Source organism: Collinsella aerofaciens (assembly GCF_015546965.1).
In the GTDB taxonomy this organism is placed as follows: Bacteria; Actinomycetota; Coriobacteriia; order Coriobacteriales; family Coriobacteriaceae; genus Collinsella; species Collinsella aerofaciens_X.
Genome location: NZ_JADMUF010000009.1, coordinates 1 through 115343, shown reverse-complemented (window position 1 = coordinate 115343; position 115343 = coordinate 1). Strand labels below are relative to the sequence as shown.

83 protein-coding genes, 4 tRNA genes, 1 other RNA gene and 2 pseudogenes are annotated in these 115343 nt (G+C 60.7%); 12 read left to right on the top strand and 78 right to left on the bottom strand.

Annotated features, from left to right (window positions below):
• The first annotated feature begins 77 nt into the window (after positions 1-77).
• Positions 78-479 (top strand): hypothetical protein, encoded by a 402-nt coding sequence (locus tag I1M21_RS07530; RefSeq protein WP_195193083.1) that lies wholly within the window; start codon positions 78-80, stop codon positions 477-479.
• Between the two features lie 215 nt (positions 480-694).
• Here the strand turns inward: I1M21_RS07530 and I1M21_RS07525 are convergent, their stop codons facing one another.
• A complete protein-coding gene (locus tag I1M21_RS07525; RefSeq protein WP_195193082.1) occupies positions 695-2149 on the bottom strand; it encodes a reverse transcriptase domain-containing protein in 1455 nt (484 codons plus the stop codon).
• A gap of 766 nt (positions 2150-2915) precedes the next feature.
• Between I1M21_RS07525 and I1M21_RS07520 the strand changes: the two genes are divergently transcribed.
• Complete coding sequence (locus I1M21_RS07520) at positions 2916-3590, top strand: hypothetical protein (protein WP_195193081.1); 675 nt, start codon at positions 2916-2918, stop codon at positions 3588-3590.
• A gap of 251 nt (positions 3591-3841) precedes the next feature.
• Here the strand turns inward: I1M21_RS07520 and I1M21_RS07515 are convergent, their stop codons facing one another.
• On the bottom strand, positions 3842-4969 hold the full coding sequence (locus I1M21_RS07515) for a hypothetical protein (RefSeq protein ID WP_195193080.1): 1128 nt from the start codon (positions 4967-4969) through the stop codon (positions 3842-3844).
• Between the two features lie 39 nt (positions 4970-5008).
• Positions 5009-5167: a hypothetical protein gene (locus I1M21_RS07510; RefSeq protein WP_195193079.1), complete on the bottom strand. Its 159-nt coding sequence runs from the start codon at positions 5165-5167 to the stop codon at positions 5009-5011.
• Between the two features lie 30 nt (positions 5168-5197).
• Between I1M21_RS07510 and I1M21_RS07505 the strand changes: the two genes are divergently transcribed.
• Complete coding sequence (locus tag I1M21_RS07505; RefSeq protein ID WP_232049536.1) at positions 5198-5338, top strand: hypothetical protein; 141 nt, start codon at positions 5198-5200, stop codon at positions 5336-5338.
• 424 nt (positions 5339-5762) lie between these two features.
• Here I1M21_RS07505 and I1M21_RS07500 read toward each other — a convergent pair whose 3' ends face one another.
• The 15 genes from I1M21_RS07500 to I1M21_RS07430 all read right to left on the bottom strand — a co-directional run bounded on the left by I1M21_RS07500 (position 5763) and on the right by I1M21_RS07430 (position 20692).
• A complete protein-coding gene (locus I1M21_RS07500; protein WP_229025679.1) occupies positions 5763-6701 on the bottom strand; it encodes a Coenzyme F420 hydrogenase/dehydrogenase, beta subunit C-terminal domain in 939 nt (312 codons plus the stop codon).
• A gap of 129 nt (positions 6702-6830) precedes the next feature.
• On the bottom strand, positions 6831-8249 hold the full coding sequence (locus I1M21_RS07495; protein ID WP_099431607.1) for an oligosaccharide flippase family protein: 1419 nt from the start codon (positions 8247-8249) through the stop codon (positions 6831-6833).
• Between the two features lie 49 nt (positions 8250-8298).
• On the bottom strand, positions 8299-9429 hold the full coding sequence (locus I1M21_RS07490; protein WP_195193077.1) for a polysaccharide pyruvyl transferase family protein: 1131 nt from the start codon (positions 9427-9429) through the stop codon (positions 8299-8301).
• A gap of 29 nt (positions 9430-9458) precedes the next feature.
• The gene (locus I1M21_RS07485) at positions 9459-10697 is read right to left on the bottom strand and encodes an O-antigen ligase family protein (protein WP_195193076.1); all 1239 of its coding nucleotides are present in this window, start codon (positions 10695-10697) and stop codon (positions 9459-9461) included.
• Position 10698: 1 nt separating this feature from the next.
• A complete protein-coding gene (locus tag I1M21_RS07480) occupies positions 10699-11658 on the bottom strand; it encodes a glycosyltransferase family 2 protein (RefSeq protein ID WP_099431604.1) in 960 nt (319 codons plus the stop codon).
• 105 nt (positions 11659-11763) lie between these two features.
• Positions 11764-12171 (bottom strand): acyltransferase, encoded by a 408-nt coding sequence (locus I1M21_RS09970; RefSeq protein ID WP_195193074.1) that lies wholly within the window; start codon positions 12169-12171, stop codon positions 11764-11766.
• Positions 12172-12381: 210 nt separating this feature from the next.
• The gene (locus I1M21_RS07470; RefSeq protein ID WP_195193073.1) at positions 12382-13041 is read right to left on the bottom strand and encodes a DUF1919 domain-containing protein; all 660 of its coding nucleotides are present in this window, start codon (positions 13039-13041) and stop codon (positions 12382-12384) included.
• Complete coding sequence (locus I1M21_RS07465; RefSeq protein ID WP_195193072.1) at positions 13038-14183, bottom strand: glycosyltransferase; 1146 nt, start codon at positions 14181-14183, stop codon at positions 13038-13040. Before I1M21_RS07465 ends, I1M21_RS07470 begins: the two co-directional genes overlap by 4 nt.
• A gap of 1 nt (position 14184) precedes the next feature.
• Positions 14185-15306 (bottom strand): glycosyltransferase, encoded by a 1122-nt coding sequence (locus I1M21_RS07460; RefSeq protein ID WP_172622427.1) that lies wholly within the window; start codon positions 15304-15306, stop codon positions 14185-14187.
• Positions 15299-15625, bottom strand: coding sequence for a hypothetical protein (locus I1M21_RS07455; RefSeq protein WP_195193071.1), 327 nt, complete (start codon positions 15623-15625; stop codon positions 15299-15301). The genes I1M21_RS07460 and I1M21_RS07455 overlap by 8 nt, the downstream gene beginning before the upstream one ends.
• Entirely contained in the window at positions 15622-16470 is an 849-nt protein-coding gene (locus tag I1M21_RS07450; RefSeq protein ID WP_099431599.1) for a glycosyltransferase, read from the bottom strand. The genes I1M21_RS07455 and I1M21_RS07450 overlap by 4 nt, the downstream gene beginning before the upstream one ends.
• Positions 16471-16472: 2 nt before the next feature.
• The gene (locus I1M21_RS07445; RefSeq protein WP_271763115.1) at positions 16473-17273 is read right to left on the bottom strand and encodes a sugar transferase; all 801 of its coding nucleotides are present in this window, start codon (positions 17271-17273) and stop codon (positions 16473-16475) included.
• 85 nt (positions 17274-17358) lie between these two features.
• On the bottom strand, positions 17359-17949 hold the full coding sequence (locus I1M21_RS07440) for a hypothetical protein (RefSeq protein WP_195193070.1): 591 nt from the start codon (positions 17947-17949) through the stop codon (positions 17359-17361).
• 326 nt (positions 17950-18275) lie between these two features.
• A complete protein-coding gene (gene thrS / locus I1M21_RS07435; RefSeq protein ID WP_195193069.1) occupies positions 18276-20039 on the bottom strand; it encodes a threonine--tRNA ligase in 1764 nt (587 codons plus the stop codon).
• A gap of 221 nt (positions 20040-20260) precedes the next feature.
• Positions 20261-20692, bottom strand: a complete 432-nt coding sequence (locus I1M21_RS07430; protein WP_055251579.1) for a double zinc ribbon domain-containing protein — start codon at positions 20690-20692, stop codon at positions 20261-20263.
• A 406-nt stretch (positions 20693-21098) separates the two neighbouring features.
• Between I1M21_RS07430 and I1M21_RS07425 the strand changes: the two genes are divergently transcribed.
• From I1M21_RS07425 to I1M21_RS07410, 4 genes are all read left to right on the top strand, one after another.
• A complete protein-coding gene (locus I1M21_RS07425; RefSeq protein WP_195193068.1) occupies positions 21099-22559 on the top strand; it encodes an NAD(P)/FAD-dependent oxidoreductase in 1461 nt (486 codons plus the stop codon).
• A 1-nt stretch (position 22560) separates the two neighbouring features.
• Entirely contained in the window at positions 22561-23952 is a 1392-nt protein-coding gene (locus tag I1M21_RS07420) for an NAD(P)/FAD-dependent oxidoreductase (protein ID WP_229025678.1), read from the top strand.
• Positions 23953-23956: 4 nt separating this feature from the next.
• Entirely contained in the window at positions 23957-24355 is a 399-nt protein-coding gene (locus I1M21_RS07415) for a DUF1667 domain-containing protein (RefSeq protein WP_195193067.1), read from the top strand.
• A gap of 528 nt (positions 24356-24883) precedes the next feature.
• Complete coding sequence (locus I1M21_RS07410; protein ID WP_195193066.1) at positions 24884-25972, top strand: M24 family metallopeptidase; 1089 nt, start codon at positions 24884-24886, stop codon at positions 25970-25972.
• Between the two features lie 222 nt (positions 25973-26194).
• On the opposite strand, the gene I1M21_RS07405 is transcribed toward I1M21_RS07410, so the two are convergent.
• The 31 genes and pseudogenes from I1M21_RS07405 to I1M21_RS07260 form a co-directional block, all read right to left on the bottom strand.
• On the bottom strand, positions 26195-32632 hold the full coding sequence (locus I1M21_RS07405; protein WP_195193065.1) for an Ig-like domain-containing protein: 6438 nt from the start codon (positions 32630-32632) through the stop codon (positions 26195-26197).
• Positions 32633-32865: 233 nt separating this feature from the next.
• The gene (locus I1M21_RS07400) at positions 32866-34209 is read right to left on the bottom strand and encodes a bifunctional folylpolyglutamate synthase/dihydrofolate synthase (protein ID WP_195193064.1); all 1344 of its coding nucleotides are present in this window, start codon (positions 34207-34209) and stop codon (positions 32866-32868) included.
• Positions 34210-34484: 275 nt separating this feature from the next.
• The gene (locus I1M21_RS07395; protein ID WP_195193063.1) at positions 34485-37181 is read right to left on the bottom strand and encodes a valine--tRNA ligase; all 2697 of its coding nucleotides are present in this window, start codon (positions 37179-37181) and stop codon (positions 34485-34487) included.
• Between the two features lie 338 nt (positions 37182-37519).
• Positions 37520-38926 carry an ATP-dependent Clp protease ATP-binding subunit ClpX gene (gene clpX / locus I1M21_RS07390; protein WP_195193062.1) on the bottom strand — a complete coding sequence of 469 codons (1407 nt, stop codon included), beginning with the start codon at positions 38924-38926 and terminating at the stop codon, positions 37520-37522.
• Between the two features lies 1 nt (position 38927).
• Entirely contained in the window at positions 38928-39548 is a 621-nt protein-coding gene (locus tag I1M21_RS07385; protein ID WP_022095182.1) for an ATP-dependent Clp protease proteolytic subunit, read from the bottom strand.
• A 163-nt stretch (positions 39549-39711) separates the two neighbouring features.
• Positions 39712-41013: a trigger factor gene (gene tig, locus I1M21_RS07380; RefSeq protein WP_195193061.1), complete on the bottom strand. Its 1302-nt coding sequence runs from the start codon at positions 41011-41013 to the stop codon at positions 39712-39714.
• A gap of 87 nt (positions 41014-41100) precedes the next feature.
• A tRNA-Leu gene (locus I1M21_RS07375) sits at positions 41101-41184 on the bottom strand.
• 140 nt (positions 41185-41324) lie between these two features.
• Positions 41325-44156, bottom strand: coding sequence for a molybdopterin-dependent oxidoreductase (locus I1M21_RS07370; RefSeq protein ID WP_195193060.1), 2832 nt, complete (start codon positions 44154-44156; stop codon positions 41325-41327).
• Complete coding sequence (locus I1M21_RS07365) at positions 44156-45058, bottom strand: FAD binding domain-containing protein (RefSeq protein WP_271763103.1); 903 nt, start codon at positions 45056-45058, stop codon at positions 44156-44158. Before I1M21_RS07365 ends, I1M21_RS07370 begins: the two co-directional genes overlap by 1 nt.
• 133 nt (positions 45059-45191) lie before the next feature.
• Complete coding sequence (gene gdhA / locus I1M21_RS07360) at positions 45192-46547, bottom strand: NADP-specific glutamate dehydrogenase (RefSeq protein WP_195193058.1); 1356 nt, start codon at positions 46545-46547, stop codon at positions 45192-45194.
• A gap of 304 nt (positions 46548-46851) precedes the next feature.
• Entirely contained in the window at positions 46852-47247 is a 396-nt protein-coding gene (locus tag I1M21_RS07355; RefSeq protein ID WP_195193057.1) for a putative Se/S carrier protein, read from the bottom strand.
• A gap of 15 nt (positions 47248-47262) precedes the next feature.
• A complete protein-coding gene (mobA, locus tag I1M21_RS07350) occupies positions 47263-47895 on the bottom strand; it encodes a molybdenum cofactor guanylyltransferase (RefSeq protein ID WP_195193056.1) in 633 nt (210 codons plus the stop codon).
• A 154-nt stretch (positions 47896-48049) separates the two neighbouring features.
• Positions 48050-48146: transfer RNA gene (locus tag I1M21_RS07345), tRNA-Sec, on the bottom strand.
• 454 nt (positions 48147-48600) lie between these two features.
• Positions 48601-50568 carry a selenocysteine-specific translation elongation factor gene (gene selB / locus I1M21_RS07340; protein ID WP_195193055.1) on the bottom strand — a complete coding sequence of 656 codons (1968 nt, stop codon included), beginning with the start codon at positions 50566-50568 and terminating at the stop codon, positions 48601-48603.
• Complete coding sequence (gene selA / locus I1M21_RS07335) at positions 50565-52022, bottom strand: L-seryl-tRNA(Sec) selenium transferase (protein WP_195193054.1); 1458 nt, start codon at positions 52020-52022, stop codon at positions 50565-50567. Before selA ends, selB begins: the two co-directional genes overlap by 4 nt.
• 52 nt (positions 52023-52074) lie before the next feature.
• Positions 52075-54189, bottom strand: coding sequence for a molybdopterin-containing oxidoreductase family protein (locus I1M21_RS07330; protein WP_195193053.1), 2115 nt, complete (start codon positions 54187-54189; stop codon positions 52075-52077).
• Between the two features lie 122 nt (positions 54190-54311).
• Positions 54312-55151 carry a formate/nitrite transporter family protein gene (locus I1M21_RS07325; RefSeq protein WP_195193052.1) on the bottom strand — a complete coding sequence of 280 codons (840 nt, stop codon included), beginning with the start codon at positions 55149-55151 and terminating at the stop codon, positions 54312-54314.
• Between the two features lie 39 nt (positions 55152-55190).
• Positions 55191-55694, bottom strand: coding sequence for a hydrogenase maturation peptidase HycI (gene hycI, locus I1M21_RS07320; protein WP_195193051.1), 504 nt, complete (start codon positions 55692-55694; stop codon positions 55191-55193).
• On the bottom strand, positions 55694-56275 hold the full coding sequence (locus I1M21_RS07315) for a formate hydrogenlyase maturation HycH family protein (RefSeq protein WP_195193050.1): 582 nt from the start codon (positions 56273-56275) through the stop codon (positions 55694-55696). Before I1M21_RS07315 ends, hycI begins: the two co-directional genes overlap by 1 nt.
• The gene (locus I1M21_RS07310) at positions 56276-57058 is read right to left on the bottom strand and encodes an NADH-quinone oxidoreductase subunit B family protein (protein WP_195193049.1); all 783 of its coding nucleotides are present in this window, start codon (positions 57056-57058) and stop codon (positions 56276-56278) included.
• A gap of 2 nt (positions 57059-57060) precedes the next feature.
• Positions 57061-57777 carry a formate hydrogenlyase complex iron-sulfur subunit gene (locus tag I1M21_RS07305; RefSeq protein WP_124786290.1) on the bottom strand — a complete coding sequence of 239 codons (717 nt, stop codon included), beginning with the start codon at positions 57775-57777 and terminating at the stop codon, positions 57061-57063.
• 1 nt (position 57778) lies between these two features.
• Complete coding sequence (locus tag I1M21_RS07300; protein ID WP_195193048.1) at positions 57779-59551, bottom strand: hydrogenase large subunit; 1773 nt, start codon at positions 59549-59551, stop codon at positions 57779-57781.
• Between the two features lie 3 nt (positions 59552-59554).
• Positions 59555-61114 carry a hydrogenase 4 subunit F gene (locus I1M21_RS07295; protein ID WP_195193047.1) on the bottom strand — a complete coding sequence of 520 codons (1560 nt, stop codon included), beginning with the start codon at positions 61112-61114 and terminating at the stop codon, positions 59555-59557.
• A gap of 3 nt (positions 61115-61117) precedes the next feature.
• Complete coding sequence (gene hyfE / locus I1M21_RS07290) at positions 61118-61771, bottom strand: hydrogenase 4 membrane subunit (protein WP_195193046.1); 654 nt, start codon at positions 61769-61771, stop codon at positions 61118-61120.
• Between the two features lie 13 nt (positions 61772-61784).
• On the bottom strand, positions 61785-63242 hold the full coding sequence (locus tag I1M21_RS07285; protein ID WP_195193045.1) for a hydrogenase 4 subunit D: 1458 nt from the start codon (positions 63240-63242) through the stop codon (positions 61785-61787).
• A 15-nt stretch (positions 63243-63257) separates the two neighbouring features.
• On the bottom strand, positions 63258-64184 hold the full coding sequence (locus I1M21_RS07280) for a respiratory chain complex I subunit 1 family protein (RefSeq protein ID WP_195193044.1): 927 nt from the start codon (positions 64182-64184) through the stop codon (positions 63258-63260).
• A gap of 12 nt (positions 64185-64196) precedes the next feature.
• Positions 64197-66215: a hydrogenase 4 subunit B gene (gene hyfB / locus I1M21_RS07275; RefSeq protein ID WP_022095202.1), complete on the bottom strand. Its 2019-nt coding sequence runs from the start codon at positions 66213-66215 to the stop codon at positions 64197-64199.
• A complete protein-coding gene (locus I1M21_RS07270) occupies positions 66208-66825 on the bottom strand; it encodes a 4Fe-4S dicluster domain-containing protein (RefSeq protein ID WP_117584077.1) in 618 nt (205 codons plus the stop codon). The genes hyfB and I1M21_RS07270 overlap by 8 nt, the downstream gene beginning before the upstream one ends.
• A 78-nt stretch (positions 66826-66903) precedes the next feature.
• Positions 66904-68991: a formate dehydrogenase subunit alpha gene (gene fdhF, locus I1M21_RS09925; protein ID WP_465038301.1), complete on the bottom strand. Its 2088-nt coding sequence runs from the start codon at positions 68989-68991 to the stop codon at positions 66904-66906.
• Positions 68977-69126, bottom strand: a pseudogene (locus I1M21_RS10045) (hypothetical protein); the annotation flags it as partial. The pseudogene I1M21_RS10045 and the gene fdhF, both read right to left, overlap by 15 nt.
• Positions 69127-69201: 75 nt before the next feature.
• Positions 69202-69720 (bottom strand): 4Fe-4S dicluster domain-containing protein, encoded by a 519-nt coding sequence (locus I1M21_RS07260; RefSeq protein WP_022095206.1) that lies wholly within the window; start codon positions 69718-69720, stop codon positions 69202-69204.
• 429 nt (positions 69721-70149) lie between these two features.
• On the opposite strand from I1M21_RS07260, the gene I1M21_RS07255 reads away from it, so the two are divergent.
• Together I1M21_RS07255 and I1M21_RS07250 are read left to right on the top strand one after the other, a co-directional pair.
• The gene (locus I1M21_RS07255) at positions 70150-70473 is read left to right on the top strand and encodes a type II toxin-antitoxin system RelB/DinJ family antitoxin (protein WP_138112252.1); all 324 of its coding nucleotides are present in this window, start codon (positions 70150-70152) and stop codon (positions 70471-70473) included.
• Positions 70466-70921: a type II toxin-antitoxin system VapC family toxin gene (locus I1M21_RS07250; RefSeq protein ID WP_195193043.1), complete on the top strand. Its 456-nt coding sequence runs from the start codon at positions 70466-70468 to the stop codon at positions 70919-70921. Before I1M21_RS07255 ends, I1M21_RS07250 begins: the two co-directional genes overlap by 8 nt.
• Before the next feature lie 149 nt (positions 70922-71070).
• Here I1M21_RS07250 and I1M21_RS07245 read toward each other — a convergent pair whose 3' ends face one another.
• The 23 genes from I1M21_RS07245 to I1M21_RS07135 form a co-directional block, all read right to left on the bottom strand.
• Positions 71071-72069 carry a hypothetical protein gene (locus I1M21_RS07245; protein ID WP_195193042.1) on the bottom strand — a complete coding sequence of 333 codons (999 nt, stop codon included), beginning with the start codon at positions 72067-72069 and terminating at the stop codon, positions 71071-71073.
• A 334-nt stretch (positions 72070-72403) separates the two neighbouring features.
• Positions 72404-72477, bottom strand: a tRNA-Gly gene (locus I1M21_RS07240).
• Positions 72478-72483: 6 nt separating this feature from the next.
• Positions 72484-72560: transfer RNA gene (locus I1M21_RS07235), tRNA-Pro, on the bottom strand.
• 91 nt (positions 72561-72651) lie between these two features.
• Positions 72652-74010, bottom strand: coding sequence for a branched-chain amino acid transport system II carrier protein (gene brnQ, locus I1M21_RS07230; protein WP_195193041.1), 1359 nt, complete (start codon positions 74008-74010; stop codon positions 72652-72654).
• Between the two features lie 118 nt (positions 74011-74128).
• The gene (locus I1M21_RS07225; protein WP_195193040.1) at positions 74129-86998 is read right to left on the bottom strand and encodes an InlB B-repeat-containing protein; all 12870 of its coding nucleotides are present in this window, start codon (positions 86996-86998) and stop codon (positions 74129-74131) included.
• Positions 86999-87125: 127 nt separating this feature from the next.
• On the bottom strand, positions 87126-88268 hold the full coding sequence (locus I1M21_RS07220; protein ID WP_195193039.1) for an aminotransferase class V-fold PLP-dependent enzyme: 1143 nt from the start codon (positions 88266-88268) through the stop codon (positions 87126-87128).
• Positions 88265-88516, bottom strand: coding sequence for a putative Se/S carrier protein (locus I1M21_RS07215; protein WP_195193038.1), 252 nt, complete (start codon positions 88514-88516; stop codon positions 88265-88267). Before I1M21_RS07215 ends, I1M21_RS07220 begins: the two co-directional genes overlap by 4 nt.
• A gap of 19 nt (positions 88517-88535) precedes the next feature.
• Positions 88536-89162 carry a sulfurtransferase-like selenium metabolism protein YedF gene (gene yedF, locus I1M21_RS07210; protein ID WP_195193037.1) on the bottom strand — a complete coding sequence of 209 codons (627 nt, stop codon included), beginning with the start codon at positions 89160-89162 and terminating at the stop codon, positions 88536-88538.
• 52 nt (positions 89163-89214) lie between these two features.
• Complete coding sequence (gene selD / locus I1M21_RS07205) at positions 89215-90270, bottom strand: selenide, water dikinase SelD (RefSeq protein ID WP_195193036.1); 1056 nt, start codon at positions 90268-90270, stop codon at positions 89215-89217.
• Positions 90252-91481, bottom strand: a complete 1230-nt coding sequence (locus I1M21_RS07200; protein ID WP_195193035.1) for a glycosyltransferase family 4 protein — start codon at positions 91479-91481, stop codon at positions 90252-90254. Before I1M21_RS07200 ends, selD begins: the two co-directional genes overlap by 19 nt.
• 14 nt (positions 91482-91495) lie before the next feature.
• Positions 91496-92260 carry an acyl-CoA dehydratase activase gene (locus I1M21_RS07195; protein ID WP_195193034.1) on the bottom strand — a complete coding sequence of 255 codons (765 nt, stop codon included), beginning with the start codon at positions 92258-92260 and terminating at the stop codon, positions 91496-91498.
• A 155-nt stretch (positions 92261-92415) separates the two neighbouring features.
• Positions 92416-93579 carry a double-cubane-cluster-containing anaerobic reductase gene (locus tag I1M21_RS07190; RefSeq protein WP_195193033.1) on the bottom strand — a complete coding sequence of 388 codons (1164 nt, stop codon included), beginning with the start codon at positions 93577-93579 and terminating at the stop codon, positions 92416-92418.
• A 76-nt stretch (positions 93580-93655) separates the two neighbouring features.
• A complete protein-coding gene (locus I1M21_RS07185; protein WP_195193032.1) occupies positions 93656-94441 on the bottom strand; it encodes an ATP-binding cassette domain-containing protein in 786 nt (261 codons plus the stop codon).
• Positions 94431-95426 carry an ABC transporter ATP-binding protein gene (locus I1M21_RS07180; protein WP_195193031.1) on the bottom strand — a complete coding sequence of 332 codons (996 nt, stop codon included), beginning with the start codon at positions 95424-95426 and terminating at the stop codon, positions 94431-94433. Before I1M21_RS07180 ends, I1M21_RS07185 begins: the two co-directional genes overlap by 11 nt.
• 3 nt (positions 95427-95429) lie before the next feature.
• Entirely contained in the window at positions 95430-96260 is an 831-nt protein-coding gene (locus I1M21_RS07175) for an ABC transporter permease (RefSeq protein ID WP_229025676.1), read from the bottom strand.
• The gene (locus tag I1M21_RS07170) at positions 96257-97210 is read right to left on the bottom strand and encodes an ABC transporter permease (protein WP_055309594.1); all 954 of its coding nucleotides are present in this window, start codon (positions 97208-97210) and stop codon (positions 96257-96259) included. Before I1M21_RS07170 ends, I1M21_RS07175 begins: the two co-directional genes overlap by 4 nt.
• 88 nt (positions 97211-97298) lie before the next feature.
• Entirely contained in the window at positions 97299-98909 is a 1611-nt protein-coding gene (locus I1M21_RS07165; protein WP_195193029.1) for an ABC transporter substrate-binding protein, read from the bottom strand.
• A gap of 184 nt (positions 98910-99093) precedes the next feature.
• Entirely contained in the window at positions 99094-100377 is a 1284-nt protein-coding gene (locus tag I1M21_RS07160) for a double-cubane-cluster-containing anaerobic reductase (RefSeq protein ID WP_138340013.1), read from the bottom strand.
• Positions 100378-100807: 430 nt separating this feature from the next.
• Entirely contained in the window at positions 100808-101878 is a 1071-nt protein-coding gene (locus I1M21_RS07155) for a sulfate/molybdate ABC transporter ATP-binding protein (RefSeq protein WP_195193028.1), read from the bottom strand.
• A 3-nt stretch (positions 101879-101881) separates the two neighbouring features.
• Positions 101882-103363, bottom strand: coding sequence for a molybdate ABC transporter permease subunit (gene modB, locus I1M21_RS07150; RefSeq protein ID WP_271763084.1), 1482 nt, complete (start codon positions 103361-103363; stop codon positions 101882-101884).
• A 118-nt stretch (positions 103364-103481) separates the two neighbouring features.
• On the bottom strand, positions 103482-104357 hold the full coding sequence (gene modA / locus I1M21_RS07145; RefSeq protein ID WP_195193027.1) for a molybdate ABC transporter substrate-binding protein: 876 nt from the start codon (positions 104355-104357) through the stop codon (positions 103482-103484).
• A 203-nt stretch (positions 104358-104560) separates the two neighbouring features.
• Positions 104561-105040: a MogA/MoaB family molybdenum cofactor biosynthesis protein gene (locus I1M21_RS07140; protein ID WP_195193026.1), complete on the bottom strand. Its 480-nt coding sequence runs from the start codon at positions 105038-105040 to the stop codon at positions 104561-104563.
• 10 nt (positions 105041-105050) lie between these two features.
• The gene (locus I1M21_RS07135; protein WP_195193025.1) at positions 105051-106313 is read right to left on the bottom strand and encodes a molybdopterin molybdotransferase MoeA; all 1263 of its coding nucleotides are present in this window, start codon (positions 106311-106313) and stop codon (positions 105051-105053) included.
• Between the two features lie 210 nt (positions 106314-106523).
• Here I1M21_RS07135 and I1M21_RS07130 point away from each other — a divergent pair, with 210 nt between their 5' ends.
• Positions 106524-107945 (top strand): chloride channel protein, encoded by a 1422-nt coding sequence (locus I1M21_RS07130; RefSeq protein ID WP_195193024.1) that lies wholly within the window; start codon positions 106524-106526, stop codon positions 107943-107945.
• 87 nt (positions 107946-108032) lie between these two features.
• Positions 108033-108995, top strand: a complete 963-nt coding sequence (locus tag I1M21_RS07125) for a diacylglycerol/lipid kinase family protein (RefSeq protein WP_195193023.1) — start codon at positions 108033-108035, stop codon at positions 108993-108995.
• Positions 108996-109082: 87 nt separating this feature from the next.
• Here the strand turns inward: I1M21_RS07125 and I1M21_RS07120 are convergent.
• The 4 genes and pseudogenes from I1M21_RS07120 to I1M21_RS07105 all read right to left on the bottom strand — a co-directional run.
• A pseudogene (locus tag I1M21_RS07120) lies at positions 109083-109394 on the bottom strand (peptide chain release factor-like protein); the annotation flags it as partial.
• Positions 109395-109547: 153 nt separating this feature from the next.
• Positions 109548-110126 carry a xanthine phosphoribosyltransferase gene (locus tag I1M21_RS07115; protein WP_022095227.1) on the bottom strand — a complete coding sequence of 193 codons (579 nt, stop codon included), beginning with the start codon at positions 110124-110126 and terminating at the stop codon, positions 109548-109550.
• A gap of 160 nt (positions 110127-110286) precedes the next feature.
• Entirely contained in the window at positions 110287-111591 is a 1305-nt protein-coding gene (locus I1M21_RS07110; protein ID WP_117765861.1) for an MFS transporter, read from the bottom strand.
• Between the two features lie 141 nt (positions 111592-111732).
• Positions 111733-113016, bottom strand: coding sequence for an O-acetylhomoserine aminocarboxypropyltransferase/cysteine synthase family protein (locus I1M21_RS07105; RefSeq protein ID WP_195193021.1), 1284 nt, complete (start codon positions 113014-113016; stop codon positions 111733-111735).
• A 230-nt stretch (positions 113017-113246) separates the two neighbouring features.
• Here I1M21_RS07105 and I1M21_RS07100 point away from each other — a divergent pair, with 230 nt between their 5' ends.
• Positions 113247-113693, top strand: coding sequence for a C-GCAxxG-C-C family protein (locus I1M21_RS07100; RefSeq protein ID WP_229025675.1), 447 nt, complete (start codon positions 113247-113249; stop codon positions 113691-113693).
• A 67-nt stretch (positions 113694-113760) separates the two neighbouring features.
• Here I1M21_RS07100 and I1M21_RS07095 read toward each other — a convergent pair whose 3' ends face one another.
• Both I1M21_RS07095 and rnpB read right to left on the bottom strand, forming a co-directional pair.
• Positions 113761-114399, bottom strand: coding sequence for a YigZ family protein (locus I1M21_RS07095; RefSeq protein WP_195193019.1), 639 nt, complete (start codon positions 114397-114399; stop codon positions 113761-113763).
• A 225-nt stretch (positions 114400-114624) separates the two neighbouring features.
• An RNA gene (rnpB, locus tag I1M21_RS07090) (RNase P RNA component class A) lies at positions 114625-114986 on the bottom strand.
• Positions 114987-115343: the final 357 nt, after the last annotated feature.

The following is a 115343-nucleotide window of genomic DNA, read 5'->3' as shown; positions in this document are numbered from 1 at the left end:
CTTTCGTTAAACTGTGCTAGGGTGCCACCCTAGCACCAACATTTTCGACGCAATCTGCGTAACAAAAGGAGTAAGAATTGAGCGACTCTGTTTCAAAATTACTGATAGAGAAATGCGGAGTGGCATTCTTTCTCGTTGTAATACTCGCTCCTGCAATAATCGCAATCATACATTTTGGCGTTAAATTCGATATCAACGAGTTTATTGAAAGCCGCAAAAAACGGCACCGAAAGTTAGCGCAGAGCTACTGCCCACATATGGATTTTATCCCTCGTAGCGATAATAGCTTTCAAGTTAATTCGCTCTTTTACACGCCGTTCGGGACGCCGAACTGGTTTTGCTCTCGATGCGGAGCCGCATTGCCCTACGAGCCCGATCAAGAGGAATTAAAAGCTAAAGCAACTTATTATCTCAATCATCCAAAGGCTTACAAAAAGGCGATGAGGAAATACGACAAGCATGCCAAAAAATCTCTCTAGATGATAATTGGTGCTCGTAAAAAATGGCTGCGTTAGCGTCGGTGACTGGATACACGAAGCGTCTCTTGTCATATCAATCTGATGTTATGGGCACGAGCTCCAGAGACATCGTGTCGCGACGGGAAGAAGACACATCGTTATTACCTGATGATTGGAATTGGCCGATATCGATTAAGTATTTATGGCTATGGATAATTCAGTGCTAAAACCATCGCCTACCGAGCACTCAAGCGCTTAATCTTCCTGTAGATCTTAGCCTCATCAGGGGCAATCGGATCATTTGGAAACGCCTTTTGGGCTCTTGCCACGTAGGAAAGAAAGTTCCCATAGCGAGAAAATGCAGAAGGGCCCGCATCACCCGATGGGCATAGCCTTCTTCCCTTAATACCGAGCGGTGAATAATGTTGATACAGAGCGGAGACGCGCTTTTTTGATGCGTGCCTTCCCTCCCCCTGATTAGAACGCGCAATCGCACTGGCCGCCTCACGGAGACGCTTGTGGTACCTTCCAACTGTAGATTGTCGAAGTCTTACAACGCACCCGTCAAAGTCAAACCCCAAGAAGCTGACTTTCTGTGCCGGATGTGCACCGGAGTACGAATGGACCTTACCCGTACGAACGCTTTCAAAATCAAGCTGAGCAACCCCGCTGCTATCAACCCGGAACGCCTTGGTTTTCTCAGGCTGCAGTTTAACGGAATCAACATCGGTCATTAGATTGATGGCCTCTACAAGTGCATCAAAGCCAGATTTTGGAACGGCAATAATAAAGTCATCGCAATAACGAAGATACAAGCCGCCAACCCGCTCAACGGCAAGTCTGACTTTCATATCGATATCGGCCATATAAATGTTAGCGAGCACTCCGCTTGCGGCAAGACCCTGAGGAATGCCCAACGCAGAGCCATCCTGTACCCACGGTCTGGTAATAATTTTGCTCTTGTTTGCAAGAAACTCCGCTTTTGGCAAGATAACATCCAACTTATTAAGTTCACGGATAGACTTAAACCGAAGTTCGATAGCCTCATCACTGATCGTCTTCTCCGAAGTAAGATCGATTACTGGCCATGGCAAACCATGTCGAGCCGCCAAATCCACAATAGGCCAGCACGAATAGTGAAGAATGTTTTTAATAACTTGATAGTGATCATCCGGCAAACGTCCATTGGGAAACAAAGAACGTAACGACCTCATTAGATAGACATGATTTAAGTTGTCGAAGAAGCTCTCGAAATCGCCCGTAAGCACAAAAGCCGAATCTTGCTCGCGTATATAATCGAAGGCCTTTTTAGCTGATGAAATATTGCTGCCAGCAGTTACGGCGCTGTCTGATGAAAGTGAAGAGCGGTACGCTACGGCAACCTCATTAAACTCTTCGGCAATGGCCCTCTTGTTATATAAGTCCGACCATAGATAAGAATAGTACTGAAAGACGCGGTGATCGAAATGCGAGGCGTACGCGATATTGCGAACCTTGCAGCTTCGCTTACCTCCACGATACCGAACGGCGATGATCTCGTTGGAAATTAGAGGGTAAAACGCGTGATGGGAAACGTACCCTGGATCAAGGATCTTGTCCTGGACTTCGGCAAAAGAGGCCCTATGATCGAAATGGGCATATGAACTTTTGGAACTATATCGAGGAATACAAGCGATATCGAACTCGGCCAAAATACCCCCCAAATAAATCAACCTGTCCGGATCAACAAGCGGCGGCTAACCCTCCCCGGACAGGCTAATCAAAGGCGCAGCAAGTGCAACCAACGCTTTCGCGGCCACCTAAAACAATGCTTGCCTATGGCATACTAGACGAAAGCGAGGAATTGGTACTTATGACCATCGAGGCTCTTATCCAGCTAGCAGCAGGCAACGCTGGTGTCAATGTTGCGAACGTCGGAATTTCGTCGTTTGCGATATTGACAGCAGTAGCGTACCCCATCGCCAACTCGCGATGGGCAGTGATTTTTATTCCCCATTCTCGCTTTGCTTAAACAGGTTATAAGAAATCGGCTCATGCAGTTAACGGCGCCTTGATGCACACCCAATTGTCTTGACGGCGATCGCATCGAAAATGCTGGTGCGCCCCTACGGATACAAGCGCCTCCCCATCTAATGCATGTACACGGTCCGCGAAAACAATATCGACGACAACGCCGTGACAATCTCGATGCGCATAATCCGGGAGTTTAGCTGCGCAGACGGGCGGATTGGCATTGTTCAGCATGGCCGCTTCGAGCTCCTCGCCGACGGACACATCGCCGAGGACGAAGACATCTACGCACGGCACCGCCGAGAACTCTCCCCTCCCCAACATCCCCCAGAAAGTTCGCTGATGTTGACTGGGGTTCCCGTAAAATAAATCGCAACAAAATATGTGCGGAGTGCTTGCCTGGAGCTGCCTTCGGACCCTATTGGCTGCTCACCGAGAGGCTCCGCTATGAAACGACCCCTTTACTACCTGCTCTGCGCGATCGCGTGCGCGCCCATGGTCAGCGCGACGATGCCCATGGCAGCCATCGCGGAAGCCATCCAGCCTCGACCAACATCCGAGCAGCAGGCGCAAGCCGATGCCACGAACGGCGACACGGGCAAGGCCGAAGACGGCGCCATCACAAATGCGACAGCAGATACCGCAGAGGACGGCGCCGCAACATCCACCGGCACCAGCGCTGTCAACACGGAAAGCGCTGACGCCACCACCGCCGCAATCGACACGGCCGCCACAGCCCCCACCCCATCCCTCCGAGCCCAAACCACCCCCACACCCGAGGCCATCTCCACCACGTCACAAACCGGCTACGCCCACTCCGCCACGGCAACCCAAAACGGCGTCACCTTCACCGTCTCGTGGGACGACGCCCCCGCGGGCACCGCGACGACCTTCCACGTAACCCAGACCAACGGCTCGTCCCAGGCCAAGGCGCGCATGGACGTGCCCACCTATTGGGACGGCGGCAGCCAGGAAAGCGTCTGCGACCCGTCGCGCCAGGCATGGGCCAGCTACTACAGCCTTCGGGCCCGCGCTCGCGATCGGGCCCAAAGAATCCACGTGGGACCACAATTCACTTGCATGGAGCTAGCGAAGGTGCCTATCCCAAATCAGAAATGGTAAAACCAGCAGCAGCGCGTTGCAGAGGGGCGCGGCCAGCAGGGTGGCCACGCCCGAGTTGATGCGCTCGCGAATTTCTTGGGGGCTCAAGAGGTGAGCTCGTTCACGCGCTTTTGCACAGACGCATAGAGGCTTCCGAGCTTCTTTGAATAGCAGGGGCGCGCCGGCGTTAGCCGGCGCGCCCCTGCTTTGGGAAGCGTAAAACTCGCTTATAGTCGGTTTCCTTTCCCCCTCGTCCAGCCCAAACGGGCGCCTCAGCAACGGCGAGTGGCACCCAGAAGCGCTATTCCCAGCAGGAATAGCGCCAAGGAGACGGCGATCCAGTTGTTGTCGGCGGTCTTGGGGAGCGTGACGGCGGAGCTGGCAGTCTTGGCCTTGGATGGCGTGGACACGGTGGTCCTGGTCACCGTCGTTTCGGTTGTCGCGGTCGTCTTAGGCGTCGTGGTCGCGGGCTTCAGCACGGGATCTGTCGCGGACCCGGCACCGGGCTGCCCAACGGCAGGACCGGCACCGCCGGCCGGATCGCCCGCGCCGCCGGGCACCTCGCACCCGTCGGTCTCCCCCGCCGGGACGTTGGCGCCCCGGGGCTCGATCACCACATGCGGTGCCATCGCCCCAAAAGCATCCACCGCGCCGCCAGCACCGAAGGCCCCGCCCGCGGGCGCCGCGAACCGCGCGGCCACGAGCGACCCGCCCGTGCATGCAACGCCGCCATCGGTACCGGCCGCATCGACCCACGAGGCGTCGACGGAAAGCCCACACCCGGCCGAGCCGTCGCCGGCGCCCGCATCCTGCAGGTACACACCGTAGGCACACACGCCGGCGGAGGGCGCGGCACCGACGGCGATGACGCGCCCTCCGCCGCGCACGGCCATGTCGCCGGCGATCACGCCGGCCACGGCCTCGTCCGTGACGTTTGCCCCGTCCGCCCGGGCATTGACGGCGCAGCCGTCCATCGCGAAGGCCCGCGAGACGTGGATCGCGCACTGCGAGCCCGATGCCGCCAGGGACCCGGTGCCGCGAAGCGTCAGGTTGCCCCACACCTCCATGCCGCACTGCGTGATGTCCGCGTCGGGCGTATGAGACTCCGTCACCGAGTTGCGCCCCACAAGCGTCACGACCAGGTCGCCGTCGGCGCCGATGGCGTCGCCCGCGTAGCCGTCAAGCTCCAGATGGCCGGCATCGGTCCAGGCCCAACCGGGGCCCGACACGCCCGGCTCGAAGTACGTCGCGCCCGCGATGAACAGGCTCTCCGCGCCCGCGGCATAAGAAGGCCCGCCCAGCAAAACGCACAGGCAGGCCATGGCAGCGATCGCGATGTGATGACGGCTGGTGTGGGACTCGGCGGCAAACATACCCGCTCCGATCTTCGCAGGAGCCAATAGAATGTGCACCAGAAAATGCCCTGGTAGCAGCAGTTATTATTTTAGCGAGATCAATGCAGGAGAAATGAAAACCGTGTGGGCAATGTCCACAATTAGGTGTAAATCTTTTTGCCAGTCGGTGAAAGGAGGAATTGACTTGCGAATGCTCGACCGCTTGAATGCGCCGAGGGCTTCTGCTTCCACGAGCTTCGCCATTCCTATCTTACCGCACTCGCGAGGGCAGACGTGCATTCCAAGGTCATGCAGGTTCTCGCCGGGCACGCCACATGCGCCACCATCATGGACATCTACACCCACGTGAACATGGACTCCAAGCGCAAGGCCGCCGAGGCGCTGGCGAAGGCTGTAGTCGCCGCGCAGCCGTAGCCTGAGTAGGCGAAGGCACGGCGTCAGAGCCCCAAAACGCAACGGGGCCCGGGCAGCGAACAGTATCGCCGCCCGGGCCCGTAGTCTGACCTGACAACCTGACGCCGGGGCCGATAGGGCGAACGCGCGCAGGGAGGGGCGATTTCCCGCCGTCCCAGCCTGAAGGGAAAAACGGAATAGGCGGACCGGCCGTCCAGCTGAGTCTGGGAAGAGGTGCCGGGCGGAGGGTGGGGCATGGCCACCGGACTCATCGAAACACATCTCCACCGTTCCTTCAACTGGAAAATGCCGCCCCCGGGGCCCGGGAGGGGCCTCGGGGGCGTTCGGCCGACCGCGGGAACGGCCTATCCGCTCAATGTGTTCGGCTGAAATCGGAAATCAACCATGAAAGAATCTCTGGCATCTTCACCTTGGTGGCAATCAATCACTTAAAGCGATTCTTTAGGGTTCTGACGCATTCAATCCAATCATGCGGCAGACAGTCCTTTAAAAGGCCTTTGATGCCGCGTTGACGGAGGAATTTGCCAAAGATGAGGTCGGAGTCTCCAGATGCGACGGCCCTGTAAAGCTCAGCAGCAGCAGCCTCATCCTCCGGAGCCCGACGCGAGGGATGCAACAGGTTGACGTTTTCGGCGGACGCCCTTTCAAGGTCCGATTCCACCCATGTGCAACCATCGGCGCATTCTTCCTCAAAATAGCGCAGTCCCACAGGTGTGTTTAGCATCGCCAGTGAGACTCCCCTCTCATCATAGAAATCGGGGTGGGCTTTCTCGATGCCCCAATAGTCTCCAATGGTTATATCGCCTACGCGCTCGGGCTGCGCAAAACGGCATGAATAACAGGACTTGCGATAGTACTTTCCACTCAAGAAAGCGCGGTAATACGGGTCATCGCTGTATGGCCCAATAGCCTCCTTGCGCTTGAGGTCAATGGCGGAGGTGTAGTAGTAGTAGTAGTAGAGACCCCAAGGTCTATTCTTGGAGCGAAAAGTGTATCGAAGGCTTCCCGGAACGGCCTTGAGCTTGCTCTCAAGCCAAGCAACGTAAAGCCTGAATAACTCGGGGCTTGTGACGCCATGGCAGACCAAATCAACAGTGACCAGCTTACCGCTGCAGGCTCTGAGTCCCTTGCGCGCCAGATAGCTCTTGAGGGCGTAGACCAGACAGGGGGTGCCGCTAAATAGAACGTCACGGCCCGACTCAAGAAGCTCCCGGCAATGGTCGAAACTTCCGTTTGGCGAGCACTGCACGTATTTAGAGCCCTGAAGGCGCCACAACTCAGAGACGTCCTCCACGCAGGTGATTCTCACAATATTGTCTTCACACAGCTCGGCGCCGAAGACGGCGCCTCCCCTTGCAAGCATGGCGCGCGCCAATACAGCAAACGCGCCTCCCGAGGCAGAGCGCGACAACGATTCATAGTCCTTGTCGCGGAGCGCCAAGACGCGGACAGGCAAGCAGGGCTTAGGTGAATCAGGGTGGTGCTGCATCGCTTAACCCAACCTTTCTTTAACAATTCGGAGCAGGCCGCAAAAGAGCGTTCCCATCTCTCTCCTGAAAATGGCAATCACGGCAAGCAGCTCAGCTAGCATTAGAAGCTCGCCAGCCGCGCCGTCCATAAAGAGGGTGCCACCAGCAAGGAAGAGCACGACGTAGGCGGCGGCATAACTGGCCTTCATAGTGTTAATGTTGACGTACCGTTTCGTATCGAAAACCCTGTAAGCGTAGACCGTGATGTAGCTGAAGCAAGTCGCCAAGGCAGAACCGGTGATGCCGAGAAAAGGTATGAGGGCAAGGTTCAGTAAGACATTTACAATCGCACCGAATGTCGCAGAGAACAGATAGCCCTTGCTGTCCTTGTTCACCGTATACCAAGAGCCCAAAAAGGTTCCGGTGGTCATAAATACGTTGCCTATGATAAGAAAGGGGGTGTAACGCCAGGCTTCATAATAACTAGCCTCGACATAAATGCCCATTATCGGCTTCATAAACAGGAGAAGCGCCACTCCCGTAACGACAGAGACGCCTACCAAACCTCCGTAGACCCTGTCACAGTATTCGTCACGGTCTTCGCTTCCGTCCTCATGTATGGCTGTATAGCTCCATGCTTGATTGAATATCCCCGCAACGACGGAGACAACCGAGGGAATTTTATAGGATACGGCGTATATTCCATTTGCAGCCGTTCCAAGCAGAGCAGTCACGAGCACCCTATCAGAAGAGTTGATAATCCACCACATGAACGTATTGGGAATGAGCACTGCCGAATACCGCGACATCTCTTTCGCCAAATCAAAATCGATCTTAAAGTTTCTGAAGACGTCGACAACGTTGCCAGCAAGAAACGCGTAGACCATAGCCACAGCTGAAGACAATATGTAGGCCATGAAGTATCCAGGCAAGCCGAGGTCGAGAACGAGAAGGAACAAGATATTGAGCACGGCGACGGCGATTGTTTGGAGGATATTGCCGACGGCATATCTGACGAGCAGTTCCTTACCGCGTAAATAGCACAGGAAGAGCTGGCTCCCGGCAAGCGTGACTGTATAGAAATAGATATAAATCGTGTAGCCGGCTACAGCGCCGAAAAGGCCCGCGATGGGAATGATTACAAGGCCAATAGCGAAAGACAGCGCCAACAGAGCGAGGCCGACGCTCATAATCTTGTTATAATCCGCCCCGTCGTCAAGTGAGAACCTCATCACGCCCTCGCCGATGTTGAGAATAAGCACAGGGGCGAGCACCGCGCAAAGGGTGGTAACAAGGTCTGCAGTTCCATACTGATCGGTGGCAAGGGCGTTCGTATATAGCGGCACCAAGAAGAACGTGATCAGCTTGGTCGCAATGTTGCCGATGGCGAAGATTGCGGTGTTCTTAATTAGGTATTTGGCACGGCTTGATTCTTGAACCATTAACTGGGCCTCCACAAATAATTAAAACAGGCAAATTCGGATCCCATGCTCATGACGCAGGCGAAAAGGCGCTATCGAGGAATTCCCTCGCCTTCGTTCGCTCAAGCTTGAGCCCCTCATTCACGACACGCCATTCAATCGGATTGCGGTGAACGCACCGATTAAAGGCGTCCTGAGAGTTCAGAACGCGTCTGTCCAAAAGGTCGAAGTCGCTCAGGACGTCATGGAGCCTTACTGAGTATTTAGCCGGGTCAAAGACGACCATGGGGCGGTTGAAGAGGAGGGAGAAGCACGTTCCGTGGAACGAGTCGGTGACGACAAGGCCAGCATTGCAGAACAGATTCAACCATTCCCCCGGCGTGGGAAGACAGGCCGCGCGGAGACCATGGGGAGGGAGCCGAAGCGGATTGAAGGTAACAACGCAGGCGCGCACGCCAAGCTCCTTGCTAACCCTGACGGTATAGGAGATCATATCCGGATTCGGATTAAGCATGTACAGAAGGACGTAGCCAGAATCAAAAGGAAGCCGGGAGCAATCGCTGAGGCGATACCATAGATTCTCATCGCAGAGCAGGACCGGGTCCTTCAGGGCGACGGATCCGGGAATGCCCATCTTGTCGAGGATGTCAATACTAGAGCGTTCTCGGACGGAGATCGCGTCAAAGCCACTCAGGAGAGGTCTGGTCAGATTCGCCTCCTCGTCATCGAGCTTAGGCCGCCCAAAGCTCGCAGCAAATGCGACCTTACGCCTGTCGTCGGGAATCCGCTCGAGAAAGTACACGGGATCAATACCGTCATTGCATTCGATGTTCCAAGTCTGGTCGCTGCCCACACAGAAAAGGGCGTCGCGGTCAAGGGCATCAAGCCCAACGCCCGTCAGAAAAGGGCCTGCATCGCAAAGTGAAAGCTGGCCCTCTATAAAGGGGCGAAAAACCCGCTCTGATCGCAACCTGGCGCCCAGGCCAGCAGCAAGCTTGAGAAAGCCGTTGACGCGGCCGCCGGACATCTTCTGATGCGCCCAACCGGATCGCGTCCACTGGGGGCGACAGTAGTCAACGAAGACGGGACGGCCATAACGCCCCAATATGTCCCGGGTGGCAACGGCCTGCAGGACCGTTCCGTAATTGTGCGAGTCAATGATTGTCGAAACGTATATTGTGCGGTTGTTTGAATCGGCCATCGCTAGATCCTCCATGTCATAGGCCATTATCAGTTGAATATGGTCGCAATTCGGCCGACCGGAGCCGGGTAACCAAAATCGCGAGCTAGGGCTTCCTCGGCAGAAAGGGCAGCATACAGCGCAATATATGCGAAGAATTGAACATTGATTGTTATCTCCGCCATCCCGAGGACTGTTAGGACATATAGGCCAACCAGGGACACGTATCGCCCCCAGTCATCCCCCTCTGCAATGTGACGGGCTCCCCTAGAAAGGACGAAGCAGATATAGCAATAGAGTAAGGCAACGCCCACGAGGCCGAAATAGAGGCAGTATTCCAAAATGGCGTTTTGGGCGTCGAGGGCATTCCCAGTAGCGCTGAACATCATAACGCCCTCGAAGAGAGCGTAAACGCTATTGTACCCGTAGCCAAAAAGAGGACTATTCACCAGGAACGGGAATACGTGCTCGTAGACGTAGGTTCGCCCAGAGAGGTCAGAGCTCCTTCCGAAGACGTTTGTGATGACATCCGAAACAAAACCAACGTGCAGAACGATCTCGCCAAAAGCAAACAGGATAAAGGTAACGAATATGGACGTGACAAGATATGTTATGGGCTTATGCAAAGGGTGCTCCAGTACAGGTTTAAACGCTATCGCGAGCATGAAGAGCACGATGCCGATCGCTCCGGTATTACAGTCAATCCTGAGGGCAAGAAGAAGCGCAAGGACGCAAAGCGCGGCGAATAGCACGGCTCGTGGAATGGTTTTTATTGACCTCCCGGCGGCAATAACGTACATGATGAGCCCGAACAAGGCGAGATAGGACACCGAGAACTTGGTTCCGACCAAATAGTTGAGCTCATTCCGCCAAGCCATAAGAGGGTCCGAAACAATGTAGTAATACGTAATCAGAAGATAGACCACACAGCAAAGGAAGAATACCGTGGCAGTGCTGCGAATTCTACCCTCAGAACATTGGATCTCTAAGAACCAAGTCAGTAGGTTCAGCCTTGCGATAAACAGCAACGTTCCATTCATGTTGTATGAGTTCAAAAGCGAGGAGACGACCATTACGGCGGACATGGCGAACAAAAGAAGGTTGACCTTCAAATAAGGCTCAGAAAAAATTTTTTTGACTCTCAGGAGCATGACGCAGAGAATAATCGCGCACAAAACCGAAGCGATAGTGTTGTAGCCGGGAATGTACACGACACGCACTACGCAGGCATGAAAGACCGCAATGGAGAGCAGCGGATTCAGGCTCAGCTTCCTATCGATTAACCTCATCCTAGTCCCTCCGTCTTTCGACGCCAAGAGCGTACAGCCGGCCGTACACTCTTGGTGAAATACACGCAAAGAGATATTGGAGCCGTTTCCAGCGTGGCAGGCCGGGGCATCTTAGCACCGCAGGGCACCGGTCCCTCATTTTATTGCGTATCAGGACGGCGTCGTCGAGCGTACATCTGTCAATGCAGAAGTTCAGATAAGTTAGATAAGCGAAGCCGAGGGCGCTTTCGCCAACACAAGATATTTCAGGGTGATTGCGCTCCAAAAAAGCAAGCTGGTCCTCAGCCGCATTAATAAAGTCCATGTTGAAAGACGTACCTTTGGTGATGCTTCCGCTCCGCTGCCTATAGTGATAGAACGGATTCGGAAGAAGGACAATCCGATTAGCGAGATCGAAAATCCTAGGCATAACATAAAAATCCTCGCATAGCTTCCCTTTCGGAAACCTCACGTTGTCGAAAAGGGTACGGCGGTAGACCTTATTGCAAGCGCTCACGTCAAACCCATTGAACGTATTCAGGGCTACGATGCCCTCCGTGCCCGAGTAGACACGCCTCTCGTGCGCAGCCTTATCCACATGGCTGCCGTCTTCAAAGTCGAGCACGATACCGAAAGCAACGAGGTCGGCACCGCCGGCGAGCTCTTTCGCGACAGTTTCGAAAGCGTTGCCATCGAGATAGTCATCACCGTCTATAAAGGACACATACTCCCCGATGGCTCGTTCCACTCCATAGTTCCTAGCATCCGAGAGACCGCCGTTCTCCTTATGCAAGGCGCGGACTCTGCCGTCGCGCGATTGGAGCATTTCGCAGATCTCAGGCGAAGAGTCTGTTGACCCATCATCGATGAGCAAAATCTCAAGGTTTGCGTACGTCTGGCCGATGAGGCTCTCTACGCATTCCAAGAGATAGTCTTCAACGTTATAGACGGGAACGATGACACTAATGAGTGGGCTATCCATTGCTCACCACCGATCGATTGAATCCCACGCTCCTCACAAGACCATGCACGTCAGTAACATTGCGTCTGTAAACCAGGTCCTCATTCGGATAAATTATCTGATCCACTAGCTCCACTCCAAAATTTGCTTCTTGGCAACTGCGGGAACGCCCGCAGCAACTGAGTTCTGGGGCAAGTTCGAGCATACGACCGCATTGGCAGCCACAATCGATCGGTCTCCAACAGAGGTGTCGCGAGTGACGATCGACCCTGCACAAAGCCAGACGTCGTCACCGATAGGGACATGTCCGAGTTTGTAAGTCACGGCAGGTTTTGCAGATGAATAATCATGGTCATGGTCGAACACCATGGCGTTCGGGCCAAACAGGACACGGTCTCCGATAGCCGTTTCTCCAAGCACGGTTATGCTGGATCCGCTATTCATGAACAGATTGTTCCCGATGCTAAGGGCACCACCCTCAACAACGCATATGCGTGCACCGGGCTTAATGACAACATCGTCACCAATCTTCACATGGCAGCCTTTCCCCAATCGAAGGCCCCAGAGAAGCCTAGGGGATGGACGCCGGCCGAGTTCGAGCCTCTTCCCGTACCTGAACAAAAGAATCCTCCTGATAATCGAGCAGGCGATGCGTTTTACCCTCATCGAAACTCGCCCCGCTCAAAGTCAATCGAATAGAGGTCGAGGCAGAGAGGGCAGCAAAGCCCGTGCGAATAGGGCCAGCTAACCGAGTCCGTAGATCTCCGGGGGCCTGCAGAGCCATTCTTCCAAGTCGATGTACCGCGAGTAATAGTCCGTATCATTGAGGACCCCCCCCCGCTCGCTATAGCCGGGGAAGTGCACGGCGCACGCGAGCTCGGGCCTCGGCGACGCCGTGAAGCAGACCTTGTTGCCGAAGGGAATGGCATCGAAGGCCCTGAGATCCTCCTCTGTGCAGCAGTTCATCTGGCTGAACTTGATGAAGACGTCGCCCCAGTTGATCCGCTCGCAGCGGCGGGCCCACTTCTCTGCGGCTTCCTCCGGGGAGGGATAGTGCAGGAACACGACCTCGATATCATCGAGACGAGCGACGGGCTTGTCGAGCTCGCCCTTCTCGCGAAGCTGATCGGCATAACGGGAGTCTCGTGCGTCGATGAACTCTAACGGCGTCGCAGTGTAGTGCCTGAGCCTCGAGGCGAACTTCACGTAGTCGCTCGCGAAGAAGTAGAGGCCGGCGGTTGGACTGCTATAGGGAAGTCCGTAACGCCGATACACCGAGCCGGCCCAACAGTTGTTCGAGAAGATGCTGAAGTCAGTGCGGGTGAGCTTCTTCCTTCTGCCCTTGGCGAGCAATGGATTCGCCATATCACCAATCTTTCTTGAGATCCTGCTTACGTAGCTCATCGGCTCAACAGCCTTTCGTAGTACTCCATAAGCCGCGCGGCGTTTGCCTCGGCTGAGTAGCCCGCAGCCTCTAGTTTGTTAGGGGCCTCCAGGTGCCTGCCGCCCTCGATCGCCACATTGAGCGCCCTCGCCCAGTTGGCCAGCGGCGCGTCGAGCGCCGTGAACGAACCAGTCCCGGCGATGTCCGTCTCGGCGGGCACACCAGTCGAGTAAACACACGGCAGTCCCGCCGCCTGTGCCTCCACGGCCGAGACGGGAAGGCCCTCATAAAGCGACGGCATAAAGAAGACATCGAAGAGCGAGTAGAGACGATAGGCGTCGCTCCTCAAGCCAAGCAGCATCACGGAGTTTTCCAGACCCATTTCGTCGACGAGCTCCTGGAGTTCCCGGCGTTCATCGGCGCTGTTGCTCTCCCCGATGATTACAAGCCTGGCAGGGCCGTGAGCAGCCACATACTCACCGAAAGCCCTGACCGCGAAGGAGAAGTTCTTCTGCAAGGAAATCCGGCCCACGCATCCCACCACGGGCTCCTCGGGACCTATTCCGAGTTCCACCCTGCAGGCCGTCCGGACCTCAGGGTTGAAGGCGAAGCGGTCGATATCGATGCCGTTCCTCATCACCAGGAAGTCCTTCCCCCTGAAGAGGTAGCGGCCGGCGTCTTCGGAGCACGCGACCCCGTCGGTCGCCCAGCGCCGCCCGAACCAGATGAGCGGCGCGTTGCGCACACGATGGCTGAACCTATCCGAGCTGCTGTTGAGATGACTGTGTAGCACGCGATGGGCAACCCCGGCTTCGGCCGCGTAACGAAGCGTCCAGAATGCCGAGTTGGGCATGTGGCAGTGCACGACGTCGTATTCAGAACCATGCTCTTGAAAGAACCCTTTGACCTCTCTAATGAAGGCCGAGAGATCAGTTCCCGCATGCGTGACCGTAAAGACCTTGGCACCGCGCCCTTTGAATTCGTCATCGTAGTTGAGCGGATGTCGCAGCTCGCCATTAACAACGTCATGATGCAGGTAGTCGTACGAGACGCGCGAACTGTCACGAAACAAGAACATGTTCCGAACAAACGAAGTAACGCCTGCATCCATAGCGAGCGACGGGACGATGTTTAACACTTTGATGGGGGTTTCACCCGCCATATTATCTCACCCCTTGTGTTTGATAAATATTGGCCATGATTTCAGAAGTATCTGCAACGTCGTAGCCCGCCTTGCGAATCTGATCCGCATAGATAGCGCGATTGCGTGGCTCCCGAGCCATAGCCAGGATCTCTTCTCCCCAAAGAGAAGCCGGACGGTCAAGCCCCTCGGACCGAGTCAAATCAGTAACGGCAGTCTCGTCAGATACGTTCACAGACATGAGGACCGGAAGACCCGAAGCCTGTGCCTCGACCGGGACGAGAGGCTGCCCCTCGTGCAGCGAAGGAAACAGCAACACGTCCATCGCGTTGTAGAGTGGCGCCACGTCCGCTCTCGGCTCGAACCAGATAACGTGCGCAGCCACACCAAGCGAATCTGCGTGTTCTCGTACCTGTTCCCTCATCTCGCCGTCCCCTTGCATGAGGTAGTAGGCAGAAGGCTCAGCCCTCAGCACCTCGGAAAACACATCCAATTGGAAGAGGGGATTCTTGGCGGGCGCGAGACGCGAAGGGTTACCCAACAGCAGTGCATCGGCGGGCACCCCCAGCTCGCTGCGGCAAGCACCACGAACGGCAGAATCGAACGCGAAGCGAACCGTGTCAAAGCCATTACGCACGACCGTAAACGGCTTCCTCCCGAAGAGATACCGCCCCGCTTCCTCGGAACATGCGAGCCTCGAAGTCTCAGCGCCCGATAGCACTGAGCGAGCGACTGAGTGCACGAACCTTTTAACTATCCTGCCGCCCGCGCCAACATCAGAGTTGTGCGAGTGCACGATGCACACCGGCACTCCACGACTCGCAGCAACCTGGGCATAGGCGAACCCCATTCCATTCATCGTATTGATATGCACAGCATCGAAGCTGTTTTCATCGAGAAGTCTCTTGAACGCACTAAGCCCGTCCTTGAGGCGTCTCACCTGTCCGGGCTTGTAGCCATTGAAAACCGCACGACGCTCAACACCGAGCGAGGCCAGCACATCGTCGTAAGAGCAATTCCAATCCCAGGTAGTGATCAACGTGAACGAGAAACCCTTTGGGGCTAGCTCACGAAAGAGCCCCAGAAGGTATGTTTCTATCCCACCGACACCCCATGCCTCAGCGTATACAAGGATATTAGTCATGATGCAGTCCCGTTGATAGGAGAGAATTACCAAGTCTCGGTGCCCGAAGCAAGGCGCGACGGCGCGCGAGCATGCACGAGATGGAATCGCAAGCGAGCGACTTGGCACCCGGCAGCCCCAAGATAGGGATCTTCTTGGCAAGCTGTCCATTGAGGGCGCGCTCGGTCTCGTTCTCCGAGATAGCGTCGTGCCGGTAGTAGTCGACCACCGTGGCTGCGACTCCCAGCGACTCGAAAACGCGCCACGTCGCATAGCTCTGCAGACAAGAGCCATAATTCGGCGAGTTGCAGAGGGTAATGATTGCTGCGGTCGCGGTCACTCCGCATTTCCCCCTTTCCGGAGAATCCTTGTGTACACGAGCCCGCGAAGGGCGTTGGGCATGAGGCAGACAACTGCCTGGGGAACAAACGAGATGAAGTAGTCGGCAGCGCTGAAGTACCCGCATGCCAGCTGCGCCCGCTTGAAGCGCCTCGCGTGCGACAGATAGGCGCGGCCTCCTCTGCGAGCGTAGAAGTCTGGACTCACGCGCATTGCCACAAGGGTCTCGCGCACGTTGGCCGCACGGCAGCCCGAGGCGAGCATCCGGTTGAAGAGGTCCCAGTCTTCGAAGTAGTGGAAGTCGTCGTTGTAACTCCCAGCGGCGAGCACCTTCGAGCGCCGGAAGGTCATAGGCGGGTGCCGGAAGGGATTGCGGCGCTTGGAGTAAGCGACGATCTCGTCGTGGGTTATGGGCAGGTCCGTCGTCGCCACGGGCCTGTCCCAGGCCTCGACGAACTCCGTTACGTTGCTACCCACCATGTCGAGGCCTTGCTCGGCCATGAGGGCAAGCTGACACTCCATGCGCCCCGACAGAGCGTGGTCATCGGTGTCCATGCGGGCTACGATCTCGTTTGAGCACGCCTCAATGCCCCGGGCAAGCGCGTAGCCGAGGCCTCTGTTCTCGGGGTAGGAGACGAAACTGAACAGGCCGGGGTTGGCCGCGTCGTACTCGGAGAGGACGTCCTCGAGCTCGTCAGTCAGCGGGCCGTCCTTCACGATGACGACTTCCGCCGGGGGCACCGTCTGGGCGAGCATCGAATTCAGCGCCTCGCGTAAGTACTCGGCGCGCTCCTTGGCGTAAAGGCTCATAAGCACGCTGTAGGGAGGGAAAGTCTGGGAATCCATGCCTACCTCCCTGTCTTGTTCTTGCCGAACATCACCGAGAAGGTCTTGAAGAAGACCCGCCAGTCGGACTTGAGGCACGCGCCTCGCGCATAAGTGAGCTCGAACTCCTGGCGCAGACCGTTCTCGAATGTCGCGAGGTTGCGAGGCCCTGACTGCCAAGCGCCGGTGATGCCCTGGGGGACGGCAAGCACCTGCACCTGCTGCTCGTGCGTGAAGTTCCCCAGTTCTTCGTAGGTGATGGCCCGGGGCCCGATCACGGAGAGCTGGCCCGCGAGCACGTTGATAAACTGAGGTATCTCGTCGAGGGAGGTCTTGCGCAGGACGCGACCCAACTTGGTGATGCGCGGGTCGTTCGTGACCTTGCGCTCGCGGTGCCACTCCTCGATCTGCTCGGGGGTGAGATACTTCTCCACGTCGTTGGCGTCGGCGACCATGGAGCGGAACTTGAGCACGTGGATGGGGCGGCCGAAGCGCCCCGCGCGCTCGTGCGAATAGATGGGAGCGCCCTTGGTGTCAGCCGCGATGAACGCGCAGAGCACCACGCCAGGGATGAACGCCACGGCACAGACGCACGCGCTGAAGGCGATGTCGAAGGCACGCTTCACGAAGCGATACCCGAAGGAGCGCGAGTCGAGCGCGCGGGACTCAGCAGCGAACTCGGGCGAGCCCGGGAGGCTCACCGCACCCGTGTTTGCAGCGGAACCGGCACCAGCACCCGCCGCGCCCTCGCGCCGGTCCATAGCCTGAGCAATGAGCGTCGCCCCCACGGGCGCATTGCTCTCTGTTACTTCTTTAGCAGCCACAATAAAACTAACGTTCCTGTCCCCAGGAACCCCCCCCCCATCCACGGATTCAAAAACCAAATAAATTGCCGGTGCAACGTCTCCCTTACGTCTTGATGGGAACGTCCAGCGCAAGCAGCTCCCTAAAAGCGGAGTCGCCTTCGCCCACGTTTACCAGGCACCAGCGTTTATGACGGTCGATCTTCTTTACGCGGGCCTCTTGCCCCACCAAGGGCCCCTGCTCTATGTGCAACACGCCGTCTTCTATGCGCGCGACGCTGTTGCGCACCACGCCGTCGTCGTCGAGCACGCTGCGGTACCAGTCCTGTGCATCGTCCGGCATGGGCATGTACGCCCGCTCCCTGCTGCCGGCAATACGGCAGCCAAAGCTCAACTGGGCCAAAGCCCTATCGAGCGCGGCGGCATCGTGCGTGGCGACGAAGAAATATTCCTTGTACATGGGTTTGGTTTGGAGCGACCAGGCGCCGTCCCGCTTAAACCAGAACTCCTTTTGCATCACAAAAGCATCCTGCATAAGGTTGTGCGGGATAATGCGGCGGACCTTTTCGCAGGTCTCGCGCTCTTTTCCATTGGGGGTGTGGACCAGATACCAGCGGACGCGGCCGTGCTGGCTGTAGGTGGTGGCGCCGTTAAATGCGCCCGGCAGCTGCTCTTGGCGCCGTGCCGTCTGTTCCATGTTCTCGCCCCCTCTTTTTGGCTTTGCGATGCACGCAAATGCAGGGGCGTTTAGAACAGGCTTCTCGCTCGCAGCTAGGCGCAGTCGCAAAAGTACAGGTTTTTGTATCTTTCGACAGACGACATTATACGAGCAATTAATCAGCGTTTGACCAGATTACGCAAAATGTACTGCCAGTAGGTACATCTCCATACCCCTCTACAAAAACCTGTACCTTTTTGTGCAACAAAAAAAGCCGCTCAACCAGCGGCTTTTCTTATTTTGGTAAGAAAAAGGCGACCGCCCTTTGTGGACGGTCGCCTTTGTTAATTGTTGTGAAGTTTGCCTTAGGCGCGAGTCTTAATCTCCTCGAGCACCTTGGCAACAAACTCGTCGACGCTCATCTGAACGGTCTCGTTGGAGCGATCACGGACGGAAATGTTGCCGGCCTCGACCTCCTTCTCGCCCAGGATGAGCATGTAGGGCACGCGGTCGATACTGCGGGCCTCGCGGATCTTGTAGCCGATCTTTTCGTCGCGGTCGTCGCAGACCACGCGAATGCCGGCCTCCTCCAGCTTGGCGCACACCTCGTGGGCGTAGTCGCGGCTCTTCTCAGAGACGGGAAGCGCCTTGACCTGCACAGGAGCCAGCCAGGTGGGGAACTTGCCCGCAAAGTGCTCAATCAGAATACCGATGAAGCGCTCGATGGAGCCAAAGCATACGCGGTGCAGCATGATGGGGCGCTTCTTGGTGCCGTCGGCGTCCACGTACTCCAGATCAAAGTTGAGCGGCATCTGGAAGTCGAGCTGCACGGTACCGCACTGCCAGGTACGGCCGAGCGAGTCCTCCAGATGGAAGTCGATCTTGGGGCCGTAGAAGGCGCCGTCGCCCTCGTTGACCTCGTAGTCCATGCCCAGCTTCTCCAGAGCGGTGCGCAGGCCCTCCTCGGCGCGCGCCCAGTCCTCGTCGGAACCCATGGAGTCCTCGGGGCGGGTGGAAAGCTCAACGTGGTACTTAAAGCCAAACTTCTGGTACACGGAGTCGATGAGGTTGACCACGCCCACGATCTCGTCGGTCAGCTGGTCGGGACGCACAAACAGGTGGGCGTCATCCTGGTTAAAGCAGCGCACGCGAAACAGGCCGTGCAGGGCGCCACGCAGCTCGTGGCGATGCACCAGGCCAATCTCGCCGGCGCGGATGGGCAGCTCGCGATAGGAGTGCGGCTTGGAGGCGTACACCAGCACGCCGCCAGGGCAGTTCATGGGCTTAATGCAGTACTCTTCGTCGTCGATGACGGTGGAGTACATGTTGTCCTTGTAGTGGTCCCAGTGGCCCGAGGTCTTCCACAGCTGCTTGTTCATGATGAGCGGCGTGGAGATCTCCACGTAGCCGGCCTTGTGGTGGATCTCGCGCCAGTAGTCCAGCAGCGTGTTCTTAAGGATCATGCCGTTGGGCAGGAAGAACGGGAAGCCGGGGGCCTCGTCGCGCATCATAAAGAGGTCCATCTCGCGGCCGATCTTGCGGTGGTCGCGCTTCTTGGCCTCCTCCAGCATGTGCATGTGCTCGTCGAGCTCTTCCTTGGTGGCAAAGGCGACGCCGTTGATGCGGGTGAGCATCTTGTTGTCCTTGTCGCCCTTCCAGTAGGCGCCCGAGACGCCGGTGAGCTTAAAGGCCTTCAGCGCCTTGGTGTAGCAGATGTGGGGGCCGACGCACATGTCGATGTAGTCGCCCTGCTGGTAGAAGGTGATGCGGGCGTCGTCATCCAGGTCGCCGATGTGCTCGACCTTGTACTTCTCGCCGCGCTCCTCCATAAGGGCGATGGCCTCGGCGCGGGGCTTCTCGAACACGGTGAACTTGAGGTTCTCCTTGACGATCTTTTTCATCTCGGCCTCGATCGCGGGGAAGTCGTCCTCGCTGATCTTGACGCCCTCGGGCAGGTCGACGTCGTAGTAGAAGCCGTTGTCGGTCGCGGGGCCGTAGGCAAAGTCGGCCTGGGGGTACAGGCGCTTGATGGCCTGCGCCATGATGTGCGCAGCAGAGTGGCGGATGACGTGCGTGACCTCGTCCTGCGGGAGCTCGGCCACCGAACCGTCATTGTAGAGTACCTTCATGGGTATGTTTTCTCCTCTCGGATGCCTGATGCAAGTGCGTGCGATGCGCTCGGCGTTTTTGACTTGCATCATTATAGGCAGGTTGCCTTGGTATACAAGCGCCCGCCGCACCTTAATGGCACGGCGGGCGATTTTCTACGCATGCTTCATCGTGTGAGGGCGGGTGGCTTGCGCGGGGCGCACGGTGCCCGTGGCTTGTGGCCGGCCCGGCGATGGATGCGTTACTGGATGCGAGTTCGGCAGTAGGGGCAGACCTTCCAGTGCGCATCGAGCGGGCGATGGCAGCTGGGACAGACGTTGCGAACCTGGGTGTCGCACACCGGGCAGACGACGAAGTCCTTCTCGATGGGCGCACCGCACTGCGGGCAGGTGCCGTACTGGGCAAGCTGGCGCTCGCGCAGGGCCATGTCCAGCTCCTGCTCCTCGCGGTCGGACGCGTAGGAGTGCGGGCGCAGGACCAGGTAGGCGATGAGGCCTACAAACGGGATGAGGGCGATGATGCCCCATGCCACGTAGGCGCTGGCACCGCGGCGGCGAGCGTCGATGAACACATAGACGACCGACAGCACATACAGGGCGATGATAAAGCCAACAAAGGCATAGACGACGCCCATAAGCTGCGGCGACATGAGCTCGGAGATGTACTTGGACATTACGGGTACCTTTCGGAATATTAACAGTCCGGTCAAGTTTACCACGGGGTTTGTTTATATGGGACCACGGCTAGGGGCGGGGCTGGCGCGGACACAAACATCTCAATCTGTAACAGGTGGGAGCGGAATCCGGGTCTAGGTGTTACAGATCGAGACAAACGGTTGCGCCGTCAGACTAACGTCTCAATCTGTAACATCTGGGACCCAAACCTTCCCTTTGTTGTTACAAATCGAAACAAAACCACAACGTTAGAGCCGGCAGACGAGGTCGTTCACGTTACTAAGTCTCCCCTCGCCTGCCGTTGGCGGGTGCTGTGGGGCTGTTCGCCGCATTGCCGCTGCGCTGGTGGTGTGTAGACCGTAGGATAGTCTTATTGACAGCCTGTCAACTTGTCTTGGAGGCACCGTGGCAGAAACGTTTGATATCGCAATTGTGGGCGCGGGCATTACCGGGTGCGCCATCGCGCGGCAGCTCGCGCGCTATGACCTGTCCATATGCGCGATCGAGGCGGCGAACGACATCGCCATGGGCGCGTCGAAGGCCAACGGCGGCCTGGTGCACGCAGGCTACGATCCGGCGCCGGGCACCGTAAAGGCGCAGGTCAACGCCCGCGGTTGCGAGCTGTATGGCACCTGGGCCCAGGAGCTGGGATTTTTGTTCCGCCGCACCGGGTCGATGGTGCTGGGCTTCAACGACGAAGACCGAGCGCACCTGGAGAAGCTGCGCCAGAATGGCCTTGCCAACGGCGTGCCCGCACTGTCGATTATAGGCCCCGATCGCATCCATGAGCTGGAGCCACGTGCGAGTGCTAAGGCGACGTGCGCGTTGTGGTGCCCTTCGACCGGTTACGTCGACCCGTTTGAGGTCGCCATCGCCGCGCTGGAGAACGCGGTCGCCAACGGCGTGACGTTTATGCGCTCCGCACCGGTGGAGGCCATTGAAGTTGCCGGCTCGGATGACGGAGCCGCGCGCTTTACGCTGGTGACGCCCGCCGGCGATGTGCGCTGCCGTTACCTGATCAACGCCGCAGGCAACGGAGCCGCGGACATCTCGCACATGGCCGGCGCCGAGGAGTTCCAGATGGTCTGGCGCCAGGGCAATATTGTGGTGCTGGACAAGGAGCCGCGTGCGCTCATGCCGCTCTACCCTGTTCCCACGCCGGTTTCCAAGGGCGTTATCGTCACGGGCACCGTGCACGGCAACACCGTAATCACCGCGACCGCCGCTGTACGCGAGCCGGGCGATACTCAGACCTACGCGACCGATGTCGACGCACTGCTGACCGGCGCGCGCAAGCTGGTGCCCGACCTGGGCACGCGCCGCGTGGTGCGCGCGTTTGCCGGCGGACGCCCGGTCATTAAGGGAACAAACGACTTCTTTATTGGGCAGTCAGCCGTGGTGCCGGGCCTGTTCCAGGCGGCGGGCATTCAGTCGCCGGGCGTGGCGAGCGCGCCGGCCATTGCCGAGCGCATGGAGCAGGTACTGCGCGATGCCGGCGTGGTCCTGCGCAAACGGGACGATTGGGACCCGATACGCCGCGCGCCGGATGACTTTGACCGCGCCCCGCTTGTGCGCAAGGAAGAGCTCATTGAGTCCGACCCCGCGTGGGGGCAGATTGTCTGCCGCTGCGAGACGGTGCCCGAGGCCGAGATCGTGGCCGCGATCCGACGCCGCCCGGGCGCGGTTTCGGTCGAGGGCGTCAAGCGCCGCTGTCGTGCCGGCATGGGTCGGTGCCAGAGCGGCTTTTGCCAGAGCCGAGTGGTAACGATCCTGGCGCGCGAACTGGGCTGCGACCCTAGCAAGGTGTTGTTGGAGGATGCCGGATCGTGGTTGGTCGAGGGACCGCTAAAGGGGGGGGTGCGCTAAGATGGCGACGTTTGATATGCGCGACGGACGCGCGGAAGCCGGAGCTGTAGCGTCGGTGTCAACGCAGGCCTTCGACGTGGTCGTCATCGGCGGTGGACCTGCTGGCATGGCGGCTGCGCTTGCCGCACATAAGGCCGGCGCGCGCGTAGCCATCGTGGAGCGCGAGCAGCATCTGGGCGGTATCCTGCGCCAATGCATCCACCCCGGTTTTGGCCTTTCGCACTTTAAGCAGGAGCTCACCGGTCCCGAGTACGCGCAGCGCTTTTTCGACCAGGTGCGCACGACCGACATTGAGCTGTTCTTGGGCAGCATGGTGCTTGGGATTGATTCGAGCGAGGGCGCGCGTGTGGGCGACCCGGACACGGACGAAGGTACAGGAGATGCCTCAGTCCATACCGTCACGCTCATGAGCCGTACCGGCATGCTGCAGCTCACCGGGCGTGCGGTCGTCCTTGCTATGGGATGCCGCGAGCGCACGCGCAGCGAGATCAAGATCCCCGGCAGCCGTCCCGCCGGCGTGTTTACGGCGGGCCTGGCGCAGCGATATATCAATATCGAAAACCTCAAGCCCGGCTCGCGCACCGTCATTTTGGGCTCGGGCGACATCGGGCTTATCATGGCGCGCCGCTGCACGCTCGAGGGGATTTCGGTCGAGGGCGTGTACGAGCTCATGCCATACGCCAACGGTCTGCGCCGCAACGTAAAGAACTGCCTGGACGACTTTGGCATTCCGCTGCACCTGTCCACCACCGTCACGCGCGTGATCGGACACGATCGCGTGGAGGCCGTCGAGGTGAGTAAGGTCGACGAGCACCTGGCACCCATTCCGGGGACCGAGCGCGTTGTTCCGTGCGACACGCTGCTGCTTTCGGTGGGTCTGATTCCCGAGAACGAGCTTTCGGTGGGCGCGGGCGTTGAACTTGACCCGCGCACGCGCGGCGCCGTGGTGGACCAGAGCCTGCAAACGGGCGTGCCCGGCATCTTTGCCTGCGGAAACGTGCTACACGTGCACGACCTGGCAGACAACGTGACGACCGAATCCGAGCGCGCCGGTGCGGCTGCGGCGGCGTACGCGCTGGGCTGTGGTGCTGGGGCCGATGCGGGCGCGAGTTGCCAGCTAACGGTCTCCCCCGCCGGCATTGCAGGCTACGCACTGCCGGGACGCATTACGGCTGTGACACCCACCAAACTTAACTTCCGTGTGCGCCGACCGGTCGACGCCGCCCGCGTGCGCATTCTGGCAGGCGACGAGGAACTGTTTGCAGGCAAGGTCCGCCCGTTTAAACCGAGCGTAATGGAGAGCTTTCCGCTGCCGGCAAAGGCGATTCAGCGCGCACTCGACCTGGGTGTTAGCGAGATTGTCCTGTCCGTCGATCCCGTTGAGGAGGCGTAAGGCCATGAGCACAAACACGATCGAGACGCTGCAGTTCAACTGCACCACCTGCCCATCCGAGTGCCTCCTGACCGTGAAGGTAGAGCGCAGCGCAGACGGCGCCGTGATAGAGGTGCGCTCCGTAACCGGCAACAGCTGCCCACGCGGCGATAAATTCGCGCATCAGGAGCTCACCTGCCCCATGCGCATGCTCACCACCACCGTGGCCGTATCCGGCGGCGACGAGGTGCTGCTACCCGTGCGCACGGCCGCAGCCATCCCGCTGGCGCTCCACGCCCAGGCCATGGACCTCATCCGCGGCTTGGTCGTCGACGCCCCCATCCGCATGGGCGACGTCGTTCTAGAAGACCTCCTCAACACGGGCATCGACCTCATCGCCAGCATGGACATCGACCCAGCCTAGATGGTTCATTTAGGACGGGGCTTCATCCCCCTACAGTTGCGGTGGAATAGTTCCTGTTTTAGGCCATTACCCCGGCATCCAGGAACTATTCCACCGCAACTACCCTTGGAATCGGTATTTAGCCTGTGCCCACTTTAGTGCCATTTCAAAACTATGCCGGATTACGGGGCCGATTCGGAGACCCCCATCCATACCGGCAATTTTCGATTTTTGATAAGCCGTCTACCTGCAGTTTTAAATTCGCAATTTTTCCCATGGTCATGTAATACAGGTCCAGCCCCGTAATCCGCCATAGTTTTGAAACCAGCCCATTTGGGACTGGCCTCTTATGGCTACTTTTGTCCGAACGTTCGCTCAAATGTTTTTTCTGGGACGGGGATTTAATAATCATTCGCCACCCAATGATTGTTTAATCCCCGTCCCAGAAAAATCATTCCGCATGTTTGACGCAGCTAAAATAGCCCCGTCCCAAATTGACTACACCGGCATTGGGGATACCATGGTGGCACCCTAGCGAAAGGATGTTTCATGGCACATGTCGATGACCAGCGCGTGGCGCGCGTGCTCGATGCGCTCGAGGCTCAGCACCCCGGCGCGCAGTTGCTCGTAAACGACCCGTGGTCGATCTACTATCTGACCGGCTTTTATGCCGATATGTTCGAGCGTTTTTGCGGCGTGCTGCTCACACGCGGTAACGAGCCCGTGATCTTGGTCAACGCGCTGCATCAGCTGCCCGAGTATGACAATGCCCGCGTCGCCTACCACACCGACACCGACGTCGTGTCCGACGCCATCGCTCGCGAGGTCGATCCGACCAAACCGCTCGGCATCGACACCGTCATGCGTTCCGGCTTTTTGATGCCGCTCATGGATCGTCACGCCGCGAGCGAGTTCTTCCTGGGCGACTTTGCCGTCACCGCCGCACGCGCCCACAAGGACGCCGCCGAGCAGGAGCTCATGCGCATGTCCTCGGCCGCCAACGACACCGTGATGGCCGACGCCATCAAGCTCGTCCACGAGGGCGTGACGGAGCGCGAAATTGCCGACCAGATGCTCGGCCTGTATCGCAAGCACGGCTGCGAGGGCTTTAGCTTTCCGCCCATCGTGAGCTTTGGCGCCAACGCCGGCGACCCGCACCACGAGCCCGACGTCACCGTACTCAAGCGCGGCGACGTGGTGCTGTTCGACATTGGCGGACGTCATCGCAACTACTGCTCGGACATGACGCGCACGTTCTTTTGGGGCGAGCCGGACGAGGAGACGGCACGCATCTACGACATCGTGCGCCGCGCCAACGAGGCCGCCGAGGCGCTCATCGCACCGGGCGTGCGCATGTGCGACCTGGACCGCGCCGCGCGCGACGTGATTGAGGATGCAGGCTATGGACAGTACTTTACGCACCGCCTGGGACACTCGATCGGTCTGCAGGACCACGAGCCGGGCGACGTCTCGCTCGTCAACGAGCAGGTTGTCGAGCCGGGCATGACGTTCTCCATTGAGCCGGGCATCTACCTCCCCGGCCGCACCGGCGTCCGCATCGAGGACCTTGCCCTGGTGACCGAGTCCGGCGTCGAGATCCTCAACGCCTACCCCCACGATCCGGTCCGCTTAGGCTAACCTCATCCCCAAGTCCCCAAACTAAGTTGCGGTGAAATACGGACTGCTTAAGGCTTCTAGCCCATAAAATAGTCCCTATTTCACCGCAACTGCCAAGGGGACCAGGGTAGTCAAAAAGCCCCGTCCCAAATTAGCTGCCCTGATGGCAAAACGAAAGGCCTCCCGATTCCCCAACGAGAACCGGGAGGCCTTCTTGTGACCTAAAGCACTACGCTCTCGACGCTACTCCGCGCGATGGCGCAGTTTTTCGATCGCCGCGGCAATCAGCGCCAGCAGGCCGGTTCCGCCAAGCGCCGCGACGGTCACGGCAGTATTGTCGCCCGTCTCGGCCAGGCTTCCCTTAGCGGCCTTCTTGCCATCCTTCTTGCCCGAAGAATCCTTGGCATCGGGCTTGGTACCGTTATCCTTGCCGTTCGTTGGCTTCTGCACGACAGCAGGCTCAACAACCTCAACGGTAACCGAAGCGGTGAGCTGTTGAGGCACCGGCGTCTCCGTAGCGCCATCCTCGGCAAGCGTCGCAATCGCCGTGGCGTCACCGTCAACGGGCATCGTCACGGTAATGACGACGGTTCCGTTCTTGAGGGCCTTGACCTTACCGTTCTCGACCGTGGCGATTGTCGGGTCGGACGAGGTCCACGTCACGGCACCACGCAGCAGCGCGCCATCGGCCGCATTGCTCGCCGCGGCAGCAAGGTCAATTTCCTTGCCGCGCTCTACCTTGAGCACGGTTTCGGCAGTCGTGGCCTTGCCGTTTTGGTCAACGATAACGAGGCCCTTGGCCGCCGGGCGCGGCTTAACGCGTACCCTGCAGCTGACCGTCAGATCCGTACCGCGAACCTTACCGCCCACGGTCACATCATCGGCACCCCAATCCAGCGCGGGAACATTCTCCCAATCGACGTTGTAGTCCTCCTGGCTACCATCCTTCATCATCACGGAGACCTTCTTGGGCAGCGCCTTCAGCACATCGGCGGCAGAGCTTGCCTCGAACACCTCAACGGGAGCGAACGTCGCAGGCCTCACGGGAATCTCGCTTGCCGGCGTCTCGACGACCAGCTTGCAGGTCGCTTTGAGCGTCGCGCCCTCAACGGAGCCCTCGATCGTGTACTCGCCAACAGAGGGAAGCTGCTTGTCCAGGCCATCCGTATTCCATGTGACCACGGCCTCATCTGTGTGGCCATCGGAGTACGTCACGGCAACCTTCTTGGGCAGCTGCCCCGTCACGGTGTCGGCCTTGGCATCGCGCTCAACCGTAATCTGCGGCACCTCGGCAACCTTGTTGATTGTCGTCGTGGAGGTAACAACGACTTCGACAGGCAGGTTGCCGTTCACCGTCACGCCCTTGGCGACGACGGTGTTGCCGTACGTAGCAGCCGCGGCGGGAACCTCAGTCCATGTGATCTCGGACTCCGCTGTCGTCTTGCCGTCCTTCATAAGGACCGTCGCCTTGACACCCTTGAGCGCATCACGCACGACATCGACCGATGCGCCCTCGGGAACGCTAACGCCCGCAACAGGCTCAACGGACGCCGGAATCTCGGCATCGCTCTTCACGACCGTGACGGTGCATTTAGCCTTGACCGAAGCACCCTCGACCGTGCCCTCAAGCGTAATGTCGCCCAGTTCGCCCAAGGCAGTAGCCGTGAGCGGGGCCTTATCCCACGTGACGTTCGCTGTCTTCGTCGAACCATCGGACATGCGGAGCGTCACCTGCGCCGGCAGTGTAATGTCATCTGCCGCCGTGTTGCGTGCAACCGACAGCTTAACGTCAGCGACGCTCTCAACGACCGCCGCCAGGTTGACGGTAGCTTTGACTTCAAAATTGCCAACCTTGGTCTTGCCCGTAAGGACGACGCTCGTGCCGTCCTTCTTAATGGTGAGGGTCTCCTTGGGAGCAGTCCAATTGATCTCTGAATCGACCTCGGAGCCGTCCTTCATGGCAACCTTCACGGTCTTGGACAGTGCGGCCACAACGGCATCGGGCTTCGCCCCGTCGTCGAGCGTCACAGCGTCAACCGTGCCGGCCAGGTGATCAGGAATCTCGCGCAATGGCTTGACGACCTTGATGGTGCACTCCGCCTTCTGATCCGTGCCGGCAACAGTGCCCATAACCGTAACTTTACCTTCCTTGGCAAAGTCCTTGTCGGAGAGGCCCTTGGTATCCCACGTTACGTCGGCTTCGGAATCGGTACCGTCAGAGTAAATCGCCGTGACCGTGGTGGGCAGCTTGGCCTTAGCCTCATCCGCCTTGGTATCGCGCTCGACCTCAATCTCGTCAACGGTATCAAAATCCACGATATGCGCCGTCACCTTAACCTGAGCCTTTACGGTCATGCCGTTGTCCGTTAGGCCCGTGACCTCAAACTCGTTGCCGGCGCGGCCCAGGCTGTCGACCTGAGACCACTTAACGGGCGTCTCTTTCTTGGTCTTGCCGTCCTTCATGACAACCGTCACCTTGGACGGCAGTTTATCCATAAGGTCGCTGACCTTGGCATTGTCCGCAATCTCAATAACATCGATCGGCTCGACGTAGTCGGGCGTCTGGGCCTTCTGATCAACTACGGTCACGTTGCAGGTCACCTTGGCGCCGTTGAGCTTAACCGTGCCCGTGATCTTCACGGTGCCGGTTCCGTTGAGCAGGTCGTCCGTGACGCTAGAAAGATCCCACACGTCAATGTCGAGCAGATCGGTCGAGCCATCGGAATAGGTCGCCACAACCTGCTTGGGCATCTGGGCGTACAGTTCCTGCTTGGACGTACCACTGGCAACGCTAAACGACTTGGCCTCGAGCTTGGTGATGGTTCGCGGCGCCTCGGAGACGTTGACGTACGCGATGGCGTTAACGTTGTCGACATCCTTGAGCTTACCGACGAGTTTATACGTACCCTTCTTGGCGAGCGGCTTGGAGAGGTCGATGCCGTCGATGTCGGTCCACTTTTCGATCTCGATGCCGCCTAAACTGCTCCGAATATCTCGCGCTGAGCCATCCGAGAAATATACGGACACGGCATCTGGCAGCTCCAGCATCGATCCGACCGTGGTGTTGACCACAACGGCCTCGGGCTGCAACGCAACCTTCTTCGCCTTCTTGTCGGCAACCGTCACCTTAGCGGTCACGTTGCCGTTCTCATCAACGCCGACCTTTTGGCCGTCGTCGTCCAGCAGCGCCATAACGGCAGCGGTATCAAAGCCGACCACGTGGCCCGTCGCATAGAACGTACCAGGCTGCTCGTACTTCTCGGGCGCGATCGGATCCCAATCAATAGCCGCCGTCGAAACGGAGCCGTCGCTCATCTCGACCGCCATCTTGGACGGCATAGCAGGCGCAGTGCCGGCCTTGGTGGTCACCGCGATCTCGCCGTTGTCGATTGCCTTCTCAACGCCTTGGATAACGATCTTGGTCTGAACAGTGAGGCCGGTTTTGGTGCCGTCGGCGTATCCGTTAAGGCCGCTTGCAAACAGCGCGCCAGACACTGTCGTGACCTGACCCGGCTCTCCGGTATAAACCGAGGGGCGAATGTAATCCCACTGAACCTGGGCATTGTGAGTTTTACCGTCGCTCGTGGCAACCGAGACATTCCACGGCAGCTCGGGAACGACGCCATTAGCCGTGGTAATGCGTTCAGGAACGGCAATAGAGGTGACGGAGCAGACGTCGACAGTAATCGTCGCCTCGGCACCACCTTGGAGCTTGCCCTTCACCTTAAACGAACCGTCCTTGGCATAAGCGTCTTCGGCAACGCGGTCCCATGTGACCTTTTCGCGCTGGGGCTCAGATGACACATCGTTGTCGTATCGAACCTCAAGGTATTCCGGCAGCATCGGCTTGGTGCCGGGGACGGTCCATATGGTTCCGCCCTGCACCGAGGTCGCCTTCCTCGCGATTTTAACGGTGGCGGCAATCGGAACATCGACCGTCTGCATACCGTTCCCCGTGCTAAAGCTAATTGTTGCAGTGCCGCGGACCACGCCGCCCTGGGTCCAATCGAAGCCCTTCGTGTTCCACTTGGCCTCGGCGTATTTGTGCGAATAATCCGGATGCTCAACCGCATCGGGGCTAACAAGTTCGGCATAGCTGGGAAGCATGGCGGTGCCGTCGCTGCCCTTGAGCACCGTAATGGTTTGCGGCTGAGCCTCCCAGTTTTTAGTCACGATGACATGGACCTTCACGGGGATATTCGTTCCGGCGACCGTTCCAGTTATCGTGCAGTCCTTCTGGGGGCATCTATCGTAGGTGTCCCAGTTGACGCCGAGACTGTCAAAAGTCGTTCCGTCCTGCAATGCGCCGGACACGTAGAAGTAGTCCAGATTGACTTCCTCACCGGGATAGATAACGCGCCAGTCCTCGTACGACTGTCCAAGCGTCACACCGTTATCGCTGTAGTTGTTGACACCCTTGACCTCGCCGCACACCGCAGTCGCATGGATCTTTGCCAGCGAGTCGGCGATCGTACCGGTAATTTCGTACTCGCCCGGTTGGCCGGCCAGCAGCTCTTGAGGAAACTCATCCCAGCTATAAGGCTGTCCCGAGGAATACCTGGGGTAGTAGGAGCTGCCGTCAGACAAATACAGATCGGACAGATAGCGCGGAGCCAGAAGTCCGGCGCCGGGAATATAAGGAATCTTGCCGATGTTGTTATCTTCGAGATCACAAATATTGACCGTCGCCGTAACCGGGATGCTGGAACCGGTAAAGTATCCGTTGACCGTAATCTGGCCAAGGTTCTTTAGGGCGTCCTGACTAATCGTCGACCACTGAACGGGGAAACTGCCTCGCGAACCATTCCACATCGTGGCCTCGATTGAATCGGGCATATTGGGCTGGCATCCGATAAGCGTGCTTGTCGATGTCGAAGAAGGCATCTGCAGGGCGCGGACGGAAATGGTCGCCGTGGCTCGATTGCTGTCACCCAGCTCCACCTGACTAGTCGACGAAGATGAGGTATTAGTCCAATATGTCAGCGAGCCGGAAAGCTTAAATGACCCCTCGTTTGCCACCTGTGTGTCCAAAATGGGATCCCACGCAATGTTGCACTGCTTCTTTGTACCGTCGGTAAATGTAACTAAAACGCCGCCGGGAAGACCGCTGCCCGTTGTAGGGCGTACGCCGACGGGGGTGTTGACAGGGGCAAGAGGATCGATAGAGGCAACTTCCCTGACCTCGACCTGAGCAGTCACCTTAAGGCCGTTAACAGGTGACGCATCATACGACGTGAGCGTGCCCTTGACCGTATAGGTGCCGGCCTTTTGAAATTGAGACACATCGGCGTTGTCCCAGGTAACTTGATAGCCGTGGGTGTATGTGGTGTTATTTGACTGAGTAACGGGAAAATAGACATACGTGCTAAGAGGAGTGTTGTCTCCGACCACGCGCTCGAACCTTAGTGAATCAAAATCGAGCACGTCCTTGGGGTCCTTGACAGTGACAGTACAGGTAACCTCACGGTTATCAAAACCATTGAGTTTGCCTTTAACCGTAAACGTTCCCACTTTAGAGTAAAGCGACGCGTCAACAGGATCCCAAGATACCGGGACCTGCTCGGTAGCACCGTTATCAAAGACAACCGAAGCAGAATACGGCAGAGACGGGGCCTCACCGGTTAGGGTCGTACACGTCAACTCGGTCTGGACGCTCTTGACCGCACGAACATACACGGTGCAGTACACGAGCATGGAGGGACAGTCCTTTATATGGCCCTCAACAATAAACGTGCCCGCATTCTGGTACTGGTCCTCGGAAATTTTATTCCACACAACCGGGCACGTCCGGGACTCACCATTGGAGTAGTAAACGGACACGCTCGAAGTCAGCGTGGGCGCAAAACCCGCTGCGGTCCATGTGGACCACTGAGTGCCACCCGTTGTGCGGGGAGCGTAGACTTTGAGAACACCGGCCACATCGAACGGCTCAGCGAGCGAGAACCATTGACCGTTAGCGTACCCACCGCGAATCTGGCCTGTGATGGCGATTTCGGACTCTTCGGTTGCTGAGGCAAACGTCTCTATCGACTTTTCATCCCACTGCACAAAAGCAGAGCCCTCGGTGCCGTCAGAATATTTTACCTTCACTTCAGGGGATGGCACATAGTCGCCGTTATCGAAGCCGACATACTTTTCAATGATGGGATTAGATTCGACCGAAACGACTTTGTGGCCGTTTTCGCTGGTCGGCGCAACAACGTTGGCTGCGTCAACTGCCGCCGGGTCCGCCGCGGCAGCTTCGATGACCACGCGTTGCTTAACCGTCTGCGTGGTGCCAGCAACAGCGCCTTCGAACTCATACGAGCCGGCAGGCAGCTGTGCCAGAGTTGCCGGAGCGTCAGCGCCGTTCAACTTCCAGGTGACGTTTTCCTGCTTAGCGGTGCCGCTCTCGTAGGTCGCCGCCACGGTTTGAGGTAACGTGGCGTCGGAGCCCACGGCAACATGCAGGTCGTTCAGGCTGGCAAAAGAGGCGATCTTATCTTCACTCTGGTCTTGCGTGGTTGACTGAGTGGTGTCCGCAGACGCGGCAGCCGCACCCGTCGCATCGCTTTGTTCGGCAACGACTTGGGTGGTATCACCCTGCATCATCTCGGCGAATGCTTGCGGCGGCACCGAGCCGACCGTCATCGTCAGAGCCAGACCCGCGGTAATGGCCGCGTTGACATGCCTTCTGTTCATGTTTCCTCCCGACACGCTCAACGGACCAAACAGCACTGGTCCGATTGGCAAGTTAAGTTGAGCGTATCCTTCGCCGATGGAGGTTTGCAATATGCTATAGGTTAAGCGGCATAAAAGATTTCGTAAACGGGCACCCAAGGGCAGCCAATTTGAGTTGCGGTGAGATACGGACTATTTAAGGCTTCTAGCCAAGAAAACAGTCCGTATTTCACCGCAACTGATGAGGGGATAGGTTAGCGCAGCAGACCGGCTACTTCGCCGGCCAGGGTGATGGTGCCGGCCGCCACGAAGGACTCGTAGGCTGCATCGAAGGCAGCAAGGGCTTCGGGCACGCTCGGGTACACGCCCGCAAGCTTGTCGGCATCCACCAGCGCGGCGAGCTCCTCTGCCGGCAGAGCGCGGTCGGAATCGGTCTGGGTAACGACTACACGCGGGAAGGCAGGAATAAGAACATCGACAATACCGGCCACGTCCTTATCGGCCAGCGCAGCGCACAGCAGCGTGGGACGATTCTCCACGCACGGATCGATCTCGTCCAGCGCGCTCACAAAGTTCTCGCAGCTCTGGGGGTTATGGCAGGCGTCAATCAGCTTGAGTGGATCGGTACCCAGCACATCAAAACGACCCGGCGTGGGACAGCCCATAAGCGAGGCATCGAGCGCGTCGTGATTAAGCTCGCGACCCAGATAGCCCTCGCAGAGCATAATCGCGCACGCGGCATTCTGCGGCTGATAGGCTGGCTTGACCATGCTCGACGTATAGATCGCACGCAGCGTGGTGCAGCTAAACTCAACCGTGTCGCCCACGTGTGCCGGAAGTTTGGTCGTCGCATGGCTCACCACGAGTGGTACAACGCCGCACTCGCGACAACGGGCATCCATCACGCGCTGAACGCTCGCCTCATGCGTGCCCTCGCCCAGCACAACCAGGCGCCCGGGCTTGATGACCGCAGCCTTCTCCCCCGCAATGGCCTCGAGCGTATCGCCCAAAATACGTGTGTGGTCGAGCCCAATGCCGGTAATGGCGACGGCCACGGGATCGGTCGCACTCGTGGCGTCCCAGCGACCTCCCATGCCAACCTCGAGCACGGCAACATCCACGCGAGCCTCGGCAAACACCACAAGCGCAGCGGCCGTCAGCAGGTCAAACGGCGTGATGGTATAGGCACGCTCCCCCGCCGCCACACGGCGCGCATTCACGCGATGCCCCGCCTCAACAGCGGCCGAAACGCCACGGGCAAAGGCCTCATCGCTCACGACGCGTCCGTCGACCTCCATGCGCTCGGGATAGCGCACCAGCTGCGGTGACGTATACAGCGCGGTCTTGAGCCCCTCACCACGAAGAATGGCAGCCGAAAAACGCGTGGTCGAAGTCTTGCCATTGGTACCGGCAACCTGAATGCAATCGAAATACTCATCCGGACGTCCCAGCTCATCGAGCATGTCGACAACCGTCTCAAGCAGAGGCCCAGCATCCCCAGAAATCCGCCCCGTATCAGCAGCAAGTCCCACAGCCTCACCAAACGAAAGCAACTCAAACGAGAACGGCACAGAATACGACCCCGAACGCTTAGGCATAAACCAAAGTCCCCTCAACATAAAAAGAGGCCCGTAACAAACAACGAGCCCATCCCATTCAAAATATCAGCCAAACACCGCTTTGCAGCGAGATTAAGGCCACAACCAAGTGGCCCTACCAGGCAGCGGACGCCCCCGTAACCGCTGTGGGAGCGGTTTGGGGCTTTGCTCGATACAAGTTCCGCACGAGCCGAAGGCCACTTAATGTGGCCTTCGTGCGAGCAGGACTGTCCGCAGTAGCGAGCAATGCCCCAAACCGCGTCCCCCAGTAACGCTTACGAGAAGTCAGCCACCTGAGCAGTCAGCGCCGCCAGGATCTCCTTGAGCTCAGCTGCACGGTCCCTCTTCTTCTGGACCACCGCGGGCGCGGCCTTGGCCACAAAGCCCTCGTTGGCGAGCGTCTTCTCGCAACCGGCGAGCTCCTTCTGAGCCGCGGCGATCTCCTTCTCCAGGCGCGCCTTCTCGGCCGAAAGGTCAACCTTGCCCTCGAGCACCACAAAGACCTCGACGCCGCTATCGACCACGGCAATGCTCGCAGCCGGCTTCTCAACATCGGTACCCATGACCAGCGAAGCGGTGTTCGCCAGCGGCTCAATCGTGGAGCGCAAGCTCTCGAGCTTCTCGATGTCCTCGGCACCGGCGCGCACGACCACGTCGAGCTCGACCTTGGGGCTCAAGCGATAACGCGAACGCGTGGCACGGGCGGCAGACACGACGGTACGGCACAGCTCAAATGCGCGCTCAGCGTCCTCGTCAACATACTTAGCGTAGTCGGCGGGCTCGGGCCACTTGGCGATCATGAGCGCCTCGGCGCGGTCCACGTTGCCCTCGGCGTCTAGGTCGAGCACGCTCGCCGGCATGTTGTCCCAGATCTCCTCGGTGACAAACGGCATGAGCGGGTGCATCAGGCGAATGGAGGTGTCGAGCACAAAAATCAGGTTGCGCTGCGCCTGCAGACGGCCCTCGCCCTTCAGGCGGGCCTTGGTGACCTCGACGTACCAGTCGCAGACCTCGTTCCAGAAGAACTGCTGCACGCCGCGGGCCATGTCGCCAAAGGTGTAGTTCTCGATACCCTCGGTGACCATCTTGACGGCCTTGGCCAGGCGGCTGAACATCCAGGCGTCGGCCGGCGTCTCCACGACGGGCTCGCCGGGCGTGTAGCCCTCCATGTTCATAAGCAGGAAGCGGCTGGCGTTCCAGATCTTGGTCACGAAGCTCTTGGCCTGGTCGGTACGCGGGCTGTCGATAAGCTTCTTAGTCTTCTTGTCGATGTTCGCGTCGAACTTAACATCCTGGTTGTTGGTGCACAGCGTGAGCAGGTTGAAGCGCATGGCGTCGGCGCCGTACATGCCAATGAGGTCCATGGGGTCAACGCCGTTGCCCTTGGACTTGGACATGCGGCTGCCGTCCTTGGCCAGGATCGTCGGGTAGATGACGACGTCCTTAAACGGCACCTCGTCCAGGAAGTACAGCGAGCTCATGACCATGCGGGCGACCCACAGCGCGATGATGTCGCGCGCGGTGACGAGCGCCGTCGTGGGGTGATGGCCCTCGAGCAGCTCCGGCTTTTGCGGCCAGCCCTGCGTGGCGAAGGTCCAAAGCTGCGAGCTAAACCAGGTGTCCAGCACGTTCTCGTCCTGATGCACGTGATGGCCGCCGCACTTGGGGCACACGTCGGTGTCCTCGGTAAGGGCGTCCTCCCAGCCGCAGTCCTCGCAGTAGAACACGGGGATACGGTGGCCCCACCACAGCTGACGACTGATGCACCAGTCCTTTAGGTTCTCCATCCAGGTGGTGTAGGTCTGCGTCCAGCGCGCGGGGTGGAAAGTGACCTTGCCGGAGTTGACGGCGTCGAGCGCCGGCCCCTTGAGCTTGTCGACGGCGACGAACCACTGCTCGGACAGCCACGGCTCCAGGGCGGCGTCGCAGCGGTAGCAGTGCATGACGGAGTGGTCGTGGTCCTCGACGTGATCGAGCAGGTCATGCTCCTCAAACCACTTGATGACGGCCTCGCGGCACTCCTCGCGGGTCATACCGGTGAACTCGCCGTAGCCCTCGACGACCACCGCGTGCTCGTCGAAGATATTGATCTGCGGCAGGTCGTGGGCCTGGCCCATGGCGTAGTCGTTGGGGTCGTGGGCCGGGGTGACCTTGACGAAGCCGGAGCCAAAGTTGGCGTCGACATGCCAATCCTCAAAGATGGGGATCTCGCGGTCGACGATGGGGAGCTTGACGGTCTTACCCACAAAGGCTGCCTTCTCGGGGTCCTTCGGGGAGACGGCGACGCCCGTGTCGCCGAGCATGGTCTCGGGGCGCGTGGTGGCGACGACGATGTAGTCCTGGCCGTTGACCGGCTCGGTCAGCGGGTAGCGCAGGTGCCACAGATGGCCCTTCTCGTCCTTGTACTCGGCCTCGTCGTCCGAGATAGCGGTAGTGCAGTTGGGGCACCAGTTGACGATGCGCTTGCCGCGATAGATCAGGCCATCGTGGTACCAGTCGCAGAAGACCTTGCGCACGGCCTGGGCATAGTCCTCGTCCATGGTGAAGCGCTCGTTGTCGAAGTCGACGGAGCAGCCCATACGCTTGATCTGCTCGACGATGATGCCGCCGTACTCGTGGGTCCAATCCCAGCAAGCGTCGACAAACTTGTCGCGACCGATCTCCAGGCGGCTGATGCCCTCGCTCTTGAGTTTCTTGTCGACCTTGGTCTGCGTGGCGATACCGGCGTGGTCGGTGCCGAGCACCCAGCGCGTGGACTTGCCGCGCATGCGGGCCATACGGATGATGGCGTCCTGGATGGAGTCATCGGTGGCGTGACCCATGTGGAGCTTGCCGGTCACGTTGGGAGGCGGAATGGTGACGGTGCAGTCGCCCACGCCCTCACGGCGCTTATAGTAGCCACCGTCAAGCCACTTCTGCAGGATCGCCGGCTCGTTAGTCGACGGATCGTAGTTCTTGGGCATTTCTTCCATATATCTCTCCCTTGCCCGTCGGGGAGGAATGTCGGCCCGATTTTCGCTCGGTCAAGTCCTGGCTCGCTCGAAGAGCACATTTAGTGCTCTTCGGCTCGTGCGGAATCTACGAAAATCGGGCCGACATTCCTCCCCTTAGGTATCGATTACTTCAGTCTGAAGGTACTAACTTGACAATCTCACAGAATAGCACAGGCATACCTACCAAAAAGGGACAGGTTTATTTTGGCGGGTTTTATCAGGCAGAATGACGTTCACCCATATAAAACCGACCAAAAAAACCTGTCCCTAAATGGCAGTTCCCGCGGTGGTTGCCGCGGGAACTGAACGGACTCTATTTACCCATAGATGCGTTGGGGCTGTTCTTCGCCCTTTACGGAGGCTTCGGTCACGATGACCTTGGCGACGCCTTCCTCGCTAGGGAGGTCGAACATCGTCTGTTGCAGCACGTCCTCGCAGATGGAGCGCAGGCCGCGGGCGCCGGTCTTGCGGGCGAGCGCCATGCGGGCGATCTCGTGCAAGGCCGCGTCCTCAAACTCAAGCTCAACGTCCTCGAGCTGGAACATCTTGCGGTACTGACGCACCACGGCATTCTTGGGTTCGGTCAAGATCGACACCAGGTCGTCCTCGTCGAGCGCCTGCGTCTGGGTGACGACGGGCGTACGACCCACGAACTCGGGGATCATGCCAAAGGCGTTGAGGTCCTGCGGGAGCACCTGGCGCAGCAGGTCGTTCTCGTCGACCGAGGTGGGGCCGGCGATCTCGGAGTTAAAGCCCACGCCCTTATTGCCCACGCGGTCGGCGATGATCTTGTCCAGACCCACAAAGGCACCGCCGCAGATGAACAGGATGTTAGTCGTATCGATCTGCAGCAGCTCCTGCTGGGGATGCTTGCGGCCGCCGGTGGGCGGAACGCTCGCCACCGTGCCCTCAAGAATCTTAAGCAGCGCCTGCTGAACGCCCTCGCCCGAAACGTCGCGGGTAATAGAGAGGTTCTCGGCCTTGCGGGCAATCTTGTCGATCTCGTCCACGTAGATAATGCCAACCTGAGCGCGCTCAATGTCGCCATCGGCAGCATTGATAAGCTTGAGCAGGATGTTCTCCACGTCCTCGCCCACGTAACCGGCCTCGGTGAGCGCAGTGGCGTCGGCGATGGCAAACGGCACCTCGAGGATGCGGGCGAGCGTCTGGGCCAACAGGGTCTTACCGGTACCGGTGGGACCGAGCAGCAGGATGTTGGACTTGGCGAGCTCTACCTCGTCCATATCGTCATCGAACTGCGAGCCCATGTCGTCATCAAAGGCAGACACCGCAGCGCCGCCCTCGATCACGCGGCGATAGTGGTTGTACACGGCCACCGACATGGCGCGCTTGGCGTCCTCCTGACCCATAACATAGGCCGAAAGCTCGTCATAGATCTCGTGCGGCGTCGGCACGTGCGTGATGACCTGGCGGTCGTCCTCGAGCTCAAAGCCCTCGGCCTCGGGGTCCACGGCGGGCTGGGATGCGGCCTGGCCGTGGTCGTTGAGGAAGCCCGGCAGCTTGCCGTTGCGGGCAGCGTCCATAAAGTCCGAAGCCAGTGACTCCTCCAGAATCTCGGAACAGGCGGCGACGCACTCGTCACAGATAAAGATGTTGGTCGGGCCCTTTACGAGGCGACGAACCTGGCCCTGCTCTTTTCCGCAGAAGGAGCAGCGGATGGGGTTGCCGTTCTCGTCAAAGTTGTCCTGCATGTTTCCTGCCATCCTAGGCGTCCTTCGCGGCGAGGTCGCGCGAGGTGACGATACGGTCGATCAGGCCGTAGTCGAGGGCCTCGGCAGCGGTCAGGTAGTTGTCGCGCTCGGTATCGGCCTGGACCTTCTCGATCGGCTGGCCCGAGGCATCGGACAGAATCTGGTTGAGCTCGCGACGGGTCTTCTTAATCTCCTCGGCCACAATCTCGATCTCGGTCTGCTGGCCCTGCGCACCGCCGCTGGGCTGGTGAATCATGACCTTGGAGTGCGGCAGGCAGAAGCGCTTGCCCTTGGCGCCGGCCGAAAGCAGCACGGCGGCCATGGACGCGGCCATACCGACGCAAATGGTCGAGACCTGCGGCTTAATGAAGTTCATGGTGTCAAGAATCGCCAAGCCGGAGTAAACCTCGCCACCGGGCGAATTGATATAGAGCGAGATATCCTTCTCGGCATCCTGGCTTTCAAGATGCAGCAGCTGGGCAACGACCAGGTTGGCACTGACGGAGTTGATCTCCTCGCCCAAGAAGATGATGCGGTCGTTGAGCAGGCGCGAATAGATATCGTAGCTGCGCTCGCCGCGCGGCGTCTGCTCGATAACGTATGGCACGAGGGCGGAATCGAACTTAGCGATCATACGCATCTCCATTTCTCTCTTGCGGACCAAATTGGTTCTAGATAAACGTACGGTGCCCGCATGCTATGCATTGGCTGGCACCGTACGAAGCAACCGGATAACCGGTGTATAACTTTACCCCATCACGGGCGCATGCATGCGCTCGCGAGCAAGGTGGCGAGAATTACTCGGCGTCCTTGGCGGTCTCGTCGACCTCGGTCACCTTGGCGTTCTCGACCAGGTGGTCGACGGCCTTGGAACGACGGATGGACTCGCGGACGGCAGGCATGCGGCCATCGGCGATGAACTCGGCCTTGGAAGCCTCGACGTCCTTGACGCCGGCCTTCTCGAACTCGGCGTTGATGTCGTCCTCGGTGACCTCGATCTTGAGCTCACGGGCAAGGGCGTCGAGAGCCAGGGACTCACGGGCAACGTCGTTGGCCTGCTTGTGCAGGTCGCCGATGAACTGCTCCATGGTCAGGCCGGAAGCGGGCAGCCAGGTGTCCAGCGTCATGCCGCGGGCAGCGAGGTTGGACAGGAAGTTCTGGCCAAGCTCCTCAAAGACGGACTGCTCGTAGTCGGCGTCCATCTCGTCGAGCTGCAGACGCTCGGCGAGAGCGGCGACGCAACGGTTCTCCTTCTCGGCCGGGAGGCGGGAAGCCTTGTCCTGCTCGATCTCGATCTTGATGGCGTCGCGCATAGCGTCGATGCTGTCGAAGCCAAAGTCGGACTTGACGAGCTCGTCGGTGAGCTCGGGGGTGTTGCGGACCTTGATGCCCTTGACGGTGACCTCGACGGTGTGGGTCTCGGCCTCCTCGCCCTCCTCGACCTCGTCGGTCCAGGTGACGGACTTGACGTCGTCAACGTTGGCACCGATCAGGGCCTCGTTGAACTCCTTGGGGTTGCTGTCGCTACCGGCGATGAGCATGCGGCCCTCGGCGGCGAAGTTGTCGGCGTTCTCGACGGCCTTGAGGTCGACGGTCACATAGTCGTCAGCCTCGACGGCGCGACCCTCGACGTCCTCGAAGGTGGCACGGTAGTTGAGGAGCATCTCGACCTGGTTGTTGATCTCGGACTCGGTGACCTCCGCGGGAGGCATCTCGATCTCGACGGCGTCGAAGGAGGAGAGCTCGGCGGCAGGACGCAGGGAGAACTCGACGGTGTAGGTGTAGTCCTCGTGATCCTTGGCGAGGTCGAGCTCCTTGTAGTCACCGCTCTTGGTGGGGACGATGTCCAGCTCGTTGAGGACGGCGGGCTCGTTGGCGGCGATCAGGTCGTTGGTGGCCTGAGCGAGGGTAGCCTCGGCGCCCAGGGCGGAGTCGATAACCGGACGGGGTGCCTTGCCGGCGCGGAAGCCCGGGAAGCGGTACTTCTTCGCGGTGTCCTTGTAGGCCTTCTTGATCGCGGCGTCGACGTCGGCGGCCGGGATGGTGACCGTAGCGGTGAGCTTGGCGTCCTTGACGTCAGAAGCGGTGATGTTCAACACGTTCCTCCTCATACTGCCCAGCTTATCTGAGGTGCTGGTACCTTTATGCAACAAGCGTCGCGAAGGCATAAGCCGACGCGCGTGCGTTGGTGCGGGCGAAAGGACTCGAACCTTCACGGGAATCCCACCAGAACCTAAATCTGGCGCGTCTACCAATTCCGCCACGCCCGCATGAGCGCACAGACTAGGAATGATAGCAGATACGAACGGCAAGCGCACGCAGACCTTTTACAGGCTCACGACCTCACCACGAGTGCAAAAGGCGGGACGAGTTGCCCCGCCCCGCCCATTACGACTTGTTCGCTGACCCGCTACTCCCCCAGCAGGGCCTTCTCGGGCGTGATCGGCAGCGAGCGGACCTGGTGGCCGGTGGCGTGCGCCACGGCCGAGGCAACGGCGGCGAGCGGCGTGTTGATGACGACCTCGCCGATCGACTTGGCGCCAAACGGACCCGTCGGCTCGTAGCTCGGCTCAAAGGCCACGCGAATGCTGCCGATATCCAGGCGCGTGGGCAGCTTGTAGCTCATAAAGTTGCCGGTGCGCAGGCGGCCGCGGTCGTCATGCTCGACGATCTCGTAGAGCGCGTGACCGATGCCTTGGGCAATACCACCCTCGGCCTGGACGCGTGCGAGTGCCTCGTTGATAACGGTGCCGCAGTCCACAGCCGCGGCGTAGTCCACCACAGTCACCTTGCCGGTGGCCTTGTCGACCTCGACCTCGGCAATGCCGGCCATAAACGGCGGGGGCGAAACGGGCAGGCAGGCAGAGGCGTGCGAGGTGAGCGCGTCGCCGCCCGCGATGTTCTTGACGCACAGGTTAGCGAAGTCGCGCAGCGTGAGGTAGCGGTTCTGCTCGCGCGCGGCACGCTCGTCGGACAGGCGCACGTACTGGCCGTCAAAGACCACGTCGGCGCCGTCCACGTCCCACATCTGGGCCGCCTTGGCGCAGATCTTCTCACGCAGCTCGGTCGCGGCGTTCTTGGCTGCCAGACCTGTCACGTACGTGCCCGAGCTCGCGTACGAGCCGGCATCGAACGGCGACACGTCGGTGTCCACGCCGCGTACCACAATGAGCGAGCTCTCCACGCCCAGCTCCTCGGCAGCAATCTGCGCCAGGATCGTATCGACGCCCATGCCGTTGTCGGTGGCGCCGGTCGAAATCGTAATGAAGCCGTCCTCTTCCAGGCGCATGTCGATGCCGGCGATATCCACGTTGGAGATGCCCGAGCCCTGCATGGTGAGCGCGCAGCCCAGAGCACGCACGCGATCGCCCAGGTCGACGGCCAGCGGCTTGTCGCGCCAACCGATCATGTCCATCGCGCGCAGCAGGCAGCGGTCGAGCGCGCAGGCGTTGAGCTTCTCGTTGTAGTACTGCGGCATGATCTCGCCCTCGCGCACCATATTCTTGAGGCGCAAGTCGGCGGGGTCCATATGCAGCATGTCGGCGAGCTCGTTGACGGCGCTCTCCACGGCAAACTGGCCCTGGGTGGCACCGTAGCCGCGATACGCACCGCCGCGGTTGGTATTGGTGTAGACGGCATCCCAGCTAAAGCGGCTCGCCTTCACATGGTTGTAGATGGGCAGGCTCTTGTGGCCCGAGAGGCCAATCGTCGTGGTGGCGTGCTCGCCGTACGCGCCGGCGTTGGACAGCGTATGCAGGTCGATGGCCGTGATGGTGCCGTCGTTCATGGCGCCCAGCTTAACGGTCATCTGCATCTGGTGGCGCGAGTTGCCCGCGGTGATAGTCTCCTCGCGGGTGTAGCAGCAGTAGCTCGGACGGCCGGTCTGCTGGGTCACGAACGCCACGAAGATCTCGCAGCAACCCGTCTGCTTGGAGCCAAAGCCGCCGCCGATGCGCGGCTTAATGACTTGCACCTGCGACTGCGGAATGTCGAGCGACTGCGCGACCATGCGGCGCACGTGGAAGGGCACCTGCGTGGAGGTGGTCACCGAGATGCGGCCGAAGGCGTCGGTCGTCGCGAAGGCGCGGAAGGTTTCCATGGGCGCAGTCTGCGTGGCCTGGCTGGTGTAAGTGCGCTCAAATACGATGTCGCTCTGGGCGAAGGCCTCGTCCAGATCGCCATAATCGCTGGTACCGCTGCACACCAGGTTGCGAGCGACGTCGCCGCCCTGCGGGAACATAAAGGTCACGTCGCCCTCGGGGTGGACAACGATGTCGTTATCAAGTGCCTGGGTAAAGTCGAGCAGGGGCTCGAGTACCTCGTAGTCGACCTTGATGAGCTTGAGCGCCTTGTCGGCGGCCTCCTCGGTCTCGGCAGCGACGATCGCCACCTCCTCGTTTTGGTAGCGCACGAGATTCTCGAGGATCAGACGGTCGTAGGGACTCGGCTGCGGATAGCTCTGGCCGGCGATGGTAAAGCGGCGCTTGGGCACGTCCTCGTAGGTGTAGACGCCCACCACGCCAGGCACCTTCAGGGCGCGCGACGTATCGATGGAGCGGATCTTGGCGCGCGCATACGGGCTGCGCTTGAGTTTGACGATGAGCGCACCGGCGGGCACCATATCGCCGGTGTAGACGGGACGACCCTCGAGCAGCGCCTTCGAGTCCTTCTTGGGCTGCTTGTGAGTGATCTGCTTGTAGGAGACACCGTCGGAGCTGGTGTTATTGACCGGCAGCTCTGGCATCTCAAAGCCCACCTGCACGCCGGACTCGTTGAGGAAGCGCACGATGGCGCGCAGCTGGCTCTCGTAGCCGCTGCAACGGCACAGATTGCCGGCGAGCTGGCGCGAGAGCTCCTCGCGCGTGGCGACGAGGCTCGGGTCCTCCTTGGCGGCGCGGGCGAGCGCCAGCACGTTCATGATGAGGCCGGGGGCGCAAAAACCGCACTGCTCGGCGCCTTCGGCAGCCATTGCGCGGGCAAGCGCCTCGGACTCGGCCTTAAGGCCCTCGAGCGTGGTGATGGTGTGGCCCTCGACGCGCGCGGCGGGAACCGAGCAGCTCAACACCGGGTCGCCGTCGAGCCACACCGTGCACAGGCCGCAGTTAGTGGTCTCGCAGGCGCAGCGCACCGACGCGCAGCCCTGCTCGCGCAGCAGCGCAAAGAGCATGGTGTCGGGGGCAATCTGAACCTTGACCTTGCGGCCGTTGAGCGTAAAGGAAAGATCGATGAGTTTGGCAGCCATTAGCGCACCTCGCTAGAATCGACGCCGGGCACGCGGCGGCAGGAATACTCGTCCGTGGCAAACTTAGGGATCTGCACGCCCTCGAGCTCGCGAGCAAGCGCGGCAGAAAGCTCGATACCGGCGGCGCGGCGCACGGCCTGGACGGCAAGCGGGGCCGAGATGCGGCGGCGGTACTCGGCCGAGCCCCACAGGTTGGTGCCGTAGCTCAACGCGCGCACGGATGCGGCCAGGGCGCGAAGCTCGTCCTCGGAAGGCTGCTCGTTGGTAAGGCCGCATGCCTCGCCCTGCAGCAGGGTCGCGCGCAGCGGACGGGCACCCACGGTGACATGCCAGGAGCCGTCCCACCAGGAGGCGGTAACGTTCAGCGAGGGGAAGTCGGTCGCGGCCTTGCGCACGGCCTCGTAGCTCGCACGGTAATCGTGCTTGACGACCACAACATGCTCAATAACGTCGCGCACGTAGCCCATGTCAACGAACTCCGCGAGCGGCACGCGGCCGGCGCCCGTCAGCTCAACATAGGAATCGAGCGCGAGGAAGGCGGAGAACACGTCCGAGAAGCCAAAGCGACCATAGATGCTGCCGCCCACCGTGGCGGTGTTGCGCAGCTGCACGCCCACGATGTCGTGGACGGCGAACTCAAAGACATGGTTGACAAGCGCGTTGAGCCCGACATGGCGCTCGAGCTGGCGCAGGGTACACATGGCACCGATGCGAAACTCGGTCTCGGTCTCCTCGATCTGATCGAGTCCGCAGGCCGAAAGGTCAATCGCCGTCGCCACGCGACGCGAACCCAGGCGCATCCAAATGCCACCGCCCACAATCTTGTTGTTGCGGTTCTTCTGTAAGAGCTCATAGGCTTCGGCCGCGTTTCCAACACGGACGTAGGTACCGAACTTGAGCACGTTCTCCCCCATCTCTTCACTTGTCCAGTACCTCTAAGTGTACCAAACGAGAACGCACGACCCTCACCGCCATAGAAAAAGGCTCCCAGCCAAGATGACTGGGAGCCTTATCATATGCTATGTCAGGCAGGGTTTAGCAGACGCCCTGGGCGAGCATGGCGTCGGCGACCTTCAGGAAGCCGGCGATGTTGGCACCCATGACGAAGTTGCCCTCCTCGCCGTACTTCTTGGCGGTGTCGTCCACGTTGTGGAACATGCCGCGCATGAGCTGCTCGAGCTTGCCGTCGACCTCCTCGAAGGTCCAGGACAGGTGCTCGGCGTTCTGGCTCATCTCCAGGCCGGACACGAGCACGCCGCCGGCGTTGGCAGCCTTACCAGGCATAAAGGCAACGCCGTTCTCCTGGAAGTAAGTCGTGGCCTCGATGGTCGTGGGCATGTTCGCGCCCTCGCCGACCACCTTGCAGCCGTTGGCGACGAGCGCCTGGGCGTCATCGAGCAGCAGCGTGTTCTCGCGAGCGCAGGGCAGCGCGATGTCGCAGGGCAGCTGCCAAACGCCACGGCCGTCGCCCTCGTGCCACACGGCGTTGGGCTTCTCGTCAACGTACATGGCGAGCGTAACGCCCTTGTCGTGGCCGGAGCGCTTCTTGTTGTAGATGTGCTCGAGCACGGTGTAGTCGATGCCGTCGGGATCCTCGACCCAGCCGTGGGTATCGGAGCAGGCCAGCACCTTGCCGCCGAGCTGGGCGACCTTCTGGACCGCGTAGATGGCGACGTTACCGGAGCCGTGAACGACGACGTTCTTGCCCTCGAAGGACTCGCCGCGGCTCTTGAGGTACTCGTCCACAAAGTAGACCAGGCCGTAGCCGGTGGCCTCGGTACGGGCGAGCGAGCCGCCAAAGGAGAGGCCCTTGCCGGTAAGGACGCCGGTCCACTCGTTGGTCAGGCGCTTGTACTGACCGAACAGGTAGGCAACCTCGCGGCCGCCAACGCCCAGGTCGCCGGCGGGAACGTCGGTGTTGGGGCCAATGTGGCGATAGAGCTCGGTCATGAAGGACTGGCAGAAGTGCATGATCTCGTTGTTGGACTTGCCCTTGGGGTCAAAGTCGGAACCGCCCTTGCCGCCACCCATGGGAAGGGTGGTCAGGCTGTTCTTGAGGATCTGCTCCAGGCCCAGGAACTTGAGCATGCCCAGGGTGACCGTCGGGTTAAAGCGCAGGCCGCCCTTGTAGGGTCCGATGGCAGAGTTGAACTCGACGCGGTAGCCGCGGTTGACCTGGACCTTGCCCTGGTCGTCGACCCAGGGAACACGGAACATAACGATGCGCTCGGGCTCGACGAGGCGCTCAAGCAGGGCGGCCTCCTCGTACTCGGGATGGGCGTCGAGCGCCGGCTGGATGGTGCCGAGGATCTCGGTCGCGGCCTGGATGAACTCAGGCTGCTCGGGATAGCGGGCCTTGAGCTCGTCGAGAACTTTCTGCGTGTAGCTCATGCTTCCTCCAATTGGTGGAAAAGAAAGGTGTCGTTCGCGGCGCCCCATGCGCCGTGAGCTTTATCGAGTATGGATAATATCGCACTGTTGCAGCAAAGTTACGCATAAGCCAACGAGCGGATGTTTCGTTTTGATTACGATGCAGGTAGAAGCGTTTTTGAGCACCCGACGAACAAATCGCGTGTTTCGAAGCTGTTTCGTCCCCGTGGTCCAAACCACCACATTGGGGACAGGCACCTTTGTGGTGGTTTTAACGATGGAACCACCACAAAGGTGCCTGTCCCCAATGTGATGGTGTTGGTGGTTAGAGGACGAGCTGATGGTAGTCGGCGGGGGTTATGCGGCCTTCGGTGGCAGCACGGAAGGCGGCGAGCGCATCGCCCGAGAACGGCATGGCCCAGCACAGGCCGCAACCTGCGGTAATGGAACCGGGCAGCGGCATGATGCGCCCGGGCACGCCGGCATCCAGGCACAGCTGCTCGCATTCCATCACGTCGAAGGTGCTGTCAAACGACACGATAATCTTGCGCTCGTGGTCGAGGGCATCACCGGATGGGCCTTCGCGGTGTGCCTCACGATACGCCGCGGCGGCCGCCTCCTCTTCCGCAGTATGTCCACAGCCACCGCAACCGCAGGTACAGGGCTCGGAACCATCGCAAGTGCAAGGCTCCCCCGTGTCGGGACAAATATCGTGAGACATGGCAACTCCAATCGTCTAGGCGAGTAACTCGGCCGCCGCAAACTCCTCGGGCGTATTGACGTTTTCGAAGCAGAGCGTCGAGCTCGCGGCCTCAACGATTTGCGGCTCATCCATATAACCAGCCTGAACGCGATTGATCAGGCAGCGAATACGCTGGCGGTCGCAGGCGAGCAGCTCTTGGGCAACCGGCGCACACGCGTCACGGCGCCAGACGGCGCAAAGCGGCTCAATCCCCCGCTCCTCGCGCGGCACGCACACGTCGAGCGCCTCGGCCTCAACACGATCGGCAAGCGCGCCGATGAGTTCCGGCGAGACAAACGGCATATCGCAGGCGACGATCGCCACGAGCGGCAATCGGGCCGCGGCCAACGAACTCGCGATGCCGCGCATGGCACCCGCCGGCCCCTCAAGGTCCGACACTATTCGCGGCACCAGACCGCCAAACGCGCGCTGCTCAAGATAGACAAGCTCGCTGGGACGCGAAGTCGTCACGACTAACTCGCCGGCAACTGGAGCCAGCCGACCCAGCACGCGCTCGATGAGCGGCTCGCCGCAAAACGCCATGCGTGCCTTGTCACAGCCCATGCGCGAGGACATCCCGCCCGCCTGGACGACACAAGAAAGATCGGCCCGTCTTACGGTAGTCATACGGCAAACCACCCCCATCGGCATGCTCAAAACCCGGTGCACGAAGCTAAATACCGCCGCCGAAATAGCGGCACTACGAAAAGCTCGTGCAAAAACAAAACAGCGCCTTTGCGGCACGCAGCAAGACCGCGAGCACAAAAGCGCTGGTAGCGTATGGCGGGAACGTATGTGAATCGAACACATCCAAGACGTTTTGCACGCCTCGCAACGGTTTTGAGGACCGCGGAGCCCACCGGAGCCCATCCGTTCCCAAGTGCGGTCGTATTTTACCAAACTAGCAGGGTAGTCTTTTTGGGACGGGGCTTTTTTAGCTGCCCCATCCGGAGCCCTCAAAGCTTAAAACATATTTGACATAGGGTAGCTAAAAAAGCCCCGTCCCAAAAAGACTACCCCAGTGTCGTGCCACGAAAACGGGGCATCTACTACGTTTGACCGGCATGGGTCGACCATACCCGCGTTTTTAGAAAATCGGCAAGCCGTCTACCTGCGGTTTTAATTTCGTGAATTTCGGAATGGTTGAGGATAGTCGGCTGAACGTAGTAGATAGGCCCCTTTCGTGGCGACCAGCCCGATTCAAGGCTCAAGGTGGCCAGCTTCAGCTGGCCACCCTCAAAGTTGCGGTGGAATAGTTCCTGGAAGAGGCATCTCAACCGGAAAACAGGAACTATTCCACCGCAACCGAGGAGGTGGGGCGGGGTGGCCGATCTAGCGCAGGGACCTCAGGCCGCCGGCCTCCTTGTCGAGCACCGTAAAGCGTACGGCGTCCAGATGCTCCAAGATGCTGATGGCGCGTTTGCGCGACACGCCCAGGGCCTCGCGCAGCACGCTCGTGGTGGCAGCGCCGCCGGCTGCCTCAATGGCGGCGGCGACGAGCTCACGCGCATGGGCCTCGGCGGCAGCGGACAGGGCAACGTCGCGCTCGACCTTAACGATCGAGCGGTTGAGCGAAAGCTCGCGCAGGGCACGCGTCATGGTGTCGCGGCCGAGCTGCAGCTGTTCACCCACCTCGGGAAGCACCGGTGCGTCCAGGCCGGCCTCGTCAAGCAGCGCGACAATCCGCTCGCAAGCCTCTCGCACCACACGCGCAGCGGCGGCTGCGGAGTGTGGGTCGAACACCTCGGCGCCTTCGGCAGCACAAACGCCGCGCGAGCAGCCCTCGGCAATCAAGGCCGCGGCAACGGCATCGTCGGCAGCAGGCCAGGCAGCATGGGCAACGGCACCGGGCGTAAAGCCCGTCTCCTTGGGAGCCGCCGCGTGCATGGCCGACAGGGTCGTCGCCAAGGCATCCATCGCGGCGTCGAGCGCGGCGGTACTCGTGTACAGCGCCACGTCGCCCGCGGTAAGCTCACACACCGTGCCCTGGCCCACCAGCGCGCGCAGCGCAGCGTCAACATCTCCGGCAGCCATATCCAGCGCCACAGCAACATCGGCAGCCGCAACCGGCAGCGCCTGCAGCGCCAGCCACGCGTCCACCGCGCCCGCAACATCCCCGGCCTCGAGAGCCATATACAGCGCGCGCTCCCCCGCAGAGAGCTCGCGTGAACGACGGCAACGCGACAGCAGCACGCGACCGCCGCCAATGAGCATGACCGGCGAATACGACAGCACCACGGCATGGTCGCCGGCGCGCAGCGGCAGCGGGTCCTCAAGACGCACCTGAACGGTACGCGACTCGCCCACCGCCACAGGTGCCTCGCCCTCCATGAGCATAATGCGGCCGACAACCTCGGCCGTACCCGCCATCACGTGCACGCGCGCGCCCGACTCGAGCACGCGCGGCTTGGCGCCCTCACGGCCCAGGTAGGTCAATGTCATCATAAAGCGCAGCGTCTGGCCAAAACGGCCTTCCACACCGAGCATCTCGCCGCGATCGAGCGAAGCGACACCGTCGCCCACCAGGTTGAGTGCCACGCGCTGACCGGGCAACGCCCGCTGCGTGTCACCATGAACCTGAATCCCGCGCACACGACAGATCGTGCGCGACGGCAGCGCGACCAGCTCATCGCCCACCGCAACCGGCGCGTCGTGCAGCGTACCCGTCACGACGGTGCCGGCACCCTTGATCGTAAAACAGCGGTCGATGGGCAGGCGCGGCGCAGCGTCGGTTCGCTCGGCGCGATCGCGACAGGCAGCCCAACAGGCGTCCACGCACTCGTCGAGCGCTGCCAGCAGCGCATCAATCCCCTCGCCCGTCTTTGACGACACGGGAACGATCGGCGCGCCCGCAAACACAGTGCCCGACAAAAAGTCATCAACATCGAGCTCGGCAAGCTCGGTCATCTCGGCATCAGCCAGGTCGCACATCGTCAGCGCGACCACCATGTGCGTGACGCCCAACAGCTCCAGCACATGTACGTGCTCGCGGGTCTGCGGCATCACACCCTCGACGGCCGAGACCACCAGCACGGCTACATCGATGCCCGTGGCGCCCTGCACCATGGCACGCAAGTAATGCGCGTGGCCCGGCACGTCGACCAGGCCGACGATCTTGCCGCTCGGCAGGGCCAACTCGCCAAAGCCGAGCTCAACGGTCATACCGCGGCAACGCTCGACCTCCAAGCGGTCGGGATTCTTGCCGGTCAACGCCTCAATCAGCGCCGACTTACCGTGGTCGACGTGGCCCGCCGTTCCAACGATAACAGGGCATTCCACCAACGCTTCGACCCCACTCATCGGCGCGCCGCCTTGGCAACGCACGCGGAAAGCGTCGACGCCGCCGTCTCGATATCGCGGTCGCCCACGAGCGTGCGGACGTCAAACAGAATGCGATCGTGCGAGGTGCGCGTGACGACCGGCGTATCGAAGTCCTGAACGAGCGAGCGCTTGAGCGCGTCGACCGTCAGGTGCTCGTCAACAAGGCGTACGGCAACGCACATCGTCGGCAGCTCGACGGTAGGCAGCGAACCGCCGCCGGGAGTCGACGCCTCCTCAACGATCTCCAGCTCAACAGCACACGGGCAGCCGGCCTTATCGAGCCCCGCCGCCATAAGATCGCGCAACTTGCGCGCACGACGCTCCAGGTGAGCCTGAGGAAGCGTAAGCATGCTGAGGACCGGAATGTCGCGATGGGCCACATCGGCACCGTCCATGTAGATGCGCAGCGTGGCCTCGAGGGCCGCCAGTGCGAGCTTGCCCGGACGCAGGGCACGCATAAGCGGATGCGACCCGCAGGCCTGGACCAGATCGCGACGGCCCATGATGATGCCCGCCTGTGCTGCACCCAGTAGCTTGTCGCCAGAGCACGACACGATGTCGAGCCCCGCCGAAACCGAAGCCGGCGTGGTCTCCTCCCCGCCACGGACCAGGATGTCATCGGGCAGGAGCGCGCCCGACCCCTGGTCCTCGTAGAACAGTAGACCATGCTTGTGAGCAAGCGCCGCAAGCTCCCGAGAACCTACCTCCTCGTGGAAACCCTCGATACGGTAGTTGGAAGGATGGACCTTGAGGATCATGGCCGTATCGGGCGTGATGGCGCGCTCGTAGTCGCTCAAGTGCGTGCGGTTGGTGGCTCCGACCTCGACGAGCTTGGCGCCCGAGGCCTCCATAACATCGGGGATACGGAAGCTGCCGCCGATCTCGACAAGCTCGCCGCGGCTCACGATAACCTCTTTGCCCGCAGCGTGAGTGGCCAGCACCAGCAACACCGCGGCGGCGTTATTGTTGACGACCAGCGCATCCTCGGCACCGGTGAGCGAGCGAATCAACTGTGCGGCGTGCTCCTTGCGCGACCCGCGCGAACAGGTGTCCACGTCGTACTCGAGTGTGCTGTACCCGCGCGCGACCTCCGCCACGGCCTTGGCGGCCGACTCCGCGAGCGGGGCGCGGCCCAGGTTGGTATGGATGACCACACCCGTGGCGTTAACGGCGGGACGCAGGCTCGGCAGCGCAGAACGATGCGCACGGAATTCGATAGCCGACGCCAGCTCGCGTTTTGAGCGTGGGGCGGCGCCGGCGCGAATGGCGGCGCGCTCCTCGTCGAGCTCGGCCGTGACGGCGGCATGCACCACCGCGTCGCAGGTCTCCCCCGCCGCCTTCACCACCGGCCACTCGACGAGCAGCTCGTTGACGGAGGGAATAGCGCGCAGACAGGCGCGCACCTCATCGGAAATGTTCTGGCTATCGCTCATGTACGGCCTTTCAAAACAAACGTAAATCAGTCGAACGCATCGGCTGAGTCAATTACTCGTCATTATCCCCGCGCGCAGCAATCTTTTCCACGAGAACGGCGTTTTCCTGGGTGAGCGCGGCGCCCGTAATGGGGTCCCAGCGCAGCGGCGTGTGGTCGAGCGGGCCGACGCCAAGTGCCTGGGCGCCATCCGCGCCAGCGCCAAACGAACGCCCGCCCGGAGCCGCCGACGTAAAGATGCACGCCGGATGCAGATAGGGCGTGGTCTCCACGCGTACGCGGTCGCGGCCCATGTCGCTCACCAGCTCGACGACCTCGCCGTTGGCGATACCCATGCGCTCGGCGACATCGGCATTCATCTGCACGGCGTCCAAGTCGGAACCTGCCTCGGCAGCACCCGCCGCAGCAAGTCTGCGCGAAGTGTGCGACTCAAAGGGCCGGTTGCCGCTAATGAGGCGAAACATCCCCAGCCCCGGCTCCACCATGGGCGCAATCCAGCCAGGCACACGACCCAAGCCGGCGCGCTCCCATACGTCGTTTGCCAGCGCAATCTTGCCGCCGTCGAGCGGAACCACCGGCTTGCCCGTACGCGACGGCAGCGGCACGCCCGTGTCTGCCCAACCGCGCTCCTTGAGCGCAGTGAGGTCGATCCCAAACGGAGCCACCTGGGCAGCCGCCAAGTCGTCAGGCGTAAAGTCAAAATACTCGCCCACGCCGCAGGCAGCAGCCAGGCCGGCAAAGATCTCCCGGCCGGGACGCGTATCGTCATGCAAGACCGGCAGCACGGCGCTGCGGTAGAACACGCGCGCATCGTTGCGGCCCACGACCGTACCCACGCCGCGGTCGGCCTCCAGATACGTCACGTCAGGCAGCACATAGTCAGACGCACGCGCCGTCTCAGACCAGCGAATATCGATCGTCACGAGCAGGTCGAGCTGCTGCAAGATGCCAAGCCACGCATCGGCGTTGCCGTAACCCGCACCAGGGTTGCTGGCATAGACGATGAGCCCACGCAGGTCGCCGGCGAGGATCGATTGGCCGATGGTCGTGCACAGGCCGCGCACCGGATCGACGAGCGGATAGCGCTCGGAGCCCAACTTGGGCTCACGCGGCACCGTCGGCGTCGCAAAGCGTGCGGGATCGAGGTCGCCCAACACAAGCGGCGTGGGCGGGTTGAGCGCACCGCCCACATGCCCCAGGCAGCCCAACAGCACATCAACCAGGCAGATAGCGCGCGCCGTCTGGGTGCTGTTGGCATACGCAATGCCAATGCCACCGTGAAAGCCCGCGTCGACAACGGCGGCAGGCGCCGCAGCAGCCAGGTCGCGCGCCGTCGCGCGGATGTCATCTGCCGGCACGTCGCACATGGACTCGGCCCACTCGGGCGTCCAGGCACGGGCCGCCTGCGCCAACTCGTCAAAGCCAGTGGTATAGCGGTCCACGAACTCGTGGTCGTACAGGCCCTCGGCAATCATCACGTGGGCAATACCCAACAGCAACGCCAAGTCGCAGCCCGGGCGCACGCGCAGCCAGCGGTCGGCAAGCGCGGCCGAGCCGCTGCGCCGCGGGTCCACCACAATGATCTTGGCCCCGCGCCGACGCGCATCGTTGAGCGCATCGACTGCACCCGTCGTCGACGAATCCACGATGGAGCGCCCCAGGTACATGATGCAATCGGTGTGGGCCAGGTCGGACGCCGGGCTGTAGCCCAGGCTGTGCTCCCAGCCGGTCAGGCGGCTCACCTCGCAGGCGCCGTCGGCACCGTACACGTTGGGCGAACCCAGCGCATGCATAAAACGATACGCCCAGTAGCGGTCGAACGAGGGCACGCCGAGTGTCATGCCCAGCGCGCGCGGACCATGCCCGTCAACAACCCCCAAAAGGCGCTCGGCAATCTGAGCAAACGCCTCGTCCCAGGAAATCGCATCGAACCCCGAGCCATCCTGGCGACGTCGCATGGGGTGCACGATGCGGTCGCGCTCGTCAAACGGCATAGACAGGCGATGCCGACCGCGGGCGCACAGGGCACGCGCCGCGCACGGATGTCCCGGCACCGGCAGCTCGGCCACCACGCGACCGTCCTCAACGCGTGCCGCAAAGGCGCAATCGGCATAGCATCCCCCGCATGTGGTCACCACGGCGCCGTCACGCTTCACAGCAGATGCCATCTCGATTACCCCTTTCACAAGCCAAACACAACGGGCCAACAGCCCGGCAACGAGCCCCAGACCCAAAAAGCCTCCCGCACGGCAACGCCCCGCGGGAGGCCCAACGTCAAACAGACGGTACCTTACGCCTCGGACTTCTTGGCGTAGATAAACCAGTAGCCGAGCGCGATCAGAACCGCGCCGCCCACGATGTTGCCCAGCGTGGCGGCGGATAGGTTAAACGCAATGCCCGCGGCGTTGAGTGCATCGGCCCCGGCGACCTCGGCACCATAACCGCATGCATGCATCACGGCACCCATGGGCAAAAAGTACATGTTGGCAACGCAGTGCTCAAAACCGCAGGCCACAAAGGCTGCGATGGGCAGCAGAATGCCAACGACCTTATCGACCACGGTCTTGCCGGCAGTACCGATCCACACGGCCAGGCACACAAAGATGTTGCATAGGATGCCGCGGAAGAAGATCGTCACCCAGTCGACCGTCACCTTGCCGGCGGCGACGCTCACCATGGAATTGGCGACCGCCTCGCCGTTGAGCTTGTAAATGCCAGCCATGTACACCAAAAAGACGATGAACAGGGCACCAGCAAGGTTACCAAGCCACACGACGACCCAAGCCTTGAGCATCTGGACCAGGGTGATCTTTTTGCTCTTGAGCGCGCAGACCATAAGCGAATTACCGGTGAACAGCTCGGCGCCGCACACCAGCACGAGCACCAGGCCCAGGCAAAAGCACAGGCCGCCCACGACGCGCTGGGCACCCCAGCCCAGCGTGCTGTCGCTCAAAAACACCGTAAAGAACAGGCCGCCGAAGGCGATAAACGCACCGGCGAACATTGCCAACAGAAAGGCCTTAGCGACCGGCAGGTTAGCCTTGGTCACGCCGGCGGTCTCGGTCTTGGCCTCGATCGCGGCGGGCGCCAGGCAATCGGGAGCGGGGTACTCCACCTTGGAATCTGCCATGTCAATCACTTCTTTCCTAATCAGCAGGGACAAGCGCTCCTATAGCTCCTGCCCCAAGCGGACAAAGTGGGAAAAGTCGTTGGCGGCCACGGCGTCATACACGGCGTCGACGGCGTCAAAGACTTCCGGGGACATGGGGTTGTAGAACTCCGTGTCGCCCGGCTGAATCCCAACGAAGACGATATCATCACACGATTGTTCGATTTCCTCGATCAGAATCGACAAAGGAAGCGAATGCGTGGTAAACATCGACTTGCGGGCCACATCGCGTTTGTCGAGCAGGCGGATGGCGCCGACGGGCAGCGCCATGTCGGCGGCATCGACCAACACCAGGCGCGGCGGACGCTCGCGCTTGACCTCGATGATGTCGTCCTCGGGCGTTTGCCCACCGTCGATGGTGTACCAACCGGCGATGGGCGTGTCCTCCATCTTTTTGGAGAGCACGGGGCCGGCGGCATCGTCGGCGCGCAGCACGCTTCCCGCCGTGAGCACGATACCCGCAAACGGGGCGCCGTTCACACGACCATCTACAACGCGACCCATTACTGCAACCTTCCCGTCAGATACACGCCCGACACATCGCGCACGCGCTCAACCAGATCGCGAAACTTCATTAAGAACGCAACCTGCTGGGCATGCAGGCCAAAGTCGTCATCGAACACCGAGATGCCGGCCTTGGCCGAACCGCGAAAACCACGATCGTCGAGCAGCGTGTCGCAGGCCTCGAGCAACGACGGCACCGCCGCCTTGTCGAGCTGGCACTCGCCAAAGGAGCGGATGGCCTCGAACTTGGTCTTGGCCTCCCCCTCCGGCAGCGCGTCGACGAGCGAATAGAACACGTTCACCGGCACCGACAGGCGCGGCTCAAAGCAGTCGAGCACGCCGGTGTGGTGGCCCACGGCGAGCGTGTAGTACAGCACGTCGCAGGCCTCCTGGGGAACGTCTTCCTCGGTCTCCACAAACTTACGCGTGAGCTCATAGAAGACCACCTGGTCGGGCGTATGGCCCAGGCAGGGGTCGGCGACGCCCTCGGCGGCCTCGTCGCTTGCGCGCGAGGCATCGCCAAAAGAGCCGCCGAGCATGCCGGGGCCCGCAAAGTAACCAGAGCGGTCCGTGAGCTCCATCTAGCGACCTCCGGCCAGCACCAGATCCTGTAACGCCGAGTACACCTCAACGCGGCGAGGATCATCCTGCTTGTCGATGAGCAGCGCCATGGCACCGCGGATATCGCCCTTGGGCGCGCCCTCGAGCGTATCCATAAACTCGTTGGCCAAGTCGCGGCCGTAACGGTAGCCGCTCATGGCGCGAGCTTCGCGCTCAATGGCAACGCGCAGCTTGTACGGCACGCCGGGGTGCAGGATATCGGCCTGCTCGCCGGCGGCCTCCACCGTGGTCTCGGCATGGAGCTTTTGGTCCAGCAGGCCAAGTGCCATGGCAAAGCCGTAGACGGTCTGCGCGGGGCTGGGCGGGCAGCCGGGGATGTAGACATCGACCGGCAAGATCTTGTCCGTGCCGCCCCAGACGCAGTAGTTGTCGTAGAAGATGCCGCCGGTGCAGCCGCACGCGCCATAGGACACCACGATCTTGGGATCGGGTGCGGCCTCAAAGGCGCGCAGGGCCGGCATGCGCATGGCACGCGTCACGGCACCGGTGTACAGCAACACATCGGCGTGACGGGGCGAGGGCACGACCTTGATGCCAAAGCGCTCGACGTCGAAGACGGGCGTGATGGAACCGAAGATCTCGATCTCGCAGCCGTTGCAGCCGCCGCAGTCGACACGGTAGACGTACACCGAGCGCTTGATCTTCTTAAGAAGGGTCTCCTTGGCCTTCTCGATGCTCTCGTCGAGCTCGATCTTGGTCGGGCGGTACTGAAGCCGCTCGGGCAAAAGCGTGGGTTCGGCCATGGTTACTCCTCCTTCGTATCAAAATCCATGATGATGCCCTCGACCGGCGCCGGACCGGCGGGAATCTCGGGCGCATCGGGGTTGAGCTCGCGGTCGATATACTCCGGGTTCACGCCGTGGCCGCCCAGATACTCCATGCCGGGGCCCTGGGGCTCGCCGGACGCAAGCGTCTCGTTGGCAGCCATGCCGGCAGCGTTGCCGGTCTTTACGGCCGAGGCGGCGCGCAGGGCGTCGAGCTCGCGCTTGCACTCCTGGCACATACCGACGGTACGGGCAGCCTGCTCGGCCTCCATGCCGCCGGCCTTTTGCAGCAGGCGCTTGGCGTAGTCGATCTCCTTGTGCGGGGCAAACGGCTTGCCGCAGCGCGAGCAATGCTCGAGCGTGTAGACGCTCTTGCTGGTGAGGTCGTCCTTGCTCATGACGGCCAGCTCAAACTCCTCGGTGAGCTTGATGGCCTCCATGGGGCAGGCTTCCTCGCAACGGCCGCAAAAGATGCAGCGGCCGTAGTCGATCGACCAGGTAATGGTATCGGCCGCAAGGTCGGTGTCCATGCGAATGGCATCGGCCGGGCATGCCACGCCGCAGGCACCGCAGGCGATGCAGAGCTCGGCATTGTGCTCGGGCTTGCCGCGCATGTCCTTGTTGGTGGGGAACGGCGCAAACGGGTACTTGACTGTCGCGTCGCCGGCCTTGGCGTTAACCTTCCAAAGCTTCAGCATTTTAGAGCGCCTCCTCATCGAGCGGGGCGGCCATGGTGCCCTCGCCCGCGAGCGGCGACTTGTCGCGCCAGACGTTCTCGAACTGCTCCTTGTCGAGCACGTGGTCGCGCTTGGCGGCGACATCGGTCACCGTCACGCGATCGGTGCAGGAGTAGCACGGGTCGAGCGAGCCGACGATCAGCGCTGCATCGCCCACGGTGTTGCCGCGGAACATGTAGCGCAGGACCGGCCAGTTGCTGTACGTGGCGGCCTTGGCGCGCCAGCGGTAGCACTTCTGGTTATTGCCGAGCATGGCCCAGTGCACGTCCTCGCCGCGCGGCGCCTCGGTGGCGCCGATGGCGTACTTGTGCGGGGTGTACTCCCAATCCGTGGTGAGGATGGGGCCCGACGGGCAGTTCTCGAGCATGGTCTCGATCATATCGATCGAATCGTAGACCTCCTGGATGCGGACGGCGGTGCGGCCGAAGGCGTCGCAGGTGTCGGCCGTAGCGGCGTGCATCTTTTGGACATCCGGATCGGCGTAGCCGTCGAAGGGATGGTCAAAGCGCACGTCGCGGGCATAGCCCGAGCCACGCATGAGCGGGCCGACCGGCGAGAAGTCGCGGGCGATCTTGCGGTCCAGGATGCCGATGCCGCTCGTACGCTCGATAAAGTTGGGCGTGGAGAGCAGCACGTCGACGAGTTCCTGAACCTCGGAGCGCAGCTGGTGGATGGTCGTTAGCGTGGAGAGCTTCTGCTCGGCCAAAATGTCGCGACGCACGCCGCCGATCACGTTGAGGCCGTAGGTCTTGCGGTGACCGGAGAGCTTCTCGGCCAGGTCCATGGACTTCTCGCGGACGCGGAAGAACTGTTGGAAGCCGGAGTCGAAGCCCGTGTAGTGCGACGCCAGGCCAATGTTGAGCAGATGCGAGTGCAGGCGCTCGACCTCGAGCATGATGGCGCGGATGTACTGGGCGCGCGGCGGGACATGAATGCCCTGGGCGCGCTCGACGGCCTCGGCATAGGCCACCGAGTGGGCGCAGCCGCAGATGCCGCAGATGCGGTCGGCGAGGAACGTCACGGCGTCATAGTTCAGACGCGTCTCGGCGACCTTCTCCATGCCGCGGTGCACGTAGAACAGACGGTAGTCGGCGTCGACGATCGTCTCGCCCTCGACGAACAGGCGGAAGTGGCCGGGCTCGTCGGAGGTAATGTGCAGCGGGCCCATGGGGACGAGCGTGGTCTCCTTGCCCTTGGTATCGGCCAAGAACTCGTAGTTTTCCATGTCGCTCGCGGGAGCGGGACGGAAGCGGTAGTCCATGGAGTCCTTGCGCAGCGGATACAGGCCGCTGGGCCAATCGTCGGGCAGCACCAGGCGACGACGATCGGGCAGACCCTCGGGGATCAGGCCGAACATGTCGCGCAGCTCGCGCTCGCCCCACACGCAGGCGGGGACGAACGGCGTCACGGACGGGAACGTCATCTTGGCGGGATCAACCTCGGTGCGCACGGTCACCCAGCCGGGATCCTCCCCCTCCATGGAGATGACGTAGTACACGGCGTAACGGCCGCACAGGCTGCGCTCATCGTTGCCGATGATCACGGGAATCCAGCCGTAGCGCTCGTAATACAGGTAGTGGACGGCCTCGGGCAGCTTGTCCTGCTTGACGGTAATCGTCAGCTGGTCCTCGCACTGCCACTCGACCTTCTCGATGCAGCCCGGAACGGCGTGGCGCAGGGCCTCGACATGGCTCTCGCAGCGGCGGGCATACACCTTGTTCTCAGTTTCAATCATTCGTTACTCCACCTCGCTCTGAGCGGTCTCGGTACCGAACACAGCGCGGTACATCGGCGTCGCGTGAAGTTCCTCGGTGCTCTGCTCGAGCACGATGCCGGTCGCGGTCTCCACACCGTGCACGAGGGGCAGCGGGGTGGCGATGCCAAACCACAAGATCATGACAGCCAGGATGATTTCGGGGATAAGCATGAGCGCCGGGGCCTCATGCTTGCCCATACCCTGGGGCGCATGGCCGAATACCGACTTGAGTGCGATGCGGGTGAGCGCGGAGATGGCCACGGTAAGACCGAGGGCGACCACGACGACCAGCCACATGGGACCGGCGGTAACACCGGCGACAAAAGTCAGGAACTCGGAGATAAACATGCCAAAGGGCGGGAAGGCACCAAGACCGAGCAGCGCCAGGATGGCGAGCGCGGCGGTTGCGGGGGCAACCTCGACGACGCCTTGGATCTTAGCCAGGCTACGCGTGCCAAAGGCGTGCTGGATGTTGCCGGACACGCAGAAGGCAAGCGTCTTGGTAAAGCCGTGGAACACGCAGTGCAGCAGGGCCGCGGCGATACCCAGCGGGCCACCGATACCCAGGCACAGGGCGATAACGCCCACGTTCTCCACAGACGAGTACGCAAAGCGGCGCTTGAGGTCGTCTTGGCGAAACATCGAAAGTGCCGCCACCAAAATGGACAGCGTGCCGACGATCAGCAGCAAAAGCTGCGGATACTCGGCGCCCACGGCCTGGATGGTAAAGCCGTAGAAGCGCATGATCACAAGCATGGCGCACTTAAGCAACACACCCGAGAGCAGGGCCGAGACAGGGCTCGGGGCCTGAGAGTGGGCATCGGGCAGCCAAGTGTGCATGGGGAACAGGCCGGCCTTGGTGCCAAAGCCGATCACGATAAACGCAAAGGCGAGGCGCATGAGCGTCGGGTCGAACTGGTCGGCATACGGCAGCACGCACGACAGGAATGCGGCCTCGTGGGCGTTGGGAATCACGTCGGCGGCGTTGGCGTAGATCAGCAGCGTACCGAACAGGCCAAAGGCCACGCCGGCGGTGCAGACCATCGCATACTTCCAAGAAGCCTCGAGGGCCGTCTTGTTCTTGTAGATACCCACGAGGAACACGGTGGAAAGCGTGGTTGCCTCCACGGCGGCCCACGTGAGGATCATGTTGTTGGACAGGCACGCGAGCAGCATGGTGAACACGAACAGGCTAAACAGCGCAAAATACTGCTTGGCGCGCTCGGCGGGCATAGAGCCCTCCTCGATATCGGCCTTTACATAGGGCAGCGAGAACAGCCCCGTAAGAAAACCGATAAAGCCGATGAGCAGCACAAAGATGGCGCCCAGCGAATCGAGGTGGAACCACAGGCCAAGAGCGCTCGTGGTGTCACCGCTCATAAGGACGTCACCGGCCGTCATAATCGACAGCACCAGGACGGCTGCGACGGAGACCAGGTTGAGACCGGCAAACACGTTATAGGACGTGTTCTTGGGCAAAAATGCCATGACCAGCGAGAACACCAAAGGAGTCGCGAGCAGGGCGAGAATCAACGTTTCCATGGACTACCCCCTCAGCTCGGACAGGTCGCGCGCATCGAGCGAGTGAGAGTCGTCCCAAATGCGACGTACGACGATGGACATGATGATGACGGCAAAGATGGCGTCGGTGGCGATACCGATCTCGATAATCTCGGGAGCGGTGGGGGCCAAAAGCGCGAGCGTCACGTGGCTGCCGTTTTCCATAAGGCAGTATCCAAAGATCTGCTTCATGATGTTGCGCTGCGAGATGATGCAGGTGAGGCCCACAAAGAAGTGAGCGAAGCTAATAGCGAGCGCAGGCGTTGCGACCTCGGCCGTGGGCAGGCTGATCTGCGTCACGACGGCAAAGCAGATCGCGACTTCCACGGCGATGATGCAGATGGCCCACGCGGGCTTAAGGCCGGCCTTAAGCGATGCATCGCTCGGCTCGCCCATCTTCTTGTATGCGCGGGTGAGGATATAAGGGACCAGGACGACCTTAGTGATAAAGGCAGATCCAGCCCACATAAGCAGCTCCTGCGCACCGGTGGTGACACCGAGCGTGGCGAGAAGCCCCACGAGCACCAGCGACTGCAGCGCATACCAGTTGATGGCATGTTTGATGTTCTTGGAGACGACCACCATGGTAGACGTGACGATCAGAAGGCCGCCAAGAATGTTGACGATCGAATAACCCATGTCGTTCTACCTCCTAACCGATCCAGCTGGCCGAAAGCGGGCCGCTGACGATGACCATGATGATGAGCACGATGAACACGAACGCCATCGCACGGGGAAGCGGGGCCCCCGCAGCGACCTCGTCGCTCGGCTCGCCGGGCAGGCAATAGCCCATCCACTTGAGGAACCAGGCGAAGGTGGCGACGGTCTCGGCAACCATGATGCACACGAGCACCAGGATCGCGACATTGCCGGCACCCACAGAGAAGCCGCCGGCGATGATCTGGAACTTCGAGAAGAACGTGTTCATGGGCGGCACGCCGGCAATGGCGAGCGCCGCGACTCCAAAGCCCACGCCCGAGATCGGGTACTTCTTTACGATGCCGCGAAGCTTGGGCAGCATACGCGTGCCGAGCGTAAAGGAGAACGAACCGGCGATGAGGAAGAACAGGGTCTTGGCGAAAGCATGGTTAAAGATGTGGCACACGGCACCGTCAAAAGCCAGCTGGCTGCCAAAGACCGAAAGGCCCAGACCAAAGAACACATAGGAGAGCTGGGCAATCGTGGAGAAGGCCAGCAGGCGCTTCATATCCTTTTGCGGCAGGTACATAAGGAAACCAAAGAGCATGGTAACCATGGCGTCGATAATGGCGACCCAGCCCACGATCTCGGGAACCTCGCCGGCAGAGACGAGTGCACGCGCGAACACGCACACGCCAACCTTAACCATCGAGGCACCATGCAGGTAGGCCGAAACAGGCGTCGGCGCCTCCATGGCCGAAGGCAGCCACATGTACATGGGGACCTGTGCGGACTTGGCCCAGGCCGCAAACAGCACGAGCAAAAGGACGATAGCCTTGAGCTTGGCGTCGAGGCCGGCAATCGCGGTGATGGCGAAGGTACCGGTGTGGGCAAACACGATGGCGGCGCCCAGATACAGGCCGAGCGCACCGATATGCGTGATGATCAGGGCCTTCATGCCGGCCTTCTTGGCCGTAGGCGACATGTAGTAGCTAATGAGGCCCCAAGAGCACGCACCCGTGATCTCAAAGAACACGAGCTGGCCCAAAAGGGTCGAGCTGTACACGAGGCCGGCCATGGCGCCGATGAAGGTCGCGAGGTACGCGTAGAAGCGACGGCGCGGCGCGTCGGGATGCTCACGGTTATTCTCGCTCATATAGGGAATCGAATAGATCACGACAAGCAGGCCGATACCCACAAAGGCGGGCGCGAGCAGCGTGCTCATGCGATCGAAGGTGAATCCCATGACGAGGGTCTGCCCAAACGAGATCAGGGGGACCTGCGTGTCGGGCATGCCGGCGCCGGCGAAATTCGCGGCGAGGGCGATGGTGCAGACCGTCGAGACGGCGGCACCCAAAACGCTGAACCACTTGGCGTACGGACGGGGGAACAGGGCGACGAGCACCGAGGCCACCATCGGGGCCGCGATAGCGACCAAGCCGAGAAGGGACAGACTGACTGCAAATGACATTGTTTCTCCCTTCTCCTACACGCCGACGACCACGAAGACAAACGCCAGCACGGCGATGCCCACGACGGCCCAGGTCTGATTACCGAGCACCTTAAAGCGCGAACGCGAGCAAGAGTTCTCGATCACGCCGCATACGACAAAGTCGATCAGGCACTTCACCAGGAAGATGACTGCACCCAGAACGGCGGCGGCGCCCACGGTCGCGGGCTCGCCCCAAGGGACGAAGATCGCGCAGAACCAAGCGACGACCAGGACCTGCTTCATGGACATGGCAAGTTTGGCCATGGCGAGCGACGGGCCGGAAAGCTCGGCGAGCGGACCTTCCTGGAGCTCCTGCTCAGCCTCGGCCTGATCAAAGGGCAGCTTGCCGAGCTCCATGTAGCAGGCAATCGCAAAGGCGATGCCGGCGAGGATCACGGCGACCGGCGCGTCGATCGCGCCCGTCATGATGTGCTGACCCATGGTGGCGATGTCGGTGGAACCGCACACCAGGGCGGCGGCAAACAGTGCCAGCAGCATGGACGGCTCGATGAGCACGCTCATGAGCAGCTCGCGAACGCCGCCGATACCGGCGTAGGCGTTGGACGAATCCACACCGCAGAGGGCGAAGAAGAAGCGGGCGAGCGCCAGGCTGTACATGATGGTGATGGCGTCACCAAAGACCGGGATGGGGCTTTGTGCCGTAAAGAGCGGCAGGCCCATAGCGAGCATAAAGGCGACGGCGAAGAACAGCGGCGGCATAATGCGCAGCGCAAAGCTCGCATCCGCGCTCTGGGACTCGGGGCGCGCAAAGAGCTTGGCCAGGTCGCGATAGTCCTGCATGATGCTGGGGCCGCGACGGTTGTGCATCTTGGCGCGGATCACGCGGCCGAGACCGGAGAAGAACGGTGCGACGGCCATGACGACCACGCCCTGCAGAACGGCAAGTACGATGTTGTTCATGCTCTCCCCTCCTTAACCCATTTGCACGGCGAGCACGAGGAACACCACGAGTGCCGCGACGATGTAGCAGATATAGATGCTGTAGTTGCCGCCCTCGAGCTTAGTCGCGAGGTCGGCGAGCTTCTCGACACCCTTATGCGGGGCATCGACGAGAACCTTGTCGGGTACGGGCTCCACAGCCTCGGCCACACCGGTGAGCTTCTGGAAGAAGTGCGCGATGGACCAGCAGACGGCCGTGCAGCGGTCACGCAGCGTGTAGAGCGGCTGCATAAACCAGGACACCTCGGAGGCAAAGGTCGTGGCCACGACGGGCATATGCTCGTTGGGAGCATAGCCGCATGCCCACGGCTGGGACTTCTGCACCTTGCCGACGGTCTTGAGCTTGCGATAGCCGCAGGCAAGGCCGACGAGCACCACGAGCGCAATAGCGATCGCGGGCGTGGAGGTGGCAGCGCCGGAGTATTGGTTCATGAGCTCCATGCCCTCGGCGGCAAATACGCCACCGTACGGATGCAGCACGGACGCGGCGACATCGACCAGCACGGGCGCGATCACGGGAGCGCCAATGCCCAGCACGACGCAGATGGCCGCGAGCAGGCCCTGCGCAAACACCATGGGGGCGGGGACCTCCTTGGCATTGGCCGCGGCCTCGGAGCGGGGCGCGGAGGCAAAGGAGACGCCATAGGCCTTGACGAAGCACGTGACGGCCAGAGCGCCGGTAATGGCAAGCGCGACGGCAGCGAACACGGCCACGATCATGACGGCCTTGTCACCCTGCATGGCGGCATTAAAGAGCGACTGGTAGGTAAACCACTCGGACACAAAGCCGTTGAAGGGCGGGATGGCCGAGATGGCAAGCGCGCCAACAAGGAAGCAGATGGCCGTAGCCGGCATACGACGGAACAGGCCGCCCATCTTCTCCATATTGCGCGTACCCGTGGAGTACAGCAGCGCACCGGCGCCCAAGAACAGCTCGCCCTTAAACATCGCGTGGTTAAACGTGTGGTAGAGGGCGGCCATCAGAGCCAGGACGGCGATGCCGACCGAGTTGAGCGCCATGGCGGCCATGGAGGCGCCGACGCCGAGCAGAATGATGCCGATGTTCTCGACAGAGTGATAGGCCAGCAGGCGCTTGATGTCATGCTCCTGCAGGGCGAAGGCCACGCCGAGGACCGACGAGATCGCACCGAAGACCATGACCATAAGGCCCCACCAGACCTGAACGCCCGAGGCGGAGAGCAGGTCGAGGCCCACCTTGAGGATGCCGAAGATACCGATCTTGATCATGCCGCCGGACATGAGGGCCGACACGTTGGACGGCGCCTCGGGATGTGCCTTGGGCAGCCAGCCGTGCAGCGGGATGATACCGGCCTTGGCGCCAAAGCCAAAGAAGGCGAGCACGAAGCACACGGATGCGACCGCGGGGCTAAACTGCGTGGCGCGGAAATCCGCAAAGGCAAACGAGCCACCGGCGAAGTTGGTCATGGTGAGGAAGCTCGCCATGATGAGCACAAAGCCCACGTGAGCGATCACAAAGTAGAGCCAACCGCCGTGAATGGAGTTCTCGTTCTCCTCGATCACGACCAGGAAGTACGAGGTCAGCGACATGAGCTCAAAGGCGACCAGGAACCAAAACACGTTGTCGGCGGTGATGACGAGCATCATGGACGCCACGAAGGTGTTAAAGAAGAAGCCGGCGCGGCCCTTTTTGCCCGGGTACTCATCAAAGTAGTTGAGACCGTAGATCGAACCGGCAAACGCGAGCACCGAGATGAGCGCCACGAACAGACCGGACAGCTGATTGAGCAGCAGCTGGAAATGGGCAAACGGGAAAAACACGATGGTGTCGACCGACGTGACATCGCCCAGCACGGCCTGGATACCGGCCACAAACGAAAGCACCGCGGCGGCGGCGCCGATAAGGCAGCCGGCGGTTTTGGCAGCGTTATCGGCCTTGATCAGCAGAACCGAGGCGAGCGCACCGATGCACGAGACGGCAAGCGATGCGATAAACAGCGTCATGCTATCCATTGTTTACGCTCCCTTCTGCTTTCTCTGACAGGCCCTGGGCCACAGCGGTAACGTCGACGGCCGGACCGTTTTCGATCGAGCGCAGGCGCTTGGCCTCGTCGAGCTCGCGATCGGCCGCGCCGCCCATGACGGTCAGCGCCTTGGTGGGGCACGCCGCCACACAATGCGGGCCGTCTGGATCGAAGGCGCACAGGTCGCACTTGACAGCGCAGGTGTACTGGCCAGGAGCCCACGTAAGCAGGCTGCTCAGGGACTTAGGATACGAAGGCGTCGGATCGCACATGCCTGCGACACCGGCGATAGACGTGCCATCGGGATGGATGGCTCCGAAGGGGCACGCGATGGCGCACAGCCTGCACCCGATGCACTCCTGCTCCTTGACGTGGATGCGGTCGCCATCGTGCTCGATGGCATTCACCGGGCAAACCTCGGCGCAGGGGGCACCCTCGCAATGGTGGCAGGCAAGGGCGGCCGAAATACCGCCGGTCTTCACGAGCGCCAGGCGCGGCGTATCCTGAAGACCCTGCATCCGGTGGGCGTCGGCACAGGCGGACTGGCATGTTCCGCAGCCGATGCACCTCTCCGGGTTGATGTCGATGAAGCGGTTCATCCCCACTTCCTTTCAAAATAACGGGCCGGGCTCCCGAACGTACGGGACGCCCGGCCCAAAAAGCCAACGAGAACGGGACTACACGATTTGGTTCACGTGCGCCTCGTCGTCGAACTTGGCGGCGCCGGGCTCAACGTCTTGGGGAGCGGCGGCATCCACCAGAGCCTGCTTGAGCTCGGTGTACTGACGCTCGACCTCGCCCTCGGCCCAGACCTGGTCGGCAATGGCGTCGACCTGGCAGGCGGAGAACTTGTCCTCGGGCGTATGCGAGACCGGGTCGACCTTGTGCATGGTCAGCTCGTTGCACTTGCCGATCCACCACTGGTAGGTCATATAGACCGTGCCCTTGTTGATACGGTCGCTCACGTCGGCGCGGCTGTATACCTGGCCGCGGCGGCTGTGAATCGAGACGATGTCGCCGTTCTTGATGCCGCGCGCCTGGGCGTCCGCGGGATTCATGCGGACAAAACCGGGCTCATCGGCAAGCAGCGCCAGCGTCTTGCAGTTGCCGGTCATCGAACGGCAGCTGTAGTGGCCGACCTCGCGGACGGTGCACAGAATGAGCGGGTACTCATCGTCGGGAAGCTCGGAGGGCGCCTCCCAGTCGTGCGCCATCAGGTTGGCGCGGCCGTCCTTGGTGGTGAACTTGCCACCAGCGAACATGTCGGGCGTACCGTGGTCGTTCACATCGGTGCTCTTGACGGGCCACTGGGCGTAGCCGCCCTCGGGAGCCATCTTCTCGTAGGTCGCGCCCACAAAATTGGGGCACAGGCTAATGCACTCGTTCCAGATCTGCTCGGTGTTGTCGTAGTGCATGGGGTAACCCATACGCGTGGACAGGTCCGCGAAGATCTCCCAGTCGTGACGGCACTCGCCCTTGGGCGGAACGGCCGCGTCAAAGTGCTGGAAGCTACGGTCGGATGCGGTAAAGACACCCTCGTGCTCGCCCCAAGAGGTGGCAGGCAGGATGACGTCGGCGAGCATGGTCGTCTGCGTCATAAAGATGTCCTGGCAAATGAACAGATCCAGCTCGGAGAGCGTCTTGCGCATACCGGCCGAATCGGGCTCGGTCTGCACCGGGTCCTCGCCGTAGTTGTAGAAGCAGTGCACCTTGCCCTCGTCGACCAGGTGGCCCAGATCGGTGAGCTTGTAGCCCTCCTCGAGCGGGAGCTTTTCCTCGGGCACGCCCCAAGCTTTGGCAAACTTGGCACGCACTGCGGGGTCAGTGACTTTCTGGTAGCCAGGGTACAGGTTGGGCAGCATGCCCATATCGCAGGAGCCCTGGACGTTATTCTGACCGCGCACGGGCGCGAGGCCGGAATTGGGTTTGCCGATCTGGCCGGCAACGCAGGCGATGGAGGCGATGGTGTGCACCGTCTTCAGGTTCTGCTTCTGCTGGCATACGCCCATGCCCCAGCCAATGATGGCAGAGGGCTTCGCCGTGGCGTACATCTCGGCAGCTTGGTGGATCAACGCGGGCTCGACACCCGTGATGTCCTGTACAGATTCGGGAGTGTAGTTCTTGATGGTCTCCCACCACTCGTCAAAGCCGTTCGTGTGCTCGGCGACGAATTCCTTGTCGTAGAGGCCATCGTTGACCAGACAGTTGGCAAAGGCGTTGAGGAACGCAACGTTGCAACCGTTCTTGATCGGAAGGTAGAGATCGGCGATACGCGCGGTTTCGATATGGCGCGGATCGGCGACGATGATCTTGCAACCCTTTTCTTTGGCTCGCACGATACGCCTTGCGACGATGGGGTGCGAATCGGCAGGGTTATAGCCGAAGAGGAAAATGCAGCCCGCATCCTCCATACCGGGGATGGAGCATGACATGCAACCTGAACCAACCGTGTCCATCAGACCGAGGACAGTAGGGCCGTGTCAAGTACGGGCGCAGTTGTCCACGCTGTGGGTGCCGATGCACGCACGCGTAAACTTCTGCATGACGTAGTTCGCCTCATTGCCGCCGCCTCGCGAAGAGCCGGTAGTCATGACAGCGTTAGGACCATATTCGTCAATTATGGCCTGCATCTTAGATGCGGTGAAATCCAGTGCCTCGTCCCAGCTTACGCGCTCAAGATCCGCGCCCTTAGTGCGGCGGATCATCGGGTGCAGTACGCGAGGAGTCAAGATCTTGGTGTCGTTGATGAAGTCGTAGCCGCTCATGCCCTTAAGGCACAGCTCGCTCTGGTTGGTGATGCCGTTGAGCGGTTCGGTACCCACGACCTGGCCGTTTTGGACCAAGAGGTTAAACTGGCAACCGGCGCCGCAGTACGGGCAGATCACTTTATGCTTCTCCATGACACCCTCCTTCCTTTCTCTGCTACCGATTAATCGGTACTTATTTGACAATCATTGGGCTTGTCGCCCCAACGCTTACGCCTCGTTTTCGATGGTGGCGCGGGCACGCTCGGCGGTCAGTTCCGCCAGGCGCTCCTCGTCTACCAGGGTGAGGCCCTTGGTCGGGCACGCCTCGGCGCACGCCGGACCGCCGGGACGGTCCACGCACAGGTCGCACTTGAGCACGAAGCTCTTGGTCTGCGAACCCACGCGAACGTCGCCCATCAAGACCGGAACCTGCGTGGTCGCCACGCTCACGGCGCCAAAGGGGCATGCCATGACGCAGCTCTTGCAGCCGATGCAGTTGTCCTCGTTGACGCCGATACGATGGTTCTTTGGATCAAAGAACAAGGCGCCCGTAGGACAGGCCTTCGCGCACGGGGCATCCTCGCAGTGATGGCAAGCCACCGGTGCGGAGATCTCGTACGTACGCGTCACGCGCAGGCGCGGCGCGGCGATGTTGCCGGGGATGTCGTGCGCCTCGATGCACGCCGCCATACAGGTTTGGCACCCAATGCAGCGTGAGGAATCGGCTACGACTCGTTTATTGCCCATGTTGTTCACTCCCTCCTGAATCCCATGCCGGAGAGACCCTGTCGACGTTGCCCCGGACCGCCCGTGGTCCGGCATCGGCGTATCGAGTGCATGCGGCGAAACAGGCACTTCGATAGAATTCCTCCAACGATATACAGGTTAAATATACGCAGTTGCAGGTGGCAAACTTGAGCATAGGCCCTGCAATACGGGTGTATTGCAGGGGTTTTGGCAGGTTGGAATTATTCTCTAGAAGCTATAAAGGTGAGTGTATTACATGCGTACATCCAAGGGAGATTTCACGCTCGTTTCTGAAGGATGTAGTACGTTTGTAATATCGTTTACACTCAATTACTCTAGTGCAATAAAGTAGTGGTTGTAAGATTGGCTATTATTAGCCGATGTTGTATTTGACTATTCAAATTGCACGCTCATTAAGGGAGGCCAGTGATGTCATCGACTCAAAAACGAGCCATCCTGCAGGTGCGCATTCGCGAGGAAGACAAGCAGCATGCCGAGCGTCTCTACGACGCCATGGGCACATCGCTCGCCGAGGCTGTCCGCTTATTTGTCGCGCAAAGCATTTTGATGCGCAAGCTCCCCTTTCAGCCGGTCGCCGTGCGCTCAAAGGACGGCACGGCCGCCTATGGACTGCTCAAAGCATACGGGGACCCCAATCGCCGCTCCGAGGAGCGCAATGCCTGGATTGAGTACCTTGCTACAGAAAGCGACGAGTCGGTTTTGGGTCCCGAGGAAGTAGATATCCATGAGTAGCACCATCATCGACGAGACCGTCATCCTACGTTACCTGCTTGACGACGACGAAGTTCTGTCACCGCGCGCCGCCAAGGTCATCGCCACGCGCACCGCTCGCGTTTACCCCGAAATCATCACGCGCGTCGTCGTCACGCTGCGCGAAGTCTATAAGGTCCCCCGCACAGAGATTGCGGCTGCCATGGCTAGACTGCTCGACGACGTGATGGTCGACGAGCCCACCGTTGTCGCCCTTGCCGTCAAACTCTTCGGCAAGACCCATATGGACTTTACCGACTGCCTCCTCGCAGCCCGAACCGCCATCTACAACGATGATGTCGTGAGCTTTGGCAAGCCCATCATCCAAGGCATGATCGACTACCGCCGCAAACGCATCAACGCAGCCGAAGCCCGCGAACGCGCCACCGACGCCACCATCGACAAACTCCGCCACCGCCCCCGCAGCTAACCGACAAGCAGCGTCACCGCCCCCGCAGCTAACAACCATCCCCTCCTAAGTTGCGGTGAAATACGGACTGTTTTATGCCTCTGAGCCGCCATTTAGTCCGTATTTCACCGCAACTTGTTGTTAGGCAGCGGAGTTGGTTGTCCCTACTATCAGGAATCCGCAAAAGGCTTTGTTGTTGGAATGCCGTAACCGCGCATCATAGCGCCGAATGCTTCGACATCGTAGGTGTCTGACAGCTTGAAATGAATGACGTTATGACCCATGGCACGCAGGTTCGTATCGCGTAATAAGGCAGCTCGATAGGTTTTTGCCGCGGCATGCTCCAGATCGTTTTGAGTATCGTCCTCGAACTTGCCCAAACCATGAAGCTCCGCCAACATCCATGACCCATCTGGCGTCTGCCAACCATAATCCGCCAGATAATAGCCAGCGTTTCCTGGCCGAGTAATCTCAACCTGAAGCTCGGGCGCAGCAATGCCGGCAAGAATCATGGCTGCCCGCGCCTCGGACTCTCCCCCGTTGTCCGACCTTCCGTCCATATACTCGAACACATCAAACGCACGCGCGATGCCATGCAACCCTCGGCAATTTGCCTGCGCATATGCTCGCAGTTCTTCGCGTTCGACATCGTACTCACGGGCCAAGCCATCGACAAAGCCCAGCGCATAGCGAAAGGCGCTCGTTCGGGCGATATCAACAACCGTTCGACACGGATCCGTCAGTGTAAACAGACCTAGCCGCCACACTTCGCCCGCCCGCCAGCGCTTGTATTCAACGAACTCGTACGTATCACGCCTTGTAGACCGTGGCAGCAGTACTTGCACTTTATCCAGAAGCGTATACGCCGAGCCGATGCCGTAGAGCAGCGCTGCTGTCGATCCGCAAAACACAGCATCCGGTTCAACGACCGCAATAGCGGATGCCAGCTGAAAGATGCGATCTTCAACCCCAAGATTATTCCAATAGACCGGATCCGCATACACGTGGTTGTAAAGACGAAGCATGAGCTCTTCCTGCATAAGCTCACGCGCACGGCGTTCATCCCAAGGATCAATTGTTATAAGCAGCTGTCCATCTTGATGAATTCCAACGGCCGAGAATAGCATCCTTGCATATGACTGCGGAAAATGTTTGCCTTTATCGAGCATGGCCAACCCCATAACCATCACGGCGGAGAGAATACCATTACGCTATCGCATGCTTCCGTCCGCAGGCCTTGCCAAAAGCTGACCAAAAGCTTGACGCCGCAGGTCAGAGCTTCAAAAAATATTTCCACTCTCGGTAGACGGTCGCTACGACCCTCCCAACGGCGTCAAAATCCAACCTTACAAATAGTTGCGGTGAAATACGGACTACATGGGCCATAAAAGCCGAAAAACAGTCCGTATTTCACCGCAACTTAGGAGGGGATGTGGGGTCCCCGGCATGTATATGAAAACGGCTCTGGCACCAAATAGAGCCAAAGCCGTTAAAACTATCTTATGGAGCGGGCGACGGGAATCGAACCCGCGTCATCAGCTTGGAAGGCTGGGGTTCTACCATTGAACTACGCCCGCAAGATATGGTCGGGACGACAGGATTTGAACCTGCGACATCCTGCTCCCAAAGCAGGCGCGCTACCAAACTGCGCCACGTCCCGAAGGTGTTGAGCAGCTAAGGTCTAAACCTTGCGTGTCCCAAAGCGAAGGAAATTATAGGGGAGACTCCCCGCCTGTGCAAGCGCAGAAACCCTAGCTCCTCGAATGTGCGACAAACTGGCTGTGGGCCAGGCCGATCGCAAACGCCACCACGGCGACCGGCGCCCATGCGGCACCGATGTCCGCCAGCGGCAAAGCATCGAACGGCAGCCAGGCACCCGCAAAGAACGCATCGCGGACCGAGGTAATCACGCTCTGCACGGCAACCACACCGCCGACCCAGACCCACACCTGCGGATGAGCGTCGCAAAAGCCGTGTACCAAACCCATGAGAACCAGCACGATGGCGACGGGATACAAGGCGTTGAGCATGGGCACCGAGAACATAAGGATCACGTCGAGGCCCACGTTGGAGAGCACGCACGAAAACGCCGCGAACACAAAGGCGAGAATCGCGAAGGGGCGGCGCATGGCCTCCTCGGAGACCTCCGCTCCCCCTTCAACCACGTACGTCTCACAGAAATAGCGCGCGCAGCAACTAATGAGGCCAATGCACACGTTCATGCAGGCGAGGAAGAAGATGGCGAAGACCACAACCGTGCCGGCAAGGCCAAAGTGCATGGAGGCCGAGCGAGCAAGGATGGCAGCGCCGTTGGTGGCGTCGGGCATCACGGTGCCGAGCTGCATGCCGGCAAGAGCCAAGCCGCAATAGATGATGGCCATGAGCACGCCGGCGATCACACCGGAGCGCGAAATCTCAAAGGCCACGCGCTTGTCATCGGTAACACCCAGCTCGTGAATGGTCTCGGCGATGATGATGCCGAAGGCGAGCGACGCAAGCAGGTCCATGGTCTGGTAGCCGGTCAAGAAGCCTTGGACCGCAACGCCGGCATCATAGGGAGCTTGCGGGGCAGCAGCCGGTCCCAGCGGCGAAATCACGGCGGCGCCGACAACGAGTACGATGAGCGCAATGAGCGCGGGGCCAGTAATGCGACCGAGCACGCGCGTGATGACGCCGGGGCGCAGCGTAAGTGCAAATGCGACCACGAAGAAGGCGACGGCGAAGACCAAGCGCGCGGTGCCAAGCGAAACACCCTCGGGCAGCAACGGTACCAGCATCTCAAACGCCGTGGAGCTCGTGCGCGGAATAGCCAGGCACGGGCCGATGGCCAGGTAAACCGCCGCGACAAAGAACTCACCGAACTTGGGGTGCACGCGACCGGCAAGCTCACGCGCCGTACCGGCAAGTGCCACAGCGATAAAGCCCATGACGGGCAGGCCGATGGCGGCAATCAGAAAGCCGAGCATGGCGACCGGCGTGGCAGAACCTGCCTGAAGCGCCAACAGCGGCGGAATAATCAAGTTGCCTGCGCCAAAGAGCATCGAGAATAGAGCGATGCCGACGGTAACGACATGGTCGGAGCGCAGACCGCGCGGTGCAGATGAGGCCATAGGCACACCTTTCGGGTCGAAACAAAAACGGGACGGGCAAAATACCCGTCCCGCAAGTATAAACGCTTTAGCAGGCTACATCCTGCCAGGGCGTCAATCTGGCTGCCAAGCGAGTGCACTACGCGCCCGGATGGCGGCGACGCAGCAGCTCGAGCCCCAGCGCGACAAGCGCAACAGCACCCGCGGCCACAGCGACAGCCAACGGCGCACGATCGCCCGTATCGGCGAGCTGCTGAGCGCTCGACTTGGAAGACTCCTTCTTGCCGGAGTTTTCCGCGCCCGATGCCTTTGCCTTATCGGCTGCGGAGTCATCCGAGCTACCGGGTTTTGTCGGATCCTTTGAATCCGGCTGGTCGGAATCGGGCGTTCCGGGCTTTTCCGGCTCTGGCTTACTCGGGTTGTCAGGCTCGGGCTTATCCGGGTTTTCCGGGTCCGGCTTGTCCGGCTGATCAGGCTCCGGTTTATCGGGCTCAGGCTTGCCCGGGTCCGGCTGGTCAGGCTGGTCGGGCTCGGGCTTGTCCGGATCGGGAACCACCGGGTCCGGGTTGACAGGCTCCTGCTTCTTCACCGTCAGCGTACCGGGCTCAACCGTGACATCAAAGTTCGGGTCGGTGACCGTCGCCTCGATCTGGTACTCGCCCGCCGGGGAACTCTCATCGGCGACGCAGGAGTACTCGACCTTCACGCCCGAGGTATCGGCCGAGCTCTTTAGGCTTGAGGTAAAGGCGGGATTCATCTCCCCCTCGAAGCGTTCAGCATCGTCGACCTTCACCTTAAGCTTCGCCGGCGTAATCTTGAACTTGCGCGAGGCGGCGCCGATATACCCGTTGCTTCGCAACGTGGCTACAGCGCGGTACGTGCCGGCATCGGTCGGGGCCTCACTTGACGAATAGTGCGTGCCACCCGTCCCGTAATACCTAACCCTCAGATCACCCTCGCAGGCCTCGGGAGCCCCCGTGACCTCGGGCGCTTGGGCATCACCGCTGTAGACGAAGTTACCGCCCTCAAACGCGAGCTCAACCCGCTTCGCCTGAACGACCAGAACGAAGTGCGCGGTCACGGTCTTGTCCTGAGCGTCCTTGCACGTGATGTCAAAGGTAGACACTCCGGCCTTGGACGGGACGCCCGAGAGCGTCAGACCGCCCGCTGTGCGGGTGAGCTTAAACCCGTCGGGGAGCTTAGCGTCGTCCCACGCGTACTCATACGGAGCTTCGCCACCCGCGGCACCCGAAATCGTCGCGCGATACGTGCTATGCGCGCGTGCGACCGGCAGCAGACCGCCGTTGAACACGAGGGCATCCCGGGGCACAACGGAAACGACAGCGCGATCGCTTTCCACCTGCGCCTCGGTGCCGAGATAGCGCTGGGTGACGCGGCAGAAATACTCGCCGGCGCAATAGTCATCAAGGTTCTCAATGAGGAGTGTCTCCCCCGTCTCGCCCCCGAGCGCCACGGCCTCGCCTCCCACCATGTGGAACCATTGATAGGACAGTTCGACAACAGCGGCAGAACCCGTGGACGAGGACGCGTGGTCGAGGACGCCCTTGCCCGCCTCGGCAGCAACCGAGAGCACAACAGCATCGCCCTCGTGGGCATTCGCGTCCTGTGGCTGCGCGATCACCTTCGGAGCGTCTGCTTTCGCGAACTCGAACGTAATCTCGTGCGACGCAGTGACGCCACTCAGCGTGACCTCGTACGCTCCGCCCTCATAGCCGGAGATATCGAGATCGATGGCCTTGTCCGAGCCGGCTTCCGTGACCGTCACCCGCTCGAGGTAGCAGTCCTCGTCAGGCATCGCCGAGAGCGTCACGTCGCCGCCGGAATCAACGGTGACGGAAGCGTTGTCGACCGATCCGTTGACCGCCTTTGTCGTCACCTCAAAGCGTTCGGGCTTGTTCGGGTTATCGGGCTCGGGGTTGTCCGGATCGGGATTATCAGGATCAGGCTTGGGGCCCGGATCAGGGTTATCGGGCTCCGGATTATCCGGATCGGGGTTAGGACCAGGATCAGGCTGATCGGGATCCGGGTTGTCCGGGTCCGGAACCACCGGGTCGGGATCGACGGGCTCCTGCTTCTTTTTCACCGTCAGCGTTCCGGGCACGACCTCGACATCGAAGTTCGGGTCGGTGACCGTCGCGCCGATCTGGTACTCGCCAGCAGGAGAGCTCTCATCGGCATCGCAGGAGTACTCGACCTTCACGCCCGAAGTGTCAACCGCACTCTCTAGGCTCGAGGTAAACGCTGGGTTCGCCTCCCCCTCGAAGCGCTCGGCGTCGTCAACCTTCACCTTGAGCTTTGCCGGAGCGATCTCGAACTCACAGGCAGCGGCACCGGCGTAACCATGGCTTCGCAACGTTACCACAGCGCGGTACGTGCCGGCATCAGTCGGGGCCTCCGTCGAGGAATATTGCGTGCTTCCGGTACCGAAGTACCAGACCTTAAGGTCGCCTTTGCAGACCTTGGGGGCACCGGAAACTTCGGGCGCCTGCGGCGCACCATTAAAGGTAAAGTCGCCATCCGTGAACGATAGCTTTACGCGCTTTGCCTGGACAACGAGCGCAAAGGAGGCAGTCACGGCCTCGCCACGGGCATCCGTGCACGTGATATCGAAGGTGGAAACGCCCGTCCTGGACGGAACACCGGAGAGCGTCAGGCCGCCCGAAGTACGGGAGAGTTTGAACCCGTCGGGGAGCTTCGTCTTATCCCATGCGTACTCGTATGGAGCCTTGCCGCCCGTGGCCCCGGCAATCGTTGCGAGGTACGTGCTGTGGGTGCTCGCTGCCGGCAGCAGGTCGCCGTTAAACACAAGGGTGTCCCACGGCACGATGGAGACGGAGGCACAATCACTGTCCGTCTGCTTCTCAATACCAAGGTAGTGCTGAGTAATGCGGCAGAAATACTCGCCGGCCTGCTCGCCATCGAGGTCCGCGAGCGAGAGCGTCTCCCCCGTCTCGCCCTCGAGCGCCACGGCCTCGCCATCCACCATGCGGAACCACTGATAGGAAAGCTCAATCTCGGCAGCGCAACCCGTGGACGAGGCCGCGTGATCGTCGACGTTCTTGCCTGCCTCGGCCGCAACCGAGAGCACAGCCGAATCGCCCTCATGGACGCTTACGTCCTGCGGCTGCGCGACCACACGCGGAGCGTCCGCCTTCGCAAACTCGAACGTGACCTCCTGCGATGCGGTGACATCGCTCAACGTGACCTCGTACGCCCCGCCCTTGTAATCAGAAATGTCGAGGTCAACGGTCGCATCCGAGCCTGCCTGCGCGACCGTCACGCGCTCGAGGTAGCAGCCCTCGTCGGGCGTCGCCGAGAGGATCGCGTCCCCGCCCACAACAACCGAAACCGAAGCATTGTCGACCGAACCGTTGACTGCCTTCGCCGTCACCTTGTAGTGCTCGGGCTTCTTCTTGACCGTCAGCGTGCCGGGGTCGACTGCGACATCATAGTTCGGATCGGCGACCGCCGCGTCGATCTGGTACTCACCCACCGGCGATTTCTCATTCGCCGAGCAGAAGTACGTAACCTTTACGTCCGACGTGTCGCAACGACTCACCAAGCTGGAGGTAAACTCGGGGTTCTTCTGACCCTCAAAGCGCTCGGCATCGTCGACCTTCACCAGTAACTGGGCAGGTGCAACGGAAACCGTCAACTCGACGTCCTCGGCGGCAAGATAGTTACGCGAGGCAGCGGCATGGGCGACAACATGCGCCGTACCGGCGGCCTTCACCGTCGCACAGCGTCCCTTAATCGAAACCGGGCTCGCATCGTCATCGGAATCGACCAGCTCAAAGCTCACGGGAGTCTGGGCAACGTTGTTAAACACAATGGGGTCTCCACCGTACACACCCGAATAGCTCGTCGTTCCCGTAATGACCTGGCTTGCCTTTGCAATCGAGAACTCGGCGGACTTTTTACCCTGATAGTTGGAGTCAGTCACCTTAACCGTGACGCGGTAGTTGCCACTGTCGCACGGCTCCAGCGCCGTCGGACCATAGGACGTTCCATCTATGCCGCGATAGGTAACGGAATAGGCAGACGCATCAAGGCCGGCAACCGCAACCGCCGCACCGTGTCGTGCGCCATCGTATGTCACATCAGACGTCTCGATCGAAATATCGACCGGGGCCTTCTCAATCGTGAAGTCACAGGAGGCATTACCGACATATCCCTTGGCGTCGAGCGTCACCACCGCACGATACGTGCCGGCATCCACCGGCGCCTGATCCGACGAGTAATGCGTATCGCCCGTGCCAACATAGGTCAGTTTGACATCGTCCTCGCAACCCTCGGGCACACCCGAAAGCTCCGGGGCCTGCGCCGTCGCGTTATAGACAAAGCTCTGGCCTTCAAACGCGAGCGATGGTTCCTTCGCCTTCACGACCAGCACAAAATGCGCTACGCGCTTATTACCCAGGTCATCGGTGCACGAAATCTTAAAGCGACAAACACCCGTAGCCGCAGGCACGCCCGAGAGCACCAAGGCGCCCGATCCGTCATCTGCCAGCGTCAGCCGCATGCCCTCAGGAACCTCAACATCATCCAAGTTATACGCATACGGTGCCTTGCCGCCCGTAGCGCCGGCAATCTGCGCACGGTATTCATCGTGAGCGGTCGCCACCGGCAGCACACGCCCGTTAAATACAAGTGCTTCTCGCGGCACGATGGACACCGTCGCATGCTTGGTATCCGTCTTTGTCACCGTGCCCAGATAGCTCTGCGTAATGCGGCAGAAATACTCGCCCTCGCCCTCGCTGTCGAGCTGGGCAATCGAGAGGGTCTCCCCGGTCTCGCCCTTCAACGCCACCGACTTGCCGCCATCGGCAGTCACGCGATACCACTGGTAGCCCAGCATAACGTCGGCGGCAGAACCCGAAGATACGGCGGCGTGGGCGCGAACGTTACGCCCCGCCTCGGCGGCGACCGAAAGCTCAACCGGATCGCCCTCGTAAGCACTCGCATCCTGAGGCTGGGCAAGCACCTTCGGAGCCGCAGCCTTCGCAAACTCAAACGTGACCTGCTGCGGAGCACTCACGCCGCTCAGTGTGACCTCGTACGCCCCGCCCTGGTAGTCGGAAATATCGAGGTCATAGGCATTGCCGGCCGAACCGTCCTCGCCAGCCTTTTCCGCAACGGTCACGCGCGTCAGGTAGCAGCCTTCATCGGGCGTCGCCGAAAGCGTCACCTTGCCATCCGTAGCGACCGAAGCAGTCTCTGGATCAACCGATCCGTTGACCGCCTGCGCCGTCACCTTGTACCTGGGTGCCTCCGCAAAGCGCGCTTCGACGGTCATGTTGTCTTCGGGGACAAACGTCCAAACTGCATCCGTGCTCAGCGGCTCATCGCCCAACGACCCGTCATCGTTACGCGTATACCACCCATCGAACACATAGCCCGCATCGGGAACGGCAGTCAGGGTCGTGGACTCACCGTTCTCGACTTCGTTGGTCACGGCATAGCCCAGAGATTCGTCCTCGAAGGAACCCTCGACGTGCCCGCCCTGACGCGAATCCACCGCCGTGACCGTCATCGACGCCCGCTCATAAACGGCCGTAAAAGTACGGTTGCCGAACACTACGCGGTTGATCACCGGCGTAAAGCCCACAGGCAGGCCGTTCTCGTCAACCCAGTATTTAAACTTCCAGCCCTTATGCGGCACGGTAAACATAATCGCCGCGGAGTGGTAGGAGCTGCCGGTACCGAGCGCAACCATGCTAAAGCCCGCACCCTTGGGGTACGTCGCGACCTGCACATCGCAGCCCGTCTCATAGAACACAGCCGTGAGCTGCCTGTTCTCCTTGGCGGTGCCGATATAGAACGCGCTATAGCTCACCGTGACGCCCGCATCGTCGACCCAGTGCGAGAAGTGGTACTTCTTCCACGGAATCGCGATCGCCATATACATGTCGCCCCTGTCGTAGGACCTGCTACCGGCAGGAATGCCGTCGACCAGAAGGGCCGTACCGCGGAAGATGGACGACCCCGTGACGGTGATGGTCACCTGTCCATCGGATTCGAACTGCGCGTAGTACGTCATATCTTGCGTGGCGGTCACATCGAGGGTCGTCGCGGTCTCGACAATCGAGGTACCCTCCTTGTCGGTGCTCCAGCCCACAAAGCGATAGCCCATACCGGCCACAGCCGTCAGCTCCACCTGATCGCCTACGGCAAAGCTGCCGCTGCCCGTAACACGGCAGCCCCTGCTCGAAGCCTTGTCCTTCACCACGACCTCGCCCGAAACGGTCACCTCGTACGGATCGGCAAACACAGCCTGAATATCCAGCGTGTCGTCCTCGAGCCCCTCAACCATATCCTTGTCGAGCTTAACCCAGCAATGGGCGTCACAACTCAGCAGTGACTTGTTGCCCTCGGTGTCCAGAACATACCAGCCAACAAAACGCTTAGTCCCCATGGGCGTAGCGTTGAGTTCGACCGTATCGCCGAATTGATAAGAGCCCTCGCCGCTCAGGGTGCCCACGCTATCGTCACTCGCGCTCAAAACGACCTGGTAGGACTTAGGCGCAAAGGTCGCCATATAGGTGGCATCGCCCGTGACCTTAACGGTATAGTCGGCGTTCTCGCTGACTGTCTCGCCCTTGTCGTCCGTCCAACCCGCAAACGAATACCCGGTGCTGGCGATCGCACGAAGCGTTGCGCGATCACCGGACTCATAGCCGCCAAAGCCGCTCACGGCTCCACCCTCGGCAGGCGAAGCAACGGTATGCACGACATACGAACCCGATGCAAAGACGGCGTAGAGCGACGTGTCCTCACGCACGGTAAATCGATAGGTTTTCTTAGAGCTCACACACGTACCGTTACGGAACCAGCCCACAAAAGCCGTATCCTCGGCGGCGACCGCACGCACGGTGACAACTTGCCCGGCGGCATACGTCCCCGCTCCCTCGACCGAGCCCATGCTCTCTTCGCACGAGACGTCCACCGTGTATTGTTTTGCCGAGAACACGGCTTGGAGCGTCGTGTCAGACGTCGGCACCACGTGATAGGTGCTGTCACGGCTTACCACGGCGCCCGAAGCATCGGCCCAATACTCAAACGCGAAGCCCGAAAGCGTGTGCGCCGTCAGCGTGGCGGCGTGCCCCGCCTCAACGGTACCTGTACCCTCGACCCAGCCGGCGACGCTCGATTCGACCAGCGAACCGGTGCCGGAATCGACTACCGTCGTGGCGTCGACTTCATAGCTTTTTGCCATAAAGCGAGCGACGTGCACATGGGTGCGCTCCTGATGGCAGGTGAACTCCGCATCGGCAGACTCAAACGTGCCGTCGGCCGTATACCAACCAGTAAAGACGTAACCGGGATTGGGCGTCGCCTTAAGGGCAACCTCCGCGCCGCGGTCGGCAAGGATTCGGCTCGCCTTGACGGTGCCGCCCTCCGCAGGATCGGCGAGGGGCACGCAGACGGTATCAATAGGCACAAAGGCCGCGGTAATAACGCAGTGCCCGGTTTTACCGCGAGCTTTGGCGACCAACGAGGTCTCGTGCTTAAGGCTCTTCAGGCGACCATTGACGTACCAACCCCAGAACAAAAAGCCTGGATGGGCCTTGGCCGTCAGGGTAAGGGTCTCCCCCAGCTTGAACTTATCGGTCGTAGGCTTCACCACGGTCCCGTTGCACGTCACGGTACCGCCGAGCCACGAATCGGCCGTGACCATGACCTCGGGCTTTGAGTCGGTAAAGATCGCGGTATAGGTATCGCTCTTGGTAACCTTAACAACCAGCTCGGCGGTGTCGTACTCCTCACCGGAGTCATCCTTCCAATGGTCAAAGCGGTAGCCGTCGTTGGGCTTCGCCTTGAGTATCACCGTATCGCCGTATCCGCAGGTAACCGAAGATGCCCCCGGATGCCCCTCGATCTCGACCGTACCGCGCTCCACAAAGGTCTTCTTGGCCTTTGCCTCCACGGTATACGTGTTTTCCTCAAACACCGCACGCACGGTACATTCCACGTCCTCGGGATAGAACTCAAGGTAGCTCGGGTCGGTACCTAAAAGCAGATCCGTCTTGGCGTCGTACCAGCCCTTAAAGGTAAATTGCTTGCTCGCCTCGGCCGTGAGCTCAATGCTCAGCGTGGCAGGCTCGCCCTTCATGCAGTAGCCCTCGCCGTGCACCAAATACTTGCCCGCCATGGCCGCGGCAGGCTCAACGACAACGTCCACCTTGCAGGCACGCGTAAACTTTGCTTGGATCACGCAGTCGGTAATGGGCTCAAAGGAATAGGAGCGCTCGCTCGAAACCAGCGTCGAGGTAACATCCGAACCGCCGTTGCTCAGATACCAACCGTCAAAGATATAGCCCTCGGATGGCGTGGCCTCCGCGGTCACGCGCTCGCCTTCGGGAACCTCGAGCACCATGCCGGCAGTCTCGCCGCGCTTCAGCGTAACGGTGCCGCCCTCGAGCGGGTCGGCCTCGGCACGCACAGTATGCGTATCCCTGCCGTCCATCACGGCCTCGATCCGGGCATTGCCGTTAACGCGGTATTCGCAAACTTCCTGCTTGTTGGCAATCGTGATGCCCTGTGCATCGGTTTCGCGCCACTCCACAAACCGGTACGTCTTCTCCGGATTGTCGGGGCGCACCTTGGGCCGCACCGTAAACGTGAGAATGTCTCCATCCTTCGCGCGAACCTTGCCGTCCACGACCGGCAAGCCATCGCACAGGACCTCGGCGCTGTCGAAGGGATCGGTGTTTACCAGAATGGTCTTGTCCGCCTTGCGGAAACGTGCAACCAGATGGCGATCGACCTCAGCCTTAAAGATATACGTACGCTCGGGCGAAACCTCGATACCGTCCTCGAACCATCCCACAAAGGCATAGTCGGGGCCCTCGCTCGCGGTGACCATGGCCTGGTCGCCACGCGTAATGCTCTGCTTTACAGGGCTTGCGGTGCAGCCTGTCGAAAAATCGGCCTGGATGCCATCGGCTTCGGCGACCGCCGTGACCTCGACTTTTTTCTCAAAGACGGCTGTCATTTTTACGACCTCGGGCGTCAGGTCCGTGATCGTCATCGTCTTGAGAGGAGATGTCGAGACCTCGACGCCGTTCTCTTTCCAACATACGAAGCGATAGCCGGGATTTGCGACAGCCTCGAGCGTGGCGACCGTCCCCTCATAGTGGATACCGCCTCCGGTAACGACGCCGCCAACCTCGGGCTGCGCGGTGGCAATAATTTCGATCTTGTGGTCGCCATGAGGCTTGGGCTTCTTGTGGTCGTCGATGATGTCTTTAATCTCCTTGAGCACCTTGGTGCCCACAGCGGCAACATCCTCGATGTTGTCGGCCATACCGATCTCGATTACCGCATCGGCCGCGATGGGGTCGACGATCTCGCCCAGCCCATACATGGTAGCGAGGACGGCCGCAGCCGTAATCGCGGCGATGAGCGCGGCCTTAAGCGCCGCGAGTGACTCGTCGGGGTCAGTCGCCTCGCGGAAATGCGCGGTATACTGCACATCCCCCTCGAGCACAAACGTGTAGGACGGACCATCGTCGCCGGTAAAGACAACATTGCCGAGGGCATCGGTCGCGTAGTCAAACACATAGCCAGGCATTGGCACCGCCACGACCGTTACGCGCGACCCAATACCGTAAAGACCGGTAGAGAGAAACTGTCCGAGCGGCTGCCCGTCCTCATCGACCCCGTCCACACTCAGCACAACGCTCGCCTGCGGGGCGCAGTAGCGCGGCGTGATCTCGATCCTCGCGTCAGTTTTGTCCTCGGACACAATCGCGTCCGCCTTGTCCACCGTATAGGTAAAGTCGAGCTGATCGCTCACGGCGTACGCATCATCGCCCTCGCCCAGATACCAGCCCAGGAACAGGGCATTGTCCGTGACGGCGGAAACCTCAACCGTCTCGCCGGCATTGCGATAGCAGTTTTGGGCGGCAACACTCAGGTGCGCAAAATCCTGCGACGAATCGGTCGCCTGCGCATCGTTGACATGCACCGCATAGTCCTTGAGCTTAAAGCGCGCCTCGAGGGACAGATCCTTATTCGGCGTAAACGTGTAGACCGTCTCTTTGGAAATGTACTCGCCGGACTCGGTATCATACCAGCCCTTAAAGGTAAGGTTGTCGTTGAGCATCCCCAAAGAACCGGCATCGAGCGTGACCTCGGTGCCCGCATCGAGCGTCATCGAGCCAGAAACATCGGGCAGCTCAACGCCGTCCATCAGCTTGCGTTCGCCTTTGTCGATCGTTTGGGCATAGGAGATCTGGAACGATGTCGGCGCGGGCTTCTTAAGCTGTAGCGTGCCCTTGGTCTGGGTTTCAAAATGCGAATAGCCATCGTCATACACGAGTTTGATGGGCTGTCCGTCCATCGACTCGTCAAAGACATCACCGTCGCAGGGAGTCGCCGTAAGGTACTCGCCGAGCTCTTCCTTTATGAGGGCCTCGTAGTTCCAAATCGATACCGAATGCGGGTAATCGAGCTCGACGCTCATCCCCTCGAGCGAAATGGTGTCCCCGGGCTCATAGGTCATGTTGGTAGGATCGTGCGAGATTTCAACGTTCTTGAGCACCTTGCCCACCGGGACGGGTAGGCAGCCATTGCACCTCTCCCAAACAGCTTTGGGATGCCCGTTAGCATACTTCGGAATCATCTTTGCGGGGACCATAACCGTCATGTTGTACTTGGGAAACGTGTCGGTGTTAATGAGCACCGCATGGTTGCAGGCAAGAAATACGGTCTCGAGATTGGTGTCGCAAAACGCCTTGTCCGGCAGCTCCTCGATCTTGGAGTTATAGGGAAGCGTCAGCCCGCCACTCAAGTCAGTGCCATAGAAGCAGGTGTGGCCAAGCGTTTCGACTGTTGTATTGCTCTCGAGCCCCGTGGTAGCAAGGCTCGAGCAGTGTCTGAACGCGCAAACGCCAACCGATGTAATGGAGGTGTTCTTGTCCAGACCGGTATCGGTCAGAGCTTTGCAGCCGTCGTAGGCCCTGTCGGGAATCGATGTGAGGCCAACAATCTTGTCGAGTCCCGTCGAAACCAGCCCGCTCCCGGCAAAAGCAGCCTCGCCCATCGAGCCGATGGTGGCGGTCTCGTTGATATTCAGGCTCGTAAGCGACTTGCAGCCATAGAATGCCTCTTTCCCGATGGTACCGATGGTCATGCCGGAAAGGCTGATATCGGTGAGATTCGGGCAATTATAGAAGGCGTGCAGTCCAATTTTAGAAATGGAGCTGTTCTCAAAGCGCACTGAGCGCAGATTGGTCGAGTCGGCACAGAGCTGTGCATCGACTTCATCCACTCCGTAATCGACAATCAAATTCGTTACCATTCGACCGTCGACGGAGTTCTCGCGCGGGTTGTTCTCATCAATCTCTACCGTAAGGTTTCCGTTTGCGTCGCACGGATACAGATAGTAGTTGGGCATGAGCTTGGCATACTCGTAGGCCGCCTGCTGCAGGTTGCCCTTGCTGTACGTGACAAGGCGTGTGTAGCCGTCGTCATACACCAGCTGTATGGGCTCTCCGTCCATCGAGTCATCGAAGACGTCGCCGTCGCAGGGGGACGCCGTAAAGTACTCGCCGAGCTCTTCCTTTATAAGAGCCTCGTAGTCGCCATCCGTCGTCGAATGAGGATATTGAAATGTGACGCTCATGCCCTCGAGCGAAATGGTGTCACCCTGCTGATAGGTCATCTTGTCGGGATCGCGCGAGACCTTAATCTTTTGGAGCACCTTGCCCACGGGAACGGGCAGGCTGCCATTGCAACTCTCCCAAACCTCTTTGGGGCGGCCGCTTTCGTATTGCGAAACCATCTTGGCTGGAACCATAACCGTCATGTCGTACTTGGGAAACGTGGTGGAATTAATGAGCACCGCATGGTCACACCCAAGGTACACGGTTTCGAGCTTAGAGTCAGAGAACGCACAACTCGGCAGTTCTTCGATCTTGGAATAAAGGGGCAGCGCCAGCCCGCCGCTCATATTGGTCCCAGAGAAGCAGCATTCGCGGAGCGTCTCGACCGTTGTATTGCTCTCGAGTCCCGTCGTCGCAAGGCGCGAGCAGTTATTGAACGCGTCGGCACCGATTGATGTGATGGAGGTATTCTTATCCAGACCAGTATCGGTCAGAGCCTTGCAGCCGTCGTAGGCCATGAGAGGAATCGACGTGAGGCCAACAACCTTATCGAGTCCCGTCGACACCAGTCCACTCTCGGCAAACGCGGCGTCGCCCATAGAGCCAATGGTGGCAACCTCGTTGATGTTCAAACTCGTAAGCGACTTGCAGCCATAGAATGCCTCTTTCCCGATGTGACCGATAGCCATACCGGAAAGGCTGATATCGGTAAGGTTCGGGCAGTTATAGAAGGCGTGTGTTCCGATTTTAGAAATTGAACTGTTCTCAAAGCGCACTGAGCGCAGATTAGTCGAATCGGCACAGAGCTGTACGTCGACCAGATCCGTCCTGTAATCGATAATCAAATTCGTTACCATTCGGCCGTCGACGGAGTTCTCGCGCGGGTTGTTCTCATCAACCTCTACCGTGAGATTTCCGTCTGCGTCGCACGGATACAGATAGTAGTTCGGCATGAACTTGGCATACTCGTAGACCGTTGGCTCGTACGTGAGGGCATCGACTTCGCTGTCGTCGGACGGGGGCTCCGCCGTAGCAGCCAGGCTCCTTGCGGCATCCGAATCGGTAGCAGCGCCCGCAAGGTCTTGGGCCAGACTCGACGCGGGAGTGCTGGCATCAGAGCTGGACGATTTGTTCTGAGCGTCATCAGTCGTGTCGGAAGTTGCGGATGAACCGCCCTCCCCCGAAGACGACGCGCTATCGCCCGTCTTGGCATCAGCGTCAGAGTCCGAGTCGGTCTCTTGGGCCTCGTTTTCGACAGCAAGCGCCTCGGTATCATCGGCATAGGCCGTGCTGGGCGCAAGGGGTATCGAGGTCACGACCATCGCGACCGAAAGATAGACGACCAAAAACCTATAGAGGGCAGCAGTGATCCTGTTCATAGGAACCTTCCCGCAATTCGCAAAGATACCGAGGACCCAGTGCGGGCCATCATCTCACAATACCCTGTATAAGCGACAATGCGGGAAGGTTGCGCAAACGGTTTATCTAAGGGCGCAGAAGGTTGGTCTAATCGCAGCTCAAATCGCGCAGAGCCTCAATCGCCGTGTCGACTTCCTCATCCGTGTTGAAATAACCAAACGAGAAGCGAACCACGCCCTGGCGCTCGGTCCCCAGCGCGCGGTGCATGAGCGGAGCGCAATGGGCACCGGGGCGCGTCGCAATCCCCCACCCTTGCATAAGCGCGTCGGAAATCTCAGCCGAATCGACATCGCCCACGTTGAGCGAAACGATTGCCGAGCGCGCTGGCTGGTCAAAGGCGCCGTAGAGCGTAATGCCCGGAATCTCGCGCACGCCAGCGAGGAAACGATCGGCCAGCGCGCGCTCGTGAGCCGCAATCGCCTCAACCCCGCCCTGGGCCTCGATAAAGTCGAGACCGGCGGAAAGACCTGCGATACCATGGCCGTTAAGTGTGCCCGCTTCCAGTCGCGTAGGCCACTCCATCGGCTGCAACGCATCGAAGCTGTGCACACCCGTGCCGCCCATGGCCCACGGCGCCACGTCGACGCCCTCAGCCACGGCCAGGCCACCGGTACCCTGCGGACCCATAAGCCCCTTATGGCCGGTAAAGCATACAATGTCGAGCCCCATGCCCCGCATGTCAATCTTCGCCGTGCCGGCAGACTGCGAAGCATCGACGATCGCCAACGCGCCGGCCGCATGCGCGATGGCCACCACGCGCGCAATGTCGACCGCGTTACCGGTCACATTGGAGGCGTGCGTCACCACCACGGCGCGCGTACCGGACGTGACCAGCCGCTCGAGCTCGTCGTAGTCGAGCACGCCGTTCGCGTCGCAGCCCGCATGCTCAACGGTCACGCCCTGCTCTGCCGCCAGGCGGTTGAGCGGACGCAGCACGGAGTTGTGCTCGAGCACCGTCGTGACCACGCGGTCGCCGGGGCGCACCACGCCATTGATGACGGTATTGAGCGCCGCGGTGGAGTTGGGCGTAAAACAAACATGATCGGCCCGCGGGCAGCCCAGCAAGCGCGCAAGCTTGGCGCGGCAGCCGTGGATGGTACGCGCCGCATCGAGCGCACCCGACGTCGCGCCGCGTCCGGCATTGCCGAGCGAGCACATCGCCTGGGTCACGGCATCGATGACCGTTTGCGGCTTATGCATAGTCGTCGCCGCGTTATCCAGGTAGATCATCGCACGACCTCCCACATGTCGATCACCGTAAAGCCCTCAGTGGGAACGCCTGCCGCAGCAAGCTCGCCGCGCAGCAGGTCCTCATCTGCAGGCAGGGCTTTCCACGCCAGACCGCAGCCAGCGGCGACCTCCCCGGGCACGGGAATCGTTCGCCCGGGAAGGCCGCGCTCGATACACAGGGACTCGCAGCCCATGGCGGCCGCCGTGGTAGGAAACGTGATGACAAGCGCCGGGCGCTTCTCCCTCATGGCAACTCCAACCAATACGCTACGGGCGCACAACGCGCACGGCCTGCTCCATCTTCTCCACGATCACGTACATGTTGGTGACCTCGCCCACCGCCAGCTGGTCCTTAATGCCATAGTGATCGAGGCAGGTGCCGCAGGTGAGGATCTCGACGCCCTGCTCGGCCAGGCCCTTCAGGTCGTCGAGCACCGGCGAGCCCTCGACGGTGAGCTTGGCGCCGCCGTTGTAGAACAGCATAGTCGCGGGCAGCTCCTCCTGCTGCGTCACGGCAAAGATAAACGCCTTCATGAGCTTGTGGCCCAACTCGTCGTCGCCACGGCCCATGCAATCGGTGTAGACGGAAATGACGAGTTTGCCCTTGCCGGCGCTGGCGTCGCAAAAAGCAACACCGTCCTGCTCGGGGTCCGCAACGGCCACGGCACCGGCGGTCACGACAGTCACGTGCCACTCGGCGTCCGAGATCTTCTCGACCGAGGCCGTGCAGCCCTTCTCCTGCGCCATCTTGGAGATGTTCTTGACGGCGGTCTCGTTATCGACCGCAGTCACGACGGCGCCCTCGCCATTAAGCTGTTTGAGTGCCTTAAGCGTCTTGACGACGGGCAGCGGGCAGGCATCGCCCATGGCATTGACTTCAATTTTGGTAGACATAGTTATTCCTTTCGAATGAGACCGCCCCAGAACGCGGCGGTCAAATTAACGATTACAACGAACGTACAACGCGAACAGCGGGACCGTCCGGCACCGGCTCGCACACGCGACCGACAACGGCGGCGATGCGACCTTCGGCATGCAGGCGGCTCGCAAGCTCATCCACATCGGCGGCAGACGCCGCAATGAGCAACCCGCCCGAGGTCTGCGGATCGTACAGTGCATCCAACATGCTCGGCTCCAAGTCATCGTCGGCCGCCACGCGCGGGCCAAAGAAGTCCTGGTTGCGGTAGGCACCCGCCGGGATAATGCCCAGACGCGCCATGTCGAGCACCTGATCAAAGAGCGGCACCACCCCGGACGCAAGCTCAATCTGCACGCCCGAACCCTCGGCCATCTCGCATGCATGCCCGATCAGGCCAAAGCCTGTGATATCGGTACAGCCGTGAAGCTCAAGTCCCTCGGACAGACGAATCGGCGCCTCGTTGAGCGTGCGCATCGAGTCAAACATGGCTGCGGCCTCGTCCTGCTCGATAAGCTCGCCCTTAATGGACGTGGTGATAATGCCCGAGCCGACCGCTTTGGTCAGCAGCAGGACATCGCCCACGCGCGCGCCGCTGTTGGCGAGCATGCGGTCGAGCGCGACAAAGCCGCTCACGGACAGGCCGTACTTGGGCTCGTCGTCGTTGATGGTATGGCCGCCCGCGATGGAGCAACCCGCCTCGACGCACTTGTCGGCGCCGCCCGCCAGAATCTGACCGGCAACCTCGATGCCCAGACAACTGGGTATGCAGAGTAGGTTCATGGCATGGCTCGGCCGCCCGCCCATGGCGTAGATGTCCGACAGCGAGTTGGCCGCGGCAATCTGGCCAAACAGAAACGGGTCGTCGACCATCGGCGGGAAGAAGTCGATGGACTGCACAAGCCCCAGGTTCTCCCCTACGCGGAAGACACTCGCATCGTCAGAGGTATCGAACCCCACGAGCAAGTTGTCGTTATGCACATTTGGCAAGTCGCCCAGGACCTGGGCGAGGGCTCCAGGAGCCAACTTAGCGGCTCAACCGCTCGCGGCCGTCATAGACGTGAGCCTCATGGTGTCCTTAGCCATACGAACCTCCCTTCCAACAAATCAACGACTTTAAGTATACGCGCCAGGCACGCTTCCCAAGAGACCGCCGACGGCTCGAACGTCGAAGGCGGAGCCGCAAGCGCCTGCGCGATAGCATCTGCCAGTGCGCGCTCAAACAACGGAAGGTCGGCCGCCACGGGCGTGTCGACATCCGTCATACGCGGCGACGCCACCCACGTCACGGGAGCACCGGGAAGCATCGCCTCCATCCAGGGACGAACGCCGGGCAAATCGGTCGCCACAACTTTGCAGCCGCACGCGAGGGCCTCAATCGTCACGAGCGGCAGACCCTCGTAAAACGAAGGCAGCACAAAAACGTCGGAACTGCGGTAGGCACGCACGAGCTCATCGCTATCCAGGCGCCCCGCCAGCGTCACCGGCACATCCGAGGCCGCGGTCAAGCGCTCGATACGCGCGTACTCGGCATCGTCCCCGCGGCCGCCCACAAGTACCAAGCCAGATGGGCGGACGCCATCGTCAATCGGCAATGACACGGCTCGAACCAGCGACTCGACGCCCTTTTTAAAGCAAATCTTGCCCACGTACACAAGCGATCCCGGCTGCCTCGCCACGCTTGCGTCGCGACAGAAGACGCGATGGTCGTAGCCCGTCCCAATCACGTGGATGCGATCGGTATCGACGCCGCACACCAGGCTAATCTGCTCAGCCTGCTCAGCATGGAGCGCAAAGACGGCATCGAGCCGACGAACCGCACTTACGATGCGATCGCGCTCGAGCGCATGCGAACGCAGCTGGCGCAGGTCGGTCGAATGGCACACTGCAACAACTGGCACGCCCCGGACACACTCGCGCGCCAATGCGGTCACCAGATACAGGTGATGGCAGAGCACCAGATCGGGCCGAAACTCAGCCACCGCCCGATCGATTGCAGCAGCAAATGCCCGCTCAAATGCCTTGAGCATCGAAGGCGTCAGATCACGATAGCGTGTAGAGGGATAGGGCATGACATCGGACATACCGCAGATGGGAAACGGCAGCTCGGGCGACTCGAACGGTACGGCAAACACGGCAGCACGTCGGTCCAGCTCGCCTTGGGTATCACCCGGAGCCGCGCCGCAAAGCACGGCGGCGCGATGCCCCGTCTCGATCTGTTCGCGCACGAGCGCGGCAAGGTAGGTGCCGCTGCCGGTGCTATCTGGTTTTTGTGCCGAGATATTGAGGATGCGCATGTCGCGGTACACCCCTAGGCCAAGGCGGCGGCGCGAATCGCCGCGCCGATGGCACCGGCAAAGCGAGCCTGGGGCGAGGTGGTCACCGGCGACCCCAGTAGCTCGCCCAACCGCTCCACCACGAAGGCATTCTCGCACAGGCCACCGGTCAGGTAGTATGGAGCGCCCGCGGCCTGCCCGGCCATGGTCGCCACGCGCGAGACCACGCTGTCGATCACGCCACGCGCAATGTTCTCGCGCGGCTCGCCGCGACCGATCAGGCTGATGACCTCGCTTTCGGCAAACACCGTGCACATGCTGGAAATCTTGGTAGGCTCGCCGGTGCGGGCGAGGTCTGCCATCTGCTGCTGGGTAATGCCCAGGCGGTCGGCCATGATCTCCAAAAAGCGCCCCGTGCCGGCGGCGCACTTGTCGTTCATGGCAAATTTGGCCACGCGGCCGCCTTTAAGCTGGATGACCTTGGTGTCCTGACCACCCACATCGATCACGGTGCCATGGTCACCAAACAGACGCACGGCACCGGTGCCGTGGCAGGTGATCTCGGTCACGACCTTGTGCGCATAGGGCACGGCAACACGGCCGTAGCCAGTCGCGACCACGCGAGCATCTTCGGCCGTCACGTCATAGCCGGCCGCTGCCAGTGCCTCGCGCAGCCGCTCGGAAGCATCGACCGAGGAGAACCCGGTTGGCTGCACGCACGTCCACGCCACCGAACCCTCCCCGTCGACCACAGCAGCCTTAGCCGCCGTAGACCCGATATCGATCCCGATCCCTATCATGGCTCTCTTCCAATCTAAACATCAAAGGTAGCGGCGCGTTCAGGCGCCTTAGCTCTAGGTTTCTCAGGTGCCGGAGATTGCCCCGAAAGAGGAGCGCAGCGTACTTTGGGTACGCAAGCGACGGTTTGAGGAGCAAGATCCGGCGCCTGAGGAAGCTAGAGGGTTTCGATGAAGGCGGCGATGCGGGTCTCGATCTGGCCCATGTCGCCGTTGCTGTAATCGGTCTCGATCTTCATGTACGGAATACCCGCACCCTCGACAGCCTCCTGCATGCGCGCACTCTCCACGTTAAAGGTGTGGCACGCCTGGAGCACGCTCTCGACCACTCCATCGACGTGGTATTTCTCGCACATGGCCAGGGTGTTGTCCATACGACCGTCGTTGGGCGTCATGACCGAGCAGTTGATATCCAGGTAGCGGTCGGCGATGGCGCGCAGGATGTCGGGAGCCTCCGGGTCGATCATCATGGCCGCCGTACGCTCGCCCGAGCAGTCGTCCATGCAAACGACCACGCCGCCGTTGGACTCGATGGTGCGACCGATCTTGTTGATCACACCGCCCACCGGGCAGCCGGTGATCAGAATGCGCTTGGCATCCGCCGCAACCGGGCGCTCGCCCGCGTCGTAGGCCTCGCGCAGCTTGGCAACCTTTTGCTCCAGCTGCTGCGTATAGGCCTCGATATCAAAACTAAACGTACCGGCAAACATGGTGCTCATCAGGTCGACGCCGCTCATGGCCGCCGGCTGGTTGGCCTGCAGCGCAAACATCTCGAGCTGGGCCGCACGCAAGCGGTTGCGACGACGGACGGCAGCGCGCAGGTCATCGTCGGTAATCGTGATGCCGTAGAAGCCCTCGAGCTCCTCCTTGAGCAGGCGGCACTCCTCGTACCAGCCCTCGCGCTCGTAGGCGCGGTCGCGGCCCTGCGGAAGATGCAGAATGTGCGTACGCTTGAGCTCGTTGAGTAGCTCGTACATCTTCTTCTTGCCGTCGCAGGTGGTCTCGCCGATGATCATGTCGCTAAAGTACGTAAACGGGCACTTTTGCGAATAGGCAAAACCGTACGTCGACTTGATGAGCGGACAAAGATTTGCCGGCAGCACCTTCTCGGCCTCGGGAATCACCTCATCGGACGTACCGCACAGCGCCACGCTCACAGCCCCCGCGGCATCGATAATCTCGAGCGGCGTATAGCTGCACAAAAAGCCGACCAGGCGATTGCCGGCCTGTTTGTAATCCTTGACGCGAATAAACGCCGCCTTGCGTTGCTCGTTGAACTCCTCAAACGTGGACGGCAACGGCTGTTCCTCGATATCGGCCATAGTAGTTCCCCTCTCTTGCACCGATATACCGACAATTAAACAACGAATCCACGTCATACCCAAAAGGAATCATCCTCTAGGGAATGGCGTCGATAAGCTCCTGCGTATACGGATCGCTCGGGTGCGCGATCACGTCCTCGGCCGCGCCTTCCTCGACAAGACGACCGTGGTAAAGCACGCCAATCCGGTCGGACATATGCCGAACCACACGCATATCATGCGTGATAAACAGCAGCGCCACGCCCGTCGTGCGCTGCAGGTCGCGAAGCAAGTTGAGCACTTGGGCCTGAACGGACACGTCAAGCGCCGAGACCGGCTCGTCGCATACCACAAGGCGCGGCTCGCAAATAAGCGCCCGTGCCAGATTGAGTCGCTGACGCTGTCCCCCCGAAAGGTCGTGCGGATAGCGGTCATAATGCTCTGCCAGAAGACCGACCGAGGCCAGGGCCGAGAGCGCGCGCCCATGGCGCTCATCCGCATCGCGCACGCCGGCGATAATCAGCGGCTCCTCCAAAATGCGGCCGACACGGTTGCGCGGGTCAAAAGCCGTAGAGCTATCCTGGAATACCAGCTGGATCTCGCGGCGGAACGGCTTGCGTTCGTGCTCCGACATCGTGGCGAGGTCGTGCCCGCGATAGATAATCGAGCCGGAATCCGCACGCTCGAGACCACAGATCAGGCGCCCAGTCGTCGACTTGCCCGATCCGGATTCGCCAACCAGGCCATAGACTTCGCCCGGCGCGATCTCAAACGACAGATCGTCCACGGCAGTAAAGGCCTGACGCTTAAAACCTGAGCCCGGCATGGGATACGCTTTGGTCAGATGTGAGACCCTAAGCAGGGCTTCGTTATCAACAGCCATGGCACTCCCCTTTCTCGACAAGCCAGCATTTAGACCGGTCGCACGCATTCACGGCAACCAGCGGAGGCTCCTGCGCGCGGCAACGCTCGTCCGCCCGGGCGCAACGAGGCGCAAAGCGGCATCCACAGGGTATTGCCGTAAGCGGCGGCACTGTGCCCGGAATATCCGCCAGCGTGTCAACTCGCTCGCCTTCGAGCGGCGGAATGCTCGCGATGAGCCCCTGGGCATACGGGTGGCTCGGGCGCTCCATAAGGCCGCAGGCGTCGATCTCTTCTACGATTTGGCCCAGATACATGACGTGCACGCGCGAGCAGATGCTCGTGACGACACCCAAATCATGGCTGATAAAAAGCACCGCCATGCCCTCGGAACTGTTGAGTTCGCGCAGGAGATCCAAAATCTGTTTTTGAGTCGTCGTGTCGAGTGCCGTGGTGGGCTCATCGGCAATCAGCAGTCGCGGATGACCGGCAAGCGCCATGGCAATCATCACGCGCTGGCGCATACCGCCGCTAAAATCGCCCGGATACATGTCGAAGCGAGCCGCGGCATCTCGAATTCCCACACGCTCCAACAGCGATAGAGCCTCGTTGCGGGCTTCGCGTCGGCTCACCTTACGGTGGGCCCGCACGGCCTCGACAACCTGGGCCCCGACCGTCATGACGGGGTTAAGCGAGCTCAACGGGTCCTGGAAGATCATGGCGATGTCGCAGCCACGCACCTCGCGCATACGCTTGAGCGGGCGCGCGAGCAGGTCCTCCCCGTCAAAGAGAATCTGACCGGTATAGGCCATCTTCTGTTCATGCTCCAAGAGGCGCACGACACTCTGGGCAAACACCGACTTACCGCAGCCGGACTCGCCGACAACACCAACGATCTCGCCGGCATCGATATGTAGGTTGAGTTTGTTGACGGCTTCCAGCGCGTTGCCATCGCGGCCCAAAAACGAGATGCAGAGGTCGCGCACGTCCAAAAGATGCTGAGCCATGGACTAGTCCTCCTTGGTCTTGGGGTCGAGGGCGTCGCGCAGGCCGTCGCCGGCCAGATTGAGCGAAAGCACGCTCGCGATGATGGCCGCTGCCGGGAAGAAGATCATCCACCAGGCTTTGCGCATCACGTTCTTGCCCGCCTGCAGGATGTTCCCCCAGCTGGCGTCGGGTGCCTTGATACCCAGGCCCAGAAACGAGAGGGCGGCCTCCGAGAGCACGGCCTCGGCAAAGACAAAGGTCGCCTGCACCAGGAAGGGTGCCATAACGTTGGGCACGATATGCAGCCACACGATGCGCGCGGTCGAGGCGCCCTGCACGCGCAGGGCCTCCACAAAGGGTTCCTCCTTGACCACCATCGCACGCGAGCGCACGATGCGCGCCATGCTGGGCGTATAGACGATGGAGAGCGCGATGATGACGTTCCAGACCGAGGCACCCATCATGGCCATGAGTGCGATGGCCAGCAGCACGCCCGGAATGGACATAAGGCCGTCGCAGATGCGCATGAGAATATGATCGAGCCTCTCGTTGTAGCACGCATGGGCACCGATCACCAAGCCGAGCGCACTCGTCGCGAGCGTGACGGCAATGCCGACGCCAAGCGACACGCGCGCGCCCACGATGACGCGGGCAAGCGGGTCGCGGCCAAAGTCATCGCAGCCAAAGGGATGCGCGGGCGAAGGTGCCGAAAGTCGCAACGCCATTTCCTGCGCATTGGGATTAACCGTCCACACCAGCGGACCGACGAGCGCGATCAGCGCAATCGCCAGGAAAATGCAGCCGCCGACCACAAACCCCTTGTTGGCAAGAGCCTTCTTAAAGTTTGTCATCATGCATCGCCCCATTTGCGAGCGCGCGGGTCAAAAGCGCCGTAGGCAAGGTCGACGGCCAGATTGATCACCGAATTCAACAAGGCGATGACCAGCAGCACACCCTGAATCACCGGATAGTCACGACGCTCGATAGAGCTCGTGACTAGCTGGCCCAAACCAGGGATGTTAAAAATGGCCTCAGTCACCACGGCGCCCGTAATCAGGGCGCCAAAAGAATAGCCGACCGAGGTGAGAATCGGCAGCGCTGCGTTGCGCAGGGCATGGGCCAGCACCACGCGAACCTCGGAGACGCCCTTGGCACGCGCCGTCTTGACGCAGTCGAGCTGCATGGCCTCGATAACGCTCGAACGGGTCATGCGCATGAGCAGGGCCGCCTGCACGCATCCAAGCGATATGGCCGGCAACGCAAGATAACGTAAATGGCTGAACCAACCCTTCGATAGCGGCGCATAGCCGGCCACCGGGAACACACGCAACGTGACGGCAAACAGCCACATAAGCATGAGCGCCATCAAAAAGCCGGGTATCGCCACGCCCAAAAGAGCAACGACACGCAAGACCGCGTCGGTGCGCGACCCATGTTTGAGGGCAGCGACGACGCCGCAGGGCAGTGCAATCAACAGCGCGATGAGCTGCGCCAGAAGCGCGAGCGATAGCGTGGGGCCAAAGTGCTCGGCAATCGCCTGCGTGACGGGCTGGCGCATAAAATACGAATCGCCCAGGTCGCCGGTAAGCACGCCGCCCATCCACTCAACGTAGCGCTGCGGCAGCGGCTCGTTGAGTCCCAGGCTATCGTTGACGCGCTCGATCTGGTCGGCCGAAGCCTCCATGCCGAGCATCGAAGAGGCCGGGTCACCCGGTGTGAGATAGATAATCAAAAACACGACGACCGAGATGATGAGCATCACCGGAACCATCGCGCCTATACGTTTGAGCGTGTACTTCAACATGCGAGGCGTCTATTTCCCCTCTGAACGTGGACAGGGCGTGGCGGCCACAGGGGACCAGACCCCTCCAGCCGCCACGCCATCTATTGCATTACTCCGGACGCTTGGCGTTCCAGATGATGGCGCCGTCGAGCACCTCGACGTCCTCGACGTCTGCCTGGGTGCCCGTGATGGAAGCGTAGTGGCAAAGCGGCTCGATGACGGCGATCTCATAGAGACGCTCCTGAGCCTCGGCCCACTTCTTGGCCGCGGCGTCGGTGTCCTTGGCGGTGCGGGTCTCGGCAACGAGCTTGAGCGCCTTCTCGTCGGACAGGCCATAGAAGGCCTTGGAGACCGAGAGGGACTGGGCCGGGATGGGCTTGTAGTTGGTGGAGGCCACAAAGAGGTCCCACTGCTCGGGCTTGCTGGAGCGGATGTCCATAAAGGTCGCGAACTCGTAGCTGTCGACCTCGGCGGTGAAGCCGGCCTTCTCGAGCTGCTCCTGCAGCGCGACGGTGGCGTTGTACATATCCTTGTAGTCGGGGGTGGTCAGCAGCTTGACCGTCTCACCGGCATAGGAGGTCTTGGCCAGGGCCTTCTTGGCGGCCTTGGCGTCGGCCTGGTTGAAGTACTTCTTGCCCGCGTCGGTCGCCCACTGAGTGTTCTCGGGGTTGCCAAGGTTGGGATCGATGTTGAAGAGCTCCTTCTCGCCATAGGCGGCAAGAGCGGCCGCCTCGCAGTCGATAGCCATGAGTGCGCACTTGCGGATCTCCTCGTCGGCGAAGACGCCCTCGTTCATGTTGAGGAAGGCGGTCAGAACGCCGGCGTTATGGGTGTAGAGCTTAACGTCGTCGTTGCCGTCGAAGTCGTGGTAGTTCTCGGTGGGGATCTCGCCAGCGACATCGTACTCGCCGGTCTCAAACCCGCTCACGCGCGTGGAGGCCTCAGTCACGAACTGATAGTAGATGTCCTTGGTGGGCGCGGAGACCTTGCCGGTGTAGCCCGAAGCCTTGCCGTGGGCGGCGACATAGTCCTCGTAGCGGGTGAGATGGACGTACTGGTCCTGCTTCCACTCCACAAACTTGTAGGCACCGGTACCCACGTACTCGGTCACGCCGGTATCGCCCGCGGCCTCGATGACCTCGGAGGGGAAGATGCCCGGATACTGGGAGTGGTTGCCCAGGATGATCAGAAAGTCGATGGCGGGCTCGGTCAGCGTGCAGGTGACCTCGTGGTCGCCCGAGGCGGCGAAGGTGGCACCGGGCAGCAGGCTCGCGGCGCGGTCGTTGACGGTGAGCCAGCGGTTCATCGAGGCCACGACGTCCTCGGAGCCAAACTCCTTGCCGTTGTGGAAGGTAACGCCCTCGCGCAGCTTGATGGTGTAGGTCAGGCCGTCGTCGGAGACCTCATAGCCCTTGGCCAGCACGGGCTGGGGCTCGTAGTCGCTATCGAGGCCAAAGAGCGGCTCGACGACGTTGCAGATGATGTCCATGGTCACAAGCGACGACGTGGTGTGCGGATCGAGGCCGTCCGGGCTCGCCGGGAGCGCGATCTGCAGCTCGTCGCGATACTCCACATCCTGGCCGGAGGCAGCGGCGCTACCGCTCTCGGCGCCCGAACCGCCGCAGCCGGCGAGGCCGAGGCCCGCCATGGCGCACAGGGCAGCGGAGCCGGTCAGAAAACCGCGACGGGAAACGCCCGCCTTGAAAAGGTCGTTGTTCATTGAGTTCCTTTCATGTCTGAACAAACAGATAGAATCTGCCGGGACGGCGGAAATCCCCGCCCCGGCAACTATGCGAAGCCGATCGGCGCCCTGCGGTGCATCCGGACACCGGCCGGCGTGGCAACAGAGAAATCCCTATCGCGTAGATAGAAACACCCGGCGGCACAGCTTAGCGCAGGTGCGGCTAAATCGTCTCGAGGAAGGCCTCGATGCGGGTCTGGAGCTGACCGGCATCCTCGCCGGCGTAGTCGGTCGTGATGTGCATAAACGGAATGCCCGCCTCCTCGGCGGCCTTCTCCACGGCAAACGACTCCATCTCGTAGAGCGTGCAGAACTGCAGGGCCACGTCGACGATGCCGTCGGCATGCAGGTCCTTGGCCATCTGGACAATGTCCTTCATACGCTGGTCGTTGGGCGTAAAGACGGCGCAGTTGATCTTAAAGTAGCGCTCGGCGATGGCATCGAGCATCTCGTCGACCGTCTCGCCGCTCTCGTCCACCAGGTCCTTGTAGTAGCGCGAACCCGTGCAGGACTCCTCGCCCACCACGACGCCGCCGGCCTTCTCGATGAGGTTGAACAGCTTCCAGTTGGGCACGGCCATGGGCGTACCGGTGTACAGGATGCGCTTGGTCCCCTTGGGCGCCACGCCCTCGCCGGCCTCGACACGCTGCTCGCACTCAGCCGCCATATCGTTGATGGCTCCGGTCAGACGCGGTGTGTCGTCCATAAAGGCGGCCTGAACGGTCAGCAGGCTGTCGAGACCGCTGATGGGCGCCGGGTCGGCAGCGCGGGTCGCAGCGAGGCGCTGCAGGGCGCGGCGCTTCTCATTGACGGCGTGGATGGCGGCCTTCAGACGCTCGGGCGTAATCTTGACGCCGCACTCGTCCTCGATCTTGGCGGCGAGCTTTTTGACCTCGGCCTTCCAGGTCACGAGCGTCGACTCGTCGTGCACGTTGGGAATATCCATGACGTACATGTTCTTTTGCGTTGCAAAGAACTCGTAGGCTTTCTTCTTGCCATCGCAGGTGTTCTCGCCTACCACCAAGTCACTCGACTCAATATAGGGGCAGACCTCGCCCAGCTTAAAGCCGGCAAAGCTCTTGATAAGCGGGCAGGTGTTGCGCGGCAGGTGCTCCTCGACCTTATCGGTTGCCCAGTCGGCACCCGAGCACAGACCCACGGGAATGCCGTCACAGGCAAGCACGATCTCCTCGGGCACGTACACGCAGAACGAGCCCACGATCTTGGTGGCCTCGCCGGCCTCCTTCTTGTCGAGCATCTCCTTAATGCGACCGCTATGGATGTTGGTGGCCACAAAGTCCAGGTAGGACGTGGACTTGGGGCGATTGTTCTGCGTAAGGAACATATCGCCGTACATCTGGCCCACGGCGCCCAGCAGCATATCGTGGTCGGCAAGATTCATGCCGAGGCTCTCCCACATCGGATGGAAATCAAATTCTTCAGCCATGACGGTTCCCCTCTCGAACCAAATACGGATAGCTACGGTATTGCTGCACGACGGACGGCGATTGCCCGGCCGTGCTCAAACCCGGAATTTTAGGGAACCTGCTTTGCGGTCGATTATTTAGTTGTGCGTCGTCTCTCCCGGAGCCGTGAACATACCTGCTCATATGCGACTCCGAGCCATATACAGGGCGCGCGCGGCAACGCGGCGAATGTATGTCGTCTGCGGCATGTGCGCACCCTCCTTAACCAGTCAAGGTCAACTATATCAGCGGTCATCGTCCAGACGAACACCGTTGACATTCGTACGACAGCCTCGCGTGCCGTCGTTTAATAAATAATTATCTTGATTGATAAGAGTCTGTCATCCCTCATTCGGCGAACGGCAAAAACAAAGCCACCGAGGCTTATATCCCCGACAGCATTACCCGACGCTATCGACAAACCAAATGGATCCTGCTGGCATCAAAATGCATGCGCAGCGTCTCGCCTGCTTGCGGCAGCTCGTCGACAGGCATGCCCACCTTGTTGACCTTCCACTGCAGACGCGTGGGCGCATCAGCACGCGGCACGTCCAGCAGCACCAGGCGCTCAAAGCGCGAATCGCTCACTCGGGCCACGTGCAAATCGTAGCTGTTACGGCCCCGCTCCGCGCGATTGTCAACATGGAAGTAGCTTGCGCGAATGCCCAGGTACGCCACATTATCGGGAACCTCGCGACCCACGTTAAAGGTCATGCCCCAATCGAGCGCCTCAACTTCCTCGGGCCCGATCTTGCGCGCCCGGCTTGTGTTCTTGCACCCCGTCAGGCGCAGCGCCGCCAGCGTCTGCGGACGACGGACCACGTCCTCGATGGAGTCGATCTCCTCAACATGCCCGTCGTGCATCACGCAGATGCGCTGGCAGAGGCGGCACGCTTCATCGATGTCGTGGCTCACATAGATCACGGTGCGGTTGCACACGTCGAACAGGTCGAGCATGTTCTGCTCGAGCGCGCTCTTAAGATAGGAATCGAGCGCGCTCATGGGCTCGTCGAACATAAAGATGCCCGGATGCGCCGCCACCATACGGGCAAGCGCCACGCGTTGCTGCTGCCCGCCCGAGAGTCGCGCGGGGTAGCGGTCGGCAAAATCGGCTAGACCGAAAATGCCCAGATAGCGCTCGGCCAGCCTTTTGCGCGCCACGGCGTCGCCCGCATCCTTTACACCGGCGCATACGTTATCGGCCACCGTCATGTTGGGAAACAGCTGATAGTTTTGGAACAGCAGGGCGCATTTTCGCTCCTGGGGCGACAGGTTGATGCCCGCCGCCGAGTCAAAAAAGGTCACGCCGTTGACGACGATCTTGCCCTCGTCAGGCGTCTCCACACCGGCAATGCAGCGCAGTGTGCAGCTCTTGCCGCAACCCGAGGCGCCCAGCAGCGCCACGCGCTCCTCGCCGGCCTCGAGCTGCATGTCGAGCATAAACCCGGGATAGCGCTTTTTGATATCCAAAACGAGCGACATAGCTTATCGACCTCCCTGCGGCGCCGCATCATCGCGCATGAGCTCGGCCAGTGCCTCGCGATCAATACGCAAGGCATCGCCGCCCGCCGGGTCGAGCGAATCGCCCTGTCCGGCGAGATCTTTGGCCTGTTTGCGCTCCGCACGGGAAAGGCCCCGCTCGCGATACTTTTGCGAATGCGCGGTGTACATGTTGATGAACAGAATGACCAGGAAACTGAACACGATCACGACGGCGACCCAAAAGAGGGCCACCGATGTGTTGCCGCCCATCCACTCAAAGTAGATGGCGATGGGGATGGTCTGCGTAATACCGGCGTAGTTGCCCGCAAAGAACAGCGTGCAGCCAAACTCGCCCATCGCGCGGGCAAAGGCGAGCACCGTGCCGGCGGCGATGGAGGGCCAGCCGAGCGGCATCATGAGCTTGGCAAAGATGCGACGTTCGGACCATCCCAAGGTTCGCGCGGCGTCGAGCATCTGCGTATCGAGGCTCTCGAAGGCACCGAGCGCCGTACGGTAGACCAGGGGAAACGACACCACCACGGCAGATATCACCGCCGCGGGCCACGTAAAGACGATCGAGACGCCGTGCGCGATAAGCCACTGGCCCACCCCGGTCGAGCGGCCAAACAGCATAAGCAGCAAAAAGCCGCACACCGTAGGCGGCAGCACCATAGGAATCGTAAAGACCGAATCGAGCAGGCCCTTGATGCGGCTCGTAGTACCCATGGTCTTCCATGCGGCAAACAGGCCCAGTGCAAAGGCAATCACCAGGGCAAGGCCGCTCGTTTTGATAGACACCCAAAACGGACGGTAGTCGATACCACCAAAGAAGACTGCGGCGCGCTCCGCCAGCGACGGCGGCATCGTCGTCGACACGTCCGCATACCGCACGAGGGCGGCATTATCACTCCACAGGACGCCGTCACCCAAGTCAAGCTCGACATTCGCGGCGTCGGCGGCATTCACCACCGTGTAGTAATCGCCGTTGCCGCCCTTCACCTTAAACTGATAGCGGTAATCGCCCTGCACCAGCGCGTTATCCGAGGTAAAGACCCATTCGAGCTTAGAGTCCTCCAGCAACGCCCCACCCATGGAGTGCGACTTGTCGAGCCCTACGAGCATCTTCTTGAGCGCCTTTTGGTCATCTGCCTTTGAGATGTCGAACCCCGCGTCTTTGGCGGCATGGGCGTCGACCCAGACCACGATGTTCTCGGGCGTCGTCACCGTCACGAGGGTCGTCTTCTTGTAAATGAGAAATCGATAGCCCTCGGGCTGACCCGCAAACGAACGGGACGTGCCCTTGGCATTGCGCTCAAACGCGTTGAGGCCAAACCCGACACCATCGATAAGCGCGGAATCTTCGGTCGCCTGGCACCCATCGGCGGTGGTGAAGAGCGCCTCGGCCCGGGCAACTCCGGGCCGCGCGATCAGCGCGCACAGGACCGCAGCCAGCACAGCCAGCAGGCGAATCGTTTTTCTTGACACGGGCGACTCCTCAAACACACGGTAACGGCGCTGTGGGTACGCCGCTTCTATCTAAAAAGGGCGGGCGATCGCAAGAACGCCCGCCCTCAAGGATATCGTTATCCAGTGCTCTACCGCACTACTCGGAAAGCTCAAAGCCGTACTTGGCCCAAATCTTCTGGGCCTTTTTGTTGGTCAGGCAAAAGTCGATAAACGCCTTGGCCTCGTCGGCGTGCTCGGAGCTCTCGGCAACGGCACCCGGGTACACGATGGGCTTGTGCGAATCCTCGGGGCACACGAAGGCCTCCTCGATGCCGTCGTAGCGGAAGATATCGGAGCTGTAGACAAAACCGGCCACGCAGTCGCCTGTGGACACATAGGCGGCGGCGGTACCAACTTTGTCGGCCAGGGCCACCTTGTCGGCGATCTCGGGAGCATACTCGCCATCGTCGCCCTCGGTGCCGGTGTAGAGGCCCACGGAGGCCAGGGCCTGGTTGGCGTACTTGCCGGCGGGAACGGTCTTGGCGTCGCCGATGGCGATCTTGCCGTCCAGATTCGCGACGTCGGCGATGACCTCGACCTTGGTGTCGGAGCCCTCGGCGCGAATGATCACGAGATCGTTGACGAACATATCCTCACGGGTGTAGGCGTCGACGAGCTCGGCGGCCTCGGCATCGTCCATGGTGCCCTTGGAAGCGGTGATGAGCACGTCGACCGCAGCACCGGCGCGCATCTGCTCGACAAGGTCGCCGGACGCTTTGAACTGCGTGTCGGCAAACGTGGTACCGGTCTGCTCGGTGTAGAGCTCCTGAACCTCGGGCAGAGCCTTCTCGAGCGAGTTGGCGGCAAAGACCTGCAGCTCGACAGCCTTCTTCTTAGAGGAAGACTTGGCGGAGCCGGCATCGGAACCAGCGGGCTCGGACGTCTTGTTGCCCGAGCAGCCAGCAAGGCCAAAGCCGGCGGCAGCGGCAGCAGAAAGCGAGACAAAACCGCGGCGTGAAACCATATCGAACATATTCAACCCTTTCGGACCTTGTGCCCGGGTACCCCACCGCGGGCTTTAAACTGCAATCAGATTATACTTCTACGAGAATAATGATAGTGAGAAATTATTCTCGCCAGAGAATATAGTTTCGAGTTGCCGTGCACCTTGGCGTCGCTTCGGCGGAAAACAAAAGCGGAGCAGCCGTTCTGGTCGCCCCGCCGCAGGTAAACCGCTTAGTTGGTATGTCCGCCGCCCGCCGTCATTTGGGCCGCATGCTCCAGCTGATCGCTCACGGCCTCCCAGCTTTCGCGGGCCGCTTTCGTGGATCCCGGAAAGTTGATGACAAGCGTATGCCCACGCTGCATGCACACGGCGCGCGAGAGCATGGCGCGGCGCGTCTTGGTCATCGAGTAGGCACGGATTGCCTCTGCAATACCCGGCACATCGCGGTCGCAGACGGCACGCGTCGCCTCGGGCGTCACGTCGCGCATCGAAAGTCCCGTGCCGCCACAGGTGAGCACGACATTGGCGTGGCACTCATCGGCAGCTTCCACAATGGCATCACCGATCTCGCTGGCGTCGTCGCGCACGACCACATGTGAGACGACCGTCCAGCCCTGCGCCTTGATAAGTTCCTCGAGTGCGGCTCCAGCCTCGTCCTGAGCAAGATCGCGCGTATCCGAGCACGTCACGATCGAAATCTTCAACTCCATAGTCTTCCTCCTACAACACCGTGCCCTCGGGCAGGTCGACGCGCACGACGTCCACGACGTCGCCCGGCTTGAGCTCACACGGCCCTTCGTCAATACGCAGCAGGCAGTTGGCCCGCTGCATCGTGCCGAGCAGCGCCGAATTCTGCGTCTTGGCCTCGGTCACCAACAGCTCACCGGTCTCGGGGTCGCGCAAAACCGTGGCGCGATCGAAGAAGCGTCGGTCCTGGCGCTTCTTCACGCAGTGCGTGAGCGTCGCCTGCTGCACGGGACGCGCACCCTCGGAAAAACCGCGCATCTTGCGAATCGCCGGACGGGCAAGCATCTCAAAGCCCACATACGCCGCGGCCGGATTGCCTGAAAGCCCCAGGTAGGGCTTACCCCCGAGCAAGCCAAACGTGATGGCCTTGCCCGGACGCATCGAGATGCGATCGAACAGCACCTCGCCCTCGCGCCGGACGAGCGCCGTCACGTAGTCGTAATCGCCCGCCGAGGCGCCACCACTTGTAATGACAAAATCGCACTCTCGCGTGGCGCGATGCACCAGCTCGGCAATCGCCTGCTCATCGTCGGGCGCAATACCGTAGAACACCGGATCTGCCCCGGCATCGAGCGCCTCGGCCATCAGCGCCGAGGAGTTGGAATCGCGAATCTGACCGCGCGCCGGTACCTTACTCGGTGCGACCAGTTCCGTGCCCAGCGAGATAATGCCCACGCGCGGGGCGGCATGTACCTTCACGCTCGCGTATCCGGCGCTTGCCAGCAAGCCGGCGCCCGCCGGGGCCACGACCTCGCCGGCATGCATCACAACATCGCCGGCATGGGCCTCCTCGGCGGCAGAGCGAACGTTCTCCCCTACCTTGGCAGGCGCCGAGAAGCGAACGTGCGAGCCCTCGTTGCCATCGCCGTCGAGCACGCCGACGATCTCGTACTTCACCACGGCATCGGCACCTTCGGGCACCGGCGCGCCCGTCATGATGCGGACGGTCTCGCCCGCGCCGATTGTGCCCTCAAAGACATGGCCCGCGGCCTCGTGTCCTACGACGGAGAGCGTCACCGGAGTGTCACCGGCGGCCGCAGCAAGATCGGCTGCGCGCACGGCATACCCGTCCATGGCGCTGTTGGCAAACGGCGAGATGTCGATATCGGCCACCGCGTCCTCGGCCAAGGGAAGACCGGCGGCCTGCCACACGGGAATCTCGACGAGATCGGTCGGAGCAACGTGCGACAGAACAATCGACTGCGCGTCCTCCAGCGGAATGAGTTTCTCTGCCATATGCACCTCTTAATGCCACGGCGCACAACAGGGGCGCCGAATCTTTATGCTTGTCTCAGTATAATCCCCCGACGCACGACCGCGACTCGGCCTATACCCGCAAATACACCTGTCGGTTGCAGGCCGCGAAACAGAATGGAAACCAACCCACCGGCTCGTCGCGTTTACCGCGTTTTATAATGCTCGTGATGCAACCAAAAAGAGGAACGTATGGCTTTTACCGACAAACCCGAAAGCGCAAACGAGGCGCAGGATCATTCCCAGCCGCTCGACGACGGCGGCTTTTTCTCCCTTAACGACGTCATCATGGCAGGCAGGCATCAGATCACCCGCTCCGAGCATCTCTTAGCTGCCGACACGCGCCGCAACGTCCGCAACCTACTCGCGAGTGCCAAGCTGCTCGTACTCGTCGTCATCGTCTCGCTCGCCATGGGCGTTGCCGCTTGGGCGTTTTTGGCCTCGCTGAATATCGCGACCGACTATCGCGAGCAACATGCGTGGGTGTACGCGCTGCTTCCCGCTGTGGGCGTTGCCACCGCATGGGTCTACAAGAACCACGGTCTCGCCGCCAAGCGTGGTAACAACCTGGTCATTGACTCCGCCCTGGGCACACGCCTCATCCATATGCGCATGGCCGTCCTCACCTTCATCTGCTCAACGCTCACGCACCTAACGGGCGGATCGGCCGGTCGCGAGGGAGCCGCGGTGCAGATTGGCGGCACCATCGCCAGCAACATCTCGAGCCTCGCCCACCTCAAAAAGCATGACCACCACGACCTCATGCTCGCCGGCATCTCGTCGGCCTTTGGCGCCGTATTCGGCTCGCCCCTTGCCGGAGCTTTCTTTGGCATGGAGATGTGCTTTATCGGCAAGATCGACTACACGGCGGGCATCTACTGCCTGGTCGCCTCATTTACCGGCTACTTTACATCACTCGCCCTGGGTACCGAGTACGAAGCGAATGTCATCGCCAGCGTTCCCGGCATGACGCCGCGGACGGTTGCCATCGTTGTTATCAGCGCCATTATCTTCGGTCTGACGGCACGCCTCTTTGCCTGGTCGGTTCGCACGGTCAAAAGTCTGTACAGCCATTTTATTACGAACTACTTGCTCCGCGCGCTCGTGGGCGCGCTCGTGGTTTTGGCAGCCTACGCCATCCTCAACGCGTGGGACTATGCAGGCCTCTCCACTTGGCTTTCGGGCGCGGGCTTTGCGGGCAAAACAACGCTTGCAGATGCGGCCATCAAACTCGTTGTAACCGCGCTTACCCTGGGCGCGGGCTTCCAGGGCGGCGAGGTCACGCCCTTATTTGGCATCGGTGCCGCGCTCGGAGGCTGGATGGGGTGCCTCACGGGAGTCGACCCCAGCTTTATGGCAGCCCTCGGCACGCTCGGCGTGTTCTGTGCCGGCCTCAACGTGCCCATTACCACCTGCATGATGGCGATTGATCTGTTCCACGGAACGGCGGCAGGCTTTTTCGTTATCGTTGCCTTTATCAGCTATCTTGCAGGCGGACACCGTGGCGTGTACCCCGCCCAGCGCATCATCTCACCCAAGCGCCGTTCGCTTATTGTGGATGAGGGCGGTACGGTAGCGGATGCTATCGAGCGCCACAACGACCTGATAGAGTAGACGTAAATATTCGCCGTGCAGCCACAATCGGGGGCAATTCGACCTGAGCGCGACCGCACCGTCACGTCATACGCCGGGAGTCACCCCATGCACGCAACTGATTTTGGTCGCACGCTCATCATCGCCAACCCAGCCGCCCAGTCGGGTGCAGCGCGCGAAGTTGCCGAGCGCCTGCAGCGCTTTTTGGACATGACTGCACGCGCATCCCAGTTTGACCTGATGCTAACCGAGCGCATGGGACATGCCAAGGGACTTGCCGCACAGGCTCAGGGCTATCGCACCGTTATCGCCCTTGGCGGCGATGGCGTGATCCACGAGGTCGTCAACGGGCTTATGACGCAAGAGGAGGACGCCCGCCCCGCTCTTGCCGTCCTGCCCGTGGGCTCCGGCAACGATTTTGCCCAGACGCTCGACATCGACGATTTCTCCGGCAAGGATTTTGGCGCGCTGCTCACCTGCGAGCTGCAGCGTCAGGACGTCGGGCGCATTCGCTCGTGGAGCCCTGCAAGCGGCAGCGGCGAGGCTACCGTTGAGTACTACGACCAGACGCTTTCGGTCGGCATCGATGCCGCCATCGGCCTGGGCACCACCGAGCTGCGCAAAAAGACCGGCTTGACAGGCGCGCCGCTCTACACCCTCTCGGGACTTGAGCAGTTTGGCCTACGCTATCGCAACTACCCCATGACAGTCAGCTTTGACGGGACGCCTGCCGAGCGCGTGAGGGCGATCATCATGGCGATTCAGCTGGGCCCTACCTATGGATCGGGTTATCGCATCTGTCCCGACGCCGACCCCTGTGACGGTATATTCGACGTCTGCTACGCCTGCGGCCCCGTCCCTCGCGCGGTAGCCCTGCCTATGTTCCTTTCGGCCAAAGACGGCCACCACACCAAGCTGCCACCGGTTCGCATGCGCCGCTGTCGCCATGCTGAGCTTACCTTTGAGGAGCCCAACTACCCCATCCAGGCCGACGGCGAGCCCATTATCGCCTCGCGCATCGAGGTGGACATCCTCGCCGGCGCCCTCCACGTCTGGCGCCCCACCCGCTAACCCCACCTAAGTTGCGGTGAAATAGGGACTGTATATGCAGCTAAAGCCGCAAAACAGTCCCTATTTCACCGCAACTTATTGAGAAGATCATTCCTCCCCACCCGGCTTGCGACGGTTGGCTTTTTTAATGGCGTTGAAGTGCTTGTCATTGAGTCTGCGCTGGCGAGACCGCTGAGGCACCTTGGTCTTGACGCGGCGGCGCGGCGGACGGCCACGACGCTCAAGCTCAGCGCGCAGCTTACGCAGACAGCAGCTACGGTTCTGGAACTGACTGCGGCTCTCGCGCGCCGTCACGACAATCCCCGTGGGCCCATGCTTCATGCGTACCGCCGAATCAGTCGTGTTCACGCCCTGTCCGCCCGGACCCGTCGCGCGAAATACCTGCACCTCGCAATCGCGCGCCAAATCCTCGACCGACATCTCGGCATAGCGCGCATACTCGCGCCATCCCATCTTGTTCTCATCCATATCAACACCTCCCCTCATACAAAAAAATGTGACAAAGGGAAAGCCCCTTTGTCACATCGCATACCAATCGCTTATGTCGCGCGCTTAGGCGAAGGTGATCTCGCCGGTCTCACAGTCCATATCGGCGATACGGGCCAGGCTCTCGACGCGGAAGCCACGCTCGCGGAGCTTATCGCCACCGCCCTGGAAGCCCTTCTCCACCGCAATGCCAATACCGGACACCTCGGCACCCGCAGCCTCGCAGATCTTGATAAGACCCTCGAGCGCGCAGCCGTTGGCCAAAAAGTCGTCGATGATCAGGACCTTGTCGCCCTCGGACAGGAAGCGCTTGCCGACGATGACCGGGTACTCCTTCTGCTTGGTAAAGGAGTAGATGGTCGTGGCATACTGCTCGCCGTCAAGGTTGATGGACTGGGCCTTCTTGGCAAAGACCACCGGCACGCCGCCAAAATGCTGGGCTGCAATGCAAGCCATGCCAATGCCCGAAGCCTCGATCGTCAGGATCTTGTTGATCTCGACACCCTCGAACAGACGGGCCCACTCGGCGCCCATGTGGTCGAACAGCTCAACGTCGCATTGGTGGTTGAGGAAGGCATCAACCTTAAGGACGTTACCGGCCTTTACGATGCCGTCATGGCGAATACGATCCTCAAGCTCCTGCATGGCGCAACCCCTTCTCGCGGCAACGATACCGCGCGATTAATAAACGTTGTTCGATAGTCTACCACGGACCGACCCCCGACCGCCCCACAAGCCGTATCGCACCATAAAGCTGCAAGACCAGTAGACAGGCCCGATTCGTGGCAGACAGCCTCCCAACACGCTAATGCCGGGTGCGCGTCCTCACCAAACGTACCAATGTGAGCGCAAAGCCCACGGTAGCAACGGCCATCAGCACGTAGAATACCAAACGGAAGCCAAAGAGGAACACGTCCGGACGACCCGCCACATAGCTCGTGACCGTCTTGCCCATCGCCGCGCTCGTCTGTCCATACAGGATGCGCGACGCCGCATTAATACCCAGCGCTATGCCCGCATAGCGCGCCAAGCTGCTCAAGCTGCCCGCAAAGCCAAGCGCCTCACGCGGAGCCGAACCCATATACAGCGAATTATTGGGACTCTGGAAGATCGACGTGCCGCACGACATAAACGCGACGCAGCACACGATCATCAAGATGGAAGAGTGCTCGTCAAGCGTGCTCACCGCAAAGAGACCGCACACGTACACGCCCAGGCCAACGGCCGTGGGCGCTTCACAACCAACACGGTCGGACACCGAGCCCGAAAGCGGGCCCACAAAGGCATTCACGACCGGCATCGCCAAAAACAACAGGCCGGAGATATCGGAGCTAAAGCCGTGGGCATCCTGAAAGTAGAACGGCAGCACAAACTCGGAGGCACCGATACCCACGAACACGATAAGCATGCAAGCCAGGTTAATCGTGAAAGCCGAGCTCGCAAAGCAGCGACGCGCCGCCTCTGTCAACGGCATAGGGCGTTCGCCAGCCTCCGGCTTCACATGCGGCAGCGTATAGAGTCCCACGATAAACGAGATTACGCCAATGGGCAGATTGATAAGGAAGATGCTCTCCCAGGGAAAGCTCGCCACCAGCACGCCGCCGAGCACGGGGCCGCACATCATGCCAAGAGCCACAAAGGTCGCCAGAATGCCCATGGCACGGCCGCGCTCACGCGCCGGAAACGACTCGGTGATGATGCCCATATTGTTGGCCATCGCGGCGGCACAGCCAATGCCCTGCACGAAACGCGCCAAGATAAGCACCTCGAGCGAAGCCGAAAGCCCGCAAAGCAACGAGCCACCCGTAAAGACGATTACACCAAGCTGGAACACATTCACCTTGCCGCGCACATCGCCCAAGCGGCCAAACGGCAGCATGGCGACGCACGTCGCGAGCAGATACACCGAGCTCACGAGCTGAATGCGGTCGAGACCCACCCCCAGCTCCTTTTGCATCACTGGGAGCGCCACCGTCACGATGCTCGCATCCAGACACGCCATAAAGGTCATGACGAGCACGGTGAACAGAATCGCCCATTTATTCTTACCGTGGGTGTCGCCCTCTAGGGCAATGTGTTCGCGGCGCAGCTGCTCGGCAGTTTTCTCCATGTATATCCTTTCTATCGTGCAACGCAAAAACGGGACCCCAATCGCCTACAAACGGACACGATCGGGGTCCCGCCTACGGAATCGGAACTATGAGGACGTCGTCAGCCGAAAAGCCGTCCCACGCCTAGCACGCACGCTAGCCTAGCACTGCTCGAGCGCCTGCTCAAGGTCGGCAATCAGATCGGCCGTGTCCTCGAGGCCGCACGACAGGCGCACCATGTCGGCGGAGATACCGCAGGCGATGAGCTCCTCATCGTTCATCTGGCGATGGGTGGCGTTTGCCGGATGCAAGCAGCAGGTGCGGGCGTCGGCCACGTGCGTAGCGATCTGGGCGAGCTTGAGGCTCTTCATAAAGGTCTCGGCCGCCGCGCGACCACCGATAAAGCCAAAGCTTACGACGCCGCACGTACCGTTGGGCATGTACTTCTGAGCGATGTCATAGTACTTATCGCCCTCCAGGCCCGGATAGCTCACGAAGCGCACCTTGGGATGGCCCTGCAGGAACTTGGCGACCGCCAGACCGTTCTCGCAATGGCGCGGCATACGCACGTGCAGGCTCTCGAGCGAGCTGTTCAGGAAGAACGCCGCCTGCGGATTCTGCATAGGACCAAGATCGCGCATGAGCTGAGCGGTTGCCTTGGTAATGAAGGCACCCTCGCGACCAAACTTCTCGGCATAGGTCACGCCGTGGTAGCTCTCATCGGGCGTGGTGAGACCCGGGAACTTGTCCGCATGGGCCATCCAGTCAAACTGGCCGTGATCGACAATCACGCCACCCAGGTAGGCAGCATGTCCATCCATGTACTTGGTGGTGGAGTGCGTAACGATGTCGGCGCCCCACTCAAAGGGACGGCACATCACGGGCGTCGGGAAGGTGTTGTCGACCATCAGCGGCACGCCGTGGTCATGCGCGGCCTTGGCAAAGCGCTCAATATCGAGCACAGCAAGGGCGGGGTTGGCGATCGTCTCGCCAAAGACGAGCTTGGTATTGGGCTCAAAGGCTGCCTCGAGCTCCTCATCGGTGCAGTCGGGGGCGACGAACGTGCAGGTCAAACCCATGCGCTCCATGGTATGGGCGAGCAGGTTATAGGTACCGCCGTAGATGGCAGAGCTCGCGACCACGTGATCGCCGGCACCGGCCACGTTAAAGATCGCGAGGAAGTTCGCAGCCATACCCGAGCTCGTGAGCATAGCGGCAGTGCCGCCCTCCATCTCGCAGATCTTGGCGGCAACCAGATCGCACGTGGGGTTCTGTAGACGGCTGTAGAAGTAACCCGACTCCTCCAGGTCAAACAGCTTGCCCATGTGCTCGGACGTGTCGTACTTCCACGTGGTGGACTGGTAGATGGGCACCTGGCGCGGCTCGGCATCTCCCGGGTGATAGCCGCCCTGAACACATGTAGTACCGATGGTCTGCTCGCTCATATCTAGCTCCCTTGCCTAGGTTACGTTTTATTCGGTTCACGATACCGCTACCTTGCACCCCTCTCAACCCATCCCCAAGGTAGGTTATGGGACAAATTGATCAGGGGTATTTATCTCAAGCCTTGGGCATTTGCTCGATAGATAAAAACGAGGCATACATGAAGCTCTCGATGATTACATGCCCCGTCACGGGTACCATAGGCGGGTACACCGTGACCAAGGAGACAACGATGAAGCAAATCGATACGGCCCAGCTCGACATCAACGCCTGTCAGGCTCAGGCTGCCGAATACCACGCCCGTGGTTTTAACTGCGCACAGGCCGTCGCCTGCACGCTCGCGCCCGCCGTCGGGCTCGACCCCCAGGTCGCCTTTACCCTCACCGAGGGCTTTGGCGCCGGCATGGGCGGCATGACCGAAACCTGCGGCGCCATCTCGGGCGCCGTGGCCATCATGGGCTTTGTAATGAGCGACGGCATGGAAAACCCCAAGACCAAGGGCCAGACCTACAAGCTGTCGCGCGAGATCGCCAAACGTTTTGGCGAGAAGAACACGACGACCGTCTGCGGCACGCTCAAGGGCATCGGATCGGACAAGGGTCCGCTCCGCAGCTGCCCCGGCTGCATCGACGATGCCATCGAAATCGCCTGTGATGTGCTAAAGCAACTCGCCGAGTAAACGGCAGCAACATAAAACGACGGCCGGCGCGCTTGGGATCCATCCAAAAGCACGCCGGCCGTCGCCGTTAGAACTCGGCAAATTCGGGAGCGCCGACCTCAATCTCCTCGCGCCCCGCCATAAGCTCGCGCATCTTAGCGCAAAACGGCTCCTGCTCCCCCGCCTTAAACACCAAATGAAGTGTCACGGCATCCGCGTAATCGGTATTAGAAACCTTGGCACCCGAATCCTGCGCCAAACGAAGCACCTGCTCATACTGCGGATAGGCCACACGCACGTCAACCGGCACGACACTCGTCATCTCAACGATCTGCCCAGCCTCCTGAGCAGCTGCCACCGCCGCCTGCGTCGCCGCGGTATAGGCGCGCACCAAGCCACCGGGCCCCAACAGCGTGCCACCAAAATAGCGCGTCACCACGCAGCAAACATTTTTGAGCCCCGCACCGCGCAACACCTCGAGCGTCGGCATGCCGCTCGTGCGGCTCGGCTCACCGTCATCGCTCTGGCGCTCACGTCCATCGACCAAAATCCACGCGGGAACATTGTGTCGAGCGTCGTAATGACGTTTGCGAACGGTCTCGATAAAGGCATTCGCCTCATCCTCGGACTCAATATGGACCAGCTGGGCAATAAACCGGCTCTTGCGGTCCACAAATTCGCCCGAAACCTCAATATTCGATTGCAGAGTAAAATAGCTGTCCAACAAAGCCCCTCAACAACAAGCAAAGCAACAAACAGCCTCAATAATACGGCAAAGACAGCATCGTTGCCCTCGCCAACAAGAGCGGAAACGCCAATGATGCCGTCATCAACAGCGAGAACCCGTCAGTGCGAGCAAGGTGCCTTGAAAGACGAGGGCATTGACCTTATGGTCATGCCCGAAGGCTTGAAAGGCAGATTGCCGCGCTGACGGGTTCGCAGCGTCAACAAAGTGCCAAGTGGGCCTATAAGCCGGGTTCTGTCGTGAACGGTCATTTATCTTGTCTGCACGTTACCGTGCAGCTCCACGCACGCTACCCGAACGCGGACCGGGCCGGCCCATAACGTTCCTATTCGCGCTTGCTCCGGATGGGGCTTGCCAAGCCGCCGTGTTGCCACGACGCTGGTGGTCTCTTACACCACCGTTTCAGCTTTTCCCTTTACGCCTTGCGGCGCAGGTGGGAGTCTTCTTTTCTGCGGCGCTTTCCGTCGGATCACTCCGCCCGGCCGTTAGCCGGCATCCCGCCCTCTGGAGCCCGGACTTTCCTCACGCGTGCTGCAAGCAGCACATCGCGCGACCGTCTGGCCCACTCAGCAGTGCAAGAGTGTAACACACCGTTGCCGCAGGCAATGGCACAACGCAAACGCTCGACACGATATACCAAGAACCGCCATGCGCTACAATAATCCTGTCGATGGGCAACGTCGTCAGTCGAGACGCGACCGCGCTCCACACCCCTCCGTCTACTCGGTGTGTTCCCGCCTCCTCCCCGAGGCGGGATGTCGGCATTTTTCATGCACCAACAACCCAATAGCCCGTGGACAGCCCGTGGACAGCCCGGAAAGCATTGCGCATTTCGGCGCCAAATCAGAACCACCCTTAAAAAGGGTGGTTTGCTCTTAGGGTATAACCCACGGGCCCCGGGCTCGCGTCTAAAGGCGCGGGCCCGG

Bases quoted from the DNA above. Each gene is read 5' to 3' on its own strand.
- I1M21_RS07520 (WP_195193081.1), top strand. From the start codon at position 2,916: ATGAAACGACCCCTTTACTACCTGCTCTGCGCGATCGCGTGCGCGCCC.
- I1M21_RS07510 (WP_195193079.1), bottom strand. From the start codon at position 5,167: ATGGCGAAGCTCGTGGAAGCAGAAGCCCTCGGCGCATTCAAGCGGTCG.
- I1M21_RS07500 (WP_229025679.1), bottom strand. From the start codon at position 6,701: ATGCTTGCAAGGGGAGGCGCCGTCTTCGGCGCCGAGCTGTGTGAAGAC.
- I1M21_RS07495 (WP_099431607.1), bottom strand. From the start codon at position 8,249: ATGGTTCAAGAATCAAGCCGTGCCAAATACCTAATTAAGAACACCGCA.
- I1M21_RS07490 (WP_195193077.1), bottom strand. From the start codon at position 9,429: ATGGCCGATTCAAACAACCGCACAATATACGTTTCGACAATCATTGAC.
- I1M21_RS07485 (WP_195193076.1), bottom strand. From the start codon at position 10,697: ATGAGGTTAATCGATAGGAAGCTGAGCCTGAATCCGCTGCTCTCCATT.
- I1M21_RS07480 (WP_099431604.1), bottom strand. From the start codon at position 11,658: ATGGATAGCCCACTCATTAGTGTCATCGTTCCCGTCTATAACGTTGAA.
- I1M21_RS07470 (WP_195193073.1), bottom strand. From the start codon at position 13,041: ATGAGCTACGTAAGCAGGATCTCAAGAAAGATTGGTGATATGGCGAAT.
- I1M21_RS07465 (WP_195193072.1), bottom strand. From the start codon at position 14,183: ATGGCGGGTGAAACCCCCATCAAAGTGTTAAACATCGTCCCGTCGCTC.
- I1M21_RS07460 (WP_172622427.1), bottom strand. From the start codon at position 15,306: ATGACTAATATCCTTGTATACGCTGAGGCATGGGGTGTCGGTGGGATA.
- I1M21_RS07450 (WP_099431599.1), bottom strand. From the start codon at position 16,470: ATGGATTCCCAGACTTTCCCTCCCTACAGCGTGCTTATGAGCCTTTAC.
- I1M21_RS07440 (WP_195193070.1), bottom strand. From the start codon at position 17,949: ATGGAACAGACGGCACGGCGCCAAGAGCAGCTGCCGGGCGCATTTAAC.
- thrS (WP_195193069.1), bottom strand. From the start codon at position 20,039: ATGAAGGTACTCTACAATGACGGTTCGGTGGCCGAGCTCCCGCAGGAC.
- I1M21_RS07430 (WP_055251579.1), bottom strand. From the start codon at position 20,692: ATGTCCAAGTACATCTCCGAGCTCATGTCGCCGCAGCTTATGGGCGTC.
- I1M21_RS07420 (WP_229025678.1), top strand. From the start codon at position 22,561: ATGGCGACGTTTGATATGCGCGACGGACGCGCGGAAGCCGGAGCTGTA.
- I1M21_RS07415 (WP_195193067.1), top strand. From the start codon at position 23,957: ATGAGCACAAACACGATCGAGACGCTGCAGTTCAACTGCACCACCTGC.
- I1M21_RS07410 (WP_195193066.1), top strand. From the start codon at position 24,884: ATGGCACATGTCGATGACCAGCGCGTGGCGCGCGTGCTCGATGCGCTC.
- I1M21_RS07405 (WP_195193065.1), bottom strand. From the start codon at position 32,632: ATGAACAGAAGGCATGTCAACGCGGCCATTACCGCGGGTCTGGCTCTG.
- I1M21_RS07400 (WP_195193064.1), bottom strand. From the start codon at position 34,209: ATGCCTAAGCGTTCGGGGTCGTATTCTGTGCCGTTCTCGTTTGAGTTG.
- I1M21_RS07395 (WP_195193063.1), bottom strand. From the start codon at position 37,181: ATGGAAGAAATGCCCAAGAACTACGATCCGTCGACTAACGAGCCGGCG.
- clpX (WP_195193062.1), bottom strand. From the start codon at position 38,926: ATGGCAGGAAACATGCAGGACAACTTTGACGAGAACGGCAACCCCATC.
- I1M21_RS07385 (WP_022095182.1), bottom strand. From the start codon at position 39,548: ATGATCGCTAAGTTCGATTCCGCCCTCGTGCCATACGTTATCGAGCAG.
- I1M21_RS07370 (WP_195193060.1), bottom strand. From the start codon at position 44,156: ATGGCTGCCAAACTCATCGATCTTTCCTTTACGCTCAACGGCCGCAAG.
- gdhA (WP_195193058.1), bottom strand. From the start codon at position 46,547: ATGAGCTACACGCAGAAAGTTCTCGACGAGCTCAAGGCCCGCTATCCC.
- I1M21_RS07355 (WP_195193057.1), bottom strand. From the start codon at position 47,247: ATGTCTCACGATATTTGTCCCGACACGGGGGAGCCTTGCACTTGCGAT.
- mobA (WP_195193056.1), bottom strand. From the start codon at position 47,895: ATGACTACCGTAAGACGGGCCGATCTTTCTTGTGTCGTCCAGGCGGGC.
- selB (WP_195193055.1), bottom strand. From the start codon at position 50,568: ATGAGTGGGGTCGAAGCGTTGGTGGAATGCCCTGTTATCGTTGGAACG.
- selA (WP_195193054.1), bottom strand. From the start codon at position 52,022: ATGAGCGATAGCCAGAACATTTCCGATGAGGTGCGCGCCTGTCTGCGC.
- I1M21_RS07330 (WP_195193053.1), bottom strand. From the start codon at position 54,189: ATGGCATCTGCTGTGAAGCGTGACGGCGCCGTGGTGACCACATGCGGG.
- I1M21_RS07325 (WP_195193052.1), bottom strand. From the start codon at position 55,151: ATGGCAGATTCCAAGGTGGAGTACCCCGCTCCCGATTGCCTGGCGCCC.
- hycI (WP_195193051.1), bottom strand. From the start codon at position 55,694: ATGGGTCGCGTTGTAGATGGTCGTGTGAACGGCGCCCCGTTTGCGGGT.
- I1M21_RS07315 (WP_195193050.1), bottom strand. From the start codon at position 56,275: ATGGAGCTCACGGACCGCTCTGGTTACTTTGCGGGCCCCGGCATGCTC.
- I1M21_RS07310 (WP_195193049.1), bottom strand. From the start codon at position 57,058: ATGGCCGAACCCACGCTTTTGCCCGAGCGGCTTCAGTACCGCCCGACC.
- I1M21_RS07305 (WP_124786290.1), bottom strand. From the start codon at position 57,777: ATGCTGAAGCTTTGGAAGGTTAACGCCAAGGCCGGCGACGCGACAGTC.
- I1M21_RS07300 (WP_195193048.1), bottom strand. From the start codon at position 59,551: ATGATTGAAACTGAGAACAAGGTGTATGCCCGCCGCTGCGAGAGCCAT.
- I1M21_RS07295 (WP_195193047.1), bottom strand. From the start codon at position 61,114: ATGGAAACGTTGATTCTCGCCCTGCTCGCGACTCCTTTGGTGTTCTCG.
- hyfE (WP_195193046.1), bottom strand. From the start codon at position 61,771: ATGGGTTATTCGATCGTCAACATTCTTGGCGGCCTTCTGATCGTCACG.
- I1M21_RS07285 (WP_195193045.1), bottom strand. From the start codon at position 63,242: ATGTCATTTGCAGTCAGTCTGTCCCTTCTCGGCTTGGTCGCTATCGCG.
- I1M21_RS07280 (WP_195193044.1), bottom strand. From the start codon at position 64,184: ATGAACAACATCGTACTTGCCGTTCTGCAGGGCGTGGTCGTCATGGCC.
- hyfB (WP_022095202.1), bottom strand. From the start codon at position 66,215: ATGGATAGCATGACGCTGTTTATCGCATCGCTTGCCGTCTCGTGCATC.
- I1M21_RS07270 (WP_117584077.1), bottom strand. From the start codon at position 66,825: ATGAACCGCTTCATCGACATCAACCCGGAGAGGTGCATCGGCTGCGGA.
- I1M21_RS07260 (WP_022095206.1), bottom strand. From the start codon at position 69,720: ATGGGCAATAAACGAGTCGTAGCCGATTCCTCACGCTGCATTGGGTGC.
- I1M21_RS07255 (WP_138112252.1), top strand. From the start codon at position 70,150: ATGTCATCGACTCAAAAACGAGCCATCCTGCAGGTGCGCATTCGCGAG.
- I1M21_RS07250 (WP_195193043.1), top strand. From the start codon at position 70,466: ATGAGTAGCACCATCATCGACGAGACCGTCATCCTACGTTACCTGCTT.
- I1M21_RS07245 (WP_195193042.1), bottom strand. From the start codon at position 72,069: ATGCTCGATAAAGGCAAACATTTTCCGCAGTCATATGCAAGGATGCTA.
- brnQ (WP_195193041.1), bottom strand. From the start codon at position 74,010: ATGGCCTCATCTGCACCGCGCGGTCTGCGCTCCGACCATGTCGTTACC.
- I1M21_RS07225 (WP_195193040.1), bottom strand. From the start codon at position 86,998: ATGAACAGGATCACTGCTGCCCTCTATAGGTTTTTGGTCGTCTATCTT.
- I1M21_RS07220 (WP_195193039.1), bottom strand. From the start codon at position 88,268: ATGATCTACCTGGATAACGCGGCGACGACTATGCATAAGCCGCAAACG.
- I1M21_RS07215 (WP_195193038.1), bottom strand. From the start codon at position 88,516: ATGAGGGAGAAGCGCCCGGCGCTTGTCATCACGTTTCCTACCACGGCG.
- yedF (WP_195193037.1), bottom strand. From the start codon at position 89,162: ATGTCTACCAAAATTGAAGTCAATGCCATGGGCGATGCCTGCCCGCTG.
- I1M21_RS07200 (WP_195193035.1), bottom strand. From the start codon at position 91,481: ATGCGCATCCTCAATATCTCGGCACAAAAACCAGATAGCACCGGCAGC.
- I1M21_RS07195 (WP_195193034.1), bottom strand. From the start codon at position 92,260: ATGATAGGGATCGGGATCGATATCGGGTCTACGGCGGCTAAGGCTGCT.
- I1M21_RS07190 (WP_195193033.1), bottom strand. From the start codon at position 93,579: ATGGCCGATATCGAGGAACAGCCGTTGCCGTCCACGTTTGAGGAGTTC.
- I1M21_RS07185 (WP_195193032.1), bottom strand. From the start codon at position 94,441: ATGGCTGTTGATAACGAAGCCCTGCTTAGGGTCTCACATCTGACCAAA.
- I1M21_RS07180 (WP_195193031.1), bottom strand. From the start codon at position 95,426: ATGGCTCAGCATCTTTTGGACGTGCGCGACCTCTGCATCTCGTTTTTG.
- I1M21_RS07175 (WP_229025676.1), bottom strand. From the start codon at position 96,260: ATGATGACAAACTTTAAGAAGGCTCTTGCCAACAAGGGGTTTGTGGTC.
- I1M21_RS07170 (WP_055309594.1), bottom strand. From the start codon at position 97,210: ATGTTGAAGTACACGCTCAAACGTATAGGCGCGATGGTTCCGGTGATG.
- I1M21_RS07165 (WP_195193029.1), bottom strand. From the start codon at position 98,909: ATGAACAACGACCTTTTCAAGGCGGGCGTTTCCCGTCGCGGTTTTCTG.
- I1M21_RS07160 (WP_138340013.1), bottom strand. From the start codon at position 100,377: ATGGCTGAAGAATTTGATTTCCATCCGATGTGGGAGAGCCTCGGCATG.
- I1M21_RS07155 (WP_195193028.1), bottom strand. From the start codon at position 101,878: ATGTCGCTCGTTTTGGATATCAAAAAGCGCTATCCCGGGTTTATGCTC.
- modA (WP_195193027.1), bottom strand. From the start codon at position 104,357: ATGTTCGATATGGTTTCACGCCGCGGTTTTGTCTCGCTTTCTGCTGCC.
- I1M21_RS07140 (WP_195193026.1), bottom strand. From the start codon at position 105,040: ATGGAGTTGAAGATTTCGATCGTGACGTGCTCGGATACGCGCGATCTT.
- I1M21_RS07135 (WP_195193025.1), bottom strand. From the start codon at position 106,313: ATGGCAGAGAAACTCATTCCGCTGGAGGACGCGCAGTCGATTGTTCTG.
- I1M21_RS07130 (WP_195193024.1), top strand. From the start codon at position 106,524: ATGGCTTTTACCGACAAACCCGAAAGCGCAAACGAGGCGCAGGATCAT.
- I1M21_RS07125 (WP_195193023.1), top strand. From the start codon at position 108,033: ATGCACGCAACTGATTTTGGTCGCACGCTCATCATCGCCAACCCAGCC.
- I1M21_RS07115 (WP_022095227.1), bottom strand. From the start codon at position 110,126: ATGCAGGAGCTTGAGGATCGTATTCGCCATGACGGCATCGTAAAGGCC.
- I1M21_RS07110 (WP_117765861.1), bottom strand. From the start codon at position 111,591: ATGGAGAAAACTGCCGAGCAGCTGCGCCGCGAACACATTGCCCTAGAG.
- I1M21_RS07105 (WP_195193021.1), bottom strand. From the start codon at position 113,016: ATGAGCGAGCAGACCATCGGTACTACATGTGTTCAGGGCGGCTATCAC.
- I1M21_RS07100 (WP_229025675.1), top strand. From the start codon at position 113,247: ATGAAGCAAATCGATACGGCCCAGCTCGACATCAACGCCTGTCAGGCT.